This window comes from Mesorhizobium sp. M1004, assembly GCF_040318795.1.
Classification (GTDB): Bacteria; Pseudomonadota; Alphaproteobacteria; order Rhizobiales; family Rhizobiaceae; genus Mesorhizobium.
In genome coordinates, this window is record NZ_JAMYNB010000010.1 from 1 (window position 1) to 108,041 (window position 108,041).

The 108,041-nt window shown below is 63.0% G+C and carries 117 protein-coding genes, 1 tRNA gene and 5 pseudogenes (1 of these 123 running past the window's edge); 56 read left to right on the plus strand and 67 right to left on the minus strand.

Translation table 11 applies throughout. From position 1 onward, the window contains the following. Positions 1–143: 143 nt before the first annotated feature. The gene (locus tag NKH54_RS20460) at positions 144–1,097 is read right to left on the minus strand and encodes a sulfonate ABC transporter substrate-binding protein (protein WP_023710329.1); all 954 of its coding nucleotides are present in this window, start codon (positions 1,095–1,097) and stop codon (positions 144–146) included. 286 nt (positions 1,098–1,383) lie between these two features. Here NKH54_RS20460 and NKH54_RS20465 point away from each other — a divergent pair, with 286 nt between their 5' ends. Beyond that, positions 1,384–1,671: a GIY-YIG nuclease family protein gene (locus NKH54_RS20465; RefSeq protein WP_023710330.1), complete on the plus strand. Its 288-nt coding sequence runs from the start codon at positions 1,384–1,386 to the stop codon at positions 1,669–1,671. Positions 1,672–1,807: 136 nt separating this feature from the next. Here the strand turns inward: NKH54_RS20465 and NKH54_RS20470 are convergent, their stop codons facing one another. The 4 genes from NKH54_RS20470 to tauA form a co-directional block, all read right to left on the minus strand. Continuing rightward, on the minus strand, positions 1,808–1,990 hold the full coding sequence (locus NKH54_RS20470) for a hypothetical protein (protein ID WP_023672089.1): 183 nt from the start codon (positions 1,988–1,990) through the stop codon (positions 1,808–1,810). An 80-nt stretch (positions 1,991–2,070) separates the two neighbouring features. Next, entirely contained in the window at positions 2,071–2,931 is an 861-nt protein-coding gene (locus tag NKH54_RS20475; protein WP_023702434.1) for an ABC transporter permease subunit, read from the minus strand. Continuing rightward, positions 2,928–3,719, minus strand: a complete 792-nt coding sequence (locus tag NKH54_RS20480) for a taurine ABC transporter ATP-binding protein (RefSeq protein WP_023710331.1) — start codon at positions 3,717–3,719, stop codon at positions 2,928–2,930. The genes NKH54_RS20475 and NKH54_RS20480 overlap by 4 nt, the downstream gene beginning before the upstream one ends. Before the next feature lie 152 nt (positions 3,720–3,871). Beyond that, the gene (tauA, locus tag NKH54_RS20485; protein ID WP_023710332.1) at positions 3,872–4,885 is read right to left on the minus strand and encodes a taurine ABC transporter substrate-binding protein; all 1,014 of its coding nucleotides are present in this window, start codon (positions 4,883–4,885) and stop codon (positions 3,872–3,874) included. Between the two features lie 231 nt (positions 4,886–5,116). On the opposite strand from tauA, the gene NKH54_RS20490 reads away from it, so the two are divergent. From NKH54_RS20490 to NKH54_RS20515, 6 genes are all read left to right on the plus strand, one after another. Beyond that, positions 5,117–5,278 carry a hypothetical protein gene (locus tag NKH54_RS20490; protein WP_023681206.1) on the plus strand — a complete coding sequence of 54 codons (162 nt, stop codon included), beginning with the start codon at positions 5,117–5,119 and terminating at the stop codon, positions 5,276–5,278. A 416-nt stretch (positions 5,279–5,694) separates the two neighbouring features. Beyond that, positions 5,695–6,171 carry an RrF2 family transcriptional regulator gene (locus NKH54_RS20495; RefSeq protein ID WP_023692934.1) on the plus strand — a complete coding sequence of 159 codons (477 nt, stop codon included), beginning with the start codon at positions 5,695–5,697 and terminating at the stop codon, positions 6,169–6,171. Between the two features lie 16 nt (positions 6,172–6,187). Next, positions 6,188–7,555 (plus strand): FAD/NAD(P)-binding protein, encoded by a 1,368-nt coding sequence (locus NKH54_RS20500; RefSeq protein WP_023672083.1) that lies wholly within the window; start codon positions 6,188–6,190, stop codon positions 7,553–7,555. A 227-nt stretch (positions 7,556–7,782) separates the two neighbouring features. Continuing rightward, positions 7,783–9,216 (plus strand): pyridoxal-phosphate dependent enzyme, encoded by a 1,434-nt coding sequence (locus NKH54_RS20505; protein ID WP_023755923.1) that lies wholly within the window; start codon positions 7,783–7,785, stop codon positions 9,214–9,216. After that, positions 9,213–10,394: a trans-sulfuration enzyme family protein gene (locus NKH54_RS20510; protein ID WP_023706950.1), complete on the plus strand. Its 1,182-nt coding sequence runs from the start codon at positions 9,213–9,215 to the stop codon at positions 10,392–10,394. The genes NKH54_RS20505 and NKH54_RS20510 overlap by 4 nt, the downstream gene beginning before the upstream one ends. A gap of 155 nt (positions 10,395–10,549) precedes the next feature. Further along, a complete protein-coding gene (locus NKH54_RS20515) occupies positions 10,550–10,741 on the plus strand; it encodes a hypothetical protein (RefSeq protein WP_196813750.1) in 192 nt (63 codons plus the stop codon). A 39-nt stretch (positions 10,742–10,780) separates the two neighbouring features. On the opposite strand, the gene NKH54_RS20520 is transcribed toward NKH54_RS20515, so the two are convergent. The 3 genes from NKH54_RS20520 to NKH54_RS20530 form a co-directional block, all read right to left on the minus strand. Continuing rightward, entirely contained in the window at positions 10,781–11,086 is a 306-nt protein-coding gene (locus tag NKH54_RS20520; protein WP_023698083.1) for a UBP-type zinc finger domain-containing protein, read from the minus strand. Further along, positions 11,086–12,753, minus strand: a complete 1,668-nt coding sequence (locus tag NKH54_RS20525; RefSeq protein WP_353028787.1) for an FAD-dependent oxidoreductase — start codon at positions 12,751–12,753, stop codon at positions 11,086–11,088. The genes NKH54_RS20520 and NKH54_RS20525 overlap by 1 nt, the downstream gene beginning before the upstream one ends. A gap of 235 nt (positions 12,754–12,988) precedes the next feature. Further along, the gene (locus tag NKH54_RS20530; protein WP_353028788.1) at positions 12,989–16,132 is read right to left on the minus strand and encodes an amino acid permease; all 3,144 of its coding nucleotides are present in this window, start codon (positions 16,130–16,132) and stop codon (positions 12,989–12,991) included. A 513-nt stretch (positions 16,133–16,645) separates the two neighbouring features. Here NKH54_RS20530 and NKH54_RS20535 point away from each other — a divergent pair. Then, positions 16,646–16,897 (plus strand): hypothetical protein, encoded by a 252-nt coding sequence (locus NKH54_RS20535; RefSeq protein WP_353028789.1) that lies wholly within the window; start codon positions 16,646–16,648, stop codon positions 16,895–16,897. A 170-nt stretch (positions 16,898–17,067) separates the two neighbouring features. On the opposite strand, the gene NKH54_RS20540 is transcribed toward NKH54_RS20535, so the two are convergent. Then, a complete protein-coding gene (locus tag NKH54_RS20540) occupies positions 17,068–17,274 on the minus strand; it encodes a hypothetical protein (RefSeq protein WP_023681214.1) in 207 nt (68 codons plus the stop codon). 74 nt (positions 17,275–17,348) lie between these two features. Further along, positions 17,349–17,648 carry a DUF1236 domain-containing protein gene (locus NKH54_RS20545; protein ID WP_023681215.1) on the minus strand — a complete coding sequence of 100 codons (300 nt, stop codon included), beginning with the start codon at positions 17,646–17,648 and terminating at the stop codon, positions 17,349–17,351. Between the two features lie 206 nt (positions 17,649–17,854). On the opposite strand from NKH54_RS20545, the gene NKH54_RS20550 reads away from it, so the two are divergent. From NKH54_RS20550 to NKH54_RS20560, 3 genes are all read left to right on the plus strand, one after another. Further along, positions 17,855–18,085 (plus strand): hypothetical protein, encoded by a 231-nt coding sequence (locus NKH54_RS20550; protein WP_353028790.1) that lies wholly within the window; start codon positions 17,855–17,857, stop codon positions 18,083–18,085. 47 nt (positions 18,086–18,132) lie between these two features. After that, the gene (locus tag NKH54_RS20555) at positions 18,133–18,441 is read left to right on the plus strand and encodes a DUF1236 domain-containing protein (protein ID WP_353028791.1); all 309 of its coding nucleotides are present in this window, start codon (positions 18,133–18,135) and stop codon (positions 18,439–18,441) included. Between the two features lie 198 nt (positions 18,442–18,639). Continuing rightward, complete coding sequence (locus NKH54_RS20560; RefSeq protein WP_023672069.1) at positions 18,640–18,984, plus strand: low affinity iron permease family protein; 345 nt, start codon at positions 18,640–18,642, stop codon at positions 18,982–18,984. Positions 18,985–19,085: 101 nt separating this feature from the next. Here the strand turns inward: NKH54_RS20560 and NKH54_RS20565 are convergent. The 9 genes from NKH54_RS20565 to NKH54_RS20605 all read right to left on the minus strand — a co-directional run bounded on the left by NKH54_RS20565 (position 19,086) and on the right by NKH54_RS20605 (position 28,078). Further along, positions 19,086–19,170 (minus strand) — tRNA-Leu (locus tag NKH54_RS20565). A 294-nt stretch (positions 19,171–19,464) separates the two neighbouring features. Continuing rightward, a complete protein-coding gene (locus NKH54_RS20570; protein WP_023672068.1) occupies positions 19,465–20,085 on the minus strand; it encodes a 2,3-bisphosphoglycerate-dependent phosphoglycerate mutase in 621 nt (206 codons plus the stop codon). 27 nt (positions 20,086–20,112) lie between these two features. Further along, a complete protein-coding gene (gene dapB / locus NKH54_RS20575; RefSeq protein WP_023726737.1) occupies positions 20,113–20,934 on the minus strand; it encodes a 4-hydroxy-tetrahydrodipicolinate reductase in 822 nt (273 codons plus the stop codon). Beyond that, positions 20,931–22,790, minus strand: a complete 1,860-nt coding sequence (locus tag NKH54_RS20580; protein ID WP_023681221.1) for an ABC transporter ATP-binding protein — start codon at positions 22,788–22,790, stop codon at positions 20,931–20,933. Before NKH54_RS20580 ends, dapB begins: the two co-directional genes overlap by 4 nt. 279 nt (positions 22,791–23,069) lie before the next feature. Then, positions 23,070–24,089, minus strand: a complete 1,020-nt coding sequence (locus NKH54_RS20585; protein WP_353028792.1) for a glucokinase — start codon at positions 24,087–24,089, stop codon at positions 23,070–23,072. 106 nt (positions 24,090–24,195) lie between these two features. Next, positions 24,196–25,278: a penicillin-insensitive murein endopeptidase gene (mepA, locus tag NKH54_RS20590; protein ID WP_502907556.1), complete on the minus strand. Its 1,083-nt coding sequence runs from the start codon at positions 25,276–25,278 to the stop codon at positions 24,196–24,198. Positions 25,279–25,324: 46 nt separating this feature from the next. Further along, complete coding sequence (locus NKH54_RS20595) at positions 25,325–26,254, minus strand: SDR family oxidoreductase (RefSeq protein ID WP_023687563.1); 930 nt, start codon at positions 26,252–26,254, stop codon at positions 25,325–25,327. Continuing rightward, on the minus strand, positions 26,251–27,405 hold the full coding sequence (queG, locus tag NKH54_RS20600) for a tRNA epoxyqueuosine(34) reductase QueG (RefSeq protein WP_023687562.1): 1,155 nt from the start codon (positions 27,403–27,405) through the stop codon (positions 26,251–26,253). Before queG ends, NKH54_RS20595 begins: the two co-directional genes overlap by 4 nt. Continuing rightward, positions 27,386–28,078, minus strand: a complete 693-nt coding sequence (locus NKH54_RS20605) for a glutathione S-transferase family protein (RefSeq protein WP_023672063.1) — start codon at positions 28,076–28,078, stop codon at positions 27,386–27,388. Before NKH54_RS20605 ends, queG begins: the two co-directional genes overlap by 20 nt. A 169-nt stretch (positions 28,079–28,247) precedes the next feature. Between NKH54_RS20605 and NKH54_RS20610 the strand changes: the two genes are divergently transcribed. Further along, entirely contained in the window at positions 28,248–29,054 is an 807-nt protein-coding gene (locus tag NKH54_RS20610; protein WP_023687560.1) for an undecaprenyl-diphosphate phosphatase, read from the plus strand. A gap of 176 nt (positions 29,055–29,230) precedes the next feature. Here the strand turns inward: NKH54_RS20610 and NKH54_RS20615 are convergent, their stop codons facing one another. Together NKH54_RS20615 and rsmI are read right to left on the minus strand one after the other, a co-directional pair. Continuing rightward, positions 29,231–29,608: a YraN family protein gene (locus NKH54_RS20615; RefSeq protein WP_023698068.1), complete on the minus strand. Its 378-nt coding sequence runs from the start codon at positions 29,606–29,608 to the stop codon at positions 29,231–29,233. Beyond that, on the minus strand, positions 29,601–30,509 hold the full coding sequence (gene rsmI / locus NKH54_RS20620; RefSeq protein WP_023687559.1) for a 16S rRNA (cytidine(1402)-2'-O)-methyltransferase: 909 nt from the start codon (positions 30,507–30,509) through the stop codon (positions 29,601–29,603). Before rsmI ends, NKH54_RS20615 begins: the two co-directional genes overlap by 8 nt. A 173-nt stretch (positions 30,510–30,682) precedes the next feature. On the opposite strand from rsmI, the gene NKH54_RS20625 reads away from it, so the two are divergent. Continuing rightward, the gene (locus NKH54_RS20625; protein ID WP_023687558.1) at positions 30,683–30,868 is read left to right on the plus strand and encodes a hypothetical protein; all 186 of its coding nucleotides are present in this window, start codon (positions 30,683–30,685) and stop codon (positions 30,866–30,868) included. Positions 30,869–30,947: 79 nt separating this feature from the next. On the opposite strand, the pseudogene NKH54_RS20630 reads toward NKH54_RS20625, so the two are convergent. From NKH54_RS20630 to rph, 6 genes and pseudogenes are all read right to left on the minus strand, one after another. Then, positions 30,948–31,082 (minus strand): annotated as a pseudogene (locus tag NKH54_RS20630) (EamA family transporter); the annotation flags it as partial. A gap of 188 nt (positions 31,083–31,270) precedes the next feature. Further along, positions 31,271–31,594 carry a low molecular weight protein tyrosine phosphatase family protein gene (locus NKH54_RS20635; protein WP_023702417.1) on the minus strand — a complete coding sequence of 108 codons (324 nt, stop codon included), beginning with the start codon at positions 31,592–31,594 and terminating at the stop codon, positions 31,271–31,273. A gap of 6 nt (positions 31,595–31,600) precedes the next feature. Continuing rightward, positions 31,601–32,758 (minus strand): radical SAM family heme chaperone HemW, encoded by a 1,158-nt coding sequence (gene hemW / locus NKH54_RS20640; protein WP_023710342.1) that lies wholly within the window; start codon positions 32,756–32,758, stop codon positions 31,601–31,603. Then, on the minus strand, positions 32,758–33,405 hold the full coding sequence (gene rdgB / locus NKH54_RS20645; protein ID WP_023710343.1) for an RdgB/HAM1 family non-canonical purine NTP pyrophosphatase: 648 nt from the start codon (positions 33,403–33,405) through the stop codon (positions 32,758–32,760). Before rdgB ends, hemW begins: the two co-directional genes overlap by 1 nt. Then, a complete protein-coding gene (locus tag NKH54_RS20650) occupies positions 33,405–33,815 on the minus strand; it encodes a VOC family protein (RefSeq protein ID WP_023698063.1) in 411 nt (136 codons plus the stop codon). Before NKH54_RS20650 ends, rdgB begins: the two co-directional genes overlap by 1 nt. A 190-nt stretch (positions 33,816–34,005) precedes the next feature. Continuing rightward, positions 34,006–34,722 carry a ribonuclease PH gene (rph, locus tag NKH54_RS20655; RefSeq protein WP_023710344.1) on the minus strand — a complete coding sequence of 239 codons (717 nt, stop codon included), beginning with the start codon at positions 34,720–34,722 and terminating at the stop codon, positions 34,006–34,008. Positions 34,723–34,877: 155 nt separating this feature from the next. On the opposite strand from rph, the gene hrcA reads away from it, so the two are divergent. From hrcA to NKH54_RS20670, 3 genes are all read left to right on the plus strand, one after another. After that, positions 34,878–35,963 carry a heat-inducible transcriptional repressor HrcA gene (gene hrcA / locus NKH54_RS20660; protein WP_023681233.1) on the plus strand — a complete coding sequence of 362 codons (1,086 nt, stop codon included), beginning with the start codon at positions 34,878–34,880 and terminating at the stop codon, positions 35,961–35,963. Positions 35,964–35,999: 36 nt separating this feature from the next. Then, positions 36,000–36,200: a hypothetical protein gene (locus NKH54_RS20665; protein ID WP_023672050.1), complete on the plus strand. Its 201-nt coding sequence runs from the start codon at positions 36,000–36,002 to the stop codon at positions 36,198–36,200. A 109-nt stretch (positions 36,201–36,309) separates the two neighbouring features. Then, positions 36,310–37,659, plus strand: a complete 1,350-nt coding sequence (locus NKH54_RS20670; protein WP_353028794.1) for a PQQ-dependent sugar dehydrogenase — start codon at positions 36,310–36,312, stop codon at positions 37,657–37,659. Between the two features lie 24 nt (positions 37,660–37,683). On the opposite strand, the gene NKH54_RS20675 is transcribed toward NKH54_RS20670, so the two are convergent. After that, positions 37,684–38,589, minus strand: coding sequence for a hypothetical protein (locus tag NKH54_RS20675; RefSeq protein WP_353028795.1), 906 nt, complete (start codon positions 38,587–38,589; stop codon positions 37,684–37,686). Positions 38,590–38,766: 177 nt separating this feature from the next. On the opposite strand from NKH54_RS20675, the gene NKH54_RS20680 reads away from it, so the two are divergent. The 3 genes from NKH54_RS20680 (at position 38,767) to NKH54_RS20690 (ending at position 41,364) form a co-directional block, all read left to right on the plus strand. Next, positions 38,767–39,384, plus strand: a complete 618-nt coding sequence (locus NKH54_RS20680; RefSeq protein ID WP_353028796.1) for a LysE family translocator — start codon at positions 38,767–38,769, stop codon at positions 39,382–39,384. A gap of 179 nt (positions 39,385–39,563) precedes the next feature. Continuing rightward, positions 39,564–40,538 carry a cysteine synthase A gene (gene cysK / locus NKH54_RS20685; protein WP_023681236.1) on the plus strand — a complete coding sequence of 325 codons (975 nt, stop codon included), beginning with the start codon at positions 39,564–39,566 and terminating at the stop codon, positions 40,536–40,538. A 199-nt stretch (positions 40,539–40,737) separates the two neighbouring features. After that, the gene (locus NKH54_RS20690; RefSeq protein WP_023681237.1) at positions 40,738–41,364 is read left to right on the plus strand and encodes a glutathione S-transferase family protein; all 627 of its coding nucleotides are present in this window, start codon (positions 40,738–40,740) and stop codon (positions 41,362–41,364) included. Positions 41,365–41,373: 9 nt separating this feature from the next. Here the strand turns inward: NKH54_RS20690 and NKH54_RS20695 are convergent, their stop codons facing one another. Further along, on the minus strand, positions 41,374–42,618 hold the full coding sequence (locus tag NKH54_RS20695) for an RNA polymerase sigma factor (protein ID WP_023728752.1): 1,245 nt from the start codon (positions 42,616–42,618) through the stop codon (positions 41,374–41,376). A gap of 7 nt (positions 42,619–42,625) precedes the next feature. Next, positions 42,626–42,994, minus strand: a complete 369-nt coding sequence (locus NKH54_RS20700; protein ID WP_023681239.1) for a YciI family protein — start codon at positions 42,992–42,994, stop codon at positions 42,626–42,628. Between the two features lie 235 nt (positions 42,995–43,229). Between NKH54_RS20700 and NKH54_RS20705 the strand changes: the two genes are divergently transcribed. Then, positions 43,230–43,535, plus strand: coding sequence for a RidA family protein (locus NKH54_RS20705; protein WP_353028797.1), 306 nt, complete (start codon positions 43,230–43,232; stop codon positions 43,533–43,535). Positions 43,536–43,654: 119 nt separating this feature from the next. On the opposite strand, the gene NKH54_RS20710 is transcribed toward NKH54_RS20705, so the two are convergent. The 3 genes from NKH54_RS20710 to NKH54_RS20720 form a co-directional block, all read right to left on the minus strand. Then, complete coding sequence (locus NKH54_RS20710; protein WP_353028798.1) at positions 43,655–43,909, minus strand: hypothetical protein; 255 nt, start codon at positions 43,907–43,909, stop codon at positions 43,655–43,657. 63 nt (positions 43,910–43,972) lie between these two features. Further along, positions 43,973–44,398: a thiol-disulfide oxidoreductase DCC family protein gene (locus NKH54_RS20715; RefSeq protein WP_353028799.1), complete on the minus strand. Its 426-nt coding sequence runs from the start codon at positions 44,396–44,398 to the stop codon at positions 43,973–43,975. A 179-nt stretch (positions 44,399–44,577) separates the two neighbouring features. Continuing rightward, on the minus strand, positions 44,578–44,727 hold the full coding sequence (locus tag NKH54_RS20720) for a hypothetical protein (RefSeq protein ID WP_196813601.1): 150 nt from the start codon (positions 44,725–44,727) through the stop codon (positions 44,578–44,580). A gap of 345 nt (positions 44,728–45,072) precedes the next feature. Here NKH54_RS20720 and ku point away from each other — a divergent pair, with 345 nt between their 5' ends. Beyond that, the gene (gene ku, locus NKH54_RS20725) at positions 45,073–45,939 is read left to right on the plus strand and encodes a non-homologous end joining protein Ku (RefSeq protein WP_352537487.1); all 867 of its coding nucleotides are present in this window, start codon (positions 45,073–45,075) and stop codon (positions 45,937–45,939) included. 11 nt (positions 45,940–45,950) lie between these two features. Continuing rightward, complete coding sequence (gene ligD, locus NKH54_RS20730; RefSeq protein WP_353028800.1) at positions 45,951–48,461, plus strand: DNA ligase D; 2,511 nt, start codon at positions 45,951–45,953, stop codon at positions 48,459–48,461. A gap of 108 nt (positions 48,462–48,569) precedes the next feature. Here the strand turns inward: ligD and NKH54_RS20735 are convergent, their stop codons facing one another. Further along, positions 48,570–49,259 (minus strand): ArsR/SmtB family transcription factor, encoded by a 690-nt coding sequence (locus NKH54_RS20735; protein ID WP_023732798.1) that lies wholly within the window; start codon positions 49,257–49,259, stop codon positions 48,570–48,572. A gap of 165 nt (positions 49,260–49,424) precedes the next feature. Here NKH54_RS20735 and NKH54_RS20740 point away from each other — a divergent pair, with 165 nt between their 5' ends. The 3 genes from NKH54_RS20740 (at position 49,425) to NKH54_RS20750 (ending at position 50,315) form a co-directional block, all read left to right on the plus strand. Further along, entirely contained in the window at positions 49,425–49,532 is a 108-nt protein-coding gene (locus tag NKH54_RS20740) for a DUF1127 domain-containing protein (protein ID WP_353028860.1), read from the plus strand. 85 nt (positions 49,533–49,617) lie between these two features. Then, on the plus strand, positions 49,618–49,974 hold the full coding sequence (locus NKH54_RS20745; RefSeq protein ID WP_023692959.1) for an NIPSNAP family protein: 357 nt from the start codon (positions 49,618–49,620) through the stop codon (positions 49,972–49,974). Beyond that, a complete protein-coding gene (locus NKH54_RS20750) occupies positions 49,971–50,315 on the plus strand; it encodes an antibiotic biosynthesis monooxygenase family protein (protein ID WP_353028801.1) in 345 nt (114 codons plus the stop codon). Before NKH54_RS20745 ends, NKH54_RS20750 begins: the two co-directional genes overlap by 4 nt. Positions 50,316–50,511: 196 nt before the next feature. On the opposite strand, the gene mbfA is transcribed toward NKH54_RS20750, so the two are convergent. After that, positions 50,512–51,495 carry an iron exporter MbfA gene (mbfA, locus tag NKH54_RS20755; RefSeq protein WP_353028802.1) on the minus strand — a complete coding sequence of 328 codons (984 nt, stop codon included), beginning with the start codon at positions 51,493–51,495 and terminating at the stop codon, positions 50,512–50,514. 164 nt (positions 51,496–51,659) lie between these two features. On the opposite strand from mbfA, the gene NKH54_RS20760 reads away from it, so the two are divergent. Further along, positions 51,660–51,980, plus strand: a complete 321-nt coding sequence (locus NKH54_RS20760) for a hypothetical protein (protein WP_031209595.1) — start codon at positions 51,660–51,662, stop codon at positions 51,978–51,980. 110 nt (positions 51,981–52,090) lie between these two features. Here the strand turns inward: NKH54_RS20760 and NKH54_RS20765 are convergent, their stop codons facing one another. The 5 genes from NKH54_RS20765 to NKH54_RS20785 all read right to left on the minus strand — a co-directional run bounded on the left by NKH54_RS20765 (position 52,091) and on the right by NKH54_RS20785 (position 54,235). After that, positions 52,091–52,462 carry an endonuclease domain-containing protein gene (locus tag NKH54_RS20765; RefSeq protein ID WP_352652512.1) on the minus strand — a complete coding sequence of 124 codons (372 nt, stop codon included), beginning with the start codon at positions 52,460–52,462 and terminating at the stop codon, positions 52,091–52,093. 95 nt (positions 52,463–52,557) lie between these two features. Then, positions 52,558–52,926 carry a hypothetical protein gene (locus tag NKH54_RS20770; protein ID WP_352652511.1) on the minus strand — a complete coding sequence of 123 codons (369 nt, stop codon included), beginning with the start codon at positions 52,924–52,926 and terminating at the stop codon, positions 52,558–52,560. Between the two features lie 318 nt (positions 52,927–53,244). After that, complete coding sequence (locus NKH54_RS20775; RefSeq protein ID WP_353028803.1) at positions 53,245–53,649, minus strand: hypothetical protein; 405 nt, start codon at positions 53,647–53,649, stop codon at positions 53,245–53,247. A 158-nt stretch (positions 53,650–53,807) separates the two neighbouring features. Continuing rightward, the gene (locus NKH54_RS20780) at positions 53,808–53,954 is read right to left on the minus strand and encodes a hypothetical protein (protein WP_353028804.1); all 147 of its coding nucleotides are present in this window, start codon (positions 53,952–53,954) and stop codon (positions 53,808–53,810) included. 128 nt (positions 53,955–54,082) lie between these two features. Then, on the minus strand, positions 54,083–54,235 hold the full coding sequence (locus tag NKH54_RS20785) for a hypothetical protein (RefSeq protein ID WP_353028805.1): 153 nt from the start codon (positions 54,233–54,235) through the stop codon (positions 54,083–54,085). A 460-nt stretch (positions 54,236–54,695) separates the two neighbouring features. Here NKH54_RS20785 and NKH54_RS20790 point away from each other — a divergent pair, with 460 nt between their 5' ends. Together NKH54_RS20790 and NKH54_RS20795 are read left to right on the plus strand one after the other, a co-directional pair. After that, positions 54,696–55,550: a HamA C-terminal domain-containing protein gene (locus NKH54_RS20790; RefSeq protein WP_353028806.1), complete on the plus strand. Its 855-nt coding sequence runs from the start codon at positions 54,696–54,698 to the stop codon at positions 55,548–55,550. After that, positions 55,547–57,628: a DEAD/DEAH box helicase gene (locus NKH54_RS20795; protein ID WP_353028807.1), complete on the plus strand. Its 2,082-nt coding sequence runs from the start codon at positions 55,547–55,549 to the stop codon at positions 57,626–57,628. The genes NKH54_RS20790 and NKH54_RS20795 overlap by 4 nt, the downstream gene beginning before the upstream one ends. 6 nt (positions 57,629–57,634) lie before the next feature. On the opposite strand, the gene lepA is transcribed toward NKH54_RS20795, so the two are convergent. Together lepA and NKH54_RS20805 are read right to left on the minus strand one after the other, a co-directional pair. Then, a complete protein-coding gene (gene lepA, locus NKH54_RS20800; RefSeq protein ID WP_023673259.1) occupies positions 57,635–59,440 on the minus strand; it encodes a translation elongation factor 4 in 1,806 nt (601 codons plus the stop codon). A 141-nt stretch (positions 59,441–59,581) separates the two neighbouring features. Next, complete coding sequence (locus tag NKH54_RS20805; protein ID WP_023681256.1) at positions 59,582–59,953, minus strand: endonuclease domain-containing protein; 372 nt, start codon at positions 59,951–59,953, stop codon at positions 59,582–59,584. A 193-nt stretch (positions 59,954–60,146) separates the two neighbouring features. Between NKH54_RS20805 and NKH54_RS20810 the strand changes: the two genes are divergently transcribed. The 3 genes from NKH54_RS20810 (at position 60,147) to msrA (ending at position 62,049) form a co-directional block, all read left to right on the plus strand. Continuing rightward, positions 60,147–60,848 (plus strand): DUF1223 domain-containing protein, encoded by a 702-nt coding sequence (locus tag NKH54_RS20810; RefSeq protein WP_353028808.1) that lies wholly within the window; start codon positions 60,147–60,149, stop codon positions 60,846–60,848. 79 nt (positions 60,849–60,927) lie between these two features. Then, positions 60,928–61,212, plus strand: coding sequence for a hypothetical protein (locus NKH54_RS20815; protein WP_023703868.1), 285 nt, complete (start codon positions 60,928–60,930; stop codon positions 61,210–61,212). 111 nt (positions 61,213–61,323) lie between these two features. Further along, positions 61,324–62,049 carry a peptide-methionine (S)-S-oxide reductase MsrA gene (gene msrA, locus NKH54_RS20820; protein WP_023703867.1) on the plus strand — a complete coding sequence of 242 codons (726 nt, stop codon included), beginning with the start codon at positions 61,324–61,326 and terminating at the stop codon, positions 62,047–62,049. 166 nt (positions 62,050–62,215) lie between these two features. Here msrA and NKH54_RS20825 read toward each other — a convergent pair whose 3' ends face one another. Together NKH54_RS20825 and NKH54_RS20830 are read right to left on the minus strand one after the other, a co-directional pair. Further along, positions 62,216–63,220: a cytochrome d ubiquinol oxidase subunit II gene (locus NKH54_RS20825; RefSeq protein ID WP_023687526.1), complete on the minus strand. Its 1,005-nt coding sequence runs from the start codon at positions 63,218–63,220 to the stop codon at positions 62,216–62,218. Positions 63,221–63,328: 108 nt separating this feature from the next. Next, complete coding sequence (locus tag NKH54_RS20830) at positions 63,329–64,690, minus strand: cytochrome ubiquinol oxidase subunit I (RefSeq protein WP_023687525.1); 1,362 nt, start codon at positions 64,688–64,690, stop codon at positions 63,329–63,331. Between the two features lie 270 nt (positions 64,691–64,960). On the opposite strand from NKH54_RS20830, the gene NKH54_RS20835 reads away from it, so the two are divergent. Further along, on the plus strand, positions 64,961–65,887 hold the full coding sequence (locus NKH54_RS20835) for an ABC transporter ATP-binding protein (RefSeq protein WP_023687524.1): 927 nt from the start codon (positions 64,961–64,963) through the stop codon (positions 65,885–65,887). Continuing rightward, positions 65,884–66,645 carry an ABC transporter permease gene (locus tag NKH54_RS20840; protein WP_023681263.1) on the plus strand — a complete coding sequence of 254 codons (762 nt, stop codon included), beginning with the start codon at positions 65,884–65,886 and terminating at the stop codon, positions 66,643–66,645. The genes NKH54_RS20835 and NKH54_RS20840 overlap by 4 nt, the downstream gene beginning before the upstream one ends. A gap of 33 nt (positions 66,646–66,678) precedes the next feature. Here the strand turns inward: NKH54_RS20840 and NKH54_RS20845 are convergent, their stop codons facing one another. Beyond that, positions 66,679–67,710, minus strand: coding sequence for a phosphatidylglycerol lysyltransferase domain-containing protein (locus tag NKH54_RS20845; RefSeq protein ID WP_023687523.1), 1,032 nt, complete (start codon positions 67,708–67,710; stop codon positions 66,679–66,681). A 187-nt stretch (positions 67,711–67,897) separates the two neighbouring features. On the opposite strand from NKH54_RS20845, the gene NKH54_RS20850 reads away from it, so the two are divergent. The 3 genes from NKH54_RS20850 to NKH54_RS20860 all read left to right on the plus strand — a co-directional run bounded on the left by NKH54_RS20850 (position 67,898) and on the right by NKH54_RS20860 (position 70,603). Further along, positions 67,898–69,046, plus strand: a complete 1,149-nt coding sequence (locus NKH54_RS20850; RefSeq protein ID WP_156933273.1) for a flavin-containing monooxygenase — start codon at positions 67,898–67,900, stop codon at positions 69,044–69,046. A 394-nt stretch (positions 69,047–69,440) separates the two neighbouring features. After that, the gene (locus NKH54_RS20855; RefSeq protein ID WP_023726767.1) at positions 69,441–69,926 is read left to right on the plus strand and encodes a MarR family winged helix-turn-helix transcriptional regulator; all 486 of its coding nucleotides are present in this window, start codon (positions 69,441–69,443) and stop codon (positions 69,924–69,926) included. Continuing rightward, entirely contained in the window at positions 69,923–70,603 is a 681-nt protein-coding gene (locus tag NKH54_RS20860) for a GNAT family N-acetyltransferase (RefSeq protein ID WP_023726768.1), read from the plus strand. The genes NKH54_RS20855 and NKH54_RS20860 overlap by 4 nt, the downstream gene beginning before the upstream one ends. 118 nt (positions 70,604–70,721) lie before the next feature. On the opposite strand, the gene NKH54_RS20865 is transcribed toward NKH54_RS20860, so the two are convergent. Continuing rightward, positions 70,722–70,946: a hypothetical protein gene (locus NKH54_RS20865; protein ID WP_023673272.1), complete on the minus strand. Its 225-nt coding sequence runs from the start codon at positions 70,944–70,946 to the stop codon at positions 70,722–70,724. A 230-nt stretch (positions 70,947–71,176) separates the two neighbouring features. Between NKH54_RS20865 and NKH54_RS20870 the strand changes: the two are divergent. The 4 genes and pseudogenes from NKH54_RS20870 to NKH54_RS20885 all read left to right on the plus strand — a co-directional run bounded on the left by NKH54_RS20870 (position 71,177) and on the right by NKH54_RS20885 (position 74,591). Continuing rightward, a pseudogene (locus tag NKH54_RS20870) lies at positions 71,177–71,517 on the plus strand (hypothetical protein). Between the two features lie 4 nt (positions 71,518–71,521). Continuing rightward, positions 71,522–72,232 (plus strand): phosphatase PAP2 family protein, encoded by a 711-nt coding sequence (locus NKH54_RS20875; protein WP_352595222.1) that lies wholly within the window; start codon positions 71,522–71,524, stop codon positions 72,230–72,232. A 288-nt stretch (positions 72,233–72,520) separates the two neighbouring features. Next, positions 72,521–72,790: a helix-turn-helix domain-containing protein gene (locus NKH54_RS20880; protein ID WP_023673276.1), complete on the plus strand. Its 270-nt coding sequence runs from the start codon at positions 72,521–72,523 to the stop codon at positions 72,788–72,790. Positions 72,791–72,869: 79 nt separating this feature from the next. Then, positions 72,870–74,591, plus strand: a complete 1,722-nt coding sequence (locus NKH54_RS20885; protein ID WP_023710372.1) for a SulP family inorganic anion transporter — start codon at positions 72,870–72,872, stop codon at positions 74,589–74,591. 18 nt (positions 74,592–74,609) lie between these two features. Here the strand turns inward: NKH54_RS20885 and NKH54_RS20890 are convergent, their stop codons facing one another. Then, positions 74,610–75,467, minus strand: coding sequence for an NHL repeat-containing protein (locus tag NKH54_RS20890; protein ID WP_023710373.1), 858 nt, complete (start codon positions 75,465–75,467; stop codon positions 74,610–74,612). Positions 75,468–75,582: 115 nt separating this feature from the next. Between NKH54_RS20890 and NKH54_RS20895 the strand changes: the two genes are divergently transcribed. Both NKH54_RS20895 and NKH54_RS20900 read left to right on the plus strand, forming a co-directional pair. Further along, on the plus strand, positions 75,583–76,416 hold the full coding sequence (locus NKH54_RS20895; protein ID WP_353028809.1) for a helix-turn-helix domain-containing protein: 834 nt from the start codon (positions 75,583–75,585) through the stop codon (positions 76,414–76,416). A gap of 142 nt (positions 76,417–76,558) precedes the next feature. Then, positions 76,559–77,935: an adenylate/guanylate cyclase domain-containing protein gene (locus NKH54_RS20900; RefSeq protein WP_023755333.1), complete on the plus strand. Its 1,377-nt coding sequence runs from the start codon at positions 76,559–76,561 to the stop codon at positions 77,933–77,935. Between the two features lie 142 nt (positions 77,936–78,077). Here NKH54_RS20900 and NKH54_RS20905 read toward each other — a convergent pair whose 3' ends face one another. After that, positions 78,078–78,374: a YciI family protein gene (locus tag NKH54_RS20905; protein WP_023703852.1), complete on the minus strand. Its 297-nt coding sequence runs from the start codon at positions 78,372–78,374 to the stop codon at positions 78,078–78,080. Positions 78,375–78,438: 64 nt separating this feature from the next. Next, complete coding sequence (locus tag NKH54_RS20910) at positions 78,439–79,266, minus strand: oxidoreductase (protein ID WP_023673282.1); 828 nt, start codon at positions 79,264–79,266, stop codon at positions 78,439–78,441. Between the two features lie 123 nt (positions 79,267–79,389). Here NKH54_RS20910 and NKH54_RS20915 point away from each other — a divergent pair, with 123 nt between their 5' ends. Then, the gene (locus tag NKH54_RS20915; protein ID WP_023673283.1) at positions 79,390–79,980 is read left to right on the plus strand and encodes a TetR/AcrR family transcriptional regulator; all 591 of its coding nucleotides are present in this window, start codon (positions 79,390–79,392) and stop codon (positions 79,978–79,980) included. Positions 79,981–79,987: 7 nt separating this feature from the next. On the opposite strand, the gene NKH54_RS20920 is transcribed toward NKH54_RS20915, so the two are convergent. From NKH54_RS20920 to NKH54_RS20930, 3 genes are all read right to left on the minus strand, one after another. Next, the gene (locus tag NKH54_RS20920; protein ID WP_353028810.1) at positions 79,988–80,788 is read right to left on the minus strand and encodes a C40 family peptidase; all 801 of its coding nucleotides are present in this window, start codon (positions 80,786–80,788) and stop codon (positions 79,988–79,990) included. A 41-nt stretch (positions 80,789–80,829) separates the two neighbouring features. Then, positions 80,830–81,768 (minus strand): CHAD domain-containing protein, encoded by a 939-nt coding sequence (locus NKH54_RS20925; protein WP_352562441.1) that lies wholly within the window; start codon positions 81,766–81,768, stop codon positions 80,830–80,832. 85 nt (positions 81,769–81,853) lie between these two features. Then, complete coding sequence (locus NKH54_RS20930) at positions 81,854–82,351, minus strand: CYTH domain-containing protein (protein ID WP_023681278.1); 498 nt, start codon at positions 82,349–82,351, stop codon at positions 81,854–81,856. Positions 82,352–82,443: 92 nt separating this feature from the next. Between NKH54_RS20930 and NKH54_RS20935 the strand changes: the two genes are divergently transcribed. From NKH54_RS20935 to NKH54_RS20950, 4 genes are read left to right on the plus strand one after another with little or no spacing between them, the layout of a single operon-like run. Then, positions 82,444–83,148, plus strand: a complete 705-nt coding sequence (locus tag NKH54_RS20935; protein WP_023703848.1) for a CerR family C-terminal domain-containing protein — start codon at positions 82,444–82,446, stop codon at positions 83,146–83,148. Further along, complete coding sequence (locus NKH54_RS20940; protein ID WP_353028811.1) at positions 83,145–84,098, plus strand: HlyD family secretion protein; 954 nt, start codon at positions 83,145–83,147, stop codon at positions 84,096–84,098. Before NKH54_RS20935 ends, NKH54_RS20940 begins: the two co-directional genes overlap by 4 nt. Beyond that, positions 84,095–85,015 carry an ABC transporter ATP-binding protein gene (locus tag NKH54_RS20945; protein ID WP_023703846.1) on the plus strand — a complete coding sequence of 307 codons (921 nt, stop codon included), beginning with the start codon at positions 84,095–84,097 and terminating at the stop codon, positions 85,013–85,015. The genes NKH54_RS20940 and NKH54_RS20945 overlap by 4 nt, the downstream gene beginning before the upstream one ends. Beyond that, positions 85,012–86,148, plus strand: a complete 1,137-nt coding sequence (locus tag NKH54_RS20950) for an ABC transporter permease (RefSeq protein ID WP_353028812.1) — start codon at positions 85,012–85,014, stop codon at positions 86,146–86,148. The genes NKH54_RS20945 and NKH54_RS20950 overlap by 4 nt, the downstream gene beginning before the upstream one ends. Positions 86,149–86,152: 4 nt before the next feature. Here NKH54_RS20950 and NKH54_RS20955 read toward each other — a convergent pair whose 3' ends face one another. The 3 genes from NKH54_RS20955 to NKH54_RS20965 are packed head-to-tail and all read right to left on the minus strand — an operon-like array spanning position 86,153 to position 88,136. After that, positions 86,153–86,752 carry a DNA-3-methyladenine glycosylase gene (locus NKH54_RS20955; protein ID WP_353028813.1) on the minus strand — a complete coding sequence of 200 codons (600 nt, stop codon included), beginning with the start codon at positions 86,750–86,752 and terminating at the stop codon, positions 86,153–86,155. Positions 86,753–86,769: 17 nt separating this feature from the next. Continuing rightward, entirely contained in the window at positions 86,770–87,150 is a 381-nt protein-coding gene (locus NKH54_RS20960) for a nuclear transport factor 2 family protein (protein WP_023681284.1), read from the minus strand. Between the two features lie 8 nt (positions 87,151–87,158). Further along, on the minus strand, positions 87,159–88,136 hold the full coding sequence (locus NKH54_RS20965; RefSeq protein ID WP_023748246.1) for a threonine ammonia-lyase: 978 nt from the start codon (positions 88,134–88,136) through the stop codon (positions 87,159–87,161). A gap of 195 nt (positions 88,137–88,331) precedes the next feature. On the opposite strand from NKH54_RS20965, the gene NKH54_RS20970 reads away from it, so the two are divergent. Together NKH54_RS20970 and NKH54_RS20975 are read left to right on the plus strand one after the other, a co-directional pair. Beyond that, complete coding sequence (locus NKH54_RS20970) at positions 88,332–90,353, plus strand: hydantoinase/oxoprolinase N-terminal domain-containing protein (RefSeq protein WP_352595217.1); 2,022 nt, start codon at positions 88,332–88,334, stop codon at positions 90,351–90,353. A gap of 133 nt (positions 90,354–90,486) precedes the next feature. Then, entirely contained in the window at positions 90,487–92,658 is a 2,172-nt protein-coding gene (locus tag NKH54_RS20975; protein WP_352595214.1) for a malate synthase G, read from the plus strand. 205 nt (positions 92,659–92,863) lie between these two features. On the opposite strand, the pseudogene NKH54_RS20980 reads toward NKH54_RS20975, so the two are convergent. After that, positions 92,864–93,766 (minus strand): annotated as a pseudogene (locus NKH54_RS20980) (YifB family Mg chelatase-like AAA ATPase); the annotation flags it as partial. A 34-nt stretch (positions 93,767–93,800) separates the two neighbouring features. Between NKH54_RS20980 and NKH54_RS20985 the strand changes: the two are divergent. The 3 genes and pseudogenes from NKH54_RS20985 (at position 93,801) to NKH54_RS20995 (ending at position 96,311) form a co-directional block, all read left to right on the plus strand. Further along, a complete protein-coding gene (locus NKH54_RS20985; protein ID WP_352498497.1) occupies positions 93,801–95,420 on the plus strand; it encodes a recombinase family protein in 1,620 nt (539 codons plus the stop codon). A 116-nt stretch (positions 95,421–95,536) separates the two neighbouring features. Continuing rightward, positions 95,537–95,994, plus strand: a pseudogene (locus NKH54_RS20990) (TSUP family transporter); the annotation flags it as partial. Positions 95,995–96,086: 92 nt separating this feature from the next. After that, on the plus strand, positions 96,087–96,311 hold the full coding sequence (locus NKH54_RS20995) for a site-specific integrase (RefSeq protein WP_352498553.1): 225 nt from the start codon (positions 96,087–96,089) through the stop codon (positions 96,309–96,311). A gap of 13 nt (positions 96,312–96,324) precedes the next feature. On the opposite strand, the gene NKH54_RS21000 is transcribed toward NKH54_RS20995, so the two are convergent. The 8 genes from NKH54_RS21000 to NKH54_RS21035 all read right to left on the minus strand — a co-directional run bounded on the left by NKH54_RS21000 (position 96,325) and on the right by NKH54_RS21035 (position 102,331). Then, the gene (locus NKH54_RS21000) at positions 96,325–97,545 is read right to left on the minus strand and encodes an MFS transporter (protein WP_352498496.1); all 1,221 of its coding nucleotides are present in this window, start codon (positions 97,543–97,545) and stop codon (positions 96,325–96,327) included. Next, positions 97,542–98,936, minus strand: coding sequence for an NAD(P)-binding protein (locus NKH54_RS21005; protein ID WP_353028814.1), 1,395 nt, complete (start codon positions 98,934–98,936; stop codon positions 97,542–97,544). The genes NKH54_RS21000 and NKH54_RS21005 overlap by 4 nt, the downstream gene beginning before the upstream one ends. Positions 98,937–98,981: 45 nt before the next feature. Further along, on the minus strand, positions 98,982–99,302 hold the full coding sequence (locus NKH54_RS21010) for an ArsR/SmtB family transcription factor (protein ID WP_023804550.1): 321 nt from the start codon (positions 99,300–99,302) through the stop codon (positions 98,982–98,984). Between the two features lie 64 nt (positions 99,303–99,366). Continuing rightward, positions 99,367–99,789, minus strand: coding sequence for an arsenate reductase (glutaredoxin) (gene arsC, locus NKH54_RS21015; protein ID WP_352498494.1), 423 nt, complete (start codon positions 99,787–99,789; stop codon positions 99,367–99,369). Further along, positions 99,786–100,475, minus strand: a complete 690-nt coding sequence (locus tag NKH54_RS21020) for an aquaporin (RefSeq protein ID WP_352498493.1) — start codon at positions 100,473–100,475, stop codon at positions 99,786–99,788. The genes arsC and NKH54_RS21020 overlap by 4 nt, the downstream gene beginning before the upstream one ends. A gap of 30 nt (positions 100,476–100,505) precedes the next feature. Beyond that, a complete protein-coding gene (locus tag NKH54_RS21025; protein WP_353028815.1) occupies positions 100,506–100,826 on the minus strand; it encodes an ArsR/SmtB family transcription factor in 321 nt (106 codons plus the stop codon). Between the two features lie 82 nt (positions 100,827–100,908). Further along, on the minus strand, positions 100,909–101,292 hold the full coding sequence (locus NKH54_RS21030) for a response regulator (protein WP_352498491.1): 384 nt from the start codon (positions 101,290–101,292) through the stop codon (positions 100,909–100,911). Between the two features lie 874 nt (positions 101,293–102,166). Next, entirely contained in the window at positions 102,167–102,331 is a 165-nt protein-coding gene (locus NKH54_RS21035) for a hypothetical protein (RefSeq protein ID WP_352498552.1), read from the minus strand. 381 nt (positions 102,332–102,712) lie between these two features. Between NKH54_RS21035 and NKH54_RS21040 the strand changes: the two genes are divergently transcribed. Both NKH54_RS21040 and NKH54_RS21045 read left to right on the plus strand, forming a co-directional pair. Continuing rightward, the gene (locus NKH54_RS21040) at positions 102,713–103,345 is read left to right on the plus strand and encodes a recombinase family protein (RefSeq protein WP_352498490.1); all 633 of its coding nucleotides are present in this window, start codon (positions 102,713–102,715) and stop codon (positions 103,343–103,345) included. 212 nt (positions 103,346–103,557) lie between these two features. Beyond that, a complete protein-coding gene (locus NKH54_RS21045) occupies positions 103,558–103,875 on the plus strand; it encodes a Rap1a family protein (protein ID WP_352498489.1) in 318 nt (105 codons plus the stop codon). 55 nt (positions 103,876–103,930) lie between these two features. Here the strand turns inward: NKH54_RS21045 and NKH54_RS21050 are convergent, their stop codons facing one another. Continuing rightward, on the minus strand, positions 103,931–104,995 hold the full coding sequence (locus NKH54_RS21050) for a hypothetical protein (RefSeq protein ID WP_352498488.1): 1,065 nt from the start codon (positions 104,993–104,995) through the stop codon (positions 103,931–103,933). A gap of 622 nt (positions 104,996–105,617) precedes the next feature. Between NKH54_RS21050 and NKH54_RS21055 the strand changes: the two genes are divergently transcribed. Together NKH54_RS21055 and NKH54_RS21060 are read left to right on the plus strand one after the other, a co-directional pair. Then, on the plus strand, positions 105,618–105,908 hold the full coding sequence (locus NKH54_RS21055; protein WP_353028816.1) for a hypothetical protein: 291 nt from the start codon (positions 105,618–105,620) through the stop codon (positions 105,906–105,908). A gap of 98 nt (positions 105,909–106,006) precedes the next feature. Continuing rightward, on the plus strand, positions 106,007–106,957 hold the full coding sequence (locus tag NKH54_RS21060) for a ParB N-terminal domain-containing protein (RefSeq protein ID WP_352498487.1): 951 nt from the start codon (positions 106,007–106,009) through the stop codon (positions 106,955–106,957). A gap of 101 nt (positions 106,958–107,058) precedes the next feature. Here NKH54_RS21060 and NKH54_RS21065 read toward each other — a convergent pair. Continuing rightward, positions 107,059–107,706: pseudogene (locus NKH54_RS21065) on the minus strand (magnesium chelatase domain-containing protein); the annotation flags it as partial. Positions 107,707–107,956: 250 nt separating this feature from the next. After that, positions 107,957–108,041 carry the 3' portion of a glycosyltransferase gene (locus NKH54_RS21070; protein ID WP_155924238.1) on the minus strand. It continues 980 nt past the right edge of the window, so only the last 85 of its 1,065 coding nucleotides appear in the window; its start codon lies off the right edge, out of view; its stop codon occupies positions 107,957–107,959.

Consider the following 108,041-nt stretch of genomic DNA (forward strand, 5'->3'; position numbering starts at 1 on the left):
GCGCGGTCGCATTGGGTGGTTTTCAACCATATCAATGCGCGGGGGCGGGGTGGGGGGGTTTTTGACGGGGTATTGGCAAAACCCCTGTGGTTTTAACGGCAAACGGCGCGGGGGTTTTCCCGCCCGGCGCCACACAAGAAAGTTCAATTGCCCGGTGCGGTCCACACGGCGTCGGAGATGCGCACCGCGTTCGGGATCAGCTTGAGCTTGTAGAAGCGATCGGCTGTCGCCTGCTGGCCGGCGATGATCTCGTCGGTGATCGGGAAGATGCCGAATTTGGTGCGGTTGGCCGCGATCGTCTGTGCATCGAGCGGCACGCCGGTCACCTCATGCAGCGCCGCGGCAACCTTGTCGCGGTTCGCGTCCGCCCATTTCGCCGCCACGCCGAGCGCCGCTATCGTCGTGGTGATCGTCTCCGGATGCGCCTTGGCGAAATCCTTGTTGGCGAGGAAATAGGTGTTCACCTTGAGCACCTCGCTGGAGCGCGCCAGCACGCGCGGCTGGTAGCGTGTCTCGGCGATGGCGTAGAACGGATCCCAGACCGCCCAGGCATCGATCTGGTCGCTGGCGAAAGCCGCCGAGGCATCAGCCGGGCTGAGATAGACCGGGGTGATCTGGTCGAAGGGGATGTTTGCTTTTTCGAGTGCCGCGACCAGCAGATTGTGCGCGCTGGTGCCTTTGCCGACGCCGATGCGCTTTCCCTTGAGGTCAGCGAGCGACTGGATCGGCGATGCCGGCTTGACGAAGATCGCTTCGCCGTCGCCATTGGCTGGCAGTGCCGCCGCATAGACGATGTTGGCGCCGGCCGACTGGCCGAAGATCGGCGGTGCGTCGCCGGTCCAGCCGACATCGATGGCGCCGACATTGAGCGCCTCGACCAGCGGCGGGCCGGCGGTGAATTCGACCCATTTCACCACGACACCCTTGTCGCTCAGCGCCTTCTCGATCACCTGCTGCTGCCGGGCGATGACCGGCAGGCCGGTCTTCTGATAGCCGATGTTGAGCTGCTTCAACTCCTGCGCCGAGGCACTGAGCGAGGCGGAAATGCCCGCCGCCAACAGGCCGATGCCGAAAACGCGTCTGGTCAGGCTGAACATGATCCGTCTTCCTTCGCTGCGAACCGGCGCCGGGAAGGGCTCCCTGCCGTGGATGAGAGACAAGGCTAGGTAGGTCTATAAATTTAGTAGAGAAACGATTTTGCGAGTTGGCTGCTTGACGTGGAAATATTTTCTTCAGAACCCAGCGCTCGTCATCCTAGGGCGAAGCAAGGAGCGAAGCGACGCGGCGCAGACCCTAGGATCCATGCCGTGACGTTTGCCGTAGAGTGGAACGGATCAGAATGTCGCTTGTGCGCGGACCGAGGCTCGATACCCTGAAAAAACCATGACCGGCTACGTCTACATGACTGCAAGCCAAAAACGCGGCACGATCTACATCGGCGTCACCAACGATCTCGCCCGCCGCATGCCTGAACACAAATCCGGCCAGGGCGCAGGCTTCACCAGCCGCTACGGTGTTCAACGGCTGGTCTGGTATGAGGAATTCTTCGACATCACCGATGCCATTCAACGCGAGAAGTCGCTGAAGCGATGGCCGAGACAGTGGAAGATCGAACTGATAGAGAAGGCCAATCCGGAGTGGTTTGAGCTGTTTCGCGGAACCGGGTGGTAGGCGCCCGGTTTGTTGCTCCCCTGGAGCGTAGCATCAGCGTCTCGGCATGGATCCTAGGGTCTGCGCCGCGTCGCTTCGCTCCTTGCTTCGCCCTAGGATGACGAAATCGCGAAGGCTGGCGCTAATCACCATCACCTCACTGCGACCAATACTGCCAGGCCCAGTAAAATCCCTCGTCGCGTGGCGGCAGGCGGTCGCGTTCGGCGTCGAGTTGCACCGGGGCCGGCGATTTCGGTTGCGGCTGCGACGACGAGTTCTCCCGCCAGGCGAGCAGCCAGTTGCCGAGATGGGCGAACAGCACCGCGGTGGACTGGGTCATGACATCACTCCTTCTGTTCCGGGGTCGGCGGTCGCCGTGCTGCGAAGGGAAGCAGCCGGTCAAACCGGCAGAACTTGTTGTCATTCCTTTCCCGCCCACGGAACCAGCTGACGCTCGATTCGGCGGATAATGAATTCCAGCACGAAGGCTATTGTCGCGATCACCACTATTCCCATCACCACGACATCGGTGACCAGGAACTGGGCGGCCGACTGGATCATGAAGCCGAGGCCGCGCGTTGCCGCCACCAGCTCGGCTGCAACCAGCGTCGACCAGCCGGCGCCGAGCGCGATGCGCAGGCCGGTGAGGATCGACGGCAGCGCGCTGGGCAGGATGACATGGCGCACCACTTGGCGCTGCGTCGCACCAAGCGAACGGGCCGCATCGATGCGCTCCTTTGAGACACCGCGCACGCCCGAGGCCGTCGACAGCGCCACCGGCGCCAGCATGGCGATTGCGATCACCAGGATCTTTGACGGCTCGCCGATGCCGAACCAGATGATGACCAGCGGCAGATAGGCGAGCGGCGGGATCGGGCGCAAAAATTCGAGCAGCGGATCGAAGATGCCGCGCCCAATGGTGCTGATGCCTATGGCGAGACCGACGGGCACGCCGACGATGATGGCCGCGACCAGCGCCGCGAACACGCGGCCGAGGCTGGCGACGATGTGCTGGAGCAAAGTCGCGTCGACGAAGCCGTCCTTGATCACCACGATGAACTTGGTCCACACGGCGGCGGGCGACGGCAGGAACACCGGCGACACCAGTTGCAGGCGCGCAGACAGCGCCCATGCCGCCAGCACGGCCAGGATGGTGACGGCGCTGATCGCCCGCGAGGAAACCCCGCGCCGCTTCCGCACCGGCCGCGACCACGGCACCGAAATGGCATCGGCCTCGCCGGTCCCGGTGGCCGGCCGCTCGCTGTAGGAGGTTACGCTCATGCCGCCTCTCCTTCGAAGATCGCATCGGTCAGCTCGCCGCGCGCCGCGGCAAAGGCTGGATCGGCCTTGATGGCGCGGATCGGCTCGCCTGCGGCATAGCGCCGGCTGAAGCCGGTTTCGAATGTCCGCACCACATGGCCAGGTCCCGGCGCGAGCACGACGATGCTTGTGGCCAGCACCAGCGCCTCCTCGATGCCATGCGTGACCATCAGCACGCCAACCCGGCTTGCGGTCCACAGGTCGAGCAGCGTCGTCTGCATGCGCTCGCGCGTCAGCGCATCGAGCGCGCCGAGCGGTTCGTCGAGCAGCAGGAATTCCGGTTCGGCGGCAAGCGCACGGGCGAGGCCGACGCGCTGGCGCATGCCGCCGGACAATTCCCAGATGCGTTTGTCGCCGACGCTGTCGAGCTTGACCAGCGCCAGCAACTGGTCGGCGCGGCGCGCCCGCTCGGCTTGCGGCACGCCGCGTAGCCTGAGCGCAAAGGCGACGTTTTCACGAGCCGTCAGCCAGGGAAACAGCGCATCGTTCTGGAACACGACCGCCCGGTCGGAGCCTGGGCCGGTGATCGGCCTGCCGCCGATCGTGGCGACCCCGCGCGCGGGTTCGACCAGGCCGGCGGCGACATTGAGCAGCGAGGTCTTGCCGCAGCCGGAGCGGCCGACCAGCACGACGAAATCACCCTTGGCGACATCGATGGAAACTCGGTCGACCGCCGGCGCTGCTTGGCCGTCATAGTGAACCGAGACCTTGTCGAGTACGAGATGCGGGTCGAGTACGAGATGCGGCATGAAAAGGGGCTCCGGAAGAAAATCAGCCTGCCCCGGCCCGGTTAAGCGGATCCGGGACAGGCAGCACGCGGCGTCAGGGAAGAAGAACCGCGCGTGGCACTAGAGCGCCGCGTGCCGCTGGGGCACGAAAAGGACGCTCTAAAACTCAGCTGTCAGTTCGAGGCCAGAGCCTCGGTCACGTATTTCGACGACACGTATTTCGAATAGTCGGGCAGCACGGCGTCGATCTTGCCCTGCTCCTTGAGGAAGGCCGAGGCTGCCTCGATCGCCTTGACCGTGCCGCCGCCGAGGAATTTGTCGGAAGCCTGCTCTTCCAATGTCGGGAAGACGTAACCCTTGAGGAGCTGCGGCACCTCTTCCAGTTTGGCGCCGGTGATCTTGGCGATCTTGGCCGCTTCCGGCGACGAAACCGACCATGCCTCGGGCTTGGCCAGGAACTGGGCATAGGATTCGCCGGTCACCTTGACGAAATCGCGCACGGCGTCCGGGTTCTTTTCGGCGAAGTCGGTGCGCACGATCCAGGCGTCAAAGGTCGGCGCGCCCCAGGCGGCAACCTGCGAGGAATCCAGCACCACCTTGCCTGTCGTCTTGATCTGGCCGAGCGCCGGATCCCAGACATAGGCCGCGTCTATGTCGCCGCGAGCGAACGCGGCGGCTATTTCCGGTGGCCTGAGATTAAGGATTTCGACCGACTTCGGGTCGACGTTTTCGTGCTTCAGCGCGGCAAGCAGGCTGTAATGCGTGGTCGACACGAACGGCACCGCCACCTTCTTGCCGGCGAGGTCGGCGATCTTCTCGATGCCGGATCCATTGCGGGCGACCAGCGCCTCGGACTGGCCGATCAGGCCGACGACAAAGATGGTCTGGATCGGCAGTTCGCGGCTGGCGGCCGCGGCCAGCGGACTCGAGCCGACATAGCCGATATCGACCGAACCGGATGCGACGGCGGCGATGACATCGGCGCCGGAATCGAATTTGCGCCAGTCGATCGTGGCCTTGGTCGCCTTTTCATAGGCGCCGTCGGCCTGCGCTACTTTGGAAGGTTCGACCACCGTCTGGTAGCCGATGGTGATGTTGAGGTCCTGCGCCTGGGCCGGGCCGAGGAAGGCCGCACCCGCCAAAGCTGCCGACGACAGGAGGACAATGCGTCGCGAAATGCTGGACATGAAAGGCTCCATGAAAAATGAGAAAAACCGGATGCCTGTTCATAGTCAGCTAATTCTATCATTCTTGTAGAGTTAAATCCTTCCAAGCAAGAAGCACTTGTTAGAAAAAAACCACCGGCTGATGCGGGCGCGGTGACCGGCCCGTGCCGAACCGTGCGCAAACGCAAACGGCGCCCCCAAGGTGCTGAAGAGTTGGTGGTCCTGCCAACCCTCCTACGGAAGAGGCCTGATTTGGTGCTCGGCGCGCCGCTTGCGGCCTGCCGCAGGATCGATGTCGAGCCGTTGAGCCTCACCGACTTCCGCAGCGACGGCCACCGCTGGATGCTGCGGTCAAGCGGCGTGCCGGTGGCCGCCAAGGCCGCCCGGCCTCAGAGCGGCAAGGCGGCGTCCTGATATCGGGCGCAGGGCGGCGCCCGAGTTGTCGGGAGTCATGTTTCGCCGATCCGCGGGCTGCGACCCAAAATTCCCGGCAAAGCCCCAAATGGCGCAAATCCATGCTGTAAAAGACGGTTGATTTGAAAACACGTTCCGCGTGTTCGAGGGTAAGTATAGTAATCTTATCGACATTGGGAGCAGGAGCCGCCGCTCATCGCCGCTATCGCTCGCGGCTGGCTGTGACCTTAACGGCACAAAGCCTTGCCAAAGTGGCCCCTGCGGCGTGAAAACGAAGCAAAATCAAGGTTTCTCGGCTTGTATATCATGTCAGTAGAATTTATGTGTCGAAGCAGCTTGCACGCGGCGGGGAGGCACGTCAGGCGTTTCGCAACCGATGGTTTTGGGCCATCGCCTGACAGAGAAACATTCGGTCTATGCTCACCAAAAAAGGCAAGTACGGCCTCAAGGCGCTGGTCCATCTGGCGCAACTGCCGACGGGACAGCTCGCCTTTGTCGGCGACATCGCCAGCGGCAACAACATTCCGAAGAAATTCCTCGACGCCATTCTGGGCGAATTGCGCAATGCCGGTTTCGTCCAGAGCCGCAAGGGCAAGGATGGCGGCTATCGCTTGGCGCGCCCGGCCGACGAGATCAAGGTCGGCCATGTCGTGCGCGTCCTCGACGGACCGCTGGCGCCCATCCCCTGCGCCAGCCGCACTCAGTATCAGCGCTGTGAAGACTGCAATGAGGCGACATGCCAAGTCCGACATCTGATGCTCGAGGTCCGGCAGGCGATCGCCGAGGTGCTCGACCAGCGCACGCTGGCCGAGATGCGCGACATCGTCCTCGACGACCTTCCGGTCGCGAGGGACATCGACGAGCTTGCGCCGGCGCAAAAGGTCCCCGCCTGATCCTGAGCGTGCTCGCATGAGCGTCGCGCGCGCCAATTCGATCATCCGCAGCTCGATCATCATCGTCGGTGGCGGCGCCAGCGGCGTCGTGTTGGCCGCGCATCTGCTGAAGTCGCCCAACCCGGACCTTCGCGTCACGCTGATCGAAAAGCGTCCGCATTTCGGCCAGGGCATCGCCTATTCGACGCTTTTGTCGGCGCACGTGCTGAATGTCAGCGCTGCGGGGATGAGCGCCTATGCCGACGATCCCCTGAATTTCTGGCGCTGGTTGCAGGGGCGCGGCCTGATAAGCCAGGAACAGACGCCGCAGACACCCTTCTATGCACCGCGCAGCGTCTATGCCCGCTACCTCAAGGAAGTGCTCGACGAGCTCGAAGCGCGCGAAAAGGAAACCGGCCGTCTCAGGCTGATTCGCGAGGAAAGCCTGTCGATCTCGCCGACATCGTCCGGTGTCGAAGTGGTGCTGGCCAACGGCACCAGCGTCGTCGCGCATCTGGCGGTGCTTGCCACCGGCCATGACGAGCAGCCCGGCGCCGGCCAGGGCCACGCCATCCGTATGGGCACCGAGGCCGACACCGCGCTCGATCCTGAAGCCCGCGTGCTGGTGCTGGGCACCGGGCTCAGCATGGTCGATGCCTTCCTGTCGCTCGAGCAGCGCGGCCATCGCGGCGAGATCGTCGCCGTGTCGCGGCGCGGCCTGCTGCCGTCGCCGCACCGCAAGGGCAACCCGATCAAGCTCGACGTCGCCGACATTCCGCTTGGCACGCAGCTCTCCTATTTCGTCGGCTGGTTTCGCGACCTGATCCGCGAAAACCAGAAGGCCGGCATCGACTGGCGCGACGTCGTCGATGGGCTGCGACCCTTCAATCAGAAGATCTGGCAGAACTGGCCGTCCTCTGCCAAGCGCCGCTTCGTTGAGCACACCAAGGCCTGGTGGGACATCCATCGCCATCGGCTGGCGCCCGAGGTGCATGCCCGCGTCACCGAAGCGGTGCGCACCGGCCGCATCCGCCCGGTCGCCGGCCGTGTCGTCGGCATCGAGGCTGGCGATGGATTCACCGTCGGCATCCAGTCTCGCCACACAAAGGCGCTGGAAACGCTGCAGGTCGCCCGCATCTATGATTGCACCGGCATCGCCCGCGACATCTCGACGACGTCGAACAGCGTCGTGCGTTCGCTGGTCGACCGAGGCCTGGCGCGGCCCGACCCGCTGCGGCTTGGTCTCGATGTCACAGCCAAATGCGAAATCATCGCCGGCGACGGCACCGCATCGGCCAAGATCCTCGCCGTCGGGCCGCTGACCCGCGGCACCTTCTTCGAGATCGACGCCATCCCCGACATCCGCGTGCAATGCGCTAGGCTGAGCAAGCAGCTGCTGGGGTAAAGCTGTTGACGTCGGCGGGATAGCACGCCCCTCAGAGGGGGGTGGGAAGGATGGCTACGGAGGGTGTTTGGCTTGAGTCCAAAGCCGGCGTCAAACTGGAATTCCATTCCCCCTCTCGCCGGTTGATTGGCACGATCTACCTTCTTTCCGACTGCAAACGGCCGGAAAAGAAGCTACGCTGCCGCTCTGCCCCCGAGGCGGTCGCTTGTTCAAGGGAGCACATCGATATGAGCGAGCACGGAAAAGCTGCGCCAGGCAGTTCGGACGGCGCGTTATCCCGCCTGCGTCCGCCCTACGCCTCGGTGCTCGACCTCATCGGCCAGACGCCGGTGGTCGAACTGACCAAATTCGACACCGGCAAGTGCCGGCTGTTCATCAAGCTCGAAAGCCAGAATCCCGGCGGCTCGATCAAGGACCGCATTGCGCTGTCGATGATTGCCGCGGCCGAGAAGGAAGGCAAGCTGAAGCGCGGCGGCACCATCGTCGAGGCGACCGCCGGGAATACCGGCCTCGGCCTCGCCCAGGTCGGCATCCCCAAGGGCTACCGCATCATCCTCGTCGTGCCCGACAAGATGTCGCGCGAAAAGATCCAGCATCTGCGCGCGCTCGGCGCCGAAGTGCGCATGACCCGCTCCGATGTCGGCAAGGGCCATGCCGAATATTACCAGGACATGGCCGAGAAGATCGCATCGGAAACGCCCGGCGCCTTCTACGCCAACCAGTTCGCCAACCCGGCCAACCCTGAGGCGCATGAGACCACCACCGGACCGGAAATCCTTGCCCAGCTCGATGGCGACCTCGACGCCGTGGTCGTCGGCGTTGGCTCCGGCGGCACGCTGACCGGGCTTGGCCGCTACTTCGCCAGAACGTCGCCGAAGACCGAAATGGTGCTGGCCGATCCAGTCGGATCGGTGCTGGCGCCGCTGATCAAGACCGGCAAGATGGAAGAGGCCGGCAGCTGGACAGTCGAAGGCATCGGCGAGGATTTCGTGCCGCCCAATGCCGATCTGTCGCTGGTCAGGAAAGCCTATTCCATCCCAGACAAGCAGAGCATGCTGGCCGTGCGGGACCTGCTTTCGAAGGAAGGCATTCTCGCCGGCTCGTCTTCCGGCACGCTGCTGTCGGCCGCGCTGCGCTATTGCCGCGAGCAGACGACAGCAAAACGCGTCGTCACCTTCGTCTGCGACAGCGGCAACAAGTACCTGTCGAAGGTGTTCGACGATTTCTGGCTGGCCGAGCAGGGGCTGGCCGAACAGGAACAGCATGGCGATCTGCGCGACCTCGTCATGCGCTCGCACCGCACCGGCGACACCGTTTATGTCGGCCCCGACGAAAGCCTGCTCAACGCCTATGGCCGCATGCGCCGCTCCGATGTCTCGCAGCTGCCTGTGCTGGACAACGGCAAGCTGGTCGGCATTATCGATGAGGGCGATATATTGGCCAAGGTCGACGGCCCCTATGAAGGCCGCTGGGACCGCTTCAACGCCCCGGTGCGCACCGCCATGACCTCCAATCTTCACACGCTGCAGGCCAGCCAGACGCTGGATGCGCTGCTGCCGGTGTTCGACCGCAACGAGGTCGCCATCATCTTCGATGGCGACGAGTTCGTCGGCCTGATAACCCGTATCGACCTGATCAACCATTTGAGGCGCGCACGATGACTGCTGAAACATCCCCATCGGGCAAGAACCGCCTGGCTTTTTCCACGCGCACCATCCATGGCGGCCAGAGCCATGACCCGCTGACCGGCGCGGTGATGGTGCCGATCTACGCGACCTCGACCTATGGCCAGCAGTCGCCCGGCGTGCACAAGGGGTTTGAGTACGCCCGCAGCCAGAACCCGACCCGCTTCGCCTTCGAGCGCGCGGTGGCCGATCTCGAAAGCGGCTCGGCCGCCTTTGCATTCGCGTCCGGCCTGGCGGCGATCTCGACCGTGCTCGAGCTGCTCGACAGCGGCGCCCATATCGTTGCAACCGACGACATCTATGGCGGCTCGTTCCGGCTGATGGAGCGGGTGCGCAAGCGCTCGGCCAATCTGCAGGTGAGTTTTGTGGACTTCACCGATCTGGCGGCGGTGGAAGCAGCGATTCGCCCGGAGACAAAACTGCTCTGGGTCGAAACTCCGACCAATCCGCTGCTGCGTATCGTCGACCTCGAAGGCGTTGCGGCACTCGCCAGGCGCAAGGGCGTATTGACGGTCGCCGACAACACGTTCTGCAGCCCCTACATCCAGCGGCCGCTTGAACTCGGCATCGACATCGTCGTCCACTCGACGACGAAATATCTCAACGGCCATTCCGACATGGTCGGCGGCGTCGCCATCGTCGGCGACAACAAGGATCTAGCCGCCCAGCTGAAATTCCTGCAGAACGCCATCGGCGCCATCTCCGGTCCCTTCGACAGTTTTCTCGCGCTGCGCGGCATCAAGACACTGGCGCTCAGGATGGAGCGGCATTCCACGAACGGCCTGAAGATCGCGCAGTGGCTGGAGGCGCGAAAAGATGTGCGCCGCGTCGTCTATCCCGGTCTGGCCAGCCATCCGCAGCACGCCATCGCCGTCCAGCAGATGCATGCCTTCGGCGGCATGATCTCGGTCGACCTCGACCGCGACCTCGCCGGCACCAAACGCTTCCTCGAACGGACGCAACTGTTCACGCTGGCTGAAAGCCTCGGCGGCGTCGAAAGCCTGATCGAACACCCGGCGCTGATGACCCACGGCTCGATCCCGGCGGAAAAGCGCGCGGAAATCGGCATTTCGGATTCGCTGGTGCGGTTGTCGGCGGGGATCGAGGATGGCGATGATCTGATCGCCGATCTGGACCAGGCGCTGCGGGGGTAGGCGTACCGGATGCGTACCGATGACAATGAGGGGCGGCGCTGACCGTCAAGATTAAATCCCAATCCGCCGCGCGATTAAATCCCAATCCGCCGCGCGTTAACACATTCAGCAGCCTTTGCTTAACCCTTCGCCGCTATGTCCCGCCTCGGGGAGGCATGGCGAGAGTGAGTGTGATGGACAACAGCCCGGAAAAGCGCAGCGAATGGCGAGCCATCTTTTATGTGCAGGCCCGCGTGGCCATCCTGTTCGTCCCGGTCGTCGCCAGTCTTCTGATCATTGCCGCACTTGCCGGCAACGACCACAGTCCCGACGCCCTCGACCGCACGGTTACGGGCTCGGTGAAATAGCGGCACGGCCGTCGGCTTGCCTGCCCGGGAACGGACGCCTCAGAAAAACTTCGGGATCGGGCCGTTCTGCGGCGTCACGTCGCCTTCCAGGTCGATGAACGCCTCGTCGACAAAGCACCAGGCCCAGCCTTCCGGCGGGTCGTAGCCTTCGATGACCGGATGCTTGGTGGCGTGGAAATGCTTGGTGGCGTGGCGGTTGGGCGAGTCGTCGCAGCAGCCGACATGGCCGCAGGTGCGGCAGAGCCTGAGATGCACCCACATGGAGCCGCTCTTCAGGCACTCCTCGCAGCCGAGCGCGCTCGGCGTCACCGTCTTGATGTCGCGCGTGTGTTTGCATTCATCCATTATGCTCTCCTGGCCAGTTCGGGCGCTGCTGCGTTGGGTCGCGCGAGATAGGCGTGCAAGGCAGCCACCACCTGGGCGCCTTCGCCGACGGCGGCGGCGACCCGCTTGACCGAGCCTGCGCGCACGTCGCCGATGGCGAACACGCCGCTGCGGCTGGTCTCCATCTGGCCCGCCCCTATGTCGGCGCCGGTGCGCACGAAACCCCTGGCGTCGAGCGCGATATCGCACCCAGCCAGCCAATCGGTGTTGGGGTCGGCGCCGATGAACAGGAAGAGATGCTGGATCGGCCGCATCTCGACGCCGCCGGGGTTGCGCCAACGCAACTGGGTGAGATTGCCGCCTTCGCCTTCCAGCGCCTCGATCTCGGTCTCGCCAAGCACCTCGATGTTGGGTTGCGCCTCGATACGCTCGACCAGATAGCGCGACATGGTTTCCCTGAGGCCGCCGCGGCGCGCCAGCATCGTCACCTTGCGCACCTGGCTGGCGAGATAGACCGCCGCCTGCCCCGCCGAATTGCCGGCGCCGACCAGCGCCACTTCTTGCCCTGTGCATAGCCGCGCTTCGATCGGCGAGGCCCAGTAATGCACCGACGTGCCCTCGAACTCGGCCAGCTTGGCGATGTCGAGGCGGCGGTAGCGGGCGCCGCTGGCGATCACCACCGTGCGTGCGCGCAGGCTTTCACCGTCGCCGACGGTAAGCGTGTAGCCCTCGCCTGCTGCACCGAGCAGCTTGGCCTCGTCGGGGATGACTATTTCGACGCCGAATTTCTGCGCCTGGTTGTAGGCGCGCGCCATCAGCGCCATGCCGGAAATGCCGGTGGGGAAACCCAGATAGTTCTCGATGCGCGCGGAGGCGCCGGCCTGGCCGCCGAAGGCGCGGCAATCGAGCACGATGGTCGACAGCCCTTCGGATGCCGCATAGACCGCGGCCGCCAGCCCCGCCGGCCCGGCGCCGACAATGGCGACGTCATAGACCATGTCGGGATCGATCGGCCGCAGCAGGCCGATGCAGCGGGCAAGTTCGGTTTCGCCGGGATTGTGCATCAGCTTGCCGTTGGGGCAGAGCACGATCGGCAGATGGTGCGGGTCAACATGAAAATGCTCAATCAGCGTCTTGGCGCACGGGTCGCTGTCGGAATCGAGCGCGCGGTGCGGCTGGCCGCTGCGGCGCAGAAATCCCTGCAGCCGCAGCGTGTCGCCATTGCCGGCCGGGCCGATGACGACCGGCCCGCTCGAGCCGCTTTCCAGAAGCCCGACGCGGCGCAGGATCAGCGCCCGCATGATCCGCTCGCCAAGGCTTGCCTCCTGCACCATCAGGTCGCGCAGCCGCTGCGAGGGGATGACGAAGGCCTCGACCGGCTCGGCCGCCTCCGCATTGACCAGCGACGGCCGGCTGGAAAGCTGCGCCAGCTCGCCGATGAAATTGCCGGGACCATGAGTGACGATGGTCTCGCGCCGGCCGGGCCTGACATCCGGGGTGATATCGACCGTGCCCGACAGGATGACGATCAGCCCCGGCGCCACGGTGCCGGCGGTGACGATATGCTCGCCGGCGGCATAGGAACTCGCCTCGCCGAACCGGCGCATGCGCTCGATATCGGCGTCGCCCAGGATGGGAAACATCTGGTCGCGGCGGGTGACGGTGATCGGCTGGGTGGGTGGGGCCATAGGTGCGAGCGTAGCGCCGAGACGGCCGGGTTTGAAGTGGTTTGTTAAGCGCCTGGCCGGGAGGGCAGGTTGGTTCCCGCACCAACTCGTGCGGATGCCTCACATGGCCCCGCGCTGCAAGGCAAACAGTGCGCCGACAAGTGCGACCTTTATAAGGGCGAGCCCGAGCAGTACCGCCAGCAGTCCTCGCTCACCAGTATGCTGCAAGAGCAGCGCGCCGACGGTCGGCGCCGGGCTATCGCGTTACGCCAAGCGCCTGAGGTGCGGTAGTATCCTTGGGCTCCCCGAAGGCAGATCCTGGCGAAATCCCATTCGTCACATCTTTGTAGAGCGCTATCGGATGCGGGCGCCCCACCAGATATCCTTGGATTTCGGGACATCCTTCCCTCATCAGGAAGGCACGCTCGTCCTCTGTTTCGACACCCTCCGCGATGACAGGCAAGGCCAGCGCATTCCCCAGGCTGAGTATCGTGCGCACGATGGCTGCCGATTGGACATTCGAACCGACACCCGAAACAAAACTGCGATCGATCTTGATCTTGTCGAATGGAAACGCCTGCAACGAGGACAGCGAGGCATACCCCGTGCCAAAATCATCCATCGAGACCCTGACGCCCAACGCCTTCAACCTCCGCAAAACCGACAAGGCGGTTGCCCGGTCGCGGATGAGAACCCCTTCCGTGATTTCCAGTTCCAGCCGCCCCGGAGCAAGGCCGGTCTCGTAGAGGATAGAATGAACGAGGCCTACCAGGTCCCCGAAACGGAATTGCACGGGAGAAAGGTTGACGGCGATCTGCAGCGGTGAGGGCCAGGAGGCCGCGTCACTGCACGCCTGCCTGAGCGTCCATTCACCTATCTCAACGATCGTGCCATCCTGTTCGGCAAGCGAGACAAACGCGTTTGGGGAGATGAGCCCATGCTTTGGATGGTGCCATCGGGCGAGTGCCTCGAAGCCGAAGATTTCGCCGTCCATCCTGGCTTGCGGCTGATAATGAAGCACAAGTTCGCCATGGGCGACCGCAGAGCGCAAATCTCGCTGCAAGGCGTAGCGCTCTCTTAGCCGCCTATCCATCTCAGGATCGAAGAATTGCACCATTCGACGACCGTCCGCCTTGGCCCGGTAGAGCGCTGCGTCGGCATTTGCCATCAGCGCCGCGGCATTCTCTCCGTCTTTCGGATAGATCGCCGCGCCGATGCTCACCCCGATCGAAATGTGCTGGCCCCGGATTTCGAATTTGCCTGCCGCCGATTCGAACAGACGGTCCGCAACATCCTTGGCACTCGCGGACCGGTCATCCATGGTCAGGACAACCGTGAACTCGTCGCCGCCCATGCGCGCGATAAAGGCCTCGGGCGCCGCGGTTTGGAGACGCCGGGAGATGGTGCAAAGCAGATCGTCGCCGGCGGCGTGCCCGAAAACGTCGTTCGCCTCTTTAAAATGGTCAAGGTCGATGCTGAAGACGGCAAAGCTGGCGTGCGTTGCTTTTGCGCGCTCGAGCGTCGTGGCCAGGTGTGCTGCAAGCGCGGCTCGGTTCGCCAGGCCGGTAAGCGGATCGTGGTGCGCGAGATGCGCGATTTCCTCGTGCCGTGCCATCAGTTCGGTGCGCGCTACGTTCATGTTCTCGCGCGCGTCGTCCAGGCCGTGGGCGGCTTCCCTCACCTTGTCCTGGAGCAGATTGAAGCTTTCGGCCATCTCTCCAAGTTCGTCACGAGAGTTTACGGTAACCGGCATGATGTTCACGGAGGCGTGCGCCGCGGCGAGGTCTCCCCGCCCCAGGGCGACCATGGCAAGAGAGAAATCCTTCAGCGTTCCGGATGTCAGACGCTTTGCCGCGTTGCTCACCTCGGTCGCCGAATGGGTGATCATCCCCGGCAAGATCAGGCCAACGCTGATGGTCAGCAGCGCGACAACGACAAAAATGTCCTCCAGCGCGGCGACCAATGAAGTGTCGCCTTGGGGAACGCTGCCGATCGCCAGGAAATAGCCGGCACCGTCAAGCACGAGCACAAAAAGCATGGCTCCGGTAAGCTTCAGGTGAAGCGTATGTGGCAGCAAGGGTAGACCGAGTGCGTATCGATCCTCCATCGTGCGCCAGGCGTATAGCGCAGCACCCGAATATGCCAAAGCCAGACCGAACAGGACGGTAGGAAGGCCAAATTGCTGAAATCCCAGTATGGCGGTCAACAGCCATATTGCAGCCGCGCCTACGCCAAGGATGATCGTTCCCCTGGGAGCCCGGAAGGGTCGCTCGGCTTCGGGACTGTCACGGCGCAAGAGCCAGACTGCGATGTTTGGCATGCAGATGCTGATCAGGTACGTAAAATTGGCCGCGGCGATCATCCAGAGCGGATACCCGCACAGCATGAAGCCGATTGCCGCGGCAGCTGTGAGCAGCGTTGCCGCCCAGGGACAATCTGTTGAGGTGCGCCTGGCCAGGAAGCTCGGCAGCAGGCCGTCTTCGCTCAGCTGCGCAAGGGTCCGCGCGGCGCCTGCCAATGGCTGCAACGTTCCATGGAACATGTTCAGCATGATGAGCCAGATGGCGGCCGCCTTGCCGAAACTCCCCAACAAGGGCGCAAAGGTGGGCCCGAGAGCTATGGCGAGGTCGGTGCCGAGCGGCTCCGGCCCGAGCACACCCAGCCAGACAACCGGCAGGACCAGGAAATAGACGCCGGCCATTGCGGCGCTGGCCCACATCGCCAGAGGAATGTTGCGGTTGGGATCGATGGTTTCGCCAACATGGCAGGCTGCAGCCTCAAATGCCGGTGCGGCAAACCCGATCAGGTACAGTCCCGCCATCACCGACGTGATATCGCCGAACAGGCCGGTAAACGGGCTGGTCAGGGCAAAATCCGTCGCCTGCCGCCAGTCGACCGAGCCACTGATGACCGGGACGAGGGATGAGAGAAACGCAAGCGTCGCGGAGGCAGTGGCGATCGGGATCGCCAGTTGGACCACCCACTTGATTCCACACAGGTTGACCGCCGTAAAGAATGCGATTAGCCCGCAGGCGACCGCCTCCACAGGGAGGCCCGGCAGGTACCATTGCTGTATTGCAGACGCTGAAAGAACCGCTGTCAGTCCGCAGGTCGGCACCCAACCCCACCAATAGCAGGTGCCCGTCAGAGCCGAGAGAACGGGACTGTAAGGTCGGAAGGCTTCGGCGCACGCTGCAGAGATACCGCCGACGCGGTTTGGCCACATGAGAACCAATTCGGTCCACGCAGGCGCGGCGGCCCAGCTTAGAAGCAGACCAACAACGAGCAAAGGAACCGCAGCGCTTCCTTGACCGGGAATATTCCCCTGGCCGACAAAAAGGGCGGCAATCAGAAACAGGCTTTGATTGCTGCCACCCATGGCGAGCGCTGTCGTGCCCATCCATCCCAAGGTTCTCGGGTGCGGTCGTGAAGGCGTGAGGCCCGGCATTCAGAGACATCCATTCGAGTGCGGAGCGCTGTCTGACTGGCGAATGTAACCTGCGGAGATATGTCTGTCGAACGTCGCGCTCCCGAAGTCAAAGTTGGACCTTAGGTGAGACGTATTAAGACTTCGTACCAAACCAGATCCGCCCGATGATCGCTGTCAACTTGCGGTGGCTGCGGTTCAATCATGCTGATGCCGGCCCCAAGGCCTTGACCTCCTCAGATCTGGGATGTCATTTCCAATTTTATCTATCGCCCACTATGGAAGAGCGATCGAATAGTCGCGAATACAGCCTAATATCGATTATTATCGACAAATCTCGTGATTGCGGCGCTATCATCCGAAGGCGGCTGAAATCGACTGTAGATCGCTAATCACATTGACCGCTTTTGACTTCGTACCTCGCCATCGCGGGGCAAGGACCGAGACTTCACGCCGTGCCTCAAATTGGAGCTAACTTGTGCGAGCATGCCCATAGCCCCGCGTTGCAGGGCAAACAGCGCGCCGACCACGCTGGGCGCGGCGGTCGGCCTTGGCGCGCTGGTGGGTCCTTCCCAGGCCGGCGCCCGTACGGTCGATATGGCGATCGCTCGCTGCCATCATCGGATCTGGACCAAACTGGCCTCGGTGACATTTGTGACCATAGGCGTGGCGACGCTCTGGACCGGCCTGCCGGTTCTGCCGGCCGCGCTGATTTTCTACGGCGCCGGCTTCGGCTAGCATGGCCGGGTATCTTCACATGCTGCGACATGGTGTTCTGGACGATGCTTGAGCGCGACGCGACCTCGCCAGCGGGCACGCCTTCGACGCCGGCCCGTAGCAGGAATGTGTTCAGCACCAGAACACTTGGGATCAGCGTTGCGGGAGCCTGCACACGTGAGTACTCCGCCTCACAAGCCTTCCGGCTGGTCCTCGAGGACGAACGACGCTGCAATCAGGTCATCGCCACTGATGCGGCCACTGCCGCCAACCATGATGGATGCGACTTTCTGAAAGGTCTTCATGTCGGCCTCTGTTATGCGCGCATCGCGCATTCTCGCCCTGAGAGAACCCAAGCGGGTATCAAGGGCTGGCGATGTCTCGACGTCATCGATCATCTTCGATCATCCTGGAGCGCAATGTGAAATCCGCTGCCCGCCGCCATGGCCGGCGGCGGGCGGCAGCTATTCGATCAGTCGTAGACCTTCACAATTTTCCGGGTGCTGGGATCGACCAGGACGGTGCGGTTGTCGACCACGACGTAGCGGTATTTGACGTTGGGAACTTCGTGCAGCTCGACCGTATCAGGCAAGGCACTGCCGACGTTCAGCTCCACGCCCGGGATCTTCACCGAAGCCAGCGGCTGCTTTTTTACGTATTCGCGGACGACCGTATCCTGCTCCGGTGTGATGACGACATCCTGAGCTGCGGCGGCGCCGACCCCAGCCAAAAGCAACAAGCCTGCAGCGGCACTTGCAAAGTGGATTTTCATGGTTTTCTCCTCGCGTAATCCGGCGACGGCACCACGCCTGTTCGCCGAGGGACCGAACTTGAGATCAGCCAGATTGTTCCTGTGACTTCAGTCCGCGGCGAACCAGACCAAAGTCGGATATCAGCTAAGACCCAAGTCCCGAGGCGGAACGTTCAAGCGGGGCAGGCGTTTCCCAAATGCAACTAAATAAAACAGGAGAGGAACACATGGCCGACGGCCCAACTGTTGTTAATTCTGGTGGTGGGGGCGGCACTGCAATTGCTGTTGTTCTTGCACTTATTGCAGTCGTAGTATTGCTTATTTTTACCGGCGTCATCAATATCCGCGGCGACGGCGGCAATGATATCAACGTCAAGGTTGAAGCGCCAAAGGTGGAAGCTCCGGCTGCACCCGCAAAGCCTGCGGCACCTGCCCCAGCCCCTGCGAGTGGCGGCTGATCTGGTCGTATCCACGCCTTGAAACTGACCTATGAAAGGAAATTCCCATGACCAGATATTTCGTCAGCGCCGCCGGCGCCCTCGTCCTTATGGCGGGCATCGGCACCTCGTTTGCCGAGGATGTTATTGTTATCAAGCCCGAACAACAGACGGTCATTCGCGAATATATCCATAAGCAGAAGCTGGCCTCAGTCAGTTTGCTCGGCGTCGAACTCAATGTCGGCACGGCACTTCCAGACACTGTCGAGCTCCACGCAATCGACGTTCCGGATGTCCGCTACAAGTATACGGTTGTCGGAGATCATGCGGTTCTCGTCGATCCCGACACGCGCAAGGTCGTGCAGATCATCGAATAACGCGCGAGCCCGCCGCTCCGGTCTGGAGCGGCGGGCTGTGGCTGCCCTGTGAAAGTCTACGGGCAGCCTTTTCTCAACGGGAGGATGTCTGATGTTTAGCGACAAGGAAACTTGGGTCCTGGAAGCTGCCTTACTCGCGGCAATTCCAATTTGCGTAGCCGTCACCGCACTCGTTGCATTTTTGACCGCGGCCTGGATATGAATCGCTTCCTGTTTGTGATGGGCGACTTTCTATCCCGGCCACCGGGCTTCTATGTCCTTCTTGTAGCCATGCTGCTCTGTACTGCGTTGGTGCCATTCGGCCTGACCAATGTGGTCACCTACGCATTGTCGGTAGCGGCCATCGTGATCACCGGCGTTGTGCTGATCCAGGGTTACCGCGACACGGCCGCCATTCACGCCAAGCTTGATGAGATTATCGTTTCGCTGAATGAGACCAGAAACGATGTCGTCGGCTTGGAGCATGCCGAGCCGGAGGAGATTCGGGAGAAGCTCCAGACACTCGAAGAAGAAGCAATGAAAGCGGTTCGCCCGCCGCATTGACCCTCCGCTGGACTATCTGTCATCCATCAGCAAAAAAGCCCGGGAACCGGGCTTTTTTGCTTCGCGTCTAAATCATTTCGGACTTATCCGAAACGGGAATTTGGTGCCCAGAAGAGGACTCGAACCTCCACTCCTTGCGGAACACGGACCTGAACCGTGCGCGTCTACCAATTCCGCCATCTGGGCTGGTGCGGGCTCATGTAAGCGGGCAAACGATATGTGTCAACGCGCTTTTTCGAGGGCCGCAGCCTGCCGGCTTAGTTTCCCGGGGGTCAACGCCGCCCCTCACCTGCCTGCCGGCATCCTCTCCCCGCACAGTGACGGGGAGAGGGGCGCTCTCATCGATGATTTTCGCCGGTCACCTGCGTCACAAGAAGAGCGCCGAGGCTGCGGCCAGCCCTTTCTCCCCGTCACTATACGGGGAGAACTGCCCGGCAATTAGGGGCAGCGCCGACTCGGCGAATGCGTTGGCCGAAAACCTCACCCCTCCAGCACGTCCTTCGACGCCACAGTGGAATCGGCGTTGAGCTTGTAGATCACCGGGACGCCGGTGCCGAGCTCGAGCTTGACGATCTCCTCGCCGCTCTTGCCGTCCAGCGCCATGATCAGTGCGCGCAGCGAATTGCCATGCGCGGCGACCAGCACGGTGCCACCCTTCAGCACATGCGACTGCATGTCGTGAAGATAATAGGGCCAGACGCGGGCGCCGGTGTCCTTCAGGCTTTCGCCGCCGGGCGGCGGCACGTCGTAGGAGCGGCGCCAGATGTGCACCTGCTCTTCGCCCCACTTCTGACGCGCGTCGTCCTTGTTGAGACCGGAGAGGTCGCCGTAGTCGCGCTCGTTCAGCGCCTGGTCGCGGATCGTCTTCAAATCGCTCTGGCCGACCGCGTCGAGAATGTGCTGGCAGGTCTTCTGCGCCCGGATCAGCGCCGAGGTGAAGGCAATGTCGAATTTCAAGCCGCGTGCCTTGAGCTTCTGGCCGGCTTCCTTGGCCTCCTTGTGGCCCTGCTCGGTAAGGTCGACATCGCGCCAGCCGGTGAACAGGTTCTTCAGGTTCCATTCGCTCTGGCCGTGGCGCACGAGCACGAGAGTTCCCGACATGTTTGCTCCTTCAAAATTATGGATAGTTTAGCTCAAGCCGAGCACGTCCCGCATGGAATAAAGTCCGGGCTTTTTACCGCGCGCCCAGAGCGCGGCCTTGACCGCGCCGCGGGCAAAGATGGCGCGGTCCTCGGCATGGTGCGACAGCGTGATGCGCTCGCCGGTCCCGGCCAGGATGACGCTGTGGTCGCCGACCACCGAGCCACCGCGCAAGCTGGCAAAGCCGATCGTTCCTGGCTTGCGCACGCCGGTATGGCCGTCGCGTGACCGCACATCGTTGCCGGCAAGGGAAATGCCGCGTCCCGCCGCCGCCGCTTCGCCGAGCAGCAAGGCGGTGCCCGAGGGCGCGTCGACCTTGTGCTTGTGATGCATTTCGAGGATCTCGATGTCGAAATCCTCTGGACCGAGCGCGCGCGCGGCCTGCTCGACCAGCACCGCCAGAAGATTGACGCCGAGGCTCATATTGCCGGATTTGACGATCGTCGCGTGGCGCGCCGCGGCCTCGATCCTGGCGTCGTCTTCCGCCGAGCAGCCGGTGGTGCCGATGACATGGGCAATGCGTGCCTGCGCGGCATAGCCTGCGAATTCGACGGTGGCTGCCGGCATGGTGAAATCGAGCACGCCGTCGGCCTTGGCGAACACCGGCAGCGGATCGTCGCCGATCGTCACATTGATGATGCCGATGCCGGCAAGCTCGCCCGCATCCCTGCCGAGATAGGGCGATCCGGTTCGTTCGACCGCGCCGACGACGCGGGCGCCGGGGATCGAATGGATGGCGCGGATCAGCGTCTGGCCCATGCGGCCGGCCGCCCCCACCACCACCAGGCCCATTTCGCTGGATTCGCTCATGCTGTTCTCCCCACCGCCTTCTTGGCGCGGCTGCGCCGGACCGGAGTTTGGACGGGCTTCGAGTCGTCGACAAGCCCCAGTCCGTTCTTGCCTTGAATGCGGTGGAAGCGGGCGTAGACACTGTTTGGATCGGCCATCAGTGCGGCATGGGTGCCTTCCTCGACCAGGCGCCCCTCTTCAAGCACGATAATGTGGTCGGCGTTGACGACCGTCGACAGGCGATGCGCTATCACGATGGTGGTGCGCCCTTCCATCACATGGGTCAGCGCCTCCTGGACGCGCGCCTCGGCCTCGTTGTCGAGCGCCGAGGTCGCTTCGTCGAGCAAAAGGATCGGCGCGTTGCGCACGATCGCCCGCGCAATCGAGACGCGCTGGCGCTGGCCGCCGGAAAGTGTCGAGCCGCCCTCGCCGACGGGCGTGTCGTAGCCCTGCGGCTGCTGACGGATGAACTCGTCGGCCGCCGCCAGCACCGCCGCCCGCTCGATCTCGGCGTCGGTCGCCGAAAGTCGGCCAAAACGGATGTTGTCGCGTATGCTGCCTTCGAACAGATAGGGCGCCTGAGAGACATAGGCGATCGAGCCGCGCAGCGAGTGCTTGGTGACTTTGGAAATGTCCTGGCCATCGATCTCGATCGAACCCTTGTCGACATCGTAGAAGCGCTGCAGCAGCGCCACGAGCGTCGTCTTGCCGGCACCCGAGGCCCCGACCACCGCCGTAACCTTGCCGGCCGCGGCGGTGAAACTCAGGTTCCTGATCACCGGCATGTCGGCGCTGTAGCCGAACGTCACATTGTCGAAGCGAACCTCGCCGGTGGTGATCCTGGCTTCGACCGCGTCGGGCGCATCGCCCTGTTTAGGCTCCAGGTCGAGCAGCTCGTAAATCATCCGGGCGTTGACCAGGGCACGTTCCATACCGACCTGCGTACGAGCCAGGCGCCGTGCCGGATCGTAGGCCATGATCAGCGCGGTGATGAAGGAAAACACAGCGCCTGGTGGTTGTCCGAGCACCAGCGCCCGGTAGCCGGAATAGGCAAGGACGGAGGTAATGGCGAGACCGCCCAAAATCTCGGAAATCGGCGACAGCCGCTCCGCGACCCGGGCGATCTTGTTGTTACGCTGCTCGGCCGTATCGGCCATGATGCCGATCCGGCGCGCCAGCTCGGCTTCCAGGGTGAAGGCCTTGACGATGGCGATGCCTTGCGTGGCCTCCTGTACGGACCCGTTCAGCCGCGAGTTGATCAGCACCGATTCCCGGTTGATGCGCCGCAATCGGCGGGTGATGTAGACGACGGCCCAGATCAGCGGCGGCCCGATCAGCAGCGAGCTGAGCGACAACACCGGATCCTGGTAGATCATGACGCCAACGAGGGCGATCAGCGAGACCGCGTCGCGGCTGATGGAGGTCAGCGTCAGCGACAGCAGATCGCGAACGCCGCCGACATTCTCGTTGACCTGTGCCGCCAGCCGACCGGAACGCGTATCGTTGAAGAAGTCGACGCCGAGCTTCATCAGATGGTCGAAGCTGCGCTTCTGGTAGCGGGCGACCAGATTGTTGCCGATCTTGGCCAACGCGACCGCCTGGCCGTAACCGGCGAAGCCGCGCAGCACGGAGGCGGCCATGAACCCGGCGCAGATCCAGACGATCATGTCGCCGCGTCGTTCGTAGAAGATCTCGTTGATCATCGGGGCCATGATCCACGCCGTGAAGGCGGTGGTGGCGGAAACAATCAGCAGGCAGCCGACGGCAACGACATAGGTCCAGCGATATTCACTACCATTTTCGGCCAGGATGCGGCGCAGCACCGCAGTGACCTCAGCTGGCTGGACTTTCAGTTTGAGTGGACTTTGAGCGGTCAAATCGCGGGCGCTTCGTGGTTTGCTAGAGCATGATGCCGAAAAGTGTGAAGCGGTTTTCGGACGACATCATGCTCTATCTCTTTGATTTAGAGCCGGATTCAGATTTCAGGTCGATTCGATCTGAAATCATCCGGCCCTAGGGATGCCAGGCTGGAATTCGGCCCCTCTTAGCGCCCCGGCTACGGCTTGCCTATGGCGAAACTTCGTCGCGGCCCGAGGTTGGGGTCACGAAAGCGGCAGCCATTTCCAAGAAAATACCCGTTTTCGGGACGAAATGGATCATGCCCGCCAGCGCCGCCCCGCGGTCTGGACGCCGAACAGCGAAGGGTTGCGGGCATAGGCGGCAAGGCCCAGAAGTGCCGCCAGCGGGTGGGTGATGACATAGACCGGCATCGAGGCCATCAGCGCGCTGTGCGGCGCCTTGTCCTCGAAGGCGGCGCGGAAATTGCCTTCCTTCAGCGCGGGCACGATCTTTTGCGCGATGCCGCCGGTCAAAAACACGCCGCCGCGGCTCATGAACACCAGCGCGAGGTCGCCGGCGGTGCGGCCGAGGCAGGTGACGAACAGCGCCAGCGCTTCCTCGGCGGCCGCATCGGTCTTGGCCAGGGCCGCCCCGGTGATTTCGGCCGGCGTGGTGAACGGCGCCGGCTTGCCGTCGGCCTTGGCGACCGCCCGGTAGACATTGACCAGACCGCGCCCGCACAGGATCTGCTCGCCCGAAATGCGGCCGTCCAGCTTTTCGATATGCGGGAACACCTCGAAATCGCGCGGCGTCCGCGGACCGATATCCATGTGGCCGCCTTCGCCAGGCACCGGTATCCAGTGGTGGAGGGCATGAACCAACCCGGCCACGCCGAGGCCGGTGCCGGGACCGAGCACGACACGCCCGGCATTCTCCTCCGGCGTGCCGCCGCCGATCTTTTCCATGTGTTCTTCGCCGAGCGCCACGACGGCCAGCGCCTGCGCCTCGAAATCGTTGAGCACGACGATGTCGCCCAGGCCCAGATTGGCAAACATCTGCTTCGGCTTCACCACCCAGGGACAATTGGTAAGCGGGATCTCGTCGCCATCGACTGGTCCGGCGATGGCCAGCACTGCCGAATTCGGCCGGATGGACGACCGGTCGAGCACCGCCGCCTGGATCGCCTCGTCTATGGTGGCGAAATTGGCGGTTTGCACGATATGCGGCTCACCGGCTTCCGAATTTGCGTCGAGCACGATCGAAAAGCGCGCATTGGTGCCGCCGATGTCGCCGATCAGCACTGGAAACCGCAACGCGGTGTCGTCGTCGCCTGACATGCTCTTGCTCGTCCCCTTTGCGGCGCCGTTGTGACCGTTTCAATCGCCCGGTGTTCAATCGATTGACTAGCGCATGGCCCCGGAAAGGGAAAGCGTCAGTTCGCCATCACTGTCCGACGTTTGCCGGCGGCCGTCGCCTTGGCAGGGGAATGCCGATCTCCGGCGTGGCGGTGAAGGCGTTGGCTGCGTTTGGCAAGCCGCCCGCATTGCCCGCAATAGGCGGAGGCGCGTCGGGTTCCGGCGCCCTGGCGGCGATTGGCACGCCGCCGCCGCGATAGGTGACGGCTTCGGCCGAGTCCGCGTCGGGCTGGTCAAGCACGAACTGGCATTGTTTCGGCAGGTTCGCCATCGTCATCAGGTCGCGCGCCTTGGGCGCATCCGGGTTCTTGTTGGGGCGCCACGGCTCCTCGGTAAACCACCAGGCCAGCGGCTTGCCGCAGCCGTCATCGTCGGGCGTCGCTTCCTGTCCCTTGCAGTTGGGCGAACCCGGCTGGCAGCCGATGCGGATGTGGAAATGATAGTCATGGCCCCAGAACGGCCGGATTTTTCTCAGCCAGGTACGGTCGCCGGTGACGGTGTCGCACAGCTTCTTCTTGATGCCTGGATTGACCAGGATGCGCTCGACTTCCGGATAGCTCGCGGCGCGCTTCAACAGCTTGGTATGTATCGGCTTCCACAGCCTGTCCTTCACCAGATGCGTCTTGTCGTCGACCATCAGCGTGGCGCTGATGTTTTCGCGCTCCTGGGTCGTAAGCTTGCGGTCGGGCATCGGCGTCAGCCAGATGTCGGCGTCGAGGCCGATCTGGTGCGAGGCGTGCCCGGTCAGCATCGGGCCGCCGCGCGGCTGCGAAATGTCGCCGATCAGAAGCCCCGGCCAGCCGTCGGCGGCGGCATCGCGCGACAGCTTCTCGATCAGCGCAATCATCGTTGGATGACCCCAGCGCCGGTTGCGCGAGGGACGCATCACCTCCCAGTTCTGGCCGTCCATCGGAATGGCGACGCCGCCGGTGAAGCAGCCCTTTGAATAGAAGCCGAAGGATTGCGCCGCAGCCACCGCCGGTAGCTTCTTGGCGCCGAACAGGTCTTTTGCCCGTGGCTCGGCCGTGATTGCGCCCGCCACCAGCCCGGCCAGCGCCACGGTCGCCAGCGCCGCCGTCAGGAACGGCCGTCTGCCGGTCAAGGATCGCATCGAAATCGTCATGAACCCCACTGCAAAAGTCCGCAACACAATCGAATCATATCACCCTCGGGCTCGCGTTTCGATTATCTACCTTCATCGGGCTGCGCGGCTCGCCGTCGCGCCAGCTGCCGTCGGCCCACATCCGATCGAACGCCTGGCGGTAGTCCGGATAGCGGAACCGGTAGCCCGCTGCCTTGATCGCGGCGTTGGCGACGCGCTTGTTCTCGCCATAGAAGGACCGCGCCATGGGCGAAAGTTGGGCGGTCTCGAAAGGAATCTCCGGCGGCGGCTCGACGCCCATCAGCGAAGCGGCATAGGTGACGACATCCTGCGGCGGCGCCGGCTCGTCATCGGTGATGTTGAAAATGCCGCCTCTATTGCCACCGATGAGGTGCCAGAGCGCGCCGGCGATGTCGTCGCAATGGATGCGGTTGAACACCTGGTCGGGCTTGACCAGCCGCCTGGCCGTGCCGTTTTCCAGATTGACCAGCGCGTTGCGACCCGGCCCGTAAATGCCGGAAAGCCGCAGGATGGCCACCGGCTTGCCGGTCTCGAGTCCAAGCTGCAGCCAGCCCCGCTCGGCCGCCACTCGCATCGACGAGCGTTTCGACACCGGCCGGCATTCGGCCGTTTCATCGACCCAGGCACCGTCATAATTGCCATAGACGCCGACGGTCGAGAGATAGCCGATCCAGCGAAGCGCCGGCATCGCCTCGATCGCCTTGCGCGCGGCGAGAAGCACAGGGTCGCCGGCCTCCTCCGGTGCCACCGAGACGACGAGATGGGTGGTCTTTTCCAGCGCATCGCCGATTTCAGGGGTCAGGGCGCCGTCGAACAGCAGCGGCGCGATGCCGACCTGCCGCAGCGCGTCGAATTTTTCCGATGAGCGCGTGGTGCCGAAGATCGTAATCGCCTCCGCATTGGCCCGTGCAAAGGCTTTGCCCGAATAGCCGGCGCCGAAGATAAAAACCTGTTTTTCGCTCATGCATGCGCCTCGATTGGCAATGCGGACAGCCATTCGTCCTGCACTGTAGTGTCGGTTTCGGTTTTCAAGTAGACCGCCGCCTGCCCGTTGAATTCGGCGGCCGTCACCAGCCGCGCCAGCGCCCAGATCGCCGCGCCGCGCACCAGCGGCGAGGCATCGCCAAGCAGATCGCGCACCGGGCCGGCCAGCGAAACATCGCCGGAATTGCCGGCGGCGGTCAGCACATTGCGGACAAAGCGGTCGCGGCCGATGCGCTTGATCGGCGAGCCGGAGAAAAAGGTCCGGAACGCCGTGTCGTCCAGCTGCAACAGTTCCGCCAGCGGCGGTTCGCGCAGTTCATCGCGCGCGGCGAGCTTGGCCTCCGAGGCGGCGCGGGCGAACTTGTTCCACGGGCAGGCGGCGAGACAATCGTCGCAGCCATAGATGCGGTTGCCGATCTTTTCGCGGAATTCTTGCGGGATCGGCCCCTTGTTCTCGATGGTCAGGTAGGAGATGCAGCGCCTGGCATCGAGCCGATAGGGCGCCGGAAAGGCATCGGTCGGGCAGGCGTCGAGACAGGCGCGGCAGGAACCGCAATGGTCTACCTCGGTCGAATCTGGCGTGAGCTCCGCCGTGGTGAAGATGGTGCCGAGAAACAGCCAGGAGCCGTGCTCGCGGCTGACCAGATTGGTGTGCTTGCCTTGCCAGCCGAGCCCGGCGGCCTCAGCCAGCGGCTTTTCCATCACGGGCGCCGTATCGACGAAAACCTTCACGTCGCCGCCGGCCCGCGCGACGATCTTGCCGGCGATCTCCTTCAGCCGGCCCTTCATCACCTCGTGATAGTCGCGGTTTTGCGCATAGACCGAGATCGCGCCGAGATCGCGCCTTGCCTGCAGCGCACGCGGATCGTGGTCGGGGCCGTAATTCATTGCCAGCACGATGATCGAGCGCACCTCGGGCCACAGCGTCGAAGGCTCGCTGCGGCGTTGAAGCGTCTCCGCAATCCACGCCATCGAACCGTGAAAACCATCGGCGACGAATTCTGCCAATCTGGCAGGCGCCAGCGGGATCGCGTCAGGCGTGGTGACGGCAACCGCATCGAAGCCGGCGCGCCGCGCCTCGGCGTCGATCAGCGCGCGCAGGGTTTGGCTTCTAGAAGTCGAGGTCCGCATAATGCGAAACCGGCGACAGGCCGCGAACCCGGTCGGAGAGCAGCGGCCGGAACGACGGCCGCGATTTCACCCGCGTGTACCATTCGCGCGCCGCGGCATGCTCGCGCCAATCGATCTCGCCGAGATAATCCAGCACCGACAGCGTCGCCGCTGCCGCCAGGTCGGCATAGGTGACCTTGCTGCCGGCCAGCCAATGACGGGTGCCGGCCAGCCAGTTGGTGTACTTCATGTGCTGGCGAATGTTGGCGCGCGCCGCGCGGATCGCCGCCGAATCGGGGGAACCGCCGCCCGCCGTTTCCGGCATCACCGGCTTCAGCACGCGCTCGCGCACCAGATGCCGGGTCACTTCGCTCTCGGCCTTGTTGAGATACCAGTCGGTCAGGCGGCGGATTTCGGCGCGCTGCATCGGGTCTTCCGCAAACAGGCGCTTGTCGCGCTTCAGGACACCACGTGTTTCGTCGAGATATTCAGCGATCACCATGGCGCCGACGATCGGCACGTCGCCTTCGGCCAGCAGGATAGGCAAGGTGCCGGCGGGGTTCAGCGCCAAAAACTCCTTGCGCCGCGTCCACGGTTTTTCCTCGATCAGCGCCAGCTCCTCGCCATATTCGCCGAAGGCGAGGCGCACGAAGCGGCAGGTGGCGAACATCGGGTGATGGAAAAGCGTCAGCATGATTCCGCGATATTAAGGCGCACTGGCGAATCGCCGTCCGCACCGGTAAGTCTTGGCGGCCCGTCATGCGGCCGTCACGGTGCTGCGACCTATAGGGGGACTTCCGCGCCGTGACAAGCAAGCCCTTTTGCCAGCCGTTTCCTTCCGTCCCTTGAATGCCGAGGTTGCCATGGATAGCCACACCATCGTCGAAGCCCTGCTGCTCGGCCTGCTGGAGGGGCTGACCGAGTTCATCCCGGTCTCCTCGACCGGCCATATCCTGCTCGCCGGCCATTTCCTCGGCTTCCATTCCACCGGCAAGGCGTTCGAGATCCTGATCCAGCTCGGCGCCATCCTGGCGATCCTCAGCGTCTATTTCCGCCGTCTGTGGCAGATGCTGCTCGACCTGCCGCATGATCGGCTGACGCGGCATTTCGTCATCGGCATCCTGATTGCCTTCCTGCCGGCCGCCATCATCGGCGCGCTGGCGCATGATTTCATCAAGACGGTGCTGTTCGAATCGCCAAGGCTGATCTGCATCATGCTGATCATCGGCGGCGTCGTGCTCTTGGTCGTCGACCGCATGAAGCTGCAGCCGGTCTACCGTGACGTCGAGCGCTTCCCGACAAGGCTTTACCTGCAGATCGGCCTGTTCCAGTGCCTGTCGCTGATCCCCGGCACGTCGCGCTCCGGCTCGACCATCGTCGGCGCGCTGCTGCTGGGCGTCGACAAGCGCGCGGCGGCGGAATTCTCCTTCTTCCTCGCCATCCCGACCATGGTCGGCGCCTTCGCCTTCGATCTGTTCAAGAACCGCAACGTGCTGAGCAGCGCCGACCTGCCGATCATCGCTATCGGCTTCATCGCCGCCTTCCTTACCGCGCTGATCGTCGTCCGCTTCCTGCTCGATTACGTCTCGCGCAACGGCTATTCGCTGTTCGGCTGGTGGCGCCTGGTGGTGGGAGCGGTTGGGTTGGTGGCGCTTTTCATTTGGGGGTGAGCTTTACCCTCCCCCTTGTGGGGGTCCGAAGGACGGGCGAGACAGGCGGCTCGCCCCGGTCAGTCGATCCGCAAAGCGGATCGGGGTGGGGGCGCCACGCCCCCGCCCCGTTTCGCCAACGACGCTTCGGGTCGCTTGCTCACCGACCCTCCCCACAAGGGGGAGGGTAAAGGCCGCTAACTCCTCCCAAAAAACGCGTTCTCGACATGCACCGGCCAGCGCCAGGGCAGCACCGCGATCATGTCGAAGCGCATCGACAATCTGCCGTAGTCCGGCTGCCGCGACAGCCAGATGTCGGCGGCGCCCTCGATGCGGCGCTCCGATTCGTGGCCGATCGCCTCCATCGCTTCCATCAGCGTGCGCCGCGCCTTGACCTCGACGAACAGCACCAGGTCGCCGCGCCTGGCGATCAGGTCGATCTCGCCGAAGCGGGTGCGATGCCGGCGGGCGAGGATGCGATAACCTTTCAGCATCAGCGCCGCTGCCGCCAGCCACTCGCCGCGATGGCCGCGCCGATAGGCTTTTTGGCGGCTGGCGGCCGGGCGCTCAGCCACCTTCGCCTTCTCCAACCGCATCCCTGAGTTCCAGCAGCCGCCGGTAAAGCGCCTGCTTCTGCCCGCCGGTCATCTTCGCCGCCTCCGCCGCCGCCTTGGACGCCGGCATTTCGGCGGCCAGCGACAGCAGCAGCCTGTCGATGTCGGCGGGTTGGTCGGCCTTGATCTCGGCGGGCCCGACGCAGATGACGATTTCGCCCTTCGGCGTATCGGCCGCCGCATAATAATCGGCCAGCGCCTGCAGCGTTCCCGTCCGCATCTCTTCGAAAGTCTTGGTCAGCTCGCGGCCGATGGCGGCCTTGCGCGCGCCGCCCAACGCCTCGACCATGGCGACCAGCGTTTCGGCCAGCCGGCGTGGCGACTCGAAGAAGATCAGCGTTGCCGGCACCGCCCTGAACGTTTCCAGCTTTGTCATCCGCTGCCCTGATTTCACCGGCAGAAACCCGGCAAACAGGAAGGCGTCGGACGGCAGGCCCGACGCCGTCAGCGCCGCCAGCGGCGCCGATGGGCCGGGGATCGGCACCACGCGCAGGCCGCGCTCCAGCGCTTCGCCGACCAGCCGGTAGCCTGGGTCGGAGATCAGCGGCGTGCCGGCATCCGAAATCAGCGCCACGCTCTGCCCGGCCTCGAGTGCCGCGATCAGCTTCGGCCCGGCCTCGCCGGCGTTGTGCTCGTGATAAGCGGTGGTGCGCCGCCGGATGCCGTAGCGATCGAGCAACACGCGCGAGACGCGAGTGTCCTCGCAGGCGACGATGTCGGCGGCGGCGAGCGTCTCCAGCGCGCGCAGCGTGATGTCGGAGAGGTTGCCGATCGGCGTCGCCACCAGATACAGCGCCGGCGCCAGCGACCGGACCGCGATCTCGGTCTGCCCGATCACATAGCTGCGCTTCTCGCCGGTCACCGGGGTCTCTCCATTTCGCCCTGTTTGGCACGGCGCGCGCCGGGTTGCAAAACTCCCGAACATCGAGCCAAACCTGACGCCGATGTAACCCGGCGGCCATGTCTTTGCCACAGTGGGGAACGAAAGCGTGGCTGGCGGATTGAATACCTGAGTCTCTTGAGGAGGAGGACAGGATGGACAGCCTGGAATTGCAGGACGTTTTCGAGCCCTATTATGCCGAGCGCAAGCGCTTCACTGCGCGAAAGGGCAAGCGTGCGCTCGCCGAAAGCGACACCGGCCTGGCCAGTCGGGCGGCCACCGCCTTGCCGACGAATGTCAGGCTTTCGGACAACAAACCGGACAGCACGACGGAGCACTGACCGTACGATGCCCAATCGTTTCGATATCTTCATCACCCGTCTTGAAACGAAGAGCGCCCGCGAAGGCGCGCCGCCGCATCCGATGAACGACCAGAACAGCGTCCGCCGGGACAAGAGCGACGCCAAGCCGGCCCGGACCGGAGAGGCGCATGCCGAGAAACACCGCGGCAAGCGCCGCTTCAAGCACGACGCTTAGTTTGTCGATCGGTGCAACATCGTCATCCTAGGGCGAAGCAAGGAGCGAAGTGACGCGGCGCAGACCCTATGATCCATTCCGTGACCTCTGCCGAAGGATGCAGCGGCGCAGAATTCTGAACCGCTGCAGCGCCTTAACCTCGCGGCAAATCCCGGGTGAAGCCCGAGGATGGCGAACGCGGGCGTGGAACGCCCCAACCACATCAGTCAGCCCAGGTATCGCGTCACCCTCACCTCCAGCAATCGCACCAACTCCGGATCCATGAATCCGTAATCATCCGGGATGTCGAGGCAGATGACGCGGGCCTTCTTCAGGCTCTCCTTGAATTTCTTCTGCAGCTTGGTGCGGTGCGCCTTTTCCATCACGAAGACGATGTCGGCCCAGGCGACCAGCTCATGCGTCAGCGGCGTGTGGGCGTCGTGGTTGGTGCCGGCCGACGCGACCTCGATATCCCTACGTTTGGAGAACACCTGCTCGGCGGTCGGGCTGCGCAAGCGGTTCTGGCTGCAGACGAACAGCACGTTCTTCATCGCGATCTACCGCGCCAAATCCGCCACCACGGCATCGAGCACGATCATGCCGGCTGGCGTGGCGCGTAGCCTGGCATTGCCGATCGGCGCCACCAGCCCCTCATCCTGCAGCACGGTCAGCCGGGCGCTCGACAGGCCGCGCCCGGAAAACGCCTCGTAGCGGGAAAGGTCGATGCCTTCGGCCAACCTCAGCCCCATCAGCAGGAACTCGTCGGCCTCTTCGGAGCGCGTCAGGATCTCGCCGCCGGTGACGCCATGGCCCCTGGCCTCCACCAGATTGGCCCAGGTCTCCGGCATCCGCTCGGCGATCGTCACAACACGGTGGCCGTTCTCGATAAAGCGGCCATGCGCGCCCGGTCCGACGCCGACATATTCGCCATACCGCCAATAGGTCAGATTGTGCCGGCTCTCGGCGCCCGGCCTGGCGTGGTTGGAAATCTCATAGGCCGGCAGGCCATGCGCTGCGGTGACCTCCTGAGTCAGCGCATAGAGATCGGCGGCCCGGTCATTGTCGGGAATGGTAAACTTGTGCGCCGCATGCAGCGCATGGAACGGCGTGCCTTCCTCGATGGTCAGCTGGTAGAGCGACAGATGGTCGGCGGCATGGCCGATCGCCTGTTCGAGCTCCGCCTGCCAGTCGTCCAGCGTCTGGCCGGGGCGGGCGTAGATCAGGTCGAAGGAGAGGCGCGGAAAGATTTCGCGTGCCAGCCCGATGGCATGCAGCGCCTCGTCGACATTGTGCAGTCGGCCGAGAAAGCGCAGATCCTTGTCGTTCAGCGCCTGCACGCCGAGCGAGACGCGGTTGACGCCGGCGGCTCGGTAGCCGCGAAAGCGCTCGGCCTCGACCGAGGATGGATTGGCCTCCAGCGTCACCTCGATGCCGTCGGGCACCGTCCAGTTCTTCGCCACGGCGTCCAGCACCGCCGCCACCGTCTGCGGCTGCATCAGCGACGGTGTGCCGCCGCCGAGAAAGATGCTGGTCACCTCGCGCGCCCCGGTCCGCTCGCGCATCGTCTTCAGCTCGGTCTCGAAGGCGCGGGCAAAGCGCTCCTGGTCGACCGGCTGGTGACGGACATGGCTGTTGAAGTCGCAATACGGGCATTTGGCCGCGCAGAACGGCCAGTGGATGTAGACGCCGAAGCCCGGGCTGCGGTCCAGCGACATTAAGCTGAGCCTAACCTGGCGCGGGCGAATTTCTGGAAGGCGCGGGCGCGGTGCGACAGCGCCGTCGGCTGACCGGGCTTCCAGCCGTGTTTTTCCTCAGCGCTCATCTCGCCGAACGTCTTGTCGAAACCGTCGGGCAAAAACACCGGGTCGTAGCCGAAGCCGAGTTCGCCGCGCGGCGGCCACACCAGCGTTCCCTCAGCTTCGCCGCGATAATACTCAGCCTCGCCATCGGGGAAGGCCAGGCAGATGACGGCGACGAACCGCCCCTTGCGCTGCGCTGGCTCGGCGGCGCCGACCTCCTGCAAGGCCACTTCGGTGCGCTGCATGGCCATGCCGAAGTCGCGGCTGCCATCGGGAGCTTCGGCCCAATTGGCGGTGTAGACGCCGGGAGCGCCGTCGAGCGCGTCGACGCACAGGCCCGAATCGTCCGACAGCGCCGGCAGGCCGGTCGCCTTAGCCGCGGCGAAGGCCTTGATGTAGGCGTTTTCCTCGAAGGTGGTGCCGGTCTCCTCCGGTTCCGGCAGGCCGTAGTCCTTGGCCGACTTCGCCTCGAAGCCGAACGGACCCATCAAGTCGGCGAATTCGCGCAGCTTGCCTTCATTGTGGCTGGCAACGACGATCTTCTTTCCATCGAGAGAATGCATCAAAGGCCCCAGATCCTTGGCTCGGCGAATTCGATCGAATTGCCCGAGGGGTCGCGTATGTAGATCGAGCGCCCGCCCTGCGGCCATTCGAATTCGCTTTCGATGGCGATGTTTTTCGCCTCAAGTTGCGCCTTCCACTGTGCGAGTTCATCCGCACTTGCGGCAAAGCAGAGATGGCCCTCGCCGACCGTGCCATGTGGCGGCACTTTCAGCCGCGCATCGGGCGCCGGCGGGATTTTGGTGGCTTCGGCGTTGAAGACCAGCAGCACGCCCGGGCCGCAGCGGAAGAAGAGATGGCGGCCGTCGACCTTGCCGAGGAGAGGGAGGCCGAGGACGTTGGAGTAGAAGGCTTCGGCAGCGGCGAGATCCGTGACGTAAAGCGCTGACTCAAGAATAGCGGAGGGTTGCATCAGGCACCCCCCTCTGCCCTGCCGGGCATCTCCCCCGCAAGGGGGGAGATTGGCAGTTCCGCTGGCGGCGTCTCAACGTTGATGGTTGGCGAAAACGGCAGCGACCTCTGATCTCCCCCCTTGCGGGGGAGATGGCCGGCAGGCCAGAGGGGGGTGTGAAGGATCGCCGACGTCATCACGTTAAATTCAATCAGGCCACAGCCATCTGCTGCAAGCTCACCAGCCGCTGAATGCCCTTCTTGGCCAACCCCATCAGCTCCGCGAACTGACCTTCCGAGAACGGCTCGCCCTCGGCGGTGCCCTGGATCTCGACGATGCCGCCCTTGCCGGTCATGACGAAATTGGCGTCGGTGCCGGCAGACGAATCCTCGATATAGTCGAGGTCGATGACCGGCTTGCCGTCGTGGATGCCGCAGGAAATTGCCGCGACATGGTCCTTCAGCACCTTGGCAACACTGGCCATCTGCCGCGCTTCCATCCAGCGCAGGCAATCGTAGAGCGCCACCCAGCCGCCGGTGATCGAGGCCGTGCGGGTGCCGCCATCGGCCTGGATGACGTCGCAGTCGACGGTGATCTGCTGTTCGCCCAGTGCCTGCAGGTCGACAACGGCGCGCAAGGAGCGGCCGATCAGCCGCTGGATTTCGAGCGTGCGGCCGCCTTGCTTGCCGGCCGAAGCTTCACGGCGCATGCGCTCGCCGGTCGAACGCGGCAGCATGCCGTATTCCGCCGTCACCCAGCCCTTGCCGGAATTGCGCATCCAGCCCGGCACCTTTTCCTCCAGGCTCGCCGTGCACAACACATGCGTGTCGCCGAATTTCACCAGGCACGAGCCTTCGGCGTGTTTGGAGACGCCGCGCTCGAAGGAGATGGCGCGCATTTCGTCGGCTTGGCGTTTGGAAGGGCGCATCGAGGCCTCTTTCTGTTCTTTTATGGTTGCGTCGGCGGCTTGTAGACGCATGCAGCCCATGGCGCAAAGGAAAAGGCCGGGCGATCTGGCACAGACGCCGGGTTGCGCGGGGGCGATGGAAGTCTATATCCTTGAGCCGGAGGTTTTTGGCTCGAATGACCAAGGCAGTCACCGAACCCAGTCTGCTGGCGCCCGCGCTGCAATCGCTCGACATGCGTTCGCGCGACATTTTCCGGCGCATCGTCGAATCCTATCTGAAGGACGGTGAGCCTGTGGGATCGCGCAGCCTGTCGCGCATCCTGCCGTCGTCGCTGTCGCCGGCGACCATCCGCAACGTGATGAGCGACCTCGAACATCTCGGCCTGATCTATGCCCCGCACATCTCGGCCGGGCGCCTGCCGACCCAGACCGGCCTGCGCTTCTTCGTCGATGCCTTCATGGAGCTTGGCGATCTCTCCGACGAGGAACGCCGGGTCATCGAGGCGCAGGTGCGCGCCTCCGGCTCGGGCGCGACGCTGGAACACATGCTGACCGAGGCCAGCCAGATGCTGTCGGGCATGTCGCGCGGCGCCGGCCTGGTGCTCGCCACCAAGAACGAGGTGGCGCTGAAGCACATCGAGTTCATCCAGCTCGAGCCGACCAAGGCGCTGGCGGTGATGGTGTCGCAGAATGGCGATGTCGAGAACCGCGTCGTCGACCTGCCGGCCGGCATCACCGTCTCGCAGCTGCACGAGGCCTCCAACTTCCTCAACGCCCATATCAGGGGCCGCACGCTCGCCGAGGCGCGCATCGAGATCGCCCGCATCAAGGACGAGACCAGGGCAGCGCTGGACACGCTGTCGCAGGATCTGGTCGAGAAAGGCCTGGCGGTGTGGGCCGGCGCCGACAGCGGCCTGCCGGCGCGCCTTATCGTGCGAGGCCGCGCCAATTTGCTCGAAAACGTCACCGCCCAGGCCGATATCGAATTGCTGCGCCACCTGTTCGAGGATCTGGAGACGCAGGACGGGCTGATCCAGCTGCTCGACCTCGCCGAGGACGGCCCCGGCGTGCGGATCTTCATCGGCTCGGAAAACAAGCTGTTCTCGCTCTCCGGCTCGTCGCTGGTCGTGGCGCCTTACCGCGACAAGGACGCCCGCGTCGTCGGCGCGCTCGGCGTCATCGGCCCGACCAGGCTGAATTATGCCCGCATCGTGCCTATGGTCGACTACACTGCGCAATTGATTACCCGGATGTTAAGATAATTCCGAAGCCGGGATCACCGTAAAGGAGGGCGCAGAATGGCGCTTGAATCGTTCAAGGCCCAGATCAGCATGCTGCTCGAAGAAATGGTCAACCAGCCGGAGGACGAGCACGAAATCCAGGAGCAGCTGCGCGAAAAACTGCGCGAAATGCGCGCCATGGGCTTGCCGCTGCCGGAAGATCTCGTCGCATTGGAAAAGCGTCTCGACGACGATCTCGACGTCGAAGAGGAAAGTTGAGCGGTTCTCTCGTCGAATCTGCGCGCGCGCACGCTTCTCTTTTGCGGCGGCCGCACAATATCTCCCTTGTGCATGACGCGCCGACCGGCGCGAGTTCGAGGAGAACAGCATGATCCGGATTGCCGGCTTGGCAGGCCTTGCCCTGCTTCTGGCCACCAGCGCCTTCGCCCAGGAGGCCGATCAACCGCTGCTGACCGGCAAAGACGCTTTCGGCGACTGGACGGCCGACAAGCCAGGTGTGCGCCGGCTGATCAAGCCGGATGATCTGCAAAAGCCCAACATCACCGAATCCGCCTCCAACAGCGCCGGCCTTGGCGATCGGCCCGAGGGCGCGAAGCCCGTCCTGCTGCCTGGGTTTTCGGCCGAACTGGTTGCTTCCGGCATTTCCAATCCGCGGGTCGTGCGCGTGGCGCCGAACGGCGACCTGTTCGTCGCCGACAGTGACGCCAACCAGATCCGCGTCTATCGGCTGGCCAAGGGTAGCGCGAAGCCGGCCGAAGAGGGCATTTTTGCCGACAATCTCAACCAGCCCTATGGCATCGCCTTCTACCCGCCTGGCGACAAGCCGCAATGGGTCTACGTCGCCAACAACGACAGCGTGGTCCGCTACGCCTATCGCGACGGCGACCTTAAAGCCTCCGTCGAACCGGAGACGATTGTCTCCGACATCCCTACCGGCGGCCACTGGACCCGCGATATCGCCTTCTCGCCGGACGGGAAGACGCTGTATCTCTCGGTCGGCTCCGGATCGAACGTCGCGGAGGGCATGCAGAAGGCACCGAATGGCGGCCTTGACGCCTGGGCAAAATCACAGCCACTCGGCGCCACCTGGGGTTCCGAGGATGGCCGTGCCGACGTGCTGGCCTTCGGCCCCGACGGCAAGAATGGCCGCATCCTCGCTACCGGCCTGCGCAATTGTTCGGGCATGACCGTGCAACCGGCCACCGGCGCGCTGTGGTGTGTCGTCAACGAGCGCGACGGTCTCGGCGACGATGTGCCGTTCGAATATGCCACCTCAGTCAAGGACGGCGCCTTCTATGGCTGGCCCTGGTATTATATCGGCGCCAACGAGGACCCGCGTCACGAGGGCGCGCGCCCAGACCTCGCCGGCTCGGTCACCGTGCCCGACGTGCTGATGCAGGCGCATTCGGCGCCGCTCAACATCGCCTTCTATGACGGCGGCAATTTCCCGGCAGAGTACAAGGATGACGCCTTCGTCGCCCTGCACGGCTCCTGGAACCGTGGTATGAGGACCGGCTACAAGGTGGTGCGGCTGAGATTCAGCGACGGCAAGCCGACCGGCGAGTACCAGGATTTCATCACCGGCTTCGTCCTCTCCGACGACGCCGTCTGGGGCCGGCCGGTCGGCGTCGCGGTGGCCAAGGACGGCGCGCTTATCGTCACCGAGGATGGCAACGGCACCATCTGGCGCATCACCCATGTCGATGGCCCATCCTGAGCCGGCGAACAGCGCAATCCGGCCCTAATGCACGTCCCGATGGATCACCTTGGGATAGGTATGGATCACCTCGGCAGATGAGACGCGGTCATCGAAACCGGTATCCCTGAGATTGAAGAGGCCGACCGAGCCGAAGGACTTCTTCGCCCCTTGCGCGAAGCGGCCGTCGCTGAAATCGTGTTCGTAAAGCGTCACCGTGACGTGGCCAGCATTGAGCTTCGGCACGTAAACACTGCTGATGGTGTCGTTGGCGACGCCAAGCTGGTTGACGTTGAAGCGATAGAGGTCCTGCACCATGCGCCGGGCCGCATTGCCATTGATCATCCAGTACTCGCGGCGCGAAGCGCGGTTCGGGTCGATGAGTTTGAGCGGCGCCTTGCGGCCAAGCCCGAGCCAGTGCTCGAACACCATCACATTGGCGCCCCAGGGATAGGGATAGTTGGACTTGTCGATGATGCGTGGCGGGCCACCCTCGGCAATCTCGGCGGTATCTACATAGTCCAGCCATTGCAGCTGGAACGACGCTTCCACGTTGAGGTTGGTGTTGCGCGGATCGGCAGCAATGATGCGCCAGTCCGAGACCGGGGGATATTTGGTGTCGAGGTCGATGTAGAATTCGCCTTTGGCGGTGTCGTCGGGGTCTATCTTTTGCGGTCCGTCACGCTCGATCGCCACCAGCCGCACCTTGAAGCGGTTGTTGACGACCAGCGGATAGATCATCGGACGAACGGGGTAGGCGCCAGGGTTCCGGCTGTCGGTAAAATATCCAGTCTGCGGAACGACATCGCTATCGCACTTGTCGAACAGGCTGAAAGCCTGACGCCCCTCGAACCACAGATACCATTCCAGCTCGTGGACGTGACCGCGTGCTTCGGAATAGTTGTTGGGCATCCACTTCATGAGCTGGATGTGAAGTCTTTTGGCTAACATGGGTGCTCCTGCCGTTCGGAGCCATGCGAGATAGCCGACCGCCTTCGGGGCGTAAGTGAACCATCTCTCGCTTCAGGCGAGGATGACCGGCTTTCATGCCCTGCTTGGCGCAATCGAATCCGTTTTGCCGTTGCAGGCTTTCATGGCATCAGAGTCGTTTCACGAGGTGCGACCGTCATGACCCTCACCGGCTTCCTTGCCTATAGTGCTGCGCTGGGCATCGCCGCCGCCATTCCCGGGCCCGGCGTCACCGCGCTTGTGGCGCGGGCGCTCGGATCCGGCTTCCGCTCATCGCTGGCGATGTCGTTCGGCCTGATGCTCGGCGACCTCATTTATCTCACCGCGGTGGTGCTCGGCCTTGCCTTTGTCGCGAAAAGCTTCGGCATGGTGTTTCTCGCCATCAAATGGCTGGGCGTCTCCTATCTCGCCTTCCTCGGCTGGCGTTTCTGGACGGCCGGGATCACGCCCGAGACTGTCGAGGCCAGGAAAGGCAAGGGCGGCCTGGTATCGAGCTTCCTTGCCGGCCTCACCGTCACGCTGGGCAACCCGAAAACGATGATCTTCTACCTCGCCATCACGCCGACCATCGTCGACCTGAAGACCATCACGCTCGTCGACTACGGCATCCTGGTCGCGCTCACCGTTATCGTGCTCTTTGTGGTGCTGGTGCCCTATCTTGCGCTGGCCGCCAAGGCGCGCTGGTTCCTGAAATCGCCACGCGCGCTGAAGGCGCTGAACCGCACCGCCGCCGGCTTCATGGTGGGCGCGGCCGCTGCCATTGCCGCACGTCAGTAGATCGGTTCAGGCCCATCCATTCCGCCGATCGGTCCATCCGGAAAATGCGGCTTGAGGAGACAAGCGTTTTCAGCAAGCGGCCCACTCGATATTTTCGGCCGGCAGCCTATCTTGCGCGGGCGAAAGCCCTATTCTGTCCGCCGACGCCAATTGCCTGATCTGATTTGGGAGCGAAACTAATGAACAAGCCTTCCGCGCGCGCGCCCGGCCGCGGCCGTGTCTACAACTCGATCACCGAGACGATCGGCGACACGCCGCTGGTGCGGCTCGACAAGTTCGCCAAGGAGAAGGGCGTCGTTGCCAACCTTCTTGCCAAGCTCGAATTCTTCAATCCGATCGCCTCGGTCAAGGACCGCATCGGCGTTTCCATGATCGAGGCGCTGGAAGCGTCGGGCCGGATCAAACCCGGCAAGACGACGCTGATCGAGCCGACCTCGGGGAATACCGGCATCGCGCTCGCCTTCGCCGCCGCCGCCAAGGGCTACAAGCTGATCCTGACCATGCCCGAAACCATGTCGGTGGAGCGCCGCAAGATGCTGGCGCTGCTGGGCGCCGAACTGGTGCTGACGGAAGGGCCGAAAGGCATGAAGGGCGCCATCGCCAAGGCCGACGAACTGGCCGCCACCCTGCCTGACGCCGTCATCCCGCAGCAGTTCGAAAACCCGGCCAACCCGGAGATCCACCGCCGCACCACCGCCGAGGAGATCTGGAACGACACCGATGGCGGGGTCGACATCTTCGTCGCCGGCATCGGTACCGGCGGCACGATCACCGGCGTCGGCCAGGTGCTGAAGCAACGCAAGCCCTCGGTGCATGTCGTCGCCGTCGAGCCGGAGGCCTCGCCGGTGCTGTCGGGCGGCCAGCCCGGCCCGCACAAGATCCAAGGCATCGGCGCCGGCTTTGCGCCCAAGATCCTCGACACCTCGATCTATGACGAGATCGTCAAGGTCTCCAACGAGGATTCGGTCGCCAACGCCCGCCTCGTCGCCCGCCTTGAAGGCGTGCCGGTCGGCATCTCGTCGGGCGCTGCCCTGCAGGCCGCCATCGCCGTCGGGTCGCGGCCGGAGAACAAGGGCAAGAACCTGGTGGTGATCATCCCGTCCTTCGCCGAGCGCTATCTGTCGACGATCCTGTTCGACGGGCTGGGGGCTTAACGTCTTAACTGGATAGGCGGCGATCCTTCGCACCCCCCTCTGCCCTGCCGGGCATCGGGGGTGCTGTCCCTCCGACATCGGAAGTCTCATGGCTGGACCGCAGAAAACCCGGCCGTGGCGTCCGCCACCGGCTTGAGCGGGAGGCGGCTTCAGGGTCAAATCGCCCCGGCCTGCTTCGCGCGGGCAGGGGGAGAATCACATGTACAAGCTTTACACGCGCCCAGGCAGCGGCGGTTTTGTCGTCGAGGCCGCATTGGCGCTGGCAAACGCGCAATTCGACCAGATCGATGTGCCCAAGAAGGATCCGCCGGACCCGGCTTTCCTCGACATCAGCCCGTTGAACCAGGTTCCGGTGCTGACCTTGCCCAACGGTCAATCGATAACCGAATCGGCGGCGATCTGCATCCTGCTTGCCGAGCGCCATCCGGAGGCGGGTCTGGCGCCGGCCGCCGGATCGCCGGATCGCGCCGGTTTCCTGCGCTGGATGGCGTTCATGTCATCGGTGCTCTACCCCGCCATCCTGCGCCTCTACTATGCCCATCGCTACACCGCCGATGCCGACGGCAAGAAAGCCGTCAAGCAGGCAGCCATTGCCGAGATGGACCGCGGCTTCGCCATTGTCGATGCAGCCCTCGAGGGGCGCGGCTGGCTGGTCGGCGACGCGATGTCGCTGGCCGACATCTACCTCGTCATGCTGGTGGCCTGGCACCCCGATATGGACAAGGCGCGAGCCGACTGGCCGAACATCGAACGCTTATGGTCGGCGCTGCGCGCGCATCCGCTGATGAAACGGCTCAACACCACGCATGAAATGTGGCCGGCCTGAACGGACGCTTCAATTTCGCAGGATCGCCCGTTTCGCCTGCAGGAAGCGGCGCACGGCGGGGTCGCGTTCAAGGCCGATCGCCCGGTCATAGGCTTCGACCGCTTGCGCCGCATTGCCGAGCCTGGCCAGCAGGCCGGCGCGAGCGGCCCAATAGGGCTGATAGTCGTTGAGCCGCTTGTCGTCGCCCAGCACGTAGAGCGCCGCCAGTCCTGCCGCCGCCCCTTCGGCCTCGGCAATCGCCACGGCGCGGTTGATCGAAATCACCGGCGAGCCTGATATCGCCGACAGCGCATCGTAGAAGTTACGGATCGCCGCCCAATCGGTTTGGCCGGTCCGTCGCCGCGTCGCATGCACCGATTGTACCGCCGCTTCGAGCTGGTAGCGGCCGATGACGCCAATGGTGGCGGCGTGGCCCAGCAGCGACTCGGCTTCGTCGATCAGCGCGTGATCCCAAAGACGGCAATCCTGTTCGGCGAGCGGCACATAATCTCCAGCCGCATCGCGCCGCGCCGGGCGGCGCGCCTCGGCAAACAGCATCAGCGCCAGCAGGCCGAGCGCTTCCGGTTCGTCCGGCATCAGCGATGCCACCAGCCGCCCGAGCCAGATGCCTTCGGTCGCCAGATTGCGCGCTCTCGTCTCGGTCCCTGCCGGGTCGGTCCAGCCTTCGGCGAAAGCCGCGTAGATCGCTTCCAGCACCGTTCCCAGCCGCTCGCCGAGTTCGGCGCGATCCGGCACGCGGAACGGAATGCCGATCTCGCGGATGCGGCTCTTGGCGCGCACCAGACGCTGGCCCATCGTCGCCGGCGAAACCAGGAAGGCCGAGGCGATTGTCGCCGCGTCGAAACCCAGAACCGTCTGCAGGATCAGCGGCGCCCGCACGCTGGCTTCGATCGCCGGATGCGCACAGGCAAACATCAGCCTGAGACGTTCGTCGGGAAGGTCTTCGTCTTCCATGCTCGCCTCCATCTCCTCGGCCATCAGCTTGAGATGGTCGCGGCTCGCCTCGCTGGTCAGCCGACGGCGCACCGCGTCGACGCGCCGCCGGCGCGCCACGGCCAGCAGCCATGCTTCCGGCTTCTCGGGCACGCCGGTCTGTGGCCAGCGCTCAAGGGCCGCGGCAAAGGCCTCGGCCAGCGCGTCCTCGGTGCCGGCTACGTCGCGGGTGCGCGCAGCAAGGTAGGCGACCAGCTTGCCGTAACTCTGCCGGGCGGCCGCTTCGGCCGCCGCCCGCGCGATCTCCGGGCGATTGTCCATCACGGTTTCATTTCTTGGGCATGTAGTCGGCCATTTCCCAGATCGGCCGCAACTCGACCGTGCCGGCGCTCGCCGCCGGACAGCGCGCCGCCCAGTCGATGGCGGTATCGATATCGGCCGCCTCGATCATGTAGAAGCCGGCAAGCTGCTCCTTGGTGTCGGCATAGGGGCCGTCGATCACGTTGGTCTTGCCGTCTGTGATCCGCACCGAGGTGGTCGCCTGGGTCGGGCGCAACCGTTCGCCGGCGAGCCATGCGCCGGATTTCTTCAACGCCTCGGTATAGGCGGCATATGCTGCGCTCATCTGCTGAGCCTTCTCGATTGGCGTGTTCGCCTGCGCGGCTTCGTCGCTGTTGATCAAAAGCATGTATCGCATGGGTCTTCTCCCGTGGTTTCGAAGGCCGCGTCCTAGCGGGGCCAGACGTATGTCGCGCGGCGGCGGCCGATTTCGACAGGCTTCAGAAAAAACTTTCGCCTCCGCCAGGAGATTTCGCAAGGACCAGATGTTCCTTCGTCTGCTGGCGGATGACCGGCAGCGGACTGGCCGTGGCTCCGCACAGCACTATCCTCTGTCGTTGGCGGGCAGGTCACACGAGGCATGGGAGAAGAGAATGGAACTCGTGACCCACAAGAAATTCAAGAACGGCCGGTTGATGCCATGGGGCAAAGGCACGGTCGTCAGCGGTGCGAAAGGCACCGTCTATCTCTGCGGCAACACCGCGACATCGGCTGACTACGATCCGGCCGGCAAGAAGGGTGGCGGCTTCGCCGGCAATGCCGCGGCGCAGTGGCGGGAAGTTCTCGGCAACATCAAATCGGATCTGGAAGAACTTGGCAGCGGGCTCGACCATCTCATCAGGCTGACCTTTTTCGTCAAAGGGCCCATTTCCCGACGGCGGCGTCCTCAGCTCGCCTAATTTTCGTCTCGACGTGCTGGACGCGTTTTTCGGCGAGCATTGTCCGAAGCATTGTAGCGACAACAATCCGCCGCCTTCGGAGGTAATCGGCGTCGCAGCGCTTGCCCAGGCAGACATCGTCATCGAGATCGTCGCCGTCGCGGCGCTGCCGGACTGAGGCGCGAACGAACAGGCCGGCCTTGCGCGAGGTCGCCGTTGCGATCGAAGCGCGCCGGCACGAGCTGCGCCGCCGCGCCGGTGCGGGCGTTGCACCAGGCCTCGGCCTTGCCCAGTGAGCGCCCGGCGACGAGCAGGATCAGGCGTGGCTCGCTCTCCAGCAATTGCACGATGCGGCCGCCGAAAATGCCATAGCCGCCAACGACCAGAAGCCTCATCGCGCCGCACTTTTTCGTATGTCGTTTTCCCAGAACTGGAGGTCACTTTTGGGTGACATGCGATTAGCCGATCACGCGCGCACGTATCGCGGCGGACAGGATCTCGCAACTATCCTTGCGGCCGAACATGGCGTAGCGTTTTTTGGCGATGCGTTCGTAGAGCCAGTCACGCAAGGGGCGCGGGATGAGCAGCAGCGCTTTCGCCGCCCGCCACGGCCAGCCCAGTTCGGCCATCACCGCGATGAAACTGTCCAGCCGCATGAAGGGAGCGCCGCCGACAAGGACCAGATTGGTCTCGTAGCTGTCGGTGCGCAGCCCGTATCTCTGGAACAGCTCCTCGCCGAAGGGCGACTGCGCCGTGGCGAAGCGGAAGCGGTTTTTGCGGTCGAGCCCGACCACCGTGCGTACGAAGCCCGAGCACAGCACGCAGACGCCGTCGAAAACGATCAATGGCTGGCTGGCATCGAAGGGTTCAGGAGAAGAAGTCACGGGACGTCCGGCAGCTTGTGTCTTCAGACACTAAGCCCGCCGGCAGCGGGATCAAAGCCGCGGCGTTGTCGCACGGCTTCTCGCGGCCAGCGCGGGGCGCTCGGCGCGATAGGTGGTTGCGCGGGGATCGGCCTCCGGTCTGCAGATCCGGCTGTCGTGACGCGTTTCGAATGTCATGATCAGTGCGCGCCGAGCGAGCTGCCGCGACGGGCGCAGGCCGGACCCGGGCCGCGCATGTAGTAGCGCTCCGGCCGATAGGTCGGCGCGATGAACTCACGGATGGCGGCGGCATAGCCGGCGATGTGGCCCCAGAATTTCATTTTACTCAAGTCCCTGTCCCGATTTTCGGATGTCCCGTCCGATTGCGGGGATCATAGCGTCGAGGCGTGAATAGTCGGTGAACACGATGTTAATCTTTGGTCGAAAACCCCATGCTTCGTGGCCGGAATGCGGCTGTTTGGGGGTCTTTCGGTGTGGTTCGTCGCCATTTCCGGCATTGTGACTTTTGCATCACATATGTTTCGTCTGGATGTCGCTTGAGCGCGGTTCTGTTTCAGATTTGGCGAGCCTCTCGAAATTTCCATGCTCGCTGCCGAAATGCCCCTGGTTGCGCGCCCGGAACCGGAACGGGCCTTGCCCGTTCTCGCTTGAACCGCATCGCGCAGGAGTTCGCCATGGCACCTCGCCCCGCCTGGAAGGGCTATCTGAAACTGTCGCTGGTCACCTGCGCTGTCGAACTGACCAACGTCGTCACCCACGCCGAAAAAGTTTCGTTCCGGGTGCTCAACCGCAAGACCGGCAACACGGTCAAGCGCATCTATGTCGATTCTGAAACCGGCAAGCCGCTGGGCGATGGCGACGAGATCAGGGGCTATGAGGTGAGCCCCGGTGAGTTCGTCCATATCGAGGACGAAGAGATCGAAGCGGTGCAGATCGAGTCCTCGCACACGATGGCGCTGGACGGCTTCGTCGACAAAGCCTCGATAGAGCAGATCTATCTCGACACGCCCTATTATGTCACGCCCGCCGACAAGGTGTCGGAGGAGGCCTTTGCCGTCATTCGCGATGCCATGGCGGACAAGAAGATGGCCGGGCTGGCGCGCGTCGTGCTCTATAGCCGCGAGCGGCCCGTGGTCATCGAGCCGCGCGGCAAAGGCATGGTGCTGACCACCTTGCGCTACGGCAACACGGTGCGGGAGCCGGAGAGCATCTTCGGCGACATCAAGGCGGTGAAGACCGACCAGGAGATGACCGATATGGCCGAACGCATCATCGACAAGAAGAAGGGGAAGTTCGATCCGTCGACATTCGAGGACAAGTATGAGGACGCGCTGCTCGAACTGATCCGCGCCAAGAAGGCCGGCAAGAAGGCGCCGAAAGCGCAGGCCGCGCCCAAGCCGTCCAATGTCGTCAATCTGTTCGACGCGCTGAAGAAGAGCCTGTCCGATGGCGGCCAGGCGGAAGGCCCGGCGAAGAAGGCCAAGCAGGCGGCAAAAAGCGGCAAGGCGAAAGCTTCTGCGCCCAAGCGCAAGTCGGCTTGAGGGTCGGCGCCGTGGCCAGCCTCGAACAATATCAGTCCAAGCGCGATTTCAAGAAGACGGCCGAGCCGGCGGGCAAGGTCGCGCGCGGCAAACAGCCCGGCGGCATCTTCGTCGTCCAGAAGCACGACGCGACCAGGCTGCACTATGATTTCCGCCTCGAGCATGAGGGCGTGTTGTGGAGCTGGGCGGTGACGCGAGGCCCGAGCCTCGACCCGCACGAAAAGCGGCTGGCGGTGCATGTCGAGGACCACCCGATCGACTATGCCGGCTTCGAGGGCACCATTCCCAAGGGCGAGTATGGCGGCGGCACCGTCATCGTCTGGGACGAAGGCACATGGACGCCAGAGATCGACCCCGCCAAGGCGATGAAGAAGGGCCATATCGACTTCGAACTCAACGGCCAGAAGCTGAATGGGCGGTGGCATCTGGTCAGGTTAAGACCCCGCCCGGGCGAAAAGCGCGACAACTGGCTGCTGATCAAATCCGACGATGCCGCCGCCCGCCCCGGCGAGGATATCCTGAAGGACGCACCGAAATCGGTGAAGTCCGGCCTGACCATCGAAGAGGTCGCGGAAGGCAAGACCGCCGACGGCAAGAAGCCGAAGGTCTGGCACTCCAACAAGCCCGCGGCATCCAGCAAGGCGAAAGCCGGCAAGCGCCTCGACTTCGTCGAGCCGCAGCTGGCGACGCTGGAGCGCGAGGCGCCGCCCGGCGAGGACTGGCTGCATGAGGTGAAGTTCGACGGGTACCGCATGCAGGCGCAGATCGCCGGCACGGAGGTGCGGCTGCTGACCCGCACCGGCCTCGACTGGACGGAGAAATTCGGCCCCGAGATCGTCGCGGAACTCGCCCAGCTGAAATGCAGCGACGCCATCATCGACGGCGAGATCGTCGTGCTCGCCGACAGCGGCGTTTCGTCTTTCTCGCTGCTGCAGCAGGATCTCTCCGCCAATCGAACCGACCGCTTCACCTACTATGTGTTCGACCTGATGCGGCTTGACGGCAATGATTTGCGCCGCGAGCCGCTGGTCGAGCGCAAGCAGGCGCTGCAGGAGCTGCTCGGCGAGACGGCCGAAAATGCCGCCGTCCGCTTCAGCGACCATTTCGCCGAGCCCGGCAAGATCATGCTGCAGCACGCCTGCCGCATGGGCCTCGAAGGCATCGTCTCCAAGCGCGCCGATGCGCCCTATCGCAGCGGCCGTGGCCCAAGCTGGGTTAAATCGAAATGCACGGCCCGCCAGGAATTCGTCATCGGCGGGTATCTGCCCTCGGACAAGACCGGCCGCGGCCTGCGTTCGCTGCTGGTCGGCTACCACGAGGGCGGCAAGCTCCACTATGCCGGCCGCGTCGGCACGGGCTTCACAGCCAGGAGCGCCACAGATTTGAAGAAAAAACTCGATGCGCTGAAGGCAGACGCCTCGCTCTTTGCCGCCGCCGTGCCGAAGGGCAAGGGCCTGGTCTGGGTCAGGCCCGAACTTGTCGGCGAAGTGGAGTTCCGCAGCTGGACCTCGGACCGTATAATACGCCACGCGTCGTTCCAGGGACTGCGCGAGGACAAGCCGGCGGAGGAAGTCGTGCAGGAAAAGCCATCGAAGGCGGCGAACAAGGCGAAGCCGGCGGCAAGCAGCGCCGGCAAGGCCGCCGGGGCTAAGGCGCCCGCGACGATCACGACCAGCGTAAAACTATCCCATCCCGACAAGCTGCTGTGGCCCGAGGAAAAAATATCCAAGCAGGCTTTGCTTGAGCACTACGCGCTGGTCTGGCCGCGCATGGAGCAGTTCGTCGTCAACCGGCCGCTCAGCCTGGTCAGGGCGCCGGATGGCATCGGCGGCCCGCGCTTCTTCCAGAAACATGCCTCGGCCGGCATGAGCGACAAGATTGCCCGCATGAAGGACCCGACCGATGGCGAGGAAATCCTGTTCATCCGCGATTTCGACGGCCTTGCCGCTCTGGTCCAGTATGGCGTGGTCGAGGTCCACATCTGGGGCTGCAAGATCGAGGAGCTGGAAAAGCCGGATCAGATCATCTTCGATCTCGATCCCGATGAAGGCGTCGACGTCAAGGCGGTGCGCGAGGCCGCACTCGACATCAGAGGCAAGCTTGACGACCTGTCGCTGCCGAACTTCGTCAAGCCGTCAGGCGGCAAAGGCTATCACGTGCTGGTGCCGCTGAAACCCTCGGCGGATTGGGAGGAAGTCAAAACCTTCTCCCATGATTTCGCCAAGGCGCTGGAGCAGGCCGCGCCCGACCGCTACACGGCGACGCTGTCGAAAAAGGCGCGCACCGGAAAAATCTTCGTCGACTATCTGCGCAACGGCAGGGGTTCGACCACCGTCGCGCCCTACTCTTCCCGCGCCAAGAAGGGCGCGACGGTGTCGATCCCGGTGACGTGGGCGGAGGTTGAAAAGGGGCTGGCGCCGAATTCCTTCCCGATCGGGGGCAAGACGACGCTGAAGGAACTAGCGGAGGCCGATCCGTGGGTGGACTTTTTCAAGCAGGGGAAGGTGCTGAAGCGGGGGTGAGCGTCGCGCGCCTCACCTGCTACGCAAGCGTTCCGTCACACCCCCCTCTGTCCGGCAGGACAGAGGGGGGTGCTGTCCCACCAGCGTCGCCCAATTAGCGCCTGCAAACTAACCCAAAAACACCCGCTCGAACGCCTGCTTCCCCGGCGGTGAAAACACCACCGCGCGGCTGTCCTTCTCCCGCCTTGCCCATTTCTCCGACAGGATCTTGTCCAGAATAGCCGCGCCGAGCGTTCCCGCGAGGTGCGAGCGGCGCACGCTCCAGTCGAGACAGGCGCGGCAGACCGGCCGGCGCGGCTTGGCGCCGACATCGATGCCGATGGCGGAAAAATGCGATGCTGCCGACGGCCCGAGCCGGATCTCCCCGAGCCTGATCTCATTGTCGTCGCGCAACAGGATGCCGCGCGCGACGAACCGGTCCAGCATCGCCACCGCCTGCTCGCCGGCGAGGTGGTCGTAGCAGACGCGGGCCACGCGCATGGCGCCGTCGCGCGGGCCGGGCCGCACCCGCTTGGGGCCGACCGCTTCGGCCACCCCGGTGATCGCCTCGATCATGCCGGCAACCTGCGGCCCGGCGAGGCCGTAATAGCGATGCCGTCCCTGGCTGGCCAAAGTTAAAAGCCCGCCCTCCATCAGTTTCGACAGATGCGAGGACGCCGTCGGCAGCGAGACGCCGGCCTCCAGCGCCAGTTCGCTCGCCGTCAAAGCCGTGCCGCCCATCAGCGCATTCAGCATGTTTGCCCGCGCCGGATCGCCGACCAGGCTGGCGATGCGGGCAATGTCGGGTCCTTCACGCATAGTTAGGCCTCCATCGAAGCATTCTCGTCAGATAAGCATTATTGTCGGGCGGGATCAAGGAGAACGCCGATGCCAACCGCTTCCGCCCCACTCGCCAGCCGCCGGCCGTTCCCGTTCGTCACCTGGCTGTAACGGCGGCTTCTCGCCCGCTGGTACGACCGCCATCTGCAGCGGCTAGACCTCGCGGAGGTCGACGACCATCTGCTGCGCGATCTCGGCCTGACCCGTGAGGATGTGCGCCGCGAATGCGCAAAATCCTTCTGGCAGGCCTGACCGCCAGCGCTTTTGCTTAGCAGACCCTGCGGCACAACGTTTCGACGCCGCTCGAACTATCGATGCGAAACCCAAGGAGATCACGATGACCATCACCTGCTTCATCCGCTATGAGATCGACCCGTTCGGCAAGCCGGCCTTCGAGCAATATGCCAAGGCCTGGGGCCAGGCGATCCCGCGCTGCGGCGCCGATCTGATCGGCTACTACGCCCCGCATGAGGGCTCGGCCACCACCGCCTACGCCGCCTACAGCATCGACAGCCTCGCCGCCTACGAAGCATATCGCGCCCGTCTCGCCGCGGATCCGGCGGGCAAGGCCAATTACGAATTCGCCCGCCGCGAAAAGTTCATCTTGAAAGAGGACCGCATCTTCCTGAAGCTGGTGTCGGGGCCGCATGGACCGCGGCAGCTGTTCCAGACCGCGGTCAAGGAGGAGATATGATCGCTGTCATCTTCGAGGTGCAACCGGCTGAGGGAAAGCGCGATGCCTATCTCGGCATCGCTGCGGAACTCAGGCCGCTGCTCGACGGCATAGACGGTTTCATCTCGATCGAGCGCTTCCAGAGCCTGGGCGATCCCAACCGGGTCCTGTCACTGTCCTTCTGGCGCGATGAGGAAGCGGTGAAAGCCTGGCGCAACACGGAAGAGCACCGGCAGGCGCAGCATGCGGGCCGCGGCGGAATATTTGCCGGCTACCGGCTGCGCATTGCGCATGTGGTGCGGGATTACGGGCTGACGGAGCGGGATGAGGCGCCTAGGGATAGCAGGGATGTGAACGGGTAGAGCTCCCCCTTCTCCCCTTGTGGGAGAAGGTGTCGCCGAAGGCGACGGATGAGGGGTGTTCCAGCTTGGCGAGACGCCCCAATCGAACCGAAACGGCGGCATAGTTGCCAACGTCTCACTCCGCTGGAACACCCCTCATCCGTCTCGGCGCTACGCGCCGATCCACCTTCCCCCACAAGGGGGGAAGGAGAGGAGCTCATGCATTCCCGATCAGCACCCCGGCCGCAAACACCAGCGCCCCGCCCAGCACCACCTGAAACGCCGCGCGCAGGAACGGGGTTTGCATGTAGCGGTTCTGCACGAAGGCGATCGCCCACAATTCGAAGAACACCACCACGGCCGCCACCGCCGTCGCCGTCCAGAAATGCGGGATGATGTAAGGCAGCGCGTGGCCGAGGCCACCCAGCGTCGTCATGATGCCGACAGTCAGGCCGCGCTTGATGGGCGAGCCACGCCCCGACAGCTTGCCGTCGTCCGAAGCGACTTCGGTAAAGCCCATCGAAATGCCGGCGCCGATCGAGGCGGCGAGGCCGACCAGCAGCGTCTGCCAGGTGTCGTGCGTGGCAAACGCGGCGGCAAAGATCGGCGCCAGTGTCGACACCGAGCCGTCCATCAGCCCGGCCAGTCCCGGCTGCACATAGGTCAGGATGAACTGGCGCTGCTCGGCGCTGGCTTCCTCGTCCTTGACCTCGCCCGGCACAAGTTTCTGCTCCAGCCGATGCGCCGAATTCTCATGGCTTTGCTCGGCCGCTGCAAGGTCGTTGAGCAGTTTCCGCGTCGAGGCGTCGCCGGTGCGCTTGGCCGCCTCGACATAGAAGCGATAGGCCTGCCGCTCCATCGCTTCGGCTTGGCGGCGCACATGCTCGATGCCCAGCGGCCGCACCAGCCAGTCGGGCTTGCGCTCGTAATAGCCTTTCACGTGCTCGCGGCGCAGCAGCGGAATGCGCTCGCCGAAACGTTTGCGGTAGAGCTCGATCAGGGAATCGCGATGCCCGTCCTCCTCCTCCGCCATCGCCTCGAACACTTTCGCCGATTGCGGAAAACTGTCCGCCAGCCCGTCGGCATAGGCGCGGTAGATGCGCCCGTCATCCTCTTCGGACGAAATTGCCAGGGCCAGGATCTCCTGTTCCGACAGCGTTTCGAAAGGACGGCGGCCGAAACCGAAGACACGGGAAAGCATGAGAAATTCACCCCAGTTTAGAACAATTCTAAACTAGGCGCTGCAGTCTCCGCGGTCAATCACCAGTCAAGAAATGTTGAAGCGCCGGATTGCAACGCGCCCTTCATTATCAGCAAATGTTCGCCTATATCGGTCGCGATACGCAAGCGAAAGGCATGAGCAAGATGACGGCAAAGCCGCACGACCACTTCGATCCGAAACCCATCCTCGATCTGATCGCCAGCATCGAGGCCGATTTGCAACGGCTGAAAGGCCTGGTCGAACAGCAGGTCGAAAAATTCGACCCCGCCAATCCGCACAACAAGGCGCCCGACGGCAAACTGACCGAGGAGGGCGTCGAATGCTGCTACCGCCTGTTCGACGAAGGCAAGTCGCGCTACTCGGTCGCCCAGCAGATGAAGATCTCGTTTGCCGCCGCGACGCACCGGTTCAATTCCTGGCGCAAGGCGGGCGGCCCGAAGCGTCAAAGGGCGTTGCTGGGATAATTGGCGAAAGCCAAGGCGGAACCCGATCTCCCCCCTCGTGGGGGAGATGGCCGGCAGGCCAGGGCTGTCCCGCCGACCTTTCCCTGCCTAAAGCCCAGCACCGGCACGGTTCAGGATGCGCCTCCAAGCCCAGCCGCAATCACAATATGCTGGCAGACATTGTCGACGTCGCGGATGACGTCGTCATTCCAGAACCGCAGGACGGTCCAGCCATCTTGTTCGAGGTGCGATGTCCGCGTTTCATCACCGGGAGCCGCGCCGGCGTCCGCATGCTGGGAGCCATCGACTTCGATGACCAGCTTCTTCTCCGGGCAAGCGAAATCGACGATGTAGGCGGCAATCGGAAATTGTCGCCGGAAGCCAAGCCCCATCAGCCGGTGGGCACGAAGTTCGTTCCAGAGCTTGAGTTCGGCTGGGGTCAGGACTTTGCGCATCGATCTGGCGTTTGCGCGATGTCGAGGCGGTAGAGGCGTGTGCGGCATTACGATGCTCGGTGGTGCGGAGGCTTGCGCTCTATGGCGCCCCCCTCTGTCCTGCCGGACATCTCCCCCACTTGGGGGGAGATTGGTTGTACTTCCTACGGCGTCAGTTCAATTTCCTCCGTCTCGCCGCCATTGCAGGTGTAGCAGCAATCCTCGCATCTTTCCTTGTTGTTGGGGCCGACGCCCCAATAGGTTCCCTCGTCGCCGTCGACCCAGGCGCCGTAGCAGATGGACTCGCCTTCGTCGCACGAGACCGGGATCTGTTTGGTCTCGCCATCGTCGAGATAAAAATCCTTGTCATTGCCCGGCCAGACATAGTCGCGGTCCTGGCTGTAGAGCTCGAGGCGCATGGCGTTGGGATGGCTGTTCTTGACGGCGAAGGTGATGTCGGCGGCGTGCGCGGCCGGCGCAAACAGCGCGGCCAGCGAGAGCGCGACGACGCGGCGCAGACAAGTGAAAGACATGGTGTTCCCCCGAGGCAAATCGGCCCCCCGGCCGAGGGAATCAGCATCGCATGATGGCGGCTGACATTGAAGGGCGGGGCGTGACTGATTTTGGGGGGATTGGGAGAGGTTGGTGGAGCTGCTGATCTCCCCCCTCGTGGGGGAGATGCCTGGCAAGGCAGAGGGGGGCGCTGTCCCGCCGACCTCTCATTCCTGCAGCCGCGTTATTTCAATTTTAGGCTTGCTGATCCATATGCTGGCGATCCTTCGCGCCCCCCTCTGTCCTGCCGGACATCTCCCCCACGAGGGGGGAGATCAGCAGCTTCGGCGCCCCGCCCCTCACTCCACCAGATCGATCGTCTCGGTCGTTTTCTCCACACAGATGAAACAGCACGTATCGCAAGGCTGGTCATTATCCGGCCCCACCCCGGCCGAAATCGCATCATTGCCGTTCACCCAGGCGCCGTAGCAGATGTTTTCGCCCGGATTGCACGAGATCGGCACCGATTTCTGCGAGCTGGGCTCGATCAGAAACACCTGGTCGCCGCCCGGCCACGACATCTTGCGGTCCCGGCTGAACAGCTCCACCGCCACCGCCTGCTTGCGCAAATTCTTGACGAAGAACGCCATATCGGCGGCATGCGCCGGGGTGGCGATGAGAAGGGCGGCAAGGGTGAGGCGGAGCATGGCGGCGGGTTTCCGAATCGGAGACGCACGCTCGCATGGTCGGGGAAGAAGCGCCATCTTCCCTTCTCCCCCTGTGGGAGAAGGTGGCCTCGCGAAGCGAGGTCGGATGAGGGGTGTTCCAGGGAACGCAAGCGTCTCACTCCGCTGGAACACCCCTCATCCGGCTCGGCGCTATCGCGCCGATCCACCTTCCCCCACAAGGGGGGAAGGAAAAGTCAGCGCCCCACCTTCACATGCGGAGCCAGCCGCCGGATCGCGTCAATCACCTCGGCGACTTCAGCAACGTCCAGATCCAGCCTGCAAAAGTCAGCACCAGGAAACGGATAGCCGGCGGCGGGCAGCGGCGCCGAGGTCGGCAGCAAGGGCGCGCCCCACCATGCCCACCGTCACGACGAACAGGATGGCGCGCCGGTGAGCCGCATCCAGGGCGCAAAGGTATTCGCCGCGGCGATCAGGAAGAGCGCCGCCGCCCAAAGCGAGATGCCGCCGACTACGAGGGCACGCTGGCCTCCAGCCCCGTCGCATTGCCTGATATGATCAAGGTCTCACCGGCAAGGAAGGTGAAGACCCCGGCCGCGACACAGTCATTGCCCAGCCGCTGGTATTTCATGGTCAGCAGTGCGGTCGCCACCACGAGCGCCACGCCGTCGATCGTCCAGAGCGTTTCGCGCAGCGGAGCGCGGCGACGAAGGTGCCGGCTAGGCCGAAGGCGCCGCCTATGGCGAGGCCGAATGCGGCGATGGTGTCGGATGTGGTGCGCATGTGGTGTGTCCCCAAGCCGGGAAGAGAATACCTCTCAGGGCGCAGCGCTCTCATAGATTTTCCTTAAGAGCGTCTTAGCTCGACCGTCCGAGATGGTCCTGGTTCCTTGCGTAGCCGATTAGAACTTGCCCGCCCACTCCGCCGCAATCTTGCCCGGCTACAAGCCATTGCGATCAATATCCCCTGACACCACACTGTCAGGAGACAGAGTCTACTGCCTGATGGTCTGACACGACTCAGATCTCCCGAAAGTACAGAGCACTCTTTCGTGCTAAACATTGCGCTTAATAAGCTATACCCTAGAGTGCCGATTCGCTGGCCATCTGGGGGGGATGTGTTGCGTGAACATCTATAGTATCAAGCCGGAGCGTTTCCTGGAGAGGATTGTTTTTGACGAAATCCAATCTCCTTCTAGGAGTGCATGCTGTGCGGGATTTGAGCTGCAGGCTTGGAGGTGCAAGCCATTTGTCAATCACCTGATTGAATGGCTTCCTGACTACGCTTTAGCTGAAAGCGAACTTAACGTAAGTCACGGTAATATATACGTAAAGTTGCAGCAAGCTGCAGCCCGCGTGTATACCAGTGCTAAATACAAAAAACGTGGCGAAGCTGGGGAGATCGCTTTGCATGCGGTGTGTCGTGACTATTTCGATACCATGCCAATTGCCCCCCGAGTCTTCTATAAGAACGCGTCGAACGACGTTGTTAAGTCGTTCGACATGGTTCACGCCAGATTTCCATTGGGGGGTGACCTTGAACTATGGTTGGGTGAATCAAAATTGTTCACAAACTCTTCGGACGCGATTTCGGATGCGATATCTTCGGTGGGGGCTCATATCAAACAAGGGTTTCTCACAAATGAGAAACTTTTGCTTGGCCCCCAAATTTCTCGAGCCGCACCTCACTACGACGAGATCATCCACCTTTTCAAATCTCAAACGAGCCTCGACTATTTTCTTCGAGCTTCGGTTTTCGTCATTGGCATTGCATCGAATAGCGACGCGTTGTCGATTGCTACGGAGTTAAACGATACCTATCGATCTGCTGTATCCAGAGAACTCGACAAGTTGGCCAGCAAAGTGGCTGCCTCTGACTTGCCTCGCACACTCAAGATTGTACTCATCTACATACCGCTATTAAACAAGGACGTTCTTTTAGACGAATTTGATAGGCGATTGAAGGGCTTACAGCCATGATTACCCAGCAGGGTTGGGAAGAGCTGCAACTTTTGGCAGGCGACGCCCTCAAGAGCCGCGTTTTCTCTCTAATTCGAGATATAGCTGGCGCAATACAGGAACGTGAGATTGACGATCCCGACGTCACAGGTTCTGTTCCTCGCCTAGCCAAGCTCATACAAGAGAAAAAGGAGCTGTTTTCGTATCGCGAAATTTTCAGCACGCTCGCTCGATCCGCAGGCCTATGGAATTATATCGACACCGACACTGCCGATGTAAGAGACGAAATCATAGCTGAGGCAGTCACCGTTCCCGCACTCGGAGGGGTAACGCTCCATCGTGAGCAGGTCGCAGCGTTGAACACGTTGCTCTCCGGGAAGAACCTTATTCTGAGCGCGCCCACAAGCTTCGGGAAGAGCTTGCTTATCGATGCACTTATCGCTTCTGGAAAATATGAGAGGGTTGCGATCGTTCTTCCAACAATCGCCTTGCTTGACGAATTTCGTCGACGCCTGGTTAGCAGATTTTCTGAGCGGTACCCGATAGTTATGTATCACTCCGAAGTGGCACCGCCAGGCAATGTAATTTTTTTGGGAACGCAGGAAAGGCTGATCAACAGAAAGGATCTTGGGCGCCTCGACATCGCCATAGTTGACGAATTTTACAAACTCGACCCAAACCGCCAAGACGATCGTAGCATGACCCTGAATGCCGCCGTATATCAGCTTCTACGCCGCGCAAACCAATTCTTTTTTCTCGGCCCAAATATTGAAGGCGTTCGGTTCTCCACCGATAGCCGATGGAGGTTCGAATTTCTCAGGACTCGCTTTTCCACCGTCGCGGTTGACACTTTTGATTTGGCCAACATCGACAACAAAGAGGATCGGCTTGCCAAAGAGGCTTTCGAGAAAGGAAATTGGCCTGCACTGATCTTTGTTTCGTCGCCAGATCGCGCGAATTCGCTAGCTGATCAGTTGGCAGAGCGCGGACAGGTGGTTGGCGACGGTAGTGAAATTTCGACTTGGTTTGATGAGAATTTCGGCATGGGCTGGGCGTTGAGTCGCTCACTCGCGGCGGGAATCGGTGTTCATCATGGTCGCATACCAAGAGCCCTCGCATCGCAATTCGTACGGATGTTTAACAACGGGGAGCTCCCGATACTCATTTGTACATCGACCCTCATCGAGGGAGTTAATACCGCAGCGAAGTCCGTTCTCATTTATGACAAAAAGATAAATAGGGAGGATTATGATTTCTTCACCTTTTCAAATATTCGTGGACGAGCAGGGCGGTTGGGACAGCATTATGTTGGCTCGGTGTTTCTATTCAACTCTCCTCCGCCTCGCCTAGATGTTGAGGTCGAACCGCCTCTCTTCGGAGATTTGGATGAGGCGCCCGACGAGCTGGTCGTTCACATTTCGGACGAAGATCTGTCCCCACGGCTAACAGATCGACGCGATGATATTGCCGATCGCTTAAATCTTACGCCAGAAGAGCTTCGGATCGCCTCGGTAGTCGGACTCGATCAAGCTATTGCTTTGCGACAGTACGTCAACGCCGCGGCTCGAAATGGAGCCGATATCTTTTGGCACGGTTATCCAGACTACAATCAAATAGGAGCAGTCTGTGAGATCATCTGCAAGGTTCGGCAGCCATCGAGCTTTGGTGTGTTCAGCCACAAACAACTAACATTTTATCTCTTCGAGCTAAGGAAGAATAGGCAAATTAAAGAGTTCTTTTTCTGGTATACGAGAACATACAAAGGCCAAGACAGCAATCAGGATAGTATCTTTAAGTTTTTGCGTTCATGTGAATACGGCCTACCTCAGCTATTTGCTGTCGTAGAGATGTTTGCTCGACGCAAGGATGCGAACACAAACTACGGACTATTTACTGCTGAGATGCCCAGATGGTTTCGTCCGGAGGTCCTGAAGAATTTAGACGAACAAGGCGTGCCCATTCAAATTTCCGAGCGGTTCTATTTGCTAGATGACACGGTCGCACGGCTGTCAAAGCGCATACGTGATGCTGCGGAACGTGGGGATAGTCACCTAAATAAATTTGAGACCGAGTGGGTGTTAGCGGCGATCCCGAATTAGCGTCGGTTAGTCCCCCATCTTAAGCGCCTGAATAAACGCCTCCTGCGGGATATCCACCTTCCCGAACTGGCGCATCCGCTTCTTGCCCTCTTTCTGCTTGTCGAGCAGCTTGCGTTTGCGCGAGACGTCGCCGCCATAGCACTTCGCGGTGACATCCTTGCGCAGCGCCGAGATGGTTTCGCGGGCGATGACCTTGCCGCCGATGGCGGCCTGGATCGGGATCTTGAACAAATGGTTCGGGATCAGCTCCTTCAGCTTCTCGCACATCTGGCGGCCGCGCTTTTCCGCCGCGGTGCGGTGGACCAGCATGGACAGCGCGTCGACCGGCTCTTCATTGACCAGGATCGACATCTTCACCAAATCGCCTTCCTTGTAGTCGGTCAGATGATAGTCGAAGGAGGCGTAGCCCTTGGAGATCGATTTTAGGCGATCATAGAAGTCAAAAACCACTTCGTTGAGCGGCAGGTCGTAGATCAGCATGGCGCGCTTGCCGACATAGGACAGGTCGGCCTGGATGCCGCGCCGGTCCTGGCAGAGCTTCAATATGCCGCCGAGATAGTCGTCCGGCGTCAGAATCGTGGCGCGGATCCACGGCTCCTCGATGGCTGAGATTTTCACCACGTCGGGCATGTCGGCGGGGTTGTGCAACTCCTTGACCGAGCCGTCATTGAGCAGCAGCCGGTAGACGACGCTAGGCGCCGTGGCAATGAGGTCGAGGTTGAACTCGCGCTCCAGCCGCTCCTGGATGATTTCGAGGTGCAGCAGGCCAAGGAAGCCGCAGCGATAGCCGAAGCCGAGCGCGGCACTGGTCTCCATTTCATAGGAGAAGCTGGCGTCGTTGAGGCGCAATTTGCCGACGGCGGCGCGCAGATCCTCGAAGTCGGCGGCGTCGACCGGGAACAGGCCGCAAAACACCACCGGCTGCGCCGGCTTGAAGCCGGGCAGCGCATGCGCCGTCTGGCGCTTGTCCTCGGTGATGGTGTCGCCGACGCGTGTGTCGGCCACTTCCTTGATCGAGCCGGTGAAGAAGCCGAACTCGCCGGGGCCGAGCTCGTCGACATTGATGCGGGCCGGCGTGAACACGCCGGTGCGCTCGACCAGATGCTTGGCGCCAGTGCCCATCATGCGGATGGTCGCGCCCTTTTTCAGCACCCCATCGATGATGCGCACCAGCACGATGACGCCGAGATAGGCGTCGTACCAGCTGTCGACCAGCATGGCTTTGAGCGGTGCTGAGGCATCGCCCTCGCGCGGCGGCGGCAATTGGTGGACGATGGCTTCCAGCACGTCGGGAATGCCAAGGCCGGTCTTGGCCGAGATCAGCACGGCGTTGGAGGCGTCGATGCCGATGACCTCCTCGACCTGCTCGCGGATGCGCTCGGGCTCGGCGGCCGGCAGGTCGACCTTGTTCAGCACCACGACGATCTCGTGGTTGTTGTCGATGGCCTGGTAGACATTGGCCAGCGTCTGCGCCTCGACGCCCTGCGAGGCGTCGACGACCAGCAGCGAACCCTCGCAGGCGGCGAGCGAGCGCGACACTTCATAGGCGAAGTCGACATGGCCGGGCGTGTCGATGAGGTTGAGGATATAGTCCTCGCCATTGTTGGCGCGGTATTTCAGCCGCACCGTCTGCGCCTTGATGGTGATGCCGCGCTCGCGCTCGATGTCCATCGAGTCCAGCACCTGCTCCTTCATGTCGCGCAGCTCCAGCCCGCCGGTGGACTGGATCAGCCGGTCGGCAAGCGTGGATTTGCCATGGTCGATATGGGCGACGATGGAGAAATTGCGGATGTGGTCGAGAGGCGTGCTCATGATGGGGCGGCTTTAGCAGGGGCGGGTTGCAGGGGCAAGCGGGGTGGCGGTGCCCTTGCCTTCTCCCCTTGTGGGAGAAGGTGGATCGGCGCGCAGCGCCGAGACGGATGAGGGGTGTTCCAGCTTGACGCCGGCGTTCTTTCACCGCCATGGCTGCAAACTGACATCCCTTACATAAGCGATTATCGTGGTGCAGACGCTGTCCATGTCTTTCAGGACATCGTCGTTCCAAAAGCGCAACACACGAAAGCCTCTCGCCTCCAGTTCCGTTCTACGGGCCTGGTCTGACTCTGAGTCCGCATGCTGACTCCCATCGATCTCGATGATGAGGAGTGATTCAAGACAAGCGAAATCGGCAACGTATTTTCCAACAGGAACTTGGCGCCGAAATTTGATCCGATCGAGCCTGCGGTCACGTAGTTCGTGCCACAGTTTGTCTTCCGCCTCCGTCATTTCACGTCGGAGCGAACGGGCAAAGTTTCGTTTGGCAGGAGCGACGGGCTGATGTGGCATGACGTTAGATTAACCAACGTCTCACTCCGCTGGAACACCCCTCATCCGTCTCGGCGCTTCGCACCGATCCACCTTCTCCCACATGGGGAGAAGGCAACGACGCGTCCGCCCCAATCACGAAGCGGTGAACCATGTAACGAAGCCTCTGGCAGCGACGAAGTGTGGGAAGAACCCGCCGCAACGGAGACCCCCGATGACTGGACTTAACCCAAAACGCGCCGGCATGCTGGCCGCCGCAGGCGCGGCGCTGATGATGCTTGGCGGCACCGCCTTCGCCCAGCCGCTCACCGTGGTCGAATTGTTCACCAGCCAGGGCTGTTCGTCTTGCCCGCCGGCCAATGCCAACCTGATCAAGGTCAAGGACGAGCCGGGCGTTCTGGCGCTGTCGTTCAACGTCACCTACTGGGACTATCTCGGCTGGAAGGACATTTTCGGCCGCGAGGAATTCACCCAGCGCCAGGTGCGCTATGAGCCGTCGCTCGGCCGCTCCGGCCCGTTCACGCCGCAGGTGGTGGTCAATGGCGGTGCCGATGCGGTGGGCGCGGCATCAGGCGAGATCGAGCAGCTGATTTCCGCAAGTGGCCGCACGAACGGGCCGACGCTGTCGCTCGACGGCGGCAAGATCAGCATCGGCGCCGGTTCCGCGCCGGCCGGCAGCGCCGATGTCTGGCTGGTCCGCTACAACAAGGGCGTCCTCGAAGTGCCGGTGGCGCGCGGCGAGAACACCGGCCGCACGCTGCCGCATGCCAATGTCGTGCACTCGCTGGAGAAACTCGGCAGCTGGAGCGGCGACGCCACCACGCTGCCGCTGCCAGCGGCGAACGGCGGGCTGAGCACCGCGGTGTTGGTGCAGGCGCAGGGCGGTGGGCCGATCCTGGCTGCAGCAGCCGACTGATTCTTTTTCTACCCAACGCCGCTAGCGCGGCATAACCGGGCTCGCATCCGCGCGCCCTCTTCAAGGAGGAAATACCATCATGAACAAGACCCTGACCGCGCTCGCCTTTGCGCTTTCGATGACCACCTTCGCCGCCGGCGCCCGTGCCGACGAAGCGGCCAACGCCATGAAGCCGGCGATGGCCACCGAGGCGATGAAGCCCGCGACCGATGCCATGGCGCCGGCGACCGGTGCCATGAAGCCCGCCGACCCAATGGCGACGAATGCGATGAAACCCGCCACCGACGCCATGAAGCCGGCCGATGCCATGAAACCCGCAACGGATGCGATGAAGCCGGCGGACGCCATGGCGCCCGCGCAATAAGGCTTGGTCCCATGGCCCGGCCGCACAATGGCCGGGCCGGCGCACGGCAATTTGAGAAACCAGGCGGGACGTTCTGTCGTATAGTCTTCGCCACCATCAAGGAGATCAGACATGACCGGGATTGCAAGGACGAGAACGCCGATCTTCAAGAGCGCGCTTGCCGCGCTCATCGTCGCCGCCGCGGCGGCTGCCTTCTGGCAGAGCCCGGCGCGTTCGGCCGAGGACGCGGTGGTGATCCCGCCGCCGGCAGTGGACGAGAAGGCCGCCAGCGGCAGCGAGAAGGCTATCTTCGCCGGCGGCTGCTTCTGGGGCGTGCAGGGCGTGTTCCAGCACGTCAAGGGCGTGACCAAGGCCGTCTCCGGCTACACCGGCGGCGCCAAGGATGACGCCGTCTACGAAACGGTCGGCAGCGGCCGCACCGGCCACGCCGAATCGGTCGAGATCACCTACGATCCGTCCAAGGTGACCTACGGCCAGCTGCTGCAGGTCTATTTCTCGGTCGCCCACAACCCGACGCAGCTGAACTATCAAGGGCCGGACTCGGGCACCCAGTACCGCTCGACCATCTTTGCCGAGAATGGCGAGCAGCAGAAGATCGCCCAGAGCTACATCGCCCAGCTCGACCAGGCCAAGGTGTTTTCAAAACCCATCGTCACCACGCTGGAGACGGGCAAAACCTTCTATCCGGCCGAGGAATATCACCAGGACTTTCTGACGCTGAACCCGACCTACCCCTACATCGTCTACAACGACCTGCCCAAGGTGGCGAATTTGAAGGCGCTGTTCCCGGGGTTGTATAGCGAGAAGCCGGTGCTCGTGCTGGCGGGGAAGAGCTGAGCACCTAATCTCCCCCCTCGAGGGGGAGATGTCGCCGGAGGCGACAGAGGGGGTCGGTCCGACCGGACGCGACCTCCTGCGGCAGAAGAAGGTTAGCGCTCCACGCGCGGCGACCCCCTCTGGCCTGCCGGCCATCTCCCCCTCAAGGGGGGAGATCAGCTCCCCTTCAATCATACGTCAGATCCGTCGCCTTGCCCCCAAACACCCGATACGCATAGAACGAATAGAAGATGATCACCGGCAGCACGACCACCGTGCCGGCGAGGATGATGGCCAGGCTTTCCGTCGCCGACGCCGCCTGCCAGATGGTCAGCCTCTCGGGCACCACGAAGGGGTAGAACGACCAGGCAAGCCCGGCAAAGCCGAGCGCGAAGATGGCGGCGAGCGTCAGGAACGGCCGCAGCGCATGGCGGTCGTCGGGCTTGGGCAGGTGGAAGGTCTGCCGCCACAGCCACAGGAACAGCAGCGCCGACAGGATCGGCAGCGGCGACAGAAAGAGCATTTCGGGCCAGACGAACCATTTGGCGAAGATGCGCGGGCTGGCGAATGGGGTCGCCAGCGACACCGCCGCCATGCCGAGCGCGGTCAGCACCAGGGCTGTCCGCAGCCAGGCCACCGCCTTCCTCTGCAATTCGCCCTCGGTCTTGTAGATGACCCAGGCAGCGCCCATCGCTGCATAGGCCGCCGACAGGCAGAGCGCCACCAGCGCCCCGAAAGCGATGCCGCCAAAGCCGACATCGAGGCCAAGCACATAGACGCCGAGCATATAGCCTTGCGCCAGCGAGGCGATGACGGAACCGAGGAAGAAAATGCGGTTCCAGCGATGCTTCTTGCCGGCGGGCACCTTGGCGCGGAAATCGAAGGCGACGCCGCGCAGGATGAGGCCGACCAAAAGCACGAAGACCGGAATGTAGAGCGCGGTGAGGATGACGCCATGCGCCAGCGGGAAGGCGACCAGGAGCAGGCCGACGGCCAGCACCAGCCAGGTCTCGTTGGCATCCCAGAACGGGCCTATTGCCGCGATCATGGTGTCCTGCTCGGCATCTTCGGCGACCGAGAACAGGATGCCGATGCCGAGATCGAAACCGTCGAGAATGACGTAGATCAGGATGGCGAGGCCCATCAGGCCGGCGAAGATCAGGGGCAGCGCGGTTGGCCAGTCGAAGCTCATCGGTCTGTCATCCCTCTCATCAACGGTTCTGCCCTTCGCTATGGCTCCGGGCGTTCGTCATTCGGAAAGCCAAATCGTTGGCTTTTCGTCCGCTACGCGGACCATTCCTCACTCCGCTGCGGCCGGTTGCGACATCGCCGTCTTCATGACGCCCGGCAGCGGCGAGGTATCGCCGTCCTTGGCGGCCTTCAGCGCCAGGTGCACCAGCACGCCAAGATAGGCGATCAGCAGCAGCACATAGAGGATGAGATAGATGGCGAGCGTCAGCGCGACATGGCTGCCGGCGACCGGGCCGATAGCGTCGGCGGTTTTCAGCACGCCGGTGACCAGCCAGGGCTGGCGGCCGATTTCGGTGGTGTACCAGCCGGCCAGCGTCGCCAGCCAGCCCGACAGCGCCATCGGCACCATCAGCATGGCCAGCGGCCTCGGCAGGCTGTGGCGGCGCTTGAGGAAGAAGGTCGCCGACCACGAGACGATGAGCATCAAAATGCCGGTGCCGACCATGATGCGGAAGCCCCAGAACACCGGGAAGACCGGCGGATGCAGGCCGGGATAGTCGTTGAGCCCCGGCACGATGCCGCTGGTGGAGTGACGCAGCACCAGGCTGGCGCCGTCGGGAATGGCGATCTCGAATTTGTTTTCCTTCGCCGCCTCGTCGGGCAGCGCAAACAGCACCAGCGGCACGTTGGGGCCGGTGTTCCAGTTGGCCTCCATGGCCGCGATCTTCTGCGGCTGGTGCTCCAGCGTATTCAGCCCGTGCTGGTCGCCGGCGAAGATCTGGATCGGGATCAGGATGGCGGCGGTGAAGACGCCGGTGCGCAGCGCCTTCCACATCGATTCCGACCGGTCGCCGGTGAGGTAGCGCAGCGCCGACAGGCCGGCGATCAGGAACGACACCGTCAGGCCGGAGGCAAGCAGCATATGCGTCAGACGGTAGGGCATGGACGGGTTGAAGACGATCGCCCACCAGTCGACGGGATGCGCCTTGCCATCGATCATCTCGAAGCCGGCCGGCGTCTGCATCCAGGAGTTCAGCGCAATGATCCAGAAGGCCGACAGCGTGGTGCCGCCGGCGACCAATACCGTCGCCAGCGTGTGGACGCGGTTGGAGACGCGGCGGAACCCGAACAGCATGATGCCCAGGAAGGCCGCTTCGAGGAAGAAGGCGGTGAGGATCTCGTAGGCAAGCAGCGGCCCGGCGATGTTGCCGACCTTTTCCATATAGCCCGGCCAGTTGGTGCCGAACTGGAAGCTCATGGTGACGCCGGAGACCACGCCCATGGCGAAGGACAGTGCGAACACTTTCACCCAGGTGAAATAGGCGCGCATCCAGGCGGAATCATTGGTGGTGTTGTAGCGGAGCTTGAAGAACAGCAGCACCCAGCCAAGCGCAATCGTGATGGTCGGAAACAGGATGTGGAACGAGATATTCGCCCCGAACTGCATTCGCGACAGGATGAGCGGGTCCATGCGGGCTCCGGCTGCTGTTTGTTGGCGCAGAATAGGCGGCGGATGCGGTCCGGTCAAAGCGGCTTGGCGTCACGCGGGGCGCGTTGTCGCAGCAGATGGGATCAATCCGTCAGTGCCCCGATACCCCCATGACGAAACGGCAAGAGGGGAACGTTTGTCCACAATTGTCAGCAGCGGCATTGACTTCCCGCCGTGCGCACCGACATTCAGCGCAATAATAATCCCCGCCTCTTTCAAACAGTCGTTTTCGGCCTCATGTCTTCCACTAATTTGCCTTCCATCATTTCGATTTCCGGGGTCACCAAGACCTACGCCACCGGCTTCAAGGCGCTGAAGGAAATCAACCTCGACATCGAACGCGGCGAGATTTTCGCGCTGCTGGGGCCGAACGGCGCCGGCAAGACGACGCTCATCTCGATCGTCTGCGGCATCGTCAACCGTTCGTCGGGAACGGTGACCGTCGACGGCCATGATATCAACCGAGACTACCGCGCGGCGCGCAGCCTGATCGGGCTGGTGCCGCAGGAGCTGACCATCGATGCGTTCGAGAGCGTCTGGGCAACCGTCACCTACAGCCGCGGCCTGTTTGGCAAGGCGCCCAATCCGGGCTTCGTCGAAAAGGTGCTGCGCGACCTGTCGTTGTGGGACAAGAAGGACGCCAAGGCGATCACGCTGTCGGGCGGCATGAAGCGGCGGCTGATGATTGCAAAGGCGCTGTCGCATGAGCCGCGCATCCTGTTCCTCGACGAACCGACGGCCGGCGTCGACGTCGAACTGCGCCAGGACATGTGGGCGATGGTGCGACGGTTGCGCGACGATGGCGTCACCATCATCCTCACCACGCACTATATCGAAGAGGCCGAGGCGATGGCCGACCGTGTCGGCGTCATCAACCGCGGCGAGATCATCCTGGTCGAGGGCAAGGCCGAACTGATGCGCAAGCTCGGCCGCAAGCGCCTGATCGTGGAATTGCGCAACCCGCTCCCCGCCATTCCCGATGCATTCTCGCACTACGCGTTGGAGCTGTCGGGCGATGGCACACAGCTGACCTACACCTATGACAATCAGAGCGAACGCCCCGGCGTCGCATCGCTGCTGCGCGAACTCGAGACGGCCGGCATCCAGTTCCGCGACATGGATACGCAAAACAGCTCGCTCGAGGAGATCTTCGTCAATCTGTTGAGGCAAGAGCCATGAATTGGCGAGCAGTATGGGCGATCTACCGGGTCGAGATGGCGCGTGCGTTCCGCACCGTGCTGCAGAGCATCGTCTCGCCGGTGATCTCGACATCGCTTTATTTCGTCGTCTTCGGCTCGGCCATCGGCTCGCGCATCACCGAGATCGACGGCATCAGCTACGGCGCCTTCATCGTGCCCGGCCTGATCATGCTGTCGCTGTTGACGCAGTCGATCTCCAACGCTTCCTTTGCCATCTATTTCCCGAAATTCGTCGGCTCCATCTACGAGCTCTTGTCGGCGCCGGTGTCGTATCTGGAGATCGTCATCGCCTATGTCGGCGGCGCCGCGACCAAGTCGATCATCCTCGGCTTGATCATCCTGGCGACGGCCTCGCTGTTCGTGCCGCTCACCATCCAGCATCCGTTCTGGATGCTGGCCTTCCTTGTCTTGACGGCGGTGACCTTCAGCCTGTTCGGCTTCATCATCGGCATATGGGCGAAAAGCTTCGAGCAATTGCAGCTGGTGCCGCTGTTGATCATCACGCCGCTGACCTTCCTCGGCGGCAGCTTCTATTCGATCAACATGCTGCCCGAGACCTGGCGCACGGTGACGCTGTTCAACCCGGTCGTCTACCTGATCAGCGGTTTCCGCTGGAGCTTTTACGGCAAGTCCGATGTCTCGGTCGCCGTCAGCCTGGGCATGACGATGGTGTTCCTCGCCATCTGCATCGCCATCGTCGCCTGGATCTTCCGCACCGGCTACCGGCTGCGCAACTGACCCTGCCGCTCTAAAGCGCGTCGCGTTTTCTTGCTAGATCGCCTTGATGAGGCGCAGCAACCCCAGCATCTCGATCAGCCTGCCTTGGCGGAAGGCGATGTAGGTGGGTTCCTCGACGCCGTGGAAGCGGCGCTTGAACGCCGCCTGGCCCTTGAGGTTGAACTTGCTGCGGTTGACCCAGGGCGACTCATAGGCCCGCTCGAAGGCGTTGCGCCAGAAGCTCGATTCGGCAAAGCCGTTGGCTCCGACGTCGAGCATCGGCGACAGGCCGAGCGTGACGACAGAAATGCCCTCATTGCGAAACCGGTCGACGGCGAATTTGGTCAGCCCGATTTCGGCATGCGGCGAGGCATCGATGTGCTTGCGCTTGAACGAGGTGGTGTAGCCGATCACCTTGCCGCCACTGAACATCGGATCGAAATCGAGCAGGGCGACGAGCTCGCCTTCCGGGCTGTAGAGCACGAAACGGCGCATATCGATGCCGAGATGATCGGCAAAGGGCCTGTTGAGGAACGCCATCTCCCAGCGCTTGACGATGCGGTCTGCCCGCCAGTTCTGCGACAGGCGCTGGACCTCGTCGAGATAGACCGCTCCTTCGCCAAAGGAAAACCCCTTCTTCAAGAGCCAGCGTTCGGAATAGCGCACGGTTTCGTTGCGCTTGCCGGAAAAATCGTGAGCCGGCAGTTCCAGCCGCGTGTCGACGCCGAGACGGTTGACCTGGTAGCCGAGCCCGGACAGCACGCGCGCCGTCGGTTCGCCGATCTGCACGAACCACGGGCTGTCGGCGGCTTCGACAAAGCGCCTGATATAGTCGGACCGATCGGCCGGATGGGCCACCGGGTCACCTAGCGCGAAATGGTGCTTCATCTTGGTGCCGAAGGCGATGTAGCCGTCGGCGTCGCCGAAATAGGACAGTTTTTGCTGCACGGCGGTCGAATAGGCCAGCGAGAAGTCGCCGTGCTGGCGGACAAGCGCCAGCCGCTCGACATGCGAAAAATCCTGGCGCGGCACCTTGGCTGCGGCGCCCTCCAGCAGTCTGTCGAGAAAGATGCGCAAGGAGGGCATGGTCGAGCTTCCGCGTGCCGATGATAAACAGAGGCTTGCCCCCAAGGCCTCGAATCAGTCGCATTGACGCGACCTCATTATCGATCATATCGCCCCTGTGCCATATGGGACGTGCCATATTGGACGGGTCCCCATGGCGCACCTGAAAGGAAATCTCGACCGAATGGCGGCTACGACAAGCGAAACGATGCCTATCGTCCCGGGGCCGAAAGGACTCGACTATACGGTTATCGTCATCGGCGCCGGAGCGGCGGGGCTGGCGGCCGCCGACGCGCTTGGCCGGCGCGGCGTGCGGGTCGTCGTGCTTGAAAAGGAGCCGCGGATCGCCGAACCGTGGCGAGGGCGGCACGAGAAGCTGACCCTCAACACGCATCGCGCGCTGTCGGCCCTGCCCGGCCTTGCCTATCCGCCACGCACCGCCGCCTTTCCGAACAAGGATGCCATCGTCGGTTATCTCGAGGATTTTGCCCGCGCGCGCGGCGTAAGGGTCGAATTCGGCACCGCCGCCGAGCGGATCGGACGCAGAGGCAATGGCTGGCTCGTCCATACGGGCCGGGAAACGCTGAGCGCCCGCAATGTCATCGTCGCCACCGGCCGCGACCGCTTGCCATGGACGCCGGACTGGCAAGGCAAGGCGACTTTCACCGGCAAACTTGTCCACGCCGCCGATTTCGGCACAGCGCAGGACTATGTGGGCAAAAGCGTGCTGGTGGTCGGGGCCGGAAATTCCGGCTTCGACGTGCTCAACCACCTCGCCCGTGCCGACACAAAGGCCATCTGCTTGTCAGCCAGGCAGGGTCCGTCGCTGATGCCGAAACGGATCGGCAAGGTCGCCGTGGCGCGCTTCGGCGGTTTCATGGCGATGCTGCCGACGTGGATTGCCGATGCCGCGATTGCCGCGACGCAGCGGCTGGTGTTCGGCGACCTCACCCGCTTCGGCCTGCCGCCGGCGCCGAAGGGCGGCGCCAGCCGGCTCGGCGTCGAGCAGATCGCTATTGCCATTGACGACGGCGCCGTCGCAGCGCTGAAGGCCGGACGGATTTCGGTGGTGGCGCCGGTGGCGGCTTTCGAAGGCGCCGGCGTGCGGCTGAACGACGGCACGGTGCTCGAGCCGGATGTAGTGATCGCGGCAACCGGCTATCGCACCGGCCTGGAGGCCATGCTGGGCGATCTCGGCGTGCTCGACGCCAAGGGCGTGCCGAAGGCCAATGGCGGCACCCCGAGCGGCCAGCCCGGCCTGTGGTTCATCGGCATGCGGCCAAGTCTGACCAGCTATTTTCACAGCGCCGGCCTGCAGGCCGAAGCGATTGCCCGTCAGATCGCCAAGGGGTTGTAGACGAGCGCTTCTGGACGGAGAAACACCGCGCACTTCGGGCTGCTGCTATGGCGCGGACTAGTGGTTCAACGCATCTGCAAGACGGATCGAATATCCTGGCGATTGGCTGAAACGCCGATCCCGTCGTCATCCACGGGCGAAGCAAGGAGCGTAGCGACGGCGCAGACCCGAGGATCCATGCCGTGACTTCTGAACTACGCTGCGTTGCAGGTTCTGCTCCGCTGCTTCCACGGCCAAGGCATGATCCCTGGGTCTCCGCGACGGAGCTTCGCTCCTGCTTCGCCCAAGGACGACGAAGTTGAGATGCTTGCGGCCAACCTCCAAAGCAGGCGCTTGAACTCGTTCATTGCATCATTATATAACATGTTATACTTATCCAGGAGACGGACCACCCATGGAAGACATCATTCGATCCCTTGGCTATCTCACCCTCGGCAGCAGGCTGAAGCGCATCGGCGAGCAGTTGCAGGCCGATACGCAGCGCATGCTCAATGGGCTGGAGGTGCCGGTGCAGTCCAGCCAGTATCCTCTGCTGGCCGCGCTCGACCGGCTTGGGCCGCTGCCTGTCGGCGAACTGGCGCAGTCAATGGGGATCACCCAGCCGGGGGTGACGCGCAGCGTGGCGCTGCTGGCCGAGTTGGGGCTGGTCGAGGCCGCGCCATCGAACGACGACCAGCGCCGCAGGATGATCTCGCTGACCGCGAACGGCCAGCGCCTGGTCGATGTGGCGAAGCGGGACGTTTGGCCGCGCATCGAGAACGCCGTTGCCGACTTGTGCAAAGACCTTGCAGGGCCGCTTCTCGAACAACTCTCGGCAATAGAGGACGGCCTGGCGGCGGCCCCACTCGACCGTCGTGTGAAACAGGATGTCGCGCCATGAGCCATGTCCTCGATCGTCCGGTCTGGAGCGCGCTCGACACGCGGCATCGGATCTTTGCGTATGGCGACAGGCTCGCCAGGCGCTATCCCTCCTCGATCGTCCCCTTCGCGGCTTCCGGGGCAGACGACGCTGAGAGCCTGCAGGCGCTCGCAAGCCTCATTCCTGCAGGTGAGAGCGTGTTCATGCTCCAGGCGGACCCCATTGCCCTGCCGCCGGAACTGACCGCGACCGTGACCGCCTTCGGCGTTCAGATGGTTGCCGAGGCGCCATTGCCTTCCGTGTCGGACGAGCGTGTGCAGCAGCTGACGCAGGACGACGCGGCCGAGATGCTTGCTTTGGCGTCACTGACCAAGCCCGGCCCGTTCACCCTCAAGGCGCTGAGCCTCGGCGAGTTCTGGGGCGTGAAGATCGACGGCCGGCTGGCGGCGATGGCCGGCGAGCGCATGAAGCAGCCCGGCTACAGCGAACTCAGCGGCGTCTGCTCGCATCCCGAATTTCGCGGCAGCGGCCTCGGCCGGCTGCTGTCGGTGTTCGTGGCCAACCGAATTTTTGCGCGCGGCGAAGTTCCCTACCTGCATGCCTATGCCAGCAATGCCGGCGCGGTCCGGTTGTACGAGTCCATCGGCTTCAGGCTGAGGGCAGAGATGAATGTGGCCGTCGTGCAGCGCGCCGGCTAAAGCGTTTCACCGTTTCACGGAAACGGCGAACCGCTCCTAGGCCTTTATTTTTACGCAATTCCGGACGGAAAACCGCTTCACACTTTTCCTGGAATTGCTCCAGGCCGCCTTGCGGTCCTCAGGCTGATTTCGGCTCCAACCGGCGGAAACCCACGGTTTCCATAAGCATATCTTCCTCGACCATGCCGGCATTGTGCAGCGCAAGCAGGTTCAGCGCGATCTCCCGCGCCTCCGCCGAATCGGGATGCACGTCGCGCCTGCGGCAGGCTTCGTCGAACACGCGTTGCAGCCTGGCGATGTCGTCGGGTTTCAGCAGGCCACGGTCATAGACGGACTTTGGCATGGCACTCTCCTCCAGAAGACGTAGGACGCCATGTTTAAAAGTCCATTCTTTTCCAATGCTTGAGCGCAGCTGCCTGGGTTTGCACGAATCCGACCGAGCGTGGCAGTCAGACCGCGATCGCGCTGCCATTCATTCAGCACCTCGGCCGTGGCCTGTTCCGCCGCAGTCTGCTTGACGTGCCGCCACGCTTGCGAAACAAGAGCTGCCACAAAGGACAGCGAGGCACAAAAGTGAGTTTCTGGGGACTGGCGCAGCTCGTCATTTCGACGGTGATCTTCCTGCTGGCGGCCATCGCGGCCAAGCAATGGGGGCTGGCGCCAAGCCTTGGCAAGATCGTGCTGACACTGGCGCTCTATACGGCGGGCAATCTGATGATGCTGCGGCTGGTTCGTGAGTTCGGCATGTCGGTGTCGTTCAGCCTGTCGGCGGTGATCCAGCTGGTGGCGGTCAATGTGGTGGCGCTGGTGTCTTCGGCGAACGCGTCAATGCCTTGCAGGCGACCGGCATCGTGCTGGCCATCGCGGCGGTGGTGCTGATCTCGCTCGGGCCTTACCTGCAGGGGCGACTGTAATCCGATGAACAACCCGCGTGCGTTCACCAACTGGCTTGAATTTCCGGTGCTGCTGGCCGGGCTGGTGATAGCCGCCGGGCTGTGGGGCTTCGAGGAACTGATGGAGGTGGCGCGGGCCACCACGCCGCACGCTTTCGATACTGAGATCCTGCTTGCTTTCCGAAAAGTGGGTCAGCCGGATGTTCCCGTCGGCCCGGCATGGCTGGAAGGCGCGATGCGCGACATCACCAGCCTCGGCAGCTCCAGCGTGCTGGTGCTGATCGTAACGGCGGTGATCGTCTACCTCCTGCTGATCCGTAGGCCGAGGACGGCGCTGCTGATCTTTGTCGCGGTGGCTGGCGGGCAGCTGCTGTCGACCTTGCTCAAGGCCGGCATCGACCGGCCGCGCCCCGATCTTGTCTCGCACCTGGCCAACGAGACGTCGCTGTCGTTTCCCAGCGGCCACGCCATGCTGTCGGCGGTGACCTATCTCACGCTGGGCTCGCTGGCAGCGCGCTTCCTGCCGGGACGAACGACGAAAATCTATGTCCTCAGCCTGGCGGTGCTGGTAACGCTGCTGGTCGGCGTCAGCCGCGTCTATCTCGGCGTCCACTGGCCTTCCGACGTGCTGGCGGGATGGTGCGCCGGCTTCACCTGGGCGACGCTGTGCTGGCTGGCGGCGCGAATGCTGCAGCGGAACAAGGCGGTGGCCGGTGGCAACGAGCCCGAAGACTGACGATCCGGAGCGACATTCAAATCAGCCGGTTGATCAGCCCGTGTCCGCAGCCTGCCAGCAGAAAAACCGCCGACAGCAAGGCTGCCGACGTCGTCAAGGTCCTGAAAATCTTCAACTGATATTTCCCCGCCAATAAGAGCCAAGGCGGTTAACGTAGCATGCTCATCCCGTATCCCGGCATCCGGCTTTGTGAGGAGATCATGTTTCATGTATGCTTTATCATGGTTGAAACATCACTATGATTGTATTACACGTCGTCTCCGCAGACTCAGACGGGGGTTCCGACCGATGATCACTGCCGCCCAGATGCGCGCCGCGAGGGCGCTGGCCGGCATCGATCAGAAGACACTCGCCGAGCGTGCCGGCGTTTCGCTTCCGACAATCCAGCGCATGGAAGCGAGTGACGGCGTGGTCAGGGGTGTGGTCGATACGCTGATGAAGGTTATCCAGGCTCTCGACGAGGCCGGGGTGGAGCTCATCGGCGAGAACCAGACCAGCGAGCGCGGCGGCCGGGGCGTGCGCCTCAAGCCGGTCGCGCCGCCGAACCCGCAAGGCTGAGCCGGCATATAGTCGCGACGGCGACCGCCGACAGTCCTGCCGACGATCCCGCCGCCTTCACGCAAGCGGAAGGCAGTCCATGGATCAGATCCGGCGGGCAGTGCATCAACCGGCCCAGAAGTCGGCAAAGCCGACATTTTCAGAGCTGTTCACGCCCAAGCTGGTGACGGTCTGGCGCGAAGGTTACCGCCTGCCGCAGTTCAAGGCCGACTTCATGGCCGGGCTGACCGTCGCTATTGTCGCGTTGCCGCTGTCGATGGCGATTGCGATTGCTTCGGGCGTGACGCCGGAGCGCGGCCTGTTCACCGCCATTGTCGGCGGCTTCATCGTCTCGGCGCTCGGCGGCAGCCGCTTCCAGATCGGCGGCCCGGCCGGCGCCTTCATCGTGCTGGTGGCGGCGACGGTGCAGCGCGAAGGCGTCGACGGACTGCTGCTGGCGACGATGATGGCCGGCATCTTCCTGCTCGCCATCGGCTATCTCCGGCTCGGAACCTATATCAAATTCATCCCTTACCCGGTGACGGTCGGCTTCACCGCCGGCATCTCGATCATCATCTTCTCCGGCCAGATCGTGGAACTGTTCGGGCTGAGGCTTGCCGGGCCGGAGCCCGGGCCGCTGCTGCCGAAGCTGATGGCGATCGGCCACGCGGCCGGCACGCTCAATATCTCGGCAACGCTGGTGGCGGCGCTGACCATCGCCACCATCGTCGGGGTGAAGCGCTGGCGGCCCGGCTGGCCGGGCATGCTGATCGCCGTCGGACTGGCCTCCCTTGTCGTGGCGCTGCTTTCGCTGCCGGCGGAAACGATCGGCACCCGCTATGGCGGCATTCCGCGCAGCCTGCCGTTGCCGGCACTGCCGGGACTCAACCTCGACAAGGCGATTGCGGTGCTGCCGGATGCGGTGGCTTTTGCGCTGCTCGGCGCCATCGAATCGCTGCTCTCGGCCGTGGTCGCCGATGGCATGACCGGGCGGCGTCACCGTTCCAATTGCGAACTGGTGGCGCAAGGCTTTGCCAACATCGCGTCTGCCCTGTTCGGCGGCATCTGCACCACCGGCACCATCGCCCGCACCGCCACCAATGTGCGGGCCGGCGCGCATGGGCCGGTTTCCGGCATGCTGCATTCGCTTTTTCTGCTGGTCTTCATGCTGGTGGCCGCACCGCTGGCCAGCTACATCCCGCTTGCCGCCCTTGCCGGGGTGCTGGCGGTTGTCTGCTGGAACATGTTCGAGAAGCAGGCCTTCGCCACGTTGCTGCGCGCTTCGCGCGGCGATGCCCTGGTGCTGATGGCAACCTTCCTGATCGTCGTCTTCCGCGACCTCACCGAAGGCATCGTCGTCGGCTTCGCGCTAGGCTCGATCCTGTTCATCGACCGCATGGCCAAGTCGATCGCCGTGGAGGCGGATTTGCCGCTGGTGCAGGACGATGTCGCCGACAGCAGCGGCCGCGCCTACGATGCAAGCGAGGCAAGCGACGCCGACACCGTCGTCTATCGCATCTCCGGCGCCTTCTTCTTCGGCGCCGCCTCTACTGTCGGCACGGTGCTCGACCGCATCGCCGACCAGCGCAAGAACTTCATCCTCGATTGTTCGGCGGTGCCCTTCTTCGATTCCACCGCGGCCAATGTCATCGAGGGCGCGGCGCACAAGGCGAAACGCGCCGGCGTGCGTTTCATCATCGCCGGCGCCTCGCCGCAGACACGGCGCATGCTGATCAACCACGGCGTCAAGCGGCCGCTGGTGACCTTTGCCGCTTCGATCAAGGATGCGCGGGCGCAACTCAAAGCCGTGCCCGTTGGCTGAGCCGGCAAATGTGCGCCGTCAGTCCAGGCTCAGCACCGCGATCTCGCCCTCGTTCATCAGCGGCACGAAAATCCGCGTGCCGTCTGTGCCGATATCGGCGCTGCCCGGCTTGAACTGCTCTACAGCCTCCGGCGCCTCGCCGACTTTGTACCGATAGAGCGTGCCGGTCATGAAGGCGGTGGCGTAGATGCTGTCGCCGATGGCGACGACGCCGTCGAGGTCGGCAAAGTTTTGTGCGCCAGGCAGCGGCGTCACGGCTTTCGTCGCGAGATCGACCGACAGCAGGCCCCCGGGCGCGGCAGTGCTGAAGTCCGGCTTGATGCCCTTGCCCCAGGACGCCACGATCAGCCGATCGCGATCGGCAAAGATGCCGTTGGGTGCGGCGAGCTTCGCATCCTTCACGAACAGTTCCGGCTTGTCGCCGTCAATGCGGTAGATCGCATCGGCCAGCATGTCGGTGACATAAACCTTGCCCGAACTGTCCGATGTCACGTCATTGAGGAAAACGGCGCCGGGCACATCGATCGTCGAGATGAGCTTGCCGCTGGCGAGATCGACGATGCGCACCTTGGTGATGTCGGCGACGTAGAGCTTGCCGCCAGAGATCGCCGAGCCCTTCGGTGCATCCATGCCGGCGGTCCAGTGCCGGCTAACGACCTTGCCGTCCAGCGACAGCACCGAGAGATAGCCGTTGCCGTCGGCCTCCCCGGGATTGCCGACGATGTTGGAGACGATAATGCGATTGTTGGCGGCATCGAACAGCGCCGATTCGGGTTGCTCGAAGCCCGAGGCGCGCCAGAGTTCGGCGGCCTCGGCCGCAGGCACGAGCGCGATACCGAAGGCGGCGAGACAAATAGAGGGGATGAGGGTTTTCATGGCCAGGTCTCCTGTGATGGATGGCGGAGAGGTAGGAGTTTCGATACTTTTCCGGAAGGAAGATTCGAGCTAGTATCGGAAACCGATACGAAATGGCGCAAAAGAGGTGCATTCCATGAACGGCTTGATTTTCGAGGCGCTGAAGCGGACGCTGAAGGCCAAGGGCGTCACCTATCGTGAGCTTGCCGGGCGGATGGGCGTTTCCGAGCCGACGGTGAAGCGCATCTTCCACGAGCGCAACTGCAAGCTCGACCGTCTCATCGGGATCTGCGCTGCCGCCGGCGTCGAGCTGGAAAACGTGCTGGGGTCGATGAACCGGGGGCCGGGACCGGTCAATCGCATCGCGCCAGAGGTCGAGCGCAAGCTTGCCGGCCGGCCGGCGTTGCTGTTCATCTTCGTCATGCTGTCGGAGAAATTTACGCCCGAGGGCGTCATGCGCTCGCAAGGCTTGAGCGAAGCGTCGATGTTCCTCTATCTGCGCGATCTCGAAGCGCTCGGCCTCATTGCGCTGGGCAGCGGGTTGTCGGCACGGCTGCTGGTCGACACACCGATCCAGTGGAATTTCGAAGGACCGCTCAGGCCGCTATTCGAGATGACAAACAAGAATTTCATCGGCTGGGCGATCACCCATCTGGAGCGGGAAGCGACCTTCGTCTCTTTCTCCAGGCGGATGCGGCCGGAGACGGCGGAGATGGTCAAGCGCGAGGCCGAGGAGTTGGCCGAGCGCGTCAAGCTGCTCGCCCATCACGACCAGCACACGACGCCGGAAGAGGGGTTGACCGGCTACAAATGGACGTTTGCTTTTGGCGCAACCCCGTTTCCGGCGATCATGCCGATCGGCCCGCACCCCAGGGATGCCGGGGCGTCCGACCGGCCCGCGGCTGCTGCAAAAGGGACGCCGTCCTTTGCCGGCCTGACTGGGCCATCATCCGAGCAGGATTGCATCTAGCGGCTGAGCTTGTCGCGCTCCAGTCCGGAGGTGCTTCAAAAATGAAGCCACATTCATGATAGAGTTCGCGCGCTGATTTGCCAGACTGTACGGGGCGGGTTTGCCGAATGCGTGACCGTCCCCGCAAAATCGAAGTGATCCTATGCCGACCGCGCCAACACTTGAACTTCGCCGCTATTCGCGCCTGAAAAATTTGCGGGAGCGCGCAGAGCGCCAGGGTGCTGCATTGCAGTTCTGGGCGCGCACGGCATCGCTCGCCGTGATCTCCTGCTTCTTTTCATTGATCAGCCGCTGGGATGCCTCGCTGCTCTTCGTGCTGGCGGGCCTCGCGCTGTTCCAACTCGTCGGCCTGATCCAGTTTCGCTTTGCGCGCCGTCGCAACGCGCCATGGTGGATCGGTTACCTCGTCGGTACGCTGGACATCATTCTGTTGACCGTTCTGCTGGTAACGCCCAACCCGTTTTCCCTCGAGGTCGCGCCGGCCGCGATGCAACTGCGCGAGGGCAGCTTCAAATTCCTGCTGATTTTCGTATGCCTTGGCGCGCTGACCCTTTCGACACGATTGGCGCTCTATCTCGGCGCGCTCGCGGCCTTGACGTGGACGATCGGGGTGGGATGGGTGGTTTTGCATGCGGGAACCGTCATTCCGGCAACGAACCTCTATTCGCTGCCGATGACAGAGCGACTGAATCTCTATCTCAACCCCAATTTCGTCGATACGTTCGCGCAGGCGACCAATGTGTTGGTTGTGCTGATTATCGGCGCGATCATGGCGCTGGTCGTCTCCCGTTCCCGGCATCTGTCGGAAGACTATGTCAAGGCAGAGCGCGCCCGCGCCAATCTCGCCCGGCATTTTTCGCCCAATGTCGTCGACCAGCTCGCCTCGGATGACGAGCCCTTCGGTCCGGTCCGCCGGCAGGATATCGCGGTGCTGTTCGCCGACATCGTCGGCTTCACACACTATTCCGAGGATCATCCGGCCGAAGCAGTGTTCGAACTACTGCGTCAGTTCCACCGTCGCATGGAGCAGGTCGTTTTCGACCACCATGGCACCGTCGACAACTATATCGGCGATTGCATCATGGCGACCTTCGGGGTTCCGCAAGCCAGCCATGACGACGCAACCCGGGCCATCCGGTGCGCTGAAGCGATGATCGCCGCTATCGAAGACTGGAATGTCCAGCGTGTGTCCAGGGGATATCCGCCGCTGGACGTTCGGATCGGTGCACAATATGGCGCCGTCGTCCTCGGCGCGGTCGGCAGCGAGCGCAACCTGTCCTTCGCGGTGGTGGGCGACACCGTCAACGTCGCCAGCCGTTTGCAGGCGCTCTGCCGGGAGCTTCAGGCGAATATTTGCTTTGGGTCACGACTGATCGAGGCCGCGAAGGCGGAATCGCTCGGGACACAGCTGAATGCGCGCGATCATGGACCGGTTAGCATCCGCGGCCGGGACGAACCGGTCCATGTCTGGGTCGAACACAGAGCCGAAAACCAGGGCGCTATTGCGGTTTCGGCGTGATGCAGGCCGCCATGTGAGACGCCTGCACCTCGGCAGGATGGACGCCAGAAACCTCGACAGGATCGCGCCCGCCAGCGTGCGCAAAGCTGGCCCGTTCGAGAGCGACTTTCGCTGCCGCATCGATGCGGTTTGGTCGAAATGGTTAGCCGTGCGTTTTCAAATGCAGCATCGGATGGTGTTCGTAGTGCCCGGCGCCATTCTTCACGATCGGGTCCTCCGAGGTGATCGCCTCTATGTCCAGATCATCGGCAATCCGATAGAGCGACACCCCATAACCGCCAGCCGGGTCCATCACGGGGCCGTGCGCGACGATAAGCCTCTTTTCAAGCAGGTCATCCAGGAATGCTCCGTGCTGCTTCATCCACTCTTCCTCATCGGTGGTCATCGTTGCCAGAAAGTCGGAACGCGGCGGAATATATTTGCACAAATAGGACTTCATTCGTCGCTCCTCGGCGAAAGGAGGCTCGCCTGCCGGACTGGCCTGGCGATGCCTTGATTTTAGATCAATCGGCCACGCCCATCTGCTTGCGGAAGCTCTTGTCGAACATGTTTTCGGGCACGAAGCGCCGCATGAAGCGAAGACGGCCTGCCGTTTTGCCAGGCGTATAGCGCATGCTCGGCGTCTTTTCGGTGGCTGCCTGTACCACTTTGTCGGCCACGGCTTCCACCGGATCGCCGCTCGCGATTCTGTTGCGCCAGGTCGAATTCATGGCTGAGCGCCCCTGTTCGTAGACGCCGGAAATCCGGTCAGGCTGTTCGGCGTTCTCTTCCAGTCCGGTGCGGGTGAAGGCGGGCTCGACAAGGGAAACCCTGATGCCGAACGTTCGAAGTTCGTGATCGAGCGACTCGGAATATCCTTCGACTGCGTGTTTGGTGGCGGTGTAGAGGGCGGTGAATGGCCCCGGCAGGAAACCGGACACCGAACTGATGTTGATGATCCGGCCCTCGCCCTGTCTGCGCATGATGGGCAGCACTTCATTGGTCATGCGAACAATGCCGAAGACATTTATGTCGAACAGGCTTTGGGCTTGAGCGACCGATGATTCCTCGGCGCCGCCGATCAGGCTGCGGCCCGCATTGTTTACCAGTACGTCGATCCGGCCGGCGAGGGCGACAACTTGCTTGATGGCGTCTCTGACGGACCCATCATCGGTGACGTCGCAAGGGACCATGTGAATGCCCTGACGCACTTCGTTGGGCGCAGCTCGGCGGCTGGTGCCGAACACGCGATACCCCGCCCGGATGAGCGCAAGTCCGGCCGCATGCCCGATGCCACCCGAAGCGCCGGTGATCAGCGCGATCTTCTCGGCGCGCGACTGAACTTGTGTCATCTCAACTTTCCTGCGTAATGATTATGATCGTAATCATTGGGTGATAATGACCGCCGCAATCATTGTCAAGCGCCTCCGCCACGTCTTATATGTCGATCATCATCAATAGGAGAGGATGCGGTCGTGAAGGTGAGCAAGGAGATGGTCGAGTTAAATCGAGAGCGGGTCATCGATACCGCCGCAAAGCTCTTCCGCGAACAAGGGATCGACGGGATCGGCATTGCCGATCTGATGAGCGCGGCCGGGCTTACCCACGGAGGCTTCTACCGACAATTCAAGTCGAAGGACGACCTCATCGTTCAGGCCATGCAGCGGGCCTTCAGTGACATGAGCGCCGATCTATCCGCCCGGCTCGCTTCGACCGATACTCCGTTTGAGACGCTCGTGCGCCACTACATCTCGGACCATCATCGCGACAATCCGGGGCACGGATGCAGCCTCACCGCACTGGCGGCCGATGCCGCCCGGCACGACGATCCAGCGCTTCGATCGTTCTTCGGAAGCATCGTCAGCAATTATGTCGCGTTGATCATTTCACTCCTGCCGGGAAGCGACCCGGCCGCGAAGCGGAGTGCCGCGATCGCATTCCTAGCGGAAATGGTCGGATCGGTGATCCTCTCCCGCGTCGTGCCCGATCCGACGCTTTCCGCTGAGATCATCGACACTGTCTCGAATGATCTCATAGGGCGCCACTCGCCATCGGCGCCGGTTTGAATGGTTGCTATTCGGCGGCCTTCGCCTCAGCGGCCCTATCTTCCCAGGTCACCGCCCGGTAGTCGAAACCAAATTCCAGCGTCGGTTTCACGATGCGGAAGAAGGGCGACAGGTCGAAGTCGCGCGGCGTGTAGAGCGAGTGGTGGCGGATGTGCAGGATTTCGCGGCGCGAATAGTTCGACTGCGCCGAGGCGCGGCCGGGCGCGCGGGTGATCTCGGGCAGGATCGGGTAGCGGATCTCACCATAGGCTTCGGCGATCAGCGTCGAGCAAATGGCGCGCGTCGGATCGCCGGAACCGAAAGCCAGCATGCGGCGGCGCCAGCGCACCGGCACCGGTGGCGTCGGCAGGAAAAAGCGCAGCATGTCGAAGATGTTCTTGAGATCGTATTTCAGGCCGAGCTTGCCGATCATGAAGGCGACGACATGGTCGCGGTCTTCCGGCGCCAGCCCGCTCGCCCGGCAGATACGGGTGTTGTAGGTGCGGTAGCGCGACAGCGGCACGGCGACACAGCCTTCGCCGAGCGTGACTTCGATCAGTCGACGCCGTTCCGATCCGTCCTCCGGTTCGGGCAACGCATCGCCGATATAGAAGGCCGCATGCGACCAGGTCGACTGGGTCAGGTATTTGATGGCCGCCGAGATCTTCTGGTTGCCTTCGATGAGCAGGATGTCGCCGGGCTCGAGCGTGCGCCGCAACGTCTCGGCATCGGACGGCGTGTAGGGCTCATAGCCCGAGGATTCGTCCTGCAGCCGGCCGGCAAGCCAGCGGCCAAGTCGGTCGAGAAGCGTGTCGCGCGGCGCGGTCATGGTAAAGTGTGACTAGCACGAGGTGACGCCCTCGGCCATGATCAACCGACCGGGACCTCTTTCGACAATACCGGGCCGGCGAGGTCGTCGCGCGCATTGCGCGCGAGTTTCTTTGTCGAGCGCTTGGGGCTGTCGCCGAACAGCTCGGCCGCTCCGGCGAGGCAGCTCTTCTTCAGGCTTTTTTCCGAGCGCTTCAAAAGCTTGCCAAGAAGCCTTGTGTCCTGCGCATCGCCGAGCGGCTCACCGTCGGCCTCGAGCAACACGCGCATGACGAAGACGTCGTGCAGTTCGCCGAGCCTTTCGCCCAGTTCGTCGACCGCCTTGCGCCGCACCTTGATCGGCGTCGGCCACAGCCGGCCGAGCAGCGACAAATGCATCGAGTGGGTCTTGGCAGCCTTGCGCAGATCGTGGAAATCCTCTGCTTCGCCGCGCGATCCCGCCCGGTCCAGCGCCTTCCTGGCACGGCGCAAGGTCTTGCGAGCGCCTTCCGCAAGCACATCGGCTGCATGCTCAGGCAGATCGGGGAGCAGCAGCCGCTCTATCCTGATGAGGCCTTCCTCGCAGGCGGCGGTGGCCGCGCCTATGGCGGCGTCGAGGCCGGCGCCGGCATGCATTTCATGCTGGCGGGCAATCAGCCGGTCGCGCACGCTGTCGAGGCCGCCGCCGGCAACCTGCTCGGGAAAGGCGGCTGCCAGCCGGTCGACGGTCTCGACCAGCGCGGTCGCCTCGCGCGGCCCGGCAAGCAGCGCCGCCACCTGACGGTAGCATTGGTTCTCAGTCCGACAGAATGTTTCATTTCCGGAACGGACCAGCCGCAGCAAGGCGCGCGCGCTCTTCAGCCGCTTGCGGCATTTGTGCAATGCCTGCTCCGGCTGGTCGCGCGCGACGGCCAGATGGGCAAGCGCCTTGCCGATCTCCTCGCCAAGGATACGCCTGACCTCGCCGGTCAGCGGCAGGCGCGGATCGATGCGAAAGCTCATGCGGCGATCTCCGGAATCCCCCTAGAGCATGATGCCGAAAAGTGTGAAGCGGTTTTCGGACGACATCATGCTCCATCTCTTTTGATTAGAGCCGGATTCCGATTTTAGGTCGACCCGACCTAAAATCATCCGGCTCTAGGGCGAGCGACGCGTTGTAAAATCTCTGCTCGCCGGTCACTTCGCGGCCGAGCCAATCGGGCAGCATTTCGTCAGGTACATCCTCCGGCGTCTCCAGTTCGGCCACCACAAGGCCGGCTAGGATCCCGCCGAAAACATCGACTTCGTAGAGATAGCCGCGATGCCTAACATGGTGGCGTGTCTTCTCGATGACATGTCCGATGGCGAAGGCCAGCATCTCCTCGGCATCAGTCAGAGGAATTTCATATTCGTATTCGTCGCGCTCGCGGATCTTGCTGCCGAATTTAAGCGTCAGCTTCGCCGAACTGCCGTCGCTGATGCGCACGCGCACGGTGCGGCCAGGTGCTGCGGCAAGATAGAACTGGCGAATGCGTATATTCGCCTCGGCCATTTCTAGCCATTCGGCGCTGGAGACCAGGAACTTGCGTTCGACTTCCTTGCCCATGGCCGCGCACTAAAGCGTCTGCGGCTCGACATGGCAAGCGGCCGTAGATAATCAATTTGACTTTAATCAATCGATTGATTAAACAGGCCGACATGATCAAATCCGCGCCCGACAAAATGCCCCGCCAGGAGACATCGCCCGCCGAGCAGACGCGCGCCGCACTGGTGCTGGCCGCGCTCAAACTGTTCGGGCGGCAGGGCTTCGACGGCACCTCGACGCGCGAGATCGCGGCGGAGGCGAAGGCCAACATCGGCTCCATCGCCTATCATTTCGGCGGCAAGGAAGGGCTCCGCGGGGCCGCCGCCGACCACATCGTCGAGACCATCCAGGCGGTTGCCGGCCAGGCGCTCGGCGGCATGCAGCTGCAAGGTCAAGCCAGTTCAGAGACGGCGCGGGCGCAGCTCTCGACCGCATTGGAGCGGATGGTAGGATTTATCGTCGCCCGGCCGGAAGCTGGCGATATCGTACAATTTGTACTTAGGGAATTGACGCATCCGACGGCCGCCCTCGACCGCATCTATGACGGGGTGTTCGAACCGACGCATCGCCGCCTCTGCCAGATCTGGGAACAGGCGACGGGCGAGCCGGCCGAAAGCGAGGCCACCAAGCTCGTGGTCTTCACGCTGATCGGCCAGGTCATCTATTTCCGCATCGGCCGCGAAGCAGTGATGCGTCGTATGGGCTGGCGCGAGATCGGTAACACCGAAGCCGCCAAGGTGGTGGCGGCGGTCACAAGCAATCTTGGCGCCATACTGGCGGCCCGAAATCCGGTCGCCCGCAAGGAGGGCAAGCGATGAGTTTTCTCTGTTCCCTGCCGCTCGCGGCCCAGCTGTTCGGCGCCTGCGCGCCGGCAGCGCCGCTTGCCGTCGGCTATGTCGAGGGCGACTATGTCTTGCTGGCGCCGATCGAAGTGGCGCAGGTCGAGACCGTCGCGGTCAAGCGCGGCGACCGTGTTGTATCAGGCACGCCGGTGGTGACTCTCGAAAGCGACGACGCAAAAATCGCCGTCGCCCAGGCAGGGGCCGCGCTCGCCCAGGCGCAGGCGCAGCTTGCCGACCTGCAGATCGGCAAGCGGCCGGAGGAGATCGCGGTGCTGAAGGCCGAGGTCGACATGGCCAAGGCCCAGGCCACGGATGCCAAGCGCAAATACGACCGCGCCGCCGACCTGTTCAAGCGTGGCGCCGGCACGCAGGCCGACTACGACACCGCCGCCGCGACGCTGGAGACCGCCAATGCGCAGGTCGGCCAGGCGCAGGCCAACCTTGCCGTCGGCGGTCTGCCTGCGCGTCCCGAAACGATCAAGGCGGCAGACAATCAGGTCAAACAGGCGCAGTCGGCGTTGAAGCAGTCTGAGTGGCGGCTGTCGAAGCGCGTGCTGGCGGCACCCTCGCCCGGCCGCATCAATGACGTCATCCGCAATCCCGGCGACACCGCCGGTCCGACCGCGCCTGTCATTTCGATGTTGCCGGACGGTGCGGTAAAGCTCAGCGTCTATGTCCCGGAAAGTGCGTTCTCGTCGATCAAGGTCGGCACGCTGCTTGTCGTCCATTGCGACGGCTGCGGGCCGGAGGTGAAGGCGCGCGTCAGCTATGTCTCGCCCGACCCGGAATTCACCCCGCCGGTGATCTACTCGCTCGAGAACCGGCAGAAGCTGGTCTACCTCGTCGAGGCGCGGCCTGAGGGCAAGGCGCAAGCGCTGCAGCCGGGACAGATCGTCGATGTCGAGCTGGCGGCCTCCGCAAAATGAACGCCATCGACGTTCATGGCCTGGTCAAGCGCTTCGGCGACAAGACTGTCGTCGACCATGTGACGATGACGGTGGCCGAGGGCGAGATCGTCGGCTTTCTCGGGCCCAACGGGTCCGGCAAGACGACGACCATCCGCATCATGTGCGGCCTGCTGACGCCCGACGAGGGCGAAGGTACGGTGCTGGGTTTCAACATCCGCACCGAGTCGCTCCGCATCAAGCGCGAAGTCGGCTACATGACGCAGAAATTCTCGTTCTACGAGGATTTGACGATCGGCGAGAATCTCGAATTCGTGGCGCGGCTCTACCGGCTGAAGCCGGTCGAGGAGCATGTGTCGAAAACGCTGGAAGAGCTTGGCCTGACGAGCCGCCGCAACCAGCTCGCCGGCACGCTGTCGGGCGGCTGGAAGCAGCGGCTGGCACTGGCCGCCTGCATCATGCACAAGCCGAAGCTGCTGCTGCTCGACGAGCCGACCGCCGGCGTCGATCCGAAGGCGCGGCGCGAATTCTGGGACGAGATCCACCGGCTGGCGAGCGGCGGTCTGACCGTGCTGGTGTCCACCCACTACATGGACGAAGCCGAGCGCTGCCACCGAATCAGCTACATCTCCTACGGCAAGATGCTGGCCACCGGCACGGTGGATGAGGTGGTGAAGAACGCCGGGTTGACCACTTTCGTGCTGCAGGGGCCGCACCTCGATCAGGTCGCCGATGCACTGAAGGGGCGGCCGGGCGTCGACCAGGTGGCGCCGTTCGGCGCCACGCTGCATGTCGTCGGCTCCGACAAGGCAAAGCTCGAAAAGGCGCTTGCCGATGTCGAGAAGGAGCACAAGGGCGTCAGCGTAAAACCCGGCGAGACCAGCCTCGAGGATGTGTTCATCCAGTTCATGTCCGGCTCGAAGGACAATATGGCATGAACAGCGTCTTCTCCTTCGCCAGGCTCGGTGCGCTGCTGATCAAGGAATTCATCCAGATGCGGCGCGACCGCATCACCTTCGCCATGATGCTGGGCGTGCCGCTTTTGCAGCTGGTGCTGTTCGGCTACGCCATCAACAACGATCCCAAAAGCCTGCCTGCCGCACTGGTGGCGACCAGCAAGGACCCCTACACCCGCGCCATTGTCGCGGCCCTGCAGACGACCGGCTACTACCGCTTCGACCATGTTGCGCAAAGTGCCGAGGCTGCCGAATTCCTGATGGCGCGCGGCGATGTCGCCTTCGTCGTCACCATCCCGGCCGATTTCGGCCGCCGGGTGGAGCGCGGCGACAATCCGCAGATACTCATCGAGGCCGACGCCACCGACCCGGCCGCCGCCAGCGGCGCCATCTCGACGCTAAGCAAAGTGGCCAGCCAGGCGCTGCTTCGGGCGCAAGGCATGCAGGAGGCGGCGAGTGAGGCCGCCAGGGGCCAGCTCGATGTGGTGGTGCACCAGCGCTACAATCCGGAAGGCATCTCGCAATACAACATCGTGCCCGGCCTGCTCGGCGTCATCCTGCAGATGACCCTGGTGATGATGACCTCGATCGCGCTGACCCGCGAGACCGAGCGCGGCACGATGGAAAACCTGCTCGCCATGCCGTCCAGCCCGTTCGAGATCATGCTGGGCAAGGTGCTGCCCTATCTGGTGGTCGGCGGCGTCCAGGTGGTGGTGGTGCTGGCGGCGTCGAAGCTTCTGTTCGCCATTCCTTTCACCGGCTCGATGTCGCTGCTGCTTACCGCCGTGCTGGTGTTCGTGCTGGCGCTGGTGCTGCTTGGCTACACCATCTCGACCATCGCCCGCACGCAGATGCAGGCGCTGCAGCTGACCTTCTTCTTCTTCCTGCCGTCGATCCTTTTGTCGGGTTTCATGTTCCCCTATCGCGGCATGCCGGGCTGGGCGCAGACCTTCGGCGAGATTTTCCCGCTGACGCATTTTTTGCGCATTACCCGCGCGGTGATGCTGAAGGCCGCTGAACTGCCGGCGGTTGCGGGCGAGATCGCCTGGCTGGTCGGGTTCGTGGCCTTGTTTGCCGGCGTCGCATTGGTGCGGTTCAGGCGCACGCTCGACTGAGCGTTCAGGAATTGAGCGATCGCGGACCGCTGACGAACGGACTGCCCCTGACATAGAACCGCAGCGGGCGGTCCGCATCCTTCGTGATGCCGATGCGGATGCCTTGGCCGATGTCGCTGGCCTGATGCTCGTCGGCTGCCAGCCATAGCGGGCCTTGGCGGCACAGATCGAGGCCGTCCAGCGAACGGTCGATCCGCAATGCCTGTGCGAGCCGCCCCGGCCCGCGCGCCAGGTCGCGCAGGCGCTCCACGCCCCGGTTCAGCCGCATGATGGCGATGCCTTCGAGCGGCTCCAGCGCCCGGATCAGCACGCCGGTGCCGGTGCCCGGCCCCTCGCTCGAGACATTGAGCATCCAGGAGACCCCATAGGCGAGATAGACGTAGGCGTGTCCGGGCCCGAGGAACATCGAACGGTTGCGCGGCGTCATCCCGCGATAGCCGTGACCGGCGGCGTCGCCGGTGACATAGGCCTCGGTCTCGACGATACGGCCGCTGACGATGCCTTCCGGCAGCTCCCGCACCACGAGCTTGCCGATGAGATAGCGGGCGAGATCGGCCGTATCATCAGGCAGTTCGGCACGATCGAGCGGATGGTGGCCGGTCATGCTACCGCCGCCGTGTTTCAAGGTATCCGTTCGACCCATTGCGCGCGCGACTGCCCCGGCTCGAACGGATCGCCGAAATACTGGGTCTCGCGAACCACTTTGCCATCGACGAACTCCATGATGCTCACCGTATAGGACGGAATCCCGTCATAGGTCAGGACATATTCGGTGATCCAGAGGTCGCCTGACCCGGTGATCCGCCGCACGGCAAAGCGCTTCCGGTTGGGCTGCGTGGCGCGCGACGACTGGATGTTGTGCCGTCCGCTGATGCGCTCGCCTGATTGCGGATAATCGAGCACCGCGTCCTCGCGATAGATCTGATGCTCCGTCTCGAGATCATTGGCATCGGAGGCAGCCCAATGGCGATCGAGAGCCGCCCTTATCTCAGCGTCTGCCATATCGGTTCTCAGGCCGCGGCCATGATCTCGGCATAGGTGGTGAAATCGACATTGCCGCCTGACAGCACGACGGCGACGCATTTGCCCGACAGTTCGATCTCGCCTGACGAGAGCGCCGCCAGCGCCACGCAGCCGCCGGGTTCGACCACCAGCTTGAGATGGGCCATGGCGTCGCGCACCGCCTGTGCGGCCGCCTTGTCGGAGACGGCGATGGCGCCGGCGAGGTTCTTGCGGTTGATCTCGAAGGTGATGGCACCGGGCTCTGCGGTGAGGATGGCATCGCAGATCGAACTGTGGCCGGGCTCGTTGGAAACCCTTTTTCCTTCGATCAGCGAGCGGCGGGTGTCGTCGAAATGCTCGGGCTCAACGGCCCAGACTGCTGTGGCCGGCGAGGCATCCTTGACGGCGATCGAAATGCCGCTCGTCAGGCCGCCGCCGCCACAGGGAATGACGACCGCATCGAGGCTGACGCCGAGCGCTTTTGCCTGGCGCGTCAGTTCGAGACCGATCGTGCCCTGGCCGGCGATGATGGCCGGATCGTCGAAAGGAGGCACCAGCACCATGCCCTTGTCCATGTAGGGTCGCACCACCGTCATGCGGTCGTCGCGAAAGCGGTCGAACGGCACCACTTCGGCGCCCATCTTGCGGACATTGGCGATCTTCATCGCCGGCGCGTCGGCCGGCATGGCAATGACCGCCTTGACGCCGAACATGGCAGCCGCCGCGGCGACGCCCTGAGCATGGTTGCCTGAGGAGAAGGCGACGACGCCGCGGCTGCGCTCTTCTTCGCTCAGCGAAGACAGTTTGTTGTAGGCGCCGCGGAACTTGAACGAGCCGGTGCGCTGCAGCGTCTCCGGCTTGAACAGGATGCGGCCGCCGAAGCGTTTGTTGAGTTCCAGCGATTCGATCAAGGTCGTTTCGGCGATCAGGCCGGAGAGGCGCGCGGCGGCGGCATGGATGTCGGCGATGCCGGGGAGCGTGGTCATGGCGAAGTCCTGAAAGGGATGAGATCGGCGCATGGTGCACGCAAAGGCAGGCCACGCACCAATGAAAAAATGTGACCGTTACAAAGTTTGGCGGGCATGAGCGGCGACGAGGGTCAAACTGGCCCACCTCTCCCGCCTTTATCAGCCGGGCCGTATCGGCTAAGGGCGGGGGAGCAGAATCCCGGACCGCCAGACATGACCGCCAAGCCAAAACCCCTGTTTCTCGGTATCGACACCGGTGGCACCTATACCGATGCCGTGCTGTGGTCGGAACAAGGCGGGCCAAAAGGCAAGGTGCTGGCCAAGGCCAAGGCGCTGACCACGCGGCACGATCTTGCCGTCGGCATTTCCGGCGCGGTCGATGCGGTGCTGGGAAAATCGGCCACCGATCCGGCCGCGATCAAACTCGTGTCGATGTCGACGACGCTCGCCACCAATGCGCTGGTCGAGGGCCAGGGTGGGCGTGTGGCGCTCATCATGATCGGCTTTACCGGGGCCGACCTTGCGCGCGACGGGCTGAAGACGGCGCTCGGCACCGATCCGGTGGTGTTTTGTCCGGGCGGCCATGACGTGCACGGCAATGCGGCCAAGCTCGATCTGTCGGGGCTGGAAGCAGCACTCCCTGAACTCGGCGCCTCGGTGTCGGGCTTTGCCGTGTGCGCCTATTTCGCCACCCGCAACCCGGCGCATGAACTCGCCGCGCGCGACCTCATCCGCGAAAAGACCGGCCTGCCGGTGACCGCCAGCCATGAATTGTCGGCCAAGCTCGGCGGTCCGCGTCGCGCGCTCACCACCTTGCTCAACGCCAGGCTGATCTCGATGATCGACCGGCTGGTGGCGGCAACCGAAGGATTTTTGGAGGCCCGCAACATCGTAGCCCCCCTGATGGTGGTGCGCGGCGATGGCGCGCTGGTTTCGGCGGCGTTTGCCCGCCAGCGGCCGATCGAGACCATCCTGTCCGGCCCGGCCGCCAGCCTGGTCGGCGCCCGCCACATGACGGGCCTGGACAACGCCATGGTGTCCGACATTGGCGGCACCACCACCGATGTCGCCGTGCTCGACGGCGGCCGTCCTCGGCTCGATCCCGAAGGCGCCACTGTCGGCGGCTTCCGCACCATGGTCGAGGCGGTCGCCATGCGCACTTTCGGCCTCGGCGGCGATTCCGAGGTGGCACTGGAAGATGGCGCGCTCAACCCGAAAATCCTGCTCGGGCCGCGCCGCCTGGTGCCGCTGGCGCTGGCCGGCATGATGCATGGTGTTTCCGTGACATCGGAGCTCGAGCGCCAGCTCAGGGCGCCCAACCCCGGCCGCATGGACGGCCGCTTTGCGTTGCGCACCGGCGTGCCGGACAGGCTCGCCGCCGGCCTGACCGCGCCCGAGGCGAAACTGTATGAACTGATTGGTGCGGTGCCGCTCGCCATCGACAGGCTGCTCACCTCGAACGCCCAGAACGCCACGCTGAACCGGCTGGTCTCGCGCGGTCTTGTGCATATCTCGGGCTTCACCCCCTCGGACGCCGCCCATGTGCTCGGCAAGCAGGCCAACTGGGACCCGCTTGCGGCCCGGCTCGGCGCCGAACTGTTTGCCCGCAAGCGTGATGGGCGAGGCCAGTACATCGCGCCGTCTCCGGAGGTGATTTCCGAACGGGTGCTGCTGACGCTGACGCGCTGGTCGGCCGAATACATTCTGGAGACCGCCTTTGCCGAAGACGGGCTGGATGGCGCCGCCACCGTCGCGCATGCGCTGGTGCAGCGCGCCGTCGATTCCCATCCCGGCATCGCAAGGCTCAGCGTCGCGCTCGATCGTCCGGTCATTGGCCTCGGCGCCTCGGCGCCGCTGCACTATGCCGGCTTGGCCGAGCTGGTCGGTAATGAGTGCGTGGTGCCGGAGGATACCGACGTCGCCAACGCGCTCGGCGCCGTCGTCGGCCAGGTCCGCGTCTCGGCCGAAGCCCGCGTCAGCCAGCCCAAGGAAGGTTTGTTCCGGGTCGCGTCGGGGCAAACGGTGCGCGACTTCACGGACGAGGCCAAGGCGATCGCGGCAGCGGAGGCTGATGTGCGGGCGATCGTAGCCGAGCGGGCGAAGGATGCCGGCACGGATAATGCCGAGATCGACGTTTCGACCGAGTTCAAGGTGTCTACCGTTGAGGCCCAACGGATGTTTATCGAAGCGCATGTGGTGGCGGTTGCATCGGGTCGGCCGAGGATTGCGGTTTAGGTAATCTCCCCCCTTGGGGTCCCCTTGGGGGGAGATCAGCAGCTTCAAAATCCCCGCCTTCACCCTAAGCTGAATTGACCCTTCACCCCTGACATGCCAAAGGCCGCAAAGCCTTTCATCTGGAGAAGCCCTGATGACCGATCGCGTCGAGATCGCCGGATTGCGGATTGCCCGCGAACTGCATGACTTTGTCGGCGAAGCGCTGCCGGGTACCGGTATTGCCGCCGACGCCTTCTGGAACGGCTTTTCGTCCATCGTCCATGATCTCGCGCCGAAGAACCGGGCGCTGTTGGCCAAACGCGACGCCATGCAAGAACAGATCGACGCCTGGCACCGCGCCAATGGCGCGCCCATCGATATGGAGACCTACAAAAGCTTCTTGCGTGAGATCGGCTATCTCGTGCCCGAAGGGCCGGCCTTTTCCGTGTCGACCGACAATGTCGACCCCGAGATCGCCACCGTTGCCGGGCCGCAGCTGGTGGTGCCGGTGATGAATGCGCGTTATGCGATCAACGCCGCCAATGCCCGCTGGGGCTCGCTCTACGATGCGCTCTACGGCACCGACGCCATTGCCGAGACCGGTGGCGCCGAGAAGGGAAAAAGCTTCAACCCCGTGCGCGGCGCCAAGGTGGTTGCCTGGGCGAAGAGTTTTCTGGACGAGTCCGTGCCGCTCACCTCGGGCAAATGGGCCGGCGTGAACGGGCTGACGGTTTCGGGTGGCACCTTGCGGCTCGGCGCCGGCGCCGGCGGCACCACACTGGCCAACCCGAAACAATTTGCCGGCTACCGCGGCGACGGCGCCAACCCGGAAGCCATCCTGCTGGTCCAGAACGGCCTGCACATCGAGATCCTCATCGACCGCACCAACCAGATCGGCCGCACCGACCCGGCCGGCATTGCCGACGTGATCCTGGAATCGGCGCTGACCACCATTCAGGACTGCGAGGATTCGGTCGCGGCGGTGGATGCCGAGGACAAGGTCATCGTCTACCGCAACTGGCTCGGCCTGATGAAGGGCGATCTGGCGGAGGAAATCAGCAAGGGCGGCAAAACCTTCACGCGCAAGCTCAATCCGGACCGCGCCTGGACCGCGCCCAGTGGTGGCGCGCTGAGCTTGCCTGGCCGCTCGCTGATGCTGGTGCGAGACGTCGGTCACCTCATGACCAATCCGGCCATCCTCGACCGCGATGGCAACGAGGTGCCGGAAGGCATCTTGGATGCGGCGATGACGGCGCTGATCGCGCTGCACGATGTCGGCGCCAACGGGCGTCGGATGAATTCCCGCGCGGGCTCGATGTATGTGGTGAAGCCGAAGATGCATGGGCCGGAGGAAGTCGCCTTCGCAGTCGAGATTTTCGACCGCGTCGAAGCGCTGCTCGGTATGGCGGCAAACACCATCAAGATGGGCATCATGGACGAGGAGCGGCGCACCACCGTCAACCTCAAGGAGGCGATCCGCGCCGCCAAGGAACGCGTCGTGTTCATCAACACCGGCTTCCTCGACCGCACCGGCGACGAGATCCACACCTCGATGGAAGCCGGGCCGATGATCCGCAAGGGCGACATGAAGCAGGCCGCCTGGATCTCCGCCTATGAGGCGTGGAATGTCGATATCGGGCTCGAATGCGGGCTCGCCGGTCATGCCCAGATCGGCAAGGGCATGTGGGCGATGCCCGATCTGATGGCGGCGATGCTGGAACAGAAGATCGCGCATCCCAAGGCCGGCGCCAGCACCGCCTGGGTGCCGTCGCCGACGGCGGCGACGTTGCACGCCACGCACTATCACAAGGTCGATGTCCATGCCGTCCAGGCGGCGCTCAAGAGCCGGCCGAAGGCGAAGCTCGATGATATATTGTCGGTGCCGGTGGCGGTGCGGCCGAACTGGACCCCCGACGAGATCCAGCGCGAACTCGACAACAATGCGCAAGGTATTCTTGGCTATGTCGTGCGCTGGATCGACCAGGGCGTCGGCTGCTCGAAAGTGCCCGACATCAACGATGTCGGCCTGATGGAAGACCGCGCCACGCTGCGCATCTCCTCGCAGCACATCGCCAACTGGCTGCACCACAAGGTGTGCTCGCAGATCCAGGTGATGGATTCGCTGCGGCGCATGGCAGCGATCGTCGACCTCCAAAATGTCGGCGACCCGCTCTACCGCCCGATGGCCACCGATTTCGACAATTCCATCGCCTTCCACGCCGCCTGCGACCTGGTGTTTAGAGGCCGCGAACAGCCGAATGGCTATACGGAACCGGTGCTGCACGCACGGCGGCTGGAGCTGAAGGCGAAAGAGCGGGCGAATTAGCGCCTGCATTTCCCTCCCCCTTGAGGGGAGGGTGGCCCGAAGGGCCGGGTGGGGTCCTGCGTGAAGTGCGGCGACTCCCTTCGGACGACACTACAAGCAATGTCATTGCAGAGGCCCTTTCTCGGCTCGGCTCCAAAAAGATCGACCATTCTTCGGCGACCCCCACCCTGCCGCTTCGGGGCCACCTTCCCCTCAAGGAGGAGCGTTACGCCGCCTGCGCCACCCGCTCCGACATCATGCGGTAGGAAATCGCCTCGGCCAGGTGAATGCGGCCGACGGTTTCTCTCGCTTCGAGATCGGCCAGCGTGCGCGCCACTTTCAGCACCCGATGATAGGCGCGCGCGGAAAAGCCGAGCTTTTCGCTGGCGTCCTTCAACAGAGACAGGCCGGCGGCATCCGGCATCGCGATGTCCTCGATAACAGAAGGCGAGCAATGCGCGTTGGTGGTGGCGCTGGTAACGCCCAGCCGCTCGAACCGTTCGCGCTGGATGGTGCGGGCGCGCGCGACGCGCTGCGCAACGGCGGCACTTTTCTCCGCCCGATCCGGCCGGATCAGATCGGCGGCCGAAACCGCAGGCACCTCGATCCTGAGATCGATGCGGTCGAGCAGCGGGCCGGAAATGCGCGCCTGGTAGTCGGTGCGGCAGCGCTCACCGCGCAGGCAGCGATAGCCGGGCTCGCCGGCCATGCCGCAACGGCACGGGTTCATCGCCGCCACCAGCTGGATGCGCGCTGGATAGGTGACGCGGTGGTTGGCGCGCGCGATCATGCAGTCGCCGGTCTCCAGTGGCTGGCGCAGCGCATCCAAGGTCTGCGGCGTGAATTCGGGAAACTCGTCGAGGAACAGCACGCCGTTATGGGCAAGCGATACTTCGCCCGGCCGCGCCCTGATGCCGCCGCCGACCATTGCCGCCATCGAAGCCGAATGGTGCGGGGCGCGGAACGGCCGCCGGTCGGTGAGCTTGCCTTCACCGAGCTCGCCGGCCACCGAGGCGATCATCGAGACTTCAAGAAGTTCCTTGGGCGCCAGTGGCGGCAGAATTGAAGGCAGCCTCTGCGCCAGCATCGATTTTCCCGAGCCGGGAGGCCCGACCATCAACATGATATGGACAGAAGACCCTCACCCATGTAAGGCCCAGATCATGACGAAACACACCCCTACCAACCTGACAAAAGCGTACTCCTATGTTCGCTTCTCCACGCCAGAACAAGCCAAGGGCGACAGCTTCCGACGCCAGACTGAGGCGGCTGAGAAATACGCGGCACTGCACGGCTTGGACATGGACACCAAGTTCACCTTCCACGACCTCGGAAAGTCGGCCTTCCGGGGCGGCAACATGGCAGATGGCATGCTTGGTGAGTTTCTCTCGTACGTCAAATCCGGGGATGTAGAGCAGGGGTCGTATCTTCTTGTAGAGAACCTCGACCGCGTGTCTCGGGAGACGCCCCGCAAGGCGCTGCGGACGCTTGAAGACATCGTAGACGCCGGGGTCAATGTCGTAACGCTCTCCGACAACAGGACGTACACCAAGGAAACTCTCAACCAAGATACGATGATGCTGTTCGCCTCGATCATGTACTTCGCGCGGGCGAACGAGGAGAGCGCCACGAAGGCACGGCGACTGCGGGAAGCATGGGGGAACAAGCGCAAGAACGCGGCAGCGAAACCACTGTCGGCATTGTGCCCTGGCTGGCTACGCCTCAGGGACGACCGCACGGGGTTCGACGAGATTCCCGAGCGAGCCGCTGTGGTCAGCCGAGTGTTCGACATGACGTTGGCGGGGAAGGGGCAGCACACGATTGCCGAGACCCTGAACCGTGAAGGTGTTGCCCCGTTTGGGACCAAGCGGCGGACCCCGGCAGAACGAAAGGCCGGATTGAAGCCGAAGCCCGCCGACATGTGGCACCGCACCTACATCGCGAAGATGCTGGCAGACCCGTCCGTAGTTGGAACCTTTACACCACATCGCATCGAGGTGACGGGGGGAAAGAGGCGGCGTATTCCGACGGACACTGTCGAGGGGTATTTCCCAGCCGTCATCGACCGCGAGATGTTCGACAGGGTTGACGCCATGACCAACAGGCGGGCTGTGAGGGGAAGCAGCAAGGCGGGGATGGCAAACATCCTTGCGGGGCTCGCCAAGTGCCCGAAGTGTGGGGCGACGATGACCCGAGTTAACAAGGGCAGCGGACCCAAGGGAGGCCGGCCCTATCTGGTCTGCACCGTGGCGAAAGCGAAGGCGCGGCGTGCTGCTGGGACAGGTTGTGAGTATCGACAAGTCCGCCTTAACGATGTCGAGGAGGCCATAATGGAGAAGGCGGCGGTCCTGTACGAGCTTCTCCCCTCGACCGACGAGGCGCTACAGGGGGAATGGGATCGGGCGAACACTGCTGAGATGGCAGTGAGCGACGAGATCGAGAACGTGGTTAAGGCCATCGAGCGGGGTGGACACTCCTCGGCACTACTCGACCGACTCTGGCAGAACGAGGCAGCGCGGGAAGACATAAGGCGCAACAAGGCTGACCTTGAGCGGCGGATAGCGGACACGCTGACAAACCGCGTGCAAGCGACGATCAGTGAGCTTGTGGATGCCGCTGAGGGGGAGGGTTCGCGAGACGTTGCGGCGATAAATGCGACCCTGCGGCAGTTGTTCACCAAGGTCGAAGTGGACTGGTCGACAGGGTTCCTGTTGTTCCACTGGAAACACGCGCCCGGCGAAGTGTCGAGTATCATGTATGCGTGGCCGAAGGACGATCACTGAACCGACGACACTCTTCGTTGGCGACGACGTGCACGACATGGCTGACCTAGCGGCTCCGGCAAAGATGGCCTACAGCGTTGTTTCCCACGGAGTACAACGCCTTGACCGAAGAGCCCATGGCTGTCGCCCAGACTTCACCCAGCAAGCCCCTCGCGTTCGGCGGGGGTTTGGTCATCGGGGCGCTGGGCGGGCTCGTAGGTCTTGGTGGCGCTGAGTTCCGCCTGCCACTGCTGATTGGCCTGTTCAACTTCGGGGCATTGGAGGCCGTGATCCTCAACAGGCGATGAGCCTAATCGTGGTGGCGACGGCGTTGCCCTTCAGGGCTCAAACGGTGCCGTTCGGAGAATTGGCGTCGCATTGGCCCGTCATCGCTAACTTGCTCGCTGGTAGCTTGATAGGCGCGTGGCTTGGGGCTGGATGGGCGACCCGGCTTCGGTCTGAGACCCTGTACAAGATCATCGCAATCATGCTTCTCGTGAGTGCCGGGGTCTTGCTGCTCGGCCACAATGCCCACGCCGAGGGTGCCCTCTTGACAGGTGCAGCACAGGTCATCGCGGGGGTCGCTGCCGGGTTCGGTATAAGGCAGCCGTGGGGCTTAGTGACGGGCCGATGCTATTCCCCCGATACGGACGGGCGGGTGGCAACACAAGCGCGTCGGCGGCTCTAATGAAGCATGTGCGCATCGTGACTGATGACCGCAAGAAGGTGGTGCATTCGCTGCGGCATAACATGAAGGACACGCTGCGCCGGGGCGATGTCGACAGGGACAAGCAAAACCTCATTCTGGGTCACACGCTGGGTGGCGACGGGGAAACCTATGGGGGACCCGAGGGGAGGCTCGAGGAGGCAACGCGGGCGATGCGAATGGCGATCTTGAGGGAGGAAGCCTGAGGCAGACCCCGAGCTACTGCAATCGAAGCTGCAGGGCTCGGTGGCGGAAGATCATCCAGCCCAAACCGCCGGCCAGCGCGACGTTCAGCAGCGCCAAAATCAAGAGAACGGCAAGCGTTCCGTGGGCGCCTCCGCGTTCCAGCAGCAATGCCCCGATTGATGGAGCGGCTGCTTGGGCGATCAAGCTCGGCATGGCCAGACGCCCCATTAGCTTTGCGTAGCCGGTGGGGCCGAACAGGGCGAGGGGCAGCGTGCCTCGCGCAATGGTCTCAAGGCCGATGCCGCCTCCATAGAAGGCCAGTGCGACGGCAACAACCGGCATCCCGACCCAAAGCGCTGCAATGCCGACCGCGACGAAGGTCACCGATGCCAGTTTCGTCCAGATCGGATGATGGAAACGAGCGATCATCATCTCGACGGTGCGCGCTGACACCTGTGAGGGACCGACCATTGCCCCAAATCCGACCGCAGCCGCAAGCGTCAGACCACTGGCCTGCAGGATGGTCAGAAGATGAACCGACACTGTCGAGGAGATGACCGCTGCCAGCGTCAGTGTAGCAGCCAGGACGATCATGACCGGTGTTGACGGCGGTTGCAGGGGCATCGACCCCTGAGCGGCCGCAGGCTGACCTTGATGGCTCTCAAGCGGTATCCCACGCGGCAGCATGAAGATGTAGAGCGGCAGCGCGATCAGGAGCTGCACAGCGGCGTAGACCAAGCAGGTGCCCCGCCAACCAATCTCGCCCATCAGGAAGGCCGAAAGAGGCCAGCAGACCGTGCTGGCGAAGCCGCCGAACAACGAAAGTGTGGTGATGGCGGAGCGTGCGCTATGGCCATACAGCCGCCCAAGCGTCGCAAAGGCAGCGTCGTATAGCCCGGCTCCCATCCCAAGCCCGATCACCAGCCATGCCGCGATATACAGGGCAAGGTTCGGGGCGACGGCGAGGCCGATCTGTCCGAGGCCGATGCAAGCCGCGCTGAACGCCAGCACGTTACGGCCCCCATGCCGTTCGATGGAGGCGCCGACGTGCGGCGAAATCACCCCAGCAATGAGCAATCCGAGCGACAAGCCACCGACGACCCATGGCAGAGGCCAGCCGGTATCGGCGGCGACCGCAGGCGCAATGACCGCCGGCAGATAGTATGAGGACCCCCACGCCATGATTTGGGTCAGTCCAAGCACAGTGATTACGGTTCGGCGACCGCGCTCAGTCATGGTTGGCGACACGATCATGCGGCTACTTTGCAACCGCAACCGCCCTTGCCAGCGGCTTTCGCTACGGCGTCGGCGACGCAGCAGGCATCCACCGCGACAGCGGCTGGGCCACCACAACACCCCTTGGAGGCCGAGCCTGCCGCTGATGCCGGAACGGTACAGACGCCGGTCTCAGGCAGCACGAGTTGTACGGCGTCGGCTGCTGCGACGTCCCCGGCGAGCGCTGCTGCAACCGAGCGAACCTGTTCATAGCCGGTCAGCAGCAGGAAGGTCGGAGCGCGACCATAGCTCTTGATTCCGACCGTGTAGAAGTCTGGTTCCGGGTGGCTGAGTTCGCGATGCCCGTGGGGCGGGACGTCACCGCAAGAATGCTCGTTGGGATCGATTAGAGGCCCTAACGCCTTGACGCTCTCAAGCCATGGGTCGAGGTCCAGCCTAAGCTCGCGGGTCATTGAGAGATCGGGGCGTTGTCCTGTCGCTGCGATGATCCGGTCGACAGGACCGATCTCATGCAATCCATCTTTCGTGTGGCCCTCCACCGTCAGGATGCCATCAGAGGAGCGGATGGCTACCGCCGCGAAGCCCGGCACCAACCTTGCACGGCCACTTTCCACCAGCTCACGAACGTCAGCGCCTAGCTCGCCACGGGCGGGCAGTTGGTCAGCATCCCCGCCGCCGAAGATACGAACCAGATCAGTGCCGCGTGTCGTCCAGAGGAAAGTGGTTCCGGGCTCCACCGAAGCCAGCCTGTCGAGGTCGAGTAAGGCGTTGGCCGCCGAATGGCCTGAACCGGCAACAAGCGTGGTGCGGCCGGCATAGAGGCTGCGGTCGTGGCCGAGAATGTCGGGAATACCGTAGGCGATCCTGTCGGCAAACTCCGTCTCACCCTCCGCCGCGATCCCACCGGCCCCGAGTGGATTTGGCGTCTGCCAAGTACCTGACGCATCAATAACGGCCCGCGCTCTGTCACGCCTCACCCCGCCGGCTGTCTCAACCACCAGCATGAAGGGCCGCACCTGTCGATCCTTGCTTACGACCTTATCTGCACCCCAGCGGGAGACCCCAACCACCCTCGCGCCAGTTTCGATGGACGACGAGAGTTCAGGAAGCTTTGCGAGCGGCTCGAGGTAGAGCCCAACCAGTTCATCAGCGGTAGGGAATGCTTCCGGCTCCGGCATCGTCCAGCCAGCGCGCTCAAGAAGCCTTCGGGCCGTCTGGTCGACACAGTAGCGCCAAGGGGTGAACACCCGGACATGGCCCCAGTCCCTGAGATTGGTGGCGATGCCAGCGCCAGCCTCGTAGACCTTCACAGGGACCCCCCTTTGAATGAGCTGGACTGCAGCCGCCAAGCCGACCGGCCCTGCCCCGATAACGGCGACGGGGAGAGTGTTCGGATCATTCTTCGACATTGTTCTATCCTTCTGGGATCATCGAAATATGAGACAAAAAAGAAGCTATGCCGCCGCCTCTGTCTCGACACCGATGCAGGCGGCGTCGGCGCAGCACTCGTCAGCCAGGAAGCCGATCAGGTCCCTCATGATGGGATAGTTGGCCCGACAGATCAGTGTCGTTGCCTGCCTTTCCTGTGTCACGAGGCCAGTAAGAATGAGGCGATGGAGGTGATGGGACAGCGTCGAGGCCGCGATGCCAAGACTGTCCTGCAAGTGCCCAACTGGCCTGCCTGCTTCGCCGGCTCTGACCAGTGTCCGATAGAGCTTGAGCCGTGTCGGGTTGCCGATGGCTTCGAGTTGTTTTGCGGCTTGTTCGAGGTTCATGGAAATAGGGTGCACCCATTTTTCCCGCAGGTCAACACCTATTTCGACAATGATCGAAATATGGTCAAACGACCAGCTTGCCGCTCGCGTCAATCACCACCTCGCCATCCTCCTTGGTGAAGGGGCCGATGTCGGGATTGGGCAGGATCGGCAGTACTGCCTCGGAGGGTCGGGCCAATACCACGCCCAGCGGCGTCACTACGATTGGGCGGTTGATCAGGATCGGATGCATGAGCATGGCGTCGATCAGATCGTCGTCCGACCACTTCGGGTCAGCGAGCCCAAGCTCCCAATAGGGCGTTCCCTTCTCCCGAAGCAGGGCACGCGGAGTGATACCCATGGCTGCGATCAGTTCAACCAGCTTGGCACGCGAGGGGGGCGTCTTGAGGTATTCGATGATCTCGGGCTCTTCGCCGCTCTGCCTGATCATGGCCAGCGTATTCCGCGAGGTGCCGCACTCGGGGTTGTGATAGATCGTGATTGTCATTCGGCAGGTTCCACTTTCGTGAGGGCTTGGGGTTCCGCGAGTAGCCAGCCAGCGAGCGCGATAGCGACCAGAGCGCCGGCGAGCTGAGCTGCGATGAAGGCGGGGACGTCGAGCGGTCGAATGCCCGCGAAGGTATTTGAGAGGGCACGGGCCACGGCCACTGCTGGGTTCGCGAACGATGTCGAGGCCGTGAACCAGTAGGCGGCGACGATGTAGAGCCCAACCAGCCACGGGATGGCATCCGCTCGGAAGCGGAGGCCCGCGAGGATGGTGAAGACGAGCCCGAAGGTCGCGACGGCCTCGGCGATCCACAGGCCAGACCCCGAGCGCACCGTGGCCGAGAGGCTGAAGAGCGGCATGTCGAACATGGCATGAGCCACCAGCGTGCCGAGAATGCCTCCAGTGAGCTGGGCTGCCACGTAGGTAAGAGCGACGTCGCGGCTGATCTGGTGCCGCAAGCCGAACACGAGCGTGACCGCTGGGTTGAAGTGCGCCCCGGAAATCGGGCCGAGTGTGGTGATCAACACGACCAGTATCGAGCCGGTCGGCAGGGTGTTGCAGAGTAGGGCAAGCGCCACGTCATGGGTGAGCCGTTCAGCCATGATGCCGGACCCGATCACAGCCGCGACCAGCATGGCAGTTCCGAGTGCTTCGGCAGCGAGCCGTCGCGGAAGGTCAGCGGACATGGTGGCAAGGCTCCGGTGAGATTGAGGTCGTTAGCATTTGCATGTCGCCGCTTGGATGACTGGCTGGCAAAGCTCGGGGCAGTCTTCCATCAGGTAAGCCAGCAGATCGCGAAAGGCGTTCATGTCGACGAGATACCGGATGATCCGCCCGTCGCGTTCGGCACGAACCAACCCGGCGCGGTCGAGGACCTTCAGATGTGCTGACATGGTGTTCTGCACCGTCCCGAGTTGCGAAGCGATCTCGCCGGCTGGAACACCTTGGGGTCCTGCTTGCACGAGCAGCCGGAAGGCCTCTAACCGTGTATCTTGGCTAAGGGCCGCAAGCGCGAGCAGAGCTTCTGTTTTGTCCATCTATCCACCCATCCAGATTTGTGGATGCATAGGACCAGTGCGTGACAGTTGGATGACGGGACTCGTATGACCGACCAGAGGGCTACATCCCAGGACCACCCTGATTGAGCAGTGTTGCCAGCCCCGTAATGATCTGTGGCATTACGAACGGCTTGGTGATCATGATGCTGTTGGGCACCCCGAGCGAGGGCCAATCGTCCGCGCCATCGCCGCTCACGTAGATGATAGGTAGGTCGGGATTGACGCTCCGAGTGTGCCGGGCGACGTCCCAACCAGTAGGTCCCGCGCCCAGTCTTATGTCTGTGACTAGGGCCTCAATGCGCTCAGGGTCGTCGTTGAAGGCCCGTATTGCATCTGCCCCTTTCGTCGCTGAGACCACCTCGAAACCAGCGTCAGTCAGGGAGTGCTCAACATCTATGAGGATCATACTCTCATCCTCAACAAGCAGGACGACGATGGATGACATGGGCCGACCTGTTTGTCGAACACTGACGGCCAGCAATGCACAAGGCGGCGAATTGTTCCCGTTGACTTAACATTTGTTAATCGGGGAGTAGGACCCCCTCCTCCTTGGCAGCCAGCCAGAAGAGCCTTTGGACCTCTTGAGCTGACGCCCTATGCTTCCTGAAGGCCACGCAAACCTGGACCGCACGTCGCCAATGAGCGCCCCTCTTGGTGAACCTTAGGAGCTGCGCGCCGGCTGCCTCGACCGAGGAGACGTTGTAGCGGAGACCTAGGGGTTCCCTAATGGGGACTGCTGGGGTGAACCAATGAAGCGCCATAAACGTCATGCGGCGGACCGTCTTCCGACACAAGCGGCCACTGCATTAGCCACATCATCGTCCCCAGCAGGCTTCGACACCCACGTTCCCTTTTGAAAGATCGGGTCGCAGTAGCGAGGATCGAACGTGCTTCCCGAATGGACAACAAACGGGATGTTTCGCTCATGAAGGAGCCTAGCCACGGCCTCGCAGCTTCCATCATTCAGCTCGATATCAAGGACGGCTACATCGGGGGAGTTCGATTGCAGCCACCGAAGAGCCCCCGAGCAAGATGGCAGGACTGCCAAGACATTGAAGCCGGCACCACACAATGTGTCTTCAACGGCGAGCGCAACTAGCGGCTCGTCTTCCAGAACGACAACCGACAACACCGATTGGCTGCCCATCGTCATAACCCTCGTGAGGGGCAGGAGGTTGAAGACCCTTCCCACTCGCCAGCGCCTATACCCTCAGCCGGCGACGAATAGGTTAACAACGTCCACTTAGATGCATTGTCAAGAGCTTTTTTCGCTGAGAGCCAGCGATGATTTGAGGGCCCAGCGCGGCACCTGAGTGCTATCAGGCGAACCCTCCTGGGAACCTCCCGTGGGACAGCCTCTGCTTCAGGTCGTTGGCATTCAGGATGTCCGCCAGCTCCTTGGCGTACTCCGTATCAGGAAGGTCGACAGATGGGTGGCCCGCAACAACAGCCGGCTGCCCGGTGAACACGTCGAACACCGTCAAGGTCCCATCCTGTTCCCGCCTTACGTCGTACCGCAGAGTTGCCATGAGGGGATCATATAGGCCGACCATTAGGGGTTGGGAATATACGGTACAAAAATGCGAGCGGGGGGATTGGATAACTGGCTCGCGCGGAGTTCCCCCGTGCCCGGTCGCCGTCTATCCATGCGGCTGCCGCTTCGCGGGCTAAATCACCATTGCTTTGTTGTGCCGGTCGCCGCTCACCCCGGATCGGAAAGGCAAGCCTTAGAGTTAGCGCTGGGTAGTTCGCTCAGGTGTGCTGTAGCGATACCAGCTGTGCGGCCTCCGAAACAAGATAGTTGACCAACCAAACTGTACCTGTTAGACGAAACCAACCAAAGTGAACCAAGGAAAGTTTCGACCATGTTCATCCGCGCATATCTTCGGGCATCGACCAAGGAACAGGACGCGGAACGGGCACGGGCGGAGCTGGAGCGGTTTGCGACTGAGCGCGGGCTCGTCATTGCATCGTTCTATGTCGAGAACGAGAGCGGTGCGAAGCTGAAGCGGCCCGAACTGGAGCGGCTGGTCCGGGACTGCCATCCAAAGGACGTTATCCTTGTCGAGCAAGTGGACCGGCTCAGCCGCCTCAACGAAGAAGATTGGGCAAAGCTCCAGACGGACTTGAAGGCGAAGCAGGTGCGAGTGGTGGCGCTCGATCTTCCGACGTCGTGGCAGTTTGTCAGAGACGGGGACGAGTTCACGCGACGGATGGCTGATGCGATCAACGGAATGATGCTGGAGATGCTCGCTGCCATCTCTCGGAAGGACTACGAGGACCGCAGGAGACGACAGGCGCAAGGCGTCGCCAAGGGAAAGGCGCTGGGTCGGTTCAAGGGGCGTCCTGAGGATGAGAAGCGGAACAGGACAATCATGACCATGCTACGCGCTGGGCAGAGTTGGAACCAGATCGTTGACGACATGGATTGCTCCCGCGCCACTGTCGCCAAGCTCGCCAAGCGGGTCAAGGAGGCCGAACGGCAGCCGGTTGGGTGATCCGGGTGTGACGCTGCTGCCCGCGACGCGTCAGCCCTACCCCCAGTGGCGGGAAGTGGACCGCCATCCAGGGCGGAGCGGACGCTGGAGCGCGGGTTGATGAGCGGCTCGCGGAAGACTTCACAGGGCCGCGTTAAGCGCACCCGCTCTTTGCAGGTCGCCAACGCGCAGAACCGAGGTTACGCTGGATCGCCAGCTCAAGGGGGAACCTGATGCGTATCGCAATCGCAACCGCCGCGCTTATCATCGCCGCTCTTCCGGCACATGCAATGAGCGGGGCAGAACTGCTCCAGCAAACTCGCTCCTTTGGGGAAGGCTACGTCTTGGGCGTTGTCGAGGTTCGCACAGGGGTTCTCGACAAAGATGATCCAAAATTCATGCAGATCCGAACTTGCGTTCTGAACGCCCACGTGGCCTCGGACACACTCTACGAGGCCACGGTCGAATGGCTGAGGAGGAACCCGAAGGACTTGACGTTCCCTGCGTTCGGCGCGGTCTACAAGTTGCTTGACGAAATGTGCGGGGCATAGTTGCGGAGCGCCGGGCGCGCCGTCCGTTCATCCTGCCTTCGCCCCACCTGGGGCCTTACCATCGGGGAGGAACACTGGATGTGGGTTGCGTTATCGGCTTGAAGTCTGCATCCCACAGTGTGGTTGCGAGCCCGCTTTGCAATTCGGCAACTTTCCCTTCGCGCATCAGCTCGGGCTCAAACTGAGACATCGTGCCCTCCATGAGACTGCCGAGGAGTTCTCTATCGAGTTCCTGCACCACGGGCTCCGGGCGCTCCACTTGGATAGCCGCCTTTCCAGTTGCAATATCAATAGCCGTTCGGAAGAGAGGCTGAGATGAAATGTGCATACTTGCGGATGTCAAGCGCACCAACAGCTCTAACATCTGAATATCATTCATGCTTTGAGGAAGATTGTCCAGTTGATTTACCAGCATTGACTGCGCGATCCCGCAATCGTCAATGACGTTATACATGACAACATCCTTGACACGGATCATTATAGAACGACCAAGGTAATTATCCGCATAATTGAAGGTCGTTGGGCAGTGTAACCGGCTGGCTTGCGCCAAGATAAATGTCCCGAAGACGTGGGGGTCGATTTCAATTCCGAATAGCCGAGCGCGAGCAAGTGCGTGGACATGATGCAGCGCGTCTAAATCGTACATTTCTCCGATTGTTGTCCGATCCGACCTTGCGTCTTTGTTAATTATCATACTCCGGTCCTTAAGGTGGACCTTGAGGAAAATCAGCGCCATCCATAGTTGTAGAAGTTGCGGCCCTTCCGCATGAACATATTCGAGAACCCGGTCAAAGCCTCCCGCAATAATGTCTCGAACTGGCTCCTCGAACTCGACACCTAATCGAGAATTGCACTGTGTGCAGCATCGTATTCGATATGTGCTGTACCGTGTCTTAACTAAGTTTGGTAGCGTTATTTCTTGGTCATATAGACCGCAATGCCTGAGGAGCCAGTCAGGAAATACGTGCTCCCGGTTGAACCCGTTTTTTGGTGATTTGCCGCAAACGAAACAATGTCCTGAATGATAGATGTCCTTGGAGAAGCGATCGTAGTCAAAGAATATGACGCTTCCGTCGCGGCCAGTTATCGTGCCGCCCTTGCTAATTTTGTAACCCTGCATACCCCGCCCCCAGATACCCACGACTACGCCTCTACCATACATCACTGCCGTGCATCAGCAGCCTTGAGGCACGGGAGCGGACATCGGACCGACCGACCCTTCCTCCCTTCGTAGTTTAGGGTGTGCGCATTTGGCTCTGTCGCTCATCTCAGGCCGCTGATAGATGGTTGCCTCCCCCGGGATGCGGGGTGGCTACTTCGGGGAAGATGGGCATTTGACGAATTGGACGGCGAGGCGCGAACGCAAGGCGGAGGTGAAGGGCCGGGCTCAGGAGCCGAGCCATATGTTCAGTCGCTGTCGCGTGGTCGGATGCAGCAGGCCTGCGAGAGCGGGCACGGAGGACGGGTTAGACACACGGTTCTGTCGAGCCCACGCAGATCACTACGCCCGCCACGGGAGCCCCTACAGGCGCTCCTACAGGGCACGAGAGGTCGCCCCATACAGGGACGTTGCTCTGGCATGGCTGGAGGCTCGAGAGGGTGACACTTATGTCGGTAATGCGGTCGACCGTGTGGCCACCTTGCTGCAGACCTCAGGACCGCATGTGGAGGCGTTCAGGCTTCGCGGGCTGTCGCCCCATGATCGAGCAAAGGCTGCCTGGGCGAGGCTGCGGAAGGCTGCAGTGGACCCTCGCCGGGTGGTGGCGGCATGGCTCGCAATCGAGATGATCATTCGCGATGATCCGCAGGCCGAGCGCAAGGCCGAGTTCAAGCAGGTGCAGGCGGCGAAGCTGATCCACAAGATGGCCTCAGGGACGCATAAGAGGTGGGGCGAGGGGGCGAACGCCAAGGAACTCCACGTCTACCCAAGGTCCCGTGGCCGTGTCCTAAGGCACGTTGGTGAGGCGCTAGGGCAAGCCTGCGAGTTGCTGGTCGAACATCGGGGACACGATCTGCCAGAACAGCCAAGGTAAGAAGGCGCGACCCCTACCGGCCCAATATCTGGGCTTCAAGTTATCCGCCACTGAAGAAATCCCGAAAGGACACAGAGATGACAGCCGGAGGGCGGCCATTGCCGCAGACGGACCCCACGCACCGGATGATCGAGGAGCTGGAAACCGAGTGGAAGCAGCAGGAGGCTATCCTGCAGCGATGGCGTGATGATGGGGTCAAGTTTGACCTGGAGCGGCCCGAGACGCTGGACGTCAGTGCGATCACGCTCATGCCTGAGTTGTTCCAGCCCCGAGATGGCGTCAGCGAGAAGCATATCGGCGACCTGACTAAGGCCATCAAGAGCGTGGGGGACCTTGATCCGTTGACCGTGATCGTAGTCGGGAAGCGGACCATTCTTATCGACGGCCATCACCGCGTAGAAGCCTACGGGCGCCTTAGGCCAGACCGAGAGGTGCCGATAAGCTACTTTGAGGGGTCGCCTAGCGAGGCCGTTCTGGCAGCGAGCGCGGCCAACTCAGCAGCTAAGCTCCCTATGGACAGCCGAGAGCGTCAAAACCGGGCTTGGAAGCTCGTTCTCGTAGGGCTGTATACCAAGCCGCAGATCGCCAGAGCGGCGGGAGTATCGGAACGACAGGTCGCCAACATGCGGTCGGTCATGAAGCAGCTTGGTGATGAAGCCCTTGCCTACAGCAAGTCTTGGTTCGGTGCCAGTAAGGCGTCGAAGGGTGGGTATGATGTTATGGATGAGGATAGGGCCTCTGTGTGGCAGGAGGAATTAGCTCAACGATATGCTGATGGCATGGCGAAGATGTTCTCAACCAAGATGGCAGATAACCCCCAAGTCGCTGCCTTGGCCCTTGAGAAGTACTTTGGCAGGCGGCTTTCGGAAGTGTGGATGGAGCTGAGAGACTTTGTGGACGTCCACGAGCTTGAGCTTAAGGAAGCTGAGGAGACGTCAGCAGTGGAAGCTGAAGAAGCCCGCATCACCAATTTCATGGCCACAAAGGCAGCGACAGAAATCCCTACGAGCCCTCGTCCCGGCGACGCCAGCCACCTTGATGAGTTTTGACCATGATAGGGATGCAATCCTTATGGGATGCATTTTGCACCCCTCGCCTGTCAACTGAACGGTAAGCGAGACCACGGTCCGAAGTGGGGGTCTTTCGTCCACAACACGAACAGATTGTGGCCGCCGGCCGCCGCCACTTCCAGCGCCCGCTTGGCGCTTTCCTGGCCCTTGATGTCTGAAAGGTCGGGCAGGTCGCGGGCCGAGACATGGATGCCGGGCTCGGGCCGCGACAGCACCTGCGTGCCGCGAAAATGATTGGCGATGGCAATCAGGCTGCGCGGCGCCAATATGTCGAAATCCTTGCCCGCCCAGGCCGCTTCGGGCCCGCAGCCGAACGGGCAGATCAGGCCCTTTCCCTCGGCATTGGCGCCGATCGCCGCCGGCAGCGCGCCGGCGACCGTGGCAATGGTGCCGTCGAGCGACAATTCTCCGAGCACGACATAGGAGGCCAGCATGTCGCCCGGAATGGCGCCGAGTGCAGCCATCAGGCCGAGCGCGATCGGCAGGTCGTAATGGCTCCCTTCCTTGGGAAGATCGGCAGGCGCCAGGTTGACCGTCACCTTCTTCGACGGCATCGACAGCCCCGACGCATGCAGTGCCGCCTGCACGCGCTCGCGGCTTTCGGCCACCGCCTTGTCGGCCAGCCCGACGATCTGCATGCCGACCTTGCCCGGCGCGATCATCACCTGGACATCGACCGGTACGGCCTCGATGCCCTGGAAAGCAACCGTGCGAACCCGCGCCACCATCTTGCTCTGCCCCCGGATATCGGCTCGCCTCGGCCTTGTGGTTCAGACCGCGAGCGACGTCAGGACAAGACAACCATAGATTTCAGGCCAAGGCAAGAACATTACAGGAACATGCATTCGTGGTGGCTGCAGCGCGCTGTGCCGGTTGCAAAAAAGGAAGATGGTCAAGCAAAATGGAACGGCTGCTCCGCCTCCTCGACCGCGTTTAACAAGGGCGACTAGGCCCTTCGGCGATCTGAGGGTGTTGCTTCTAAGCGGTGATGAAGGCATCGACCGAACCTGAAAGCGATCGATCGATCGCGACCTGCGGTGGAAGCCACTCCATGACAGGATAT

Excerpts from the sequence above, each read along its gene's own strand:
- NKH54_RS20670 (WP_353028794.1), top strand. The coding sequence starts at position 36,310 with ATGATCCGGATTGCCGGCTTGGCAGGCCTTGCCCTGCTTCTGGCCACC.
- NKH54_RS20665 (WP_023672050.1), top strand. The coding sequence starts at position 36,000 with ATGGCGCTTGAATCGTTCAAGGCCCAGATCAGCATGCTGCTCGAAGAA.
- NKH54_RS20710 (WP_353028798.1), bottom strand. The coding sequence starts at position 43,909 with ATGAGGCTTCTGGTCGTTGGCGGCTATGGCATTTTCGGCGGCCGCATC.
- NKH54_RS20805 (WP_023681256.1), bottom strand. The coding sequence starts at position 59,953 with ATGCCACATCAGCCCGTCGCTCCTGCCAAACGAAACTTTGCCCGTTCG.
- NKH54_RS20860 (WP_023726768.1), top strand. The coding sequence starts at position 69,923 with ATGAGCCATGTCCTCGATCGTCCGGTCTGGAGCGCGCTCGACACGCGG.
- NKH54_RS20500 (WP_023672083.1), top strand. The coding sequence starts at position 6,188 with ATGAGCGTCGCGCGCGCCAATTCGATCATCCGCAGCTCGATCATCATC.
- mbfA (WP_353028802.1), bottom strand. The coding sequence starts at position 51,495 with ATGCTTTCCCGTGTCTTCGGTTTCGGCCGCCGTCCTTTCGAAACGCTG.
- NKH54_RS21040 (WP_352498490.1), top strand. The coding sequence starts at position 102,713 with ATGTTCATCCGCGCATATCTTCGGGCATCGACCAAGGAACAGGACGCG.
- NKH54_RS20470 (WP_023672089.1), bottom strand. The coding sequence starts at position 1,990 with ATGACCCAGTCCACCGCGGTGCTGTTCGCCCATCTCGGCAACTGGCTG.
- tauA (WP_023710332.1), bottom strand. The coding sequence starts at position 4,885 with ATGTCCAGCATTTCGCGACGCATTGTCCTCCTGTCGTCGGCAGCTTTG.
- NKH54_RS20505 (WP_023755923.1), top strand. The coding sequence starts at position 7,783 with ATGAGCGAGCACGGAAAAGCTGCGCCAGGCAGTTCGGACGGCGCGTTA.
- rph (WP_023710344.1), bottom strand. The coding sequence starts at position 34,722 with ATGCGCCCTTCCAAACGCCAAGCCGACGAAATGCGCGCCATCTCCTTC.
- NKH54_RS20825 (WP_023687526.1), bottom strand. The coding sequence starts at position 63,220 with ATGAGCTTCGACTGGCCAACCGCGCTGCCCCTGATCTTCGCCGGCCTG.
- NKH54_RS20550 (WP_353028790.1), top strand. The coding sequence starts at position 17,855 with ATGGCCGACGGCCCAACTGTTGTTAATTCTGGTGGTGGGGGCGGCACT.
- NKH54_RS20735 (WP_023732798.1), bottom strand. The coding sequence starts at position 49,259 with ATGCGTGAAGGACCCGACATTGCCCGCATCGCCAGCCTGGTCGGCGAT.
- NKH54_RS20680 (WP_353028796.1), top strand. The coding sequence starts at position 38,767 with ATGACCCTCACCGGCTTCCTTGCCTATAGTGCTGCGCTGGGCATCGCC.
- NKH54_RS20585 (WP_353028792.1), bottom strand. The coding sequence starts at position 24,089 with ATGTCAGGCGACGACGACACCGCGTTGCGGTTTCCAGTGCTGATCGGC.
- NKH54_RS20705 (WP_353028797.1), top strand. The coding sequence starts at position 43,230 with ATGGAACTCGTGACCCACAAGAAATTCAAGAACGGCCGGTTGATGCCA.
- NKH54_RS20920 (WP_353028810.1), bottom strand. The coding sequence starts at position 80,788 with ATGACCGCGCCGCGCGACACGCTTCTCGACCGACTTGGCCGCTGGCTT.
- NKH54_RS20510 (WP_023706950.1), top strand. The coding sequence starts at position 9,213 with ATGACTGCTGAAACATCCCCATCGGGCAAGAACCGCCTGGCTTTTTCC.
- NKH54_RS20750 (WP_353028801.1), top strand. The coding sequence starts at position 49,971 with ATGATCGCTGTCATCTTCGAGGTGCAACCGGCTGAGGGAAAGCGCGAT.
- NKH54_RS20975 (WP_352595214.1), top strand. The coding sequence starts at position 90,487 with ATGACCGATCGCGTCGAGATCGCCGGATTGCGGATTGCCCGCGAACTG.
- NKH54_RS20810 (WP_353028808.1), top strand. The coding sequence starts at position 60,147 with ATGACTGGACTTAACCCAAAACGCGCCGGCATGCTGGCCGCCGCAGGC.
- NKH54_RS20610 (WP_023687560.1), top strand. The coding sequence starts at position 28,248 with ATGGATAGCCACACCATCGTCGAAGCCCTGCTGCTCGGCCTGCTGGAG.
- NKH54_RS20535 (WP_353028789.1), top strand. The coding sequence starts at position 16,646 with ATGCCCATAGCCCCGCGTTGCAGGGCAAACAGCGCGCCGACCACGCTG.
- ku (WP_352537487.1), top strand. The coding sequence starts at position 45,073 with ATGGCACCTCGCCCCGCCTGGAAGGGCTATCTGAAACTGTCGCTGGTC.
- NKH54_RS20605 (WP_023672063.1), bottom strand. The coding sequence starts at position 28,078 with ATGCTGACGCTTTTCCATCACCCGATGTTCGCCACCTGCCGCTTCGTG.
- NKH54_RS20545 (WP_023681215.1), bottom strand. The coding sequence starts at position 17,648 with ATGAAAATCCACTTTGCAAGTGCCGCTGCAGGCTTGTTGCTTTTGGCT.
- NKH54_RS20570 (WP_023672068.1), bottom strand. The coding sequence starts at position 20,085 with ATGTCGGGAACTCTCGTGCTCGTGCGCCACGGCCAGAGCGAATGGAAC.
- NKH54_RS20700 (WP_023681239.1), bottom strand. The coding sequence starts at position 42,994 with ATGCGATACATGCTTTTGATCAACAGCGACGAAGCCGCGCAGGCGAAC.
- NKH54_RS20840 (WP_023681263.1), top strand. The coding sequence starts at position 65,884 with ATGAATTGGCGAGCAGTATGGGCGATCTACCGGGTCGAGATGGCGCGT.
- cysK (WP_023681236.1), top strand. The coding sequence starts at position 39,564 with ATGAACAAGCCTTCCGCGCGCGCGCCCGGCCGCGGCCGTGTCTACAAC.
- NKH54_RS20995 (WP_352498553.1), top strand. The coding sequence starts at position 96,087 with ATGAAGCATGTGCGCATCGTGACTGATGACCGCAAGAAGGTGGTGCAT.
- NKH54_RS20460 (WP_023710329.1), bottom strand. The coding sequence starts at position 1,097 with ATGTTCAGCCTGACCAGACGCGTTTTCGGCATCGGCCTGTTGGCGGCG.
- NKH54_RS20515 (WP_196813750.1), top strand. The coding sequence starts at position 10,550 with ATGGCGAGAGTGAGTGTGATGGACAACAGCCCGGAAAAGCGCAGCGAA.
- NKH54_RS20830 (WP_023687525.1), bottom strand. The coding sequence starts at position 64,690 with ATGGACCCGCTCATCCTGTCGCGAATGCAGTTCGGGGCGAATATCTCG.
- NKH54_RS20465 (WP_023710330.1), top strand. The coding sequence starts at position 1,384 with ATGACCGGCTACGTCTACATGACTGCAAGCCAAAAACGCGGCACGATC.
- queG (WP_023687562.1), bottom strand. The coding sequence starts at position 27,405 with ATGCGGACCTCGACTTCTAGAAGCCAAACCCTGCGCGCGCTGATCGAC.
- NKH54_RS20475 (WP_023702434.1), bottom strand. The coding sequence starts at position 2,931 with ATGAGCGTAACCTCCTACAGCGAGCGGCCGGCCACCGGGACCGGCGAG.
- NKH54_RS20985 (WP_352498497.1), top strand. The coding sequence starts at position 93,801 with ATGACGAAACACACCCCTACCAACCTGACAAAAGCGTACTCCTATGTT.
- NKH54_RS20935 (WP_023703848.1), top strand. The coding sequence starts at position 82,444 with ATGATCAAATCCGCGCCCGACAAAATGCCCCGCCAGGAGACATCGCCC.
- NKH54_RS20675 (WP_353028795.1), bottom strand. The coding sequence starts at position 38,589 with ATGTTAGCCAAAAGACTTCACATCCAGCTCATGAAGTGGATGCCCAAC.
- NKH54_RS20695 (WP_023728752.1), bottom strand. The coding sequence starts at position 42,618 with ATGGACAATCGCCCGGAGATCGCGCGGGCGGCGGCCGAAGCGGCCGCC.
- NKH54_RS20650 (WP_023698063.1), bottom strand. The coding sequence starts at position 33,815 with ATGCAACCCTCCGCTATTCTTGAGTCAGCGCTTTACGTCACGGATCTC.
- NKH54_RS20900 (WP_023755333.1), top strand. The coding sequence starts at position 76,559 with ATGCCGACCGCGCCAACACTTGAACTTCGCCGCTATTCGCGCCTGAAA.
- NKH54_RS21050 (WP_352498488.1), bottom strand. The coding sequence starts at position 104,995 with ATGCAGGGTTACAAAATTAGCAAGGGCGGCACGATAACTGGCCGCGAC.
- NKH54_RS20880 (WP_023673276.1), top strand. The coding sequence starts at position 72,521 with ATGATCACTGCCGCCCAGATGCGCGCCGCGAGGGCGCTGGCCGGCATC.
- NKH54_RS20905 (WP_023703852.1), bottom strand. The coding sequence starts at position 78,374 with ATGAAGTCCTATTTGTGCAAATATATTCCGCCGCGTTCCGACTTTCTG.
- hemW (WP_023710342.1), bottom strand. The coding sequence starts at position 32,758 with ATGTCGCTGGACCGCAGCCCGGGCTTCGGCGTCTACATCCACTGGCCG.
- NKH54_RS20625 (WP_023687558.1), top strand. The coding sequence starts at position 30,683 with ATGGACAGCCTGGAATTGCAGGACGTTTTCGAGCCCTATTATGCCGAG.
- NKH54_RS20760 (WP_031209595.1), top strand. The coding sequence starts at position 51,660 with ATGACGGCAAAGCCGCACGACCACTTCGATCCGAAACCCATCCTCGAT.
- NKH54_RS20895 (WP_353028809.1), top strand. The coding sequence starts at position 75,583 with ATGAACGGCTTGATTTTCGAGGCGCTGAAGCGGACGCTGAAGGCCAAG.
- NKH54_RS20770 (WP_352652511.1), bottom strand. The coding sequence starts at position 52,926 with ATGTCTTTCACTTGTCTGCGCCGCGTCGTCGCGCTCTCGCTGGCCGCG.
- rdgB (WP_023710343.1), bottom strand. The coding sequence starts at position 33,405 with ATGCATTCTCTCGATGGAAAGAAGATCGTCGTTGCCAGCCACAATGAA.
- hrcA (WP_023681233.1), top strand. The coding sequence starts at position 34,878 with ATGACCAAGGCAGTCACCGAACCCAGTCTGCTGGCGCCCGCGCTGCAA.
- NKH54_RS20530 (WP_353028788.1), bottom strand. The coding sequence starts at position 16,132 with ATGGGCACGACAGCGCTCGCCATGGGTGGCAGCAATCAAAGCCTGTTT.
- NKH54_RS20890 (WP_023710373.1), bottom strand. The coding sequence starts at position 75,467 with ATGAAAACCCTCATCCCCTCTATTTGTCTCGCCGCCTTCGGTATCGCG.
- NKH54_RS20795 (WP_353028807.1), top strand. The coding sequence starts at position 55,547 with ATGATTACCCAGCAGGGTTGGGAAGAGCTGCAACTTTTGGCAGGCGAC.
- NKH54_RS20765 (WP_352652512.1), bottom strand. The coding sequence starts at position 52,462 with ATGCCGCACACGCCTCTACCGCCTCGACATCGCGCAAACGCCAGATCG.
- NKH54_RS20520 (WP_023698083.1), bottom strand. The coding sequence starts at position 11,086 with ATGGATGAATGCAAACACACGCGCGACATCAAGACGGTGACGCCGAGC.
- NKH54_RS20885 (WP_023710372.1), top strand. The coding sequence starts at position 72,870 with ATGGATCAGATCCGGCGGGCAGTGCATCAACCGGCCCAGAAGTCGGCA.
- NKH54_RS20940 (WP_353028811.1), top strand. The coding sequence starts at position 83,145 with ATGAGTTTTCTCTGTTCCCTGCCGCTCGCGGCCCAGCTGTTCGGCGCC.
- NKH54_RS20910 (WP_023673282.1), bottom strand. The coding sequence starts at position 79,266 with ATGACACAAGTTCAGTCGCGCGCCGAGAAGATCGCGCTGATCACCGGC.
- NKH54_RS20930 (WP_023681278.1), bottom strand. The coding sequence starts at position 82,351 with ATGGGCAAGGAAGTCGAACGCAAGTTCCTGGTCTCCAGCGCCGAATGG.
- NKH54_RS20865 (WP_023673272.1), bottom strand. The coding sequence starts at position 70,946 with ATGCCAAAGTCCGTCTATGACCGTGGCCTGCTGAAACCCGACGACATC.
- NKH54_RS20925 (WP_352562441.1), bottom strand. The coding sequence starts at position 81,768 with ATGAGCTTTCGCATCGATCCGCGCCTGCCGCTGACCGGCGAGGTCAGG.
- NKH54_RS20525 (WP_353028787.1), bottom strand. The coding sequence starts at position 12,753 with ATGGCCCCACCCACCCAGCCGATCACCGTCACCCGCCGCGACCAGATG.
- mepA (WP_502907556.1), bottom strand. The coding sequence starts at position 25,278 with ATGCGATCCTTGACCGGCAGACGGCCGTTCCTGACGGCGGCGCTGGCG.
- NKH54_RS20635 (WP_023702417.1), bottom strand. The coding sequence starts at position 31,594 with ATGAAGAACGTGCTGTTCGTCTGCAGCCAGAACCGCTTGCGCAGCCCG.
- NKH54_RS20960 (WP_023681284.1), bottom strand. The coding sequence starts at position 87,150 with ATGGCAGACGCTGAGATAAGGGCGGCTCTCGATCGCCATTGGGCTGCC.
- arsC (WP_352498494.1), bottom strand. The coding sequence starts at position 99,789 with ATGACAATCACGATCTATCACAACCCCGAGTGCGGCACCTCGCGGAAT.
- NKH54_RS20555 (WP_353028791.1), top strand. The coding sequence starts at position 18,133 with ATGACCAGATATTTCGTCAGCGCCGCCGGCGCCCTCGTCCTTATGGCG.
- NKH54_RS20540 (WP_023681214.1), bottom strand. The coding sequence starts at position 17,274 with ATGATCGATGACGTCGAGACATCGCCAGCCCTTGATACCCGCTTGGGT.
- NKH54_RS20970 (WP_352595217.1), top strand. The coding sequence starts at position 88,332 with ATGACCGCCAAGCCAAAACCCCTGTTTCTCGGTATCGACACCGGTGGC.
- NKH54_RS20875 (WP_352595222.1), top strand. The coding sequence starts at position 71,522 with ATGAACAACCCGCGTGCGTTCACCAACTGGCTTGAATTTCCGGTGCTG.
- msrA (WP_023703867.1), top strand. The coding sequence starts at position 61,324 with ATGACCGGGATTGCAAGGACGAGAACGCCGATCTTCAAGAGCGCGCTT.
- NKH54_RS21005 (WP_353028814.1), bottom strand. The coding sequence starts at position 98,936 with ATGTCGAAGAATGATCCGAACACTCTCCCCGTCGCCGTTATCGGGGCA.
- dapB (WP_023726737.1), bottom strand. The coding sequence starts at position 20,934 with ATGAGCGAATCCAGCGAAATGGGCCTGGTGGTGGTGGGGGCGGCCGGC.
- NKH54_RS20855 (WP_023726767.1), top strand. The coding sequence starts at position 69,441 with ATGGAAGACATCATTCGATCCCTTGGCTATCTCACCCTCGGCAGCAGG.
- NKH54_RS20965 (WP_023748246.1), bottom strand. The coding sequence starts at position 88,136 with ATGACCACGCTCCCCGGCATCGCCGACATCCATGCCGCCGCCGCGCGC.
- NKH54_RS20745 (WP_023692959.1), top strand. The coding sequence starts at position 49,618 with ATGACCATCACCTGCTTCATCCGCTATGAGATCGACCCGTTCGGCAAG.
- NKH54_RS20945 (WP_023703846.1), top strand. The coding sequence starts at position 84,095 with ATGAACGCCATCGACGTTCATGGCCTGGTCAAGCGCTTCGGCGACAAG.
- NKH54_RS20850 (WP_156933273.1), top strand. The coding sequence starts at position 67,898 with ATGCCTATCGTCCCGGGGCCGAAAGGACTCGACTATACGGTTATCGTC.
- NKH54_RS21000 (WP_352498496.1), bottom strand. The coding sequence starts at position 97,545 with ATGATCGTGTCGCCAACCATGACTGAGCGCGGTCGCCGAACCGTAATC.
- NKH54_RS21020 (WP_352498493.1), bottom strand. The coding sequence starts at position 100,475 with ATGTCCGCTGACCTTCCGCGACGGCTCGCTGCCGAAGCACTCGGAACT.
- NKH54_RS20495 (WP_023692934.1), top strand. The coding sequence starts at position 5,695 with ATGCTCACCAAAAAAGGCAAGTACGGCCTCAAGGCGCTGGTCCATCTG.
- NKH54_RS20595 (WP_023687563.1), bottom strand. The coding sequence starts at position 26,254 with ATGAGCGAAAAACAGGTTTTTATCTTCGGCGCCGGCTATTCGGGCAAA.
- NKH54_RS20845 (WP_023687523.1), bottom strand. The coding sequence starts at position 67,710 with ATGCCCTCCTTGCGCATCTTTCTCGACAGACTGCTGGAGGGCGCCGCA.
- NKH54_RS20560 (WP_023672069.1), top strand. The coding sequence starts at position 18,640 with ATGAATCGCTTCCTGTTTGTGATGGGCGACTTTCTATCCCGGCCACCG.
- NKH54_RS21030 (WP_352498491.1), bottom strand. The coding sequence starts at position 101,292 with ATGTCATCCATCGTCGTCCTGCTTGTTGAGGATGAGAGTATGATCCTC.
- NKH54_RS20690 (WP_023681237.1), top strand. The coding sequence starts at position 40,738 with ATGTACAAGCTTTACACGCGCCCAGGCAGCGGCGGTTTTGTCGTCGAG.
- NKH54_RS21025 (WP_353028815.1), bottom strand. The coding sequence starts at position 100,826 with ATGGACAAAACAGAAGCTCTGCTCGCGCTTGCGGCCCTTAGCCAAGAT.
- NKH54_RS20480 (WP_023710331.1), bottom strand. The coding sequence starts at position 3,719 with ATGCCGCATCTCGTACTCGACCCGCATCTCGTACTCGACAAGGTCTCG.
- NKH54_RS21010 (WP_023804550.1), bottom strand. The coding sequence starts at position 99,302 with ATGAACCTCGAACAAGCCGCAAAACAACTCGAAGCCATCGGCAACCCG.
- lepA (WP_023673259.1), bottom strand. The coding sequence starts at position 59,440 with ATGAGCACGCCTCTCGACCACATCCGCAATTTCTCCATCGTCGCCCAT.
- NKH54_RS20955 (WP_353028813.1), bottom strand. The coding sequence starts at position 86,752 with ATGACCGGCCACCATCCGCTCGATCGTGCCGAACTGCCTGATGATACG.
- NKH54_RS20815 (WP_023703868.1), top strand. The coding sequence starts at position 60,928 with ATGAACAAGACCCTGACCGCGCTCGCCTTTGCGCTTTCGATGACCACC.
- NKH54_RS20950 (WP_353028812.1), top strand. The coding sequence starts at position 85,012 with ATGAACAGCGTCTTCTCCTTCGCCAGGCTCGGTGCGCTGCTGATCAAG.
- NKH54_RS21045 (WP_352498489.1), top strand. The coding sequence starts at position 103,558 with ATGCGTATCGCAATCGCAACCGCCGCGCTTATCATCGCCGCTCTTCCG.
- NKH54_RS20775 (WP_353028803.1), bottom strand. The coding sequence starts at position 53,649 with ATGGCGCTTCTTCCCCGACCATGCGAGCGTGCGTCTCCGATTCGGAAA.